At 45.1% G+C, this 81,404-nt stretch carries 54 protein-coding genes; 24 read left to right on the plus strand and 30 right to left on the minus strand.

Annotated elements, in window-relative coordinates:
- Window positions 1-276 precede the first annotated feature (276 nt).
- The 4 genes from JGK11_RS16575 (at window position 277) to JGK11_RS16590 (ending at window position 4,096) form a co-directional block, all read left to right on the plus strand.
- Window positions 277-2,838, plus strand: coding sequence for a PhoD-like phosphatase (locus tag JGK11_RS16575; RefSeq protein WP_293212297.1), 2,562 nt, complete (start codon window positions 277-279; stop codon window positions 2,836-2,838).
- A 175-nt stretch (window positions 2,839-3,013) separates the two neighbouring features.
- Window positions 3,014-3,256: a hypothetical protein gene (locus JGK11_RS16580; protein WP_293212298.1), complete on the plus strand. Its 243-nt coding sequence runs from the start codon at window positions 3,014-3,016 to the stop codon at window positions 3,254-3,256.
- 109 nt (window positions 3,257-3,365) lie between these two features.
- A complete protein-coding gene (locus JGK11_RS16585; protein WP_293212299.1) occupies window positions 3,366-3,641 on the plus strand; it encodes a hypothetical protein in 276 nt (91 codons plus the stop codon).
- A gap of 2 nt (window positions 3,642-3,643) precedes the next feature.
- Entirely contained in the window at window positions 3,644-4,096 is a 453-nt protein-coding gene (locus JGK11_RS16590) for a PIN domain-containing protein (protein ID WP_293212300.1), read from the plus strand.
- A gap of 191 nt (window positions 4,097-4,287) precedes the next feature.
- On the opposite strand, the gene JGK11_RS16595 is transcribed toward JGK11_RS16590, so the two are convergent.
- The 4 genes from JGK11_RS16595 to purS all read right to left on the minus strand — a co-directional run bounded on the left by JGK11_RS16595 (window position 4,288) and on the right by purS (window position 9,775).
- Complete coding sequence (locus tag JGK11_RS16595) at window positions 4,288-6,513, minus strand: hypothetical protein (protein WP_293212301.1); 2,226 nt, start codon at window positions 6,511-6,513, stop codon at window positions 4,288-4,290.
- Window positions 6,510-8,555: an ATP-binding protein gene (locus tag JGK11_RS16600; RefSeq protein WP_293212304.1), complete on the minus strand. Its 2,046-nt coding sequence runs from the start codon at window positions 8,553-8,555 to the stop codon at window positions 6,510-6,512. Before JGK11_RS16600 ends, JGK11_RS16595 begins: the two co-directional genes overlap by 4 nt.
- Before the next feature lie 231 nt (window positions 8,556-8,786).
- Window positions 8,787-9,488 carry a phosphoribosylformylglycinamidine synthase subunit PurQ gene (purQ, locus tag JGK11_RS16605; protein ID WP_293178265.1) on the minus strand — a complete coding sequence of 234 codons (702 nt, stop codon included), beginning with the start codon at window positions 9,486-9,488 and terminating at the stop codon, window positions 8,787-8,789.
- A 2-nt stretch (window positions 9,489-9,490) separates the two neighbouring features.
- Window positions 9,491-9,775 (minus strand): phosphoribosylformylglycinamidine synthase subunit PurS, encoded by a 285-nt coding sequence (purS, locus tag JGK11_RS16610; RefSeq protein ID WP_293178270.1) that lies wholly within the window; start codon window positions 9,773-9,775, stop codon window positions 9,491-9,493.
- Between the two features lie 140 nt (window positions 9,776-9,915).
- Here purS and JGK11_RS16615 point away from each other — a divergent pair, with 140 nt between their 5' ends.
- Window positions 9,916-10,308, plus strand: coding sequence for a Fur family transcriptional regulator (locus tag JGK11_RS16615; protein ID WP_293143880.1), 393 nt, complete (start codon window positions 9,916-9,918; stop codon window positions 10,306-10,308).
- Between the two features lie 171 nt (window positions 10,309-10,479).
- Here the strand turns inward: JGK11_RS16615 and JGK11_RS16620 are convergent, their stop codons facing one another.
- Together JGK11_RS16620 and JGK11_RS16625 are read right to left on the minus strand one after the other, a co-directional pair.
- A complete protein-coding gene (locus JGK11_RS16620; protein ID WP_293178273.1) occupies window positions 10,480-11,448 on the minus strand; it encodes an SPFH domain-containing protein in 969 nt (322 codons plus the stop codon).
- A 213-nt stretch (window positions 11,449-11,661) separates the two neighbouring features.
- The gene (locus tag JGK11_RS16625; RefSeq protein ID WP_293178279.1) at window positions 11,662-12,093 is read right to left on the minus strand and encodes an NfeD family protein; all 432 of its coding nucleotides are present in this window, start codon (window positions 12,091-12,093) and stop codon (window positions 11,662-11,664) included.
- A 334-nt stretch (window positions 12,094-12,427) separates the two neighbouring features.
- On the opposite strand from JGK11_RS16625, the gene JGK11_RS16630 reads away from it, so the two are divergent.
- Window positions 12,428-14,605 (plus strand): protein phosphatase 2C domain-containing protein, encoded by a 2,178-nt coding sequence (locus JGK11_RS16630; RefSeq protein WP_293178282.1) that lies wholly within the window; start codon window positions 12,428-12,430, stop codon window positions 14,603-14,605.
- Between the two features lie 405 nt (window positions 14,606-15,010).
- Here the strand turns inward: JGK11_RS16630 and JGK11_RS16635 are convergent, their stop codons facing one another.
- The 5 genes from JGK11_RS16635 to JGK11_RS16655 form a co-directional block, all read right to left on the minus strand.
- Window positions 15,011-16,099, minus strand: coding sequence for an ABC transporter ATP-binding protein (locus JGK11_RS16635; protein WP_293178285.1), 1,089 nt, complete (start codon window positions 16,097-16,099; stop codon window positions 15,011-15,013).
- Window positions 16,100-16,271: 172 nt separating this feature from the next.
- Window positions 16,272-17,330 (minus strand): spermidine/putrescine ABC transporter substrate-binding protein, encoded by a 1,059-nt coding sequence (locus JGK11_RS16640; protein ID WP_293178288.1) that lies wholly within the window; start codon window positions 17,328-17,330, stop codon window positions 16,272-16,274.
- Between the two features lie 51 nt (window positions 17,331-17,381).
- Complete coding sequence (locus JGK11_RS16645) at window positions 17,382-18,239, minus strand: ABC transporter permease (protein ID WP_293212305.1); 858 nt, start codon at window positions 18,237-18,239, stop codon at window positions 17,382-17,384.
- Between the two features lie 123 nt (window positions 18,240-18,362).
- Window positions 18,363-19,238, minus strand: a complete 876-nt coding sequence (locus tag JGK11_RS16650; RefSeq protein WP_293197885.1) for an ABC transporter permease — start codon at window positions 19,236-19,238, stop codon at window positions 18,363-18,365.
- Window positions 19,239-19,459: 221 nt separating this feature from the next.
- A complete protein-coding gene (locus JGK11_RS16655; protein WP_293178297.1) occupies window positions 19,460-20,221 on the minus strand; it encodes an OmpA family protein in 762 nt (253 codons plus the stop codon).
- Between the two features lie 125 nt (window positions 20,222-20,346).
- On the opposite strand from JGK11_RS16655, the gene JGK11_RS16660 reads away from it, so the two are divergent.
- Window positions 20,347-20,949: a hypothetical protein gene (locus tag JGK11_RS16660; protein WP_293212307.1), complete on the plus strand. Its 603-nt coding sequence runs from the start codon at window positions 20,347-20,349 to the stop codon at window positions 20,947-20,949.
- Window positions 20,950-21,306: 357 nt separating this feature from the next.
- On the opposite strand, the gene JGK11_RS16665 is transcribed toward JGK11_RS16660, so the two are convergent.
- Entirely contained in the window at window positions 21,307-23,532 is a 2,226-nt protein-coding gene (locus tag JGK11_RS16665) for a hypothetical protein (protein WP_293197882.1), read from the minus strand.
- 526 nt (window positions 23,533-24,058) lie between these two features.
- Here JGK11_RS16665 and JGK11_RS16670 point away from each other — a divergent pair.
- Entirely contained in the window at window positions 24,059-25,570 is a 1,512-nt protein-coding gene (locus tag JGK11_RS16670; protein ID WP_293192354.1) for an FAD-dependent oxidoreductase, read from the plus strand.
- A gap of 242 nt (window positions 25,571-25,812) precedes the next feature.
- On the opposite strand, the gene JGK11_RS16675 is transcribed toward JGK11_RS16670, so the two are convergent.
- Window positions 25,813-26,223, minus strand: a complete 411-nt coding sequence (locus JGK11_RS16675; RefSeq protein ID WP_293178309.1) for a peptide chain release factor 1 — start codon at window positions 26,221-26,223, stop codon at window positions 25,813-25,815.
- A 165-nt stretch (window positions 26,224-26,388) separates the two neighbouring features.
- Here JGK11_RS16675 and JGK11_RS16680 point away from each other — a divergent pair, with 165 nt between their 5' ends.
- Window positions 26,389-26,595: a hypothetical protein gene (locus JGK11_RS16680; RefSeq protein WP_293143836.1), complete on the plus strand. Its 207-nt coding sequence runs from the start codon at window positions 26,389-26,391 to the stop codon at window positions 26,593-26,595.
- Between the two features lie 172 nt (window positions 26,596-26,767).
- On the opposite strand, the gene JGK11_RS16685 is transcribed toward JGK11_RS16680, so the two are convergent.
- The 5 genes from JGK11_RS16685 to JGK11_RS16705 all read right to left on the minus strand — a co-directional run bounded on the left by JGK11_RS16685 (window position 26,768) and on the right by JGK11_RS16705 (window position 40,397).
- On the minus strand, window positions 26,768-28,264 hold the full coding sequence (locus JGK11_RS16685; RefSeq protein WP_293192360.1) for a response regulator: 1,497 nt from the start codon (window positions 28,262-28,264) through the stop codon (window positions 26,768-26,770).
- A 4-nt stretch (window positions 28,265-28,268) separates the two neighbouring features.
- The gene (locus tag JGK11_RS16690) at window positions 28,269-34,529 is read right to left on the minus strand and encodes a hybrid sensor histidine kinase/response regulator (RefSeq protein WP_293212308.1); all 6,261 of its coding nucleotides are present in this window, start codon (window positions 34,527-34,529) and stop codon (window positions 28,269-28,271) included.
- A gap of 350 nt (window positions 34,530-34,879) precedes the next feature.
- Complete coding sequence (locus tag JGK11_RS16695) at window positions 34,880-35,758, minus strand: sugar ABC transporter permease (RefSeq protein ID WP_293178318.1); 879 nt, start codon at window positions 35,756-35,758, stop codon at window positions 34,880-34,882.
- 281 nt (window positions 35,759-36,039) lie between these two features.
- Window positions 36,040-37,503: a CIA30 family protein gene (locus JGK11_RS16700; RefSeq protein ID WP_293207195.1), complete on the minus strand. Its 1,464-nt coding sequence runs from the start codon at window positions 37,501-37,503 to the stop codon at window positions 36,040-36,042.
- 344 nt (window positions 37,504-37,847) lie between these two features.
- Window positions 37,848-40,397, minus strand: a complete 2,550-nt coding sequence (locus tag JGK11_RS16705) for an ATP-binding protein (protein ID WP_293178324.1) — start codon at window positions 40,395-40,397, stop codon at window positions 37,848-37,850.
- Between the two features lie 486 nt (window positions 40,398-40,883).
- On the opposite strand from JGK11_RS16705, the gene JGK11_RS16710 reads away from it, so the two are divergent.
- On the plus strand, window positions 40,884-41,279 hold the full coding sequence (locus tag JGK11_RS16710; protein ID WP_293178327.1) for a hypothetical protein: 396 nt from the start codon (window positions 40,884-40,886) through the stop codon (window positions 41,277-41,279).
- 166 nt (window positions 41,280-41,445) lie between these two features.
- Here JGK11_RS16710 and JGK11_RS16715 read toward each other — a convergent pair whose 3' ends face one another.
- The 3 genes from JGK11_RS16715 to JGK11_RS16725 all read right to left on the minus strand — a co-directional run bounded on the left by JGK11_RS16715 (window position 41,446) and on the right by JGK11_RS16725 (window position 45,011).
- A complete protein-coding gene (locus JGK11_RS16715) occupies window positions 41,446-42,300 on the minus strand; it encodes an Hpt domain-containing protein (protein ID WP_293178330.1) in 855 nt (284 codons plus the stop codon).
- Between the two features lie 944 nt (window positions 42,301-43,244).
- Window positions 43,245-43,790 carry a hypothetical protein gene (locus JGK11_RS16720; RefSeq protein ID WP_293178333.1) on the minus strand — a complete coding sequence of 182 codons (546 nt, stop codon included), beginning with the start codon at window positions 43,788-43,790 and terminating at the stop codon, window positions 43,245-43,247.
- 306 nt (window positions 43,791-44,096) lie between these two features.
- Window positions 44,097-45,011 carry a DMT family transporter gene (locus JGK11_RS16725; RefSeq protein WP_293212309.1) on the minus strand — a complete coding sequence of 305 codons (915 nt, stop codon included), beginning with the start codon at window positions 45,009-45,011 and terminating at the stop codon, window positions 44,097-44,099.
- 761 nt (window positions 45,012-45,772) lie between these two features.
- Between JGK11_RS16725 and JGK11_RS16730 the strand changes: the two genes are divergently transcribed.
- From JGK11_RS16730 to JGK11_RS16740, 3 genes are all read left to right on the plus strand, one after another.
- Complete coding sequence (locus JGK11_RS16730) at window positions 45,773-46,159, plus strand: VCBS repeat-containing protein (RefSeq protein ID WP_293212310.1); 387 nt, start codon at window positions 45,773-45,775, stop codon at window positions 46,157-46,159.
- On the plus strand, window positions 46,096-49,431 hold the full coding sequence (locus JGK11_RS16735) for an FG-GAP-like repeat-containing protein (protein WP_293212311.1): 3,336 nt from the start codon (window positions 46,096-46,098) through the stop codon (window positions 49,429-49,431). The genes JGK11_RS16730 and JGK11_RS16735 overlap by 64 nt, the downstream gene beginning before the upstream one ends.
- A 383-nt stretch (window positions 49,432-49,814) precedes the next feature.
- Complete coding sequence (locus JGK11_RS16740) at window positions 49,815-50,618, plus strand: SDR family oxidoreductase (RefSeq protein WP_293178343.1); 804 nt, start codon at window positions 49,815-49,817, stop codon at window positions 50,616-50,618.
- Between the two features lie 651 nt (window positions 50,619-51,269).
- Here JGK11_RS16740 and JGK11_RS16745 read toward each other — a convergent pair.
- Complete coding sequence (locus JGK11_RS16745; RefSeq protein WP_293193734.1) at window positions 51,270-52,079, minus strand: calcium-binding protein; 810 nt, start codon at window positions 52,077-52,079, stop codon at window positions 51,270-51,272.
- A gap of 108 nt (window positions 52,080-52,187) precedes the next feature.
- Between JGK11_RS16745 and JGK11_RS16750 the strand changes: the two genes are divergently transcribed.
- The 6 genes from JGK11_RS16750 (at window position 52,188) to JGK11_RS16775 (ending at window position 60,624) form a co-directional block, all read left to right on the plus strand.
- A complete protein-coding gene (locus JGK11_RS16750) occupies window positions 52,188-53,168 on the plus strand; it encodes an ATP-binding cassette domain-containing protein (protein WP_293186584.1) in 981 nt (326 codons plus the stop codon).
- Between the two features lie 151 nt (window positions 53,169-53,319).
- A complete protein-coding gene (locus JGK11_RS16755) occupies window positions 53,320-54,108 on the plus strand; it encodes an ABC-2 family transporter protein (protein ID WP_293186585.1) in 789 nt (262 codons plus the stop codon).
- Between the two features lie 184 nt (window positions 54,109-54,292).
- Window positions 54,293-54,658, plus strand: coding sequence for a four helix bundle protein (locus JGK11_RS16760; protein ID WP_293186586.1), 366 nt, complete (start codon window positions 54,293-54,295; stop codon window positions 54,656-54,658).
- 264 nt (window positions 54,659-54,922) lie between these two features.
- Window positions 54,923-57,487 (plus strand): nitrite reductase large subunit NirB, encoded by a 2,565-nt coding sequence (gene nirB, locus JGK11_RS16765; RefSeq protein WP_293212313.1) that lies wholly within the window; start codon window positions 54,923-54,925, stop codon window positions 57,485-57,487.
- Window positions 57,488-57,833: 346 nt separating this feature from the next.
- Window positions 57,834-58,193, plus strand: coding sequence for a nitrite reductase small subunit NirD (gene nirD / locus JGK11_RS16770; protein ID WP_293143783.1), 360 nt, complete (start codon window positions 57,834-57,836; stop codon window positions 58,191-58,193).
- A gap of 337 nt (window positions 58,194-58,530) precedes the next feature.
- Window positions 58,531-60,624, plus strand: a complete 2,094-nt coding sequence (locus JGK11_RS16775) for a HEAT repeat domain-containing protein (protein WP_293212314.1) — start codon at window positions 58,531-58,533, stop codon at window positions 60,622-60,624.
- A 111-nt stretch (window positions 60,625-60,735) separates the two neighbouring features.
- Here the strand turns inward: JGK11_RS16775 and JGK11_RS16780 are convergent, their stop codons facing one another.
- Entirely contained in the window at window positions 60,736-61,236 is a 501-nt protein-coding gene (locus tag JGK11_RS16780; protein WP_293212316.1) for a hypothetical protein, read from the minus strand.
- Between the two features lie 47 nt (window positions 61,237-61,283).
- On the opposite strand from JGK11_RS16780, the gene JGK11_RS16785 reads away from it, so the two are divergent.
- Window positions 61,284-61,733, plus strand: a complete 450-nt coding sequence (locus JGK11_RS16785; RefSeq protein WP_293186592.1) for a transposase — start codon at window positions 61,284-61,286, stop codon at window positions 61,731-61,733.
- 205 nt (window positions 61,734-61,938) lie between these two features.
- On the opposite strand, the gene JGK11_RS16790 is transcribed toward JGK11_RS16785, so the two are convergent.
- Entirely contained in the window at window positions 61,939-63,666 is a 1,728-nt protein-coding gene (locus JGK11_RS16790; RefSeq protein ID WP_293212318.1) for a pentapeptide repeat-containing protein, read from the minus strand.
- Window positions 63,667-63,974: 308 nt separating this feature from the next.
- Window positions 63,975-64,391, minus strand: a complete 417-nt coding sequence (locus JGK11_RS16795; protein ID WP_293186595.1) for a hypothetical protein — start codon at window positions 64,389-64,391, stop codon at window positions 63,975-63,977.
- A 186-nt stretch (window positions 64,392-64,577) separates the two neighbouring features.
- Here JGK11_RS16795 and JGK11_RS16800 point away from each other — a divergent pair, with 186 nt between their 5' ends.
- From JGK11_RS16800 to JGK11_RS16810, 3 genes are read left to right on the plus strand one after another with little or no spacing between them, the layout of a single operon-like run.
- Window positions 64,578-64,754: a hypothetical protein gene (locus tag JGK11_RS16800; protein ID WP_293186597.1), complete on the plus strand. Its 177-nt coding sequence runs from the start codon at window positions 64,578-64,580 to the stop codon at window positions 64,752-64,754.
- Window positions 64,755-64,783: 29 nt separating this feature from the next.
- Window positions 64,784-66,553, plus strand: coding sequence for a S8 family peptidase (locus JGK11_RS16805; protein ID WP_293186599.1), 1,770 nt, complete (start codon window positions 64,784-64,786; stop codon window positions 66,551-66,553).
- Window positions 66,550-66,771, plus strand: a complete 222-nt coding sequence (locus tag JGK11_RS16810; protein ID WP_293186601.1) for a hypothetical protein — start codon at window positions 66,550-66,552, stop codon at window positions 66,769-66,771. Before JGK11_RS16805 ends, JGK11_RS16810 begins: the two co-directional genes overlap by 4 nt.
- Window positions 66,772-67,894: 1,123 nt before the next feature.
- On the opposite strand, the gene JGK11_RS16815 is transcribed toward JGK11_RS16810, so the two are convergent.
- Window positions 67,895-68,212 carry a hypothetical protein gene (locus JGK11_RS16815; protein ID WP_293186604.1) on the minus strand — a complete coding sequence of 106 codons (318 nt, stop codon included), beginning with the start codon at window positions 68,210-68,212 and terminating at the stop codon, window positions 67,895-67,897.
- A 254-nt stretch (window positions 68,213-68,466) separates the two neighbouring features.
- Between JGK11_RS16815 and JGK11_RS16820 the strand changes: the two genes are divergently transcribed.
- Window positions 68,467-69,165 (plus strand): methyltransferase domain-containing protein, encoded by a 699-nt coding sequence (locus JGK11_RS16820; protein ID WP_293186605.1) that lies wholly within the window; start codon window positions 68,467-68,469, stop codon window positions 69,163-69,165.
- Window positions 69,166-69,319: 154 nt separating this feature from the next.
- Here JGK11_RS16820 and JGK11_RS16825 read toward each other — a convergent pair whose 3' ends face one another.
- From JGK11_RS16825 to JGK11_RS16840, 4 genes are all read right to left on the minus strand, one after another.
- Entirely contained in the window at window positions 69,320-69,979 is a 660-nt protein-coding gene (locus JGK11_RS16825) for a class I SAM-dependent methyltransferase (RefSeq protein ID WP_293212320.1), read from the minus strand.
- Window positions 69,980-70,100: 121 nt separating this feature from the next.
- Window positions 70,101-72,341, minus strand: a complete 2,241-nt coding sequence (locus JGK11_RS16830) for a tetratricopeptide repeat protein (RefSeq protein ID WP_293212321.1) — start codon at window positions 72,339-72,341, stop codon at window positions 70,101-70,103.
- A gap of 591 nt (window positions 72,342-72,932) precedes the next feature.
- Window positions 72,933-74,933: a tetratricopeptide repeat protein gene (locus JGK11_RS16835; protein WP_293212322.1), complete on the minus strand. Its 2,001-nt coding sequence runs from the start codon at window positions 74,931-74,933 to the stop codon at window positions 72,933-72,935.
- An 85-nt stretch (window positions 74,934-75,018) separates the two neighbouring features.
- A complete protein-coding gene (locus JGK11_RS16840) occupies window positions 75,019-80,616 on the minus strand; it encodes a tetratricopeptide repeat protein (RefSeq protein ID WP_293212324.1) in 5,598 nt (1,865 codons plus the stop codon).
- Between the last annotated feature and the right edge of the window lie 788 nt (window positions 80,617-81,404).

Below are 81,404 nucleotides of genomic sequence, written 5' to 3' on the forward strand. Positions count from 1 at the left end.
GGTCAGTTTCATGATAGATTTTAGAGACATAAGATACGCTGCACACTGAAATTATCTTTGGGTCATTATAGGATCAATCATTCTGTGGTGCTCCCTAAGTGGAAGAAGGAACCGAAAAACGGATACCGTGCCACGTAGTCCTATAGTGGTGAGCTCCAAATTTCAGATCCTAGTTCAAGCTTCCAGATTGATATATGGAGTAAATCTCAAATCTCAAATCGGCTGACAGATACTTTGCCAAAAACCCGTTATTTAATTTTTATTTGTTTAATTCCTATGTCGTGGACACCATTAAATCATCGAATTCATCATTTGCCGCTGATTCTTGCAGGCCCGATTTTGCGCCGAATTGAAACTGGGGGCGTAACAGTTTGGCTGGCTTTGAAAGCACCCCGTCAAGTCGAACTCAAGGTTTATGCGACTGAGGGCGGCACTGGTGAAATTGTCGGTACGCCCTTGCTGCAAGGTGCTAGCTCTACTGTGCGGCTTGGCAAATACCTGCACGTAGCGGCCGTGACTGCTAAACCAATCGACAGAGATATCTTGACATACGGGCAAATTTATGCTTATGACATTGAGTTTGCGGGGAGTCAGGAGTCGCCGTCGGTGGGAGTCCCAGAAAATGAGCAGGAAAATCTCCTTTCTTGTCTGTGGCCGACTGCTGCTGATTTGTCAGTTTTGGGGCCGCAGACGATCGGTTATTTCGCTCACGGGTTGCCGACTTTTGCCCTGCCACCGAGGGATTTAAACTATTTGCGTATAGTGCACGGTTCTTGTCGCAAGCCCCACGGAGACGGCAGAGATGCGCTGCCAATCTTGGATAATTCGATCGAACAGTTTGCAGGTATGGCAAATTTCCGCCCCCACCAACTGTTTTTAACGGGTGACCAAATTTACGGCGATGACGTTGCCGATGCGATGCTGTGGGCCTTGACTGATGCTGGCGATACACTGTTGGGCTGGGAAGAGAATCTGCCCCTGATGAATGATGCCCAAATAAAAAAGAATTTGTGTACCAGTATACCTAAGAAATCGGAAAAGAAAAATGTAATTCGCCAAGAGAGGGAAATTTTTAGAGAATCGGCAATTCAGAAAGCGTCTGATGCTGAGTCTGAATACAAAAAACCAATTGAGTTGCAGCCGGGGACTCGCAGCGATATTGCTAGAGATTTTGGCGGTTTTACGGCGATGTTGGTGAATAAACCGGATAAGGCTAAAAGTCACTTGTTTGGTTTGGGCGAATATTGCGCGATGTATTTGTTAGTTTGGTCTCCTGTGCTTTGGTGCGATAGTTTTCCGAAGGGTAACGATATTTGTCAAGATTCTAAGCAAGCAAAAGTCTGGGATAGAGAAGTTGTAGAACTTGACGGTTTTTGTCGCAATTTGTGGCGAGTGAGGCGGGCGCTGGCTAATATTTCTACTTATATGATTTGCGATGACCATGATGTTAGCGATGATTGCTTTTTGAATCGAGAGTGGTGTTACCGGGTGTTGGGGAAGCCGCTGGGCCGCCGGGTGGTGCAGAATGCTTTGCTGGCTTATACTGTGTTTCAGAGTTGGGGAAATACGCCCGCACAGTTCGAGTATGGAAGAGTAGGAGATAAGTTATTAAAAGCTGCTAAAAAGTGGTCGGATTCGGCGGGGACTGATGTTGGTGTTTGGGATGAGGCTGCTGGGTATTTGGGGATTCCGGCGGTTGATATGGAAACTGGTTTGCCGAAATTTAAGTTAGATGATGATGTTTTGATTTTGGATCGGGATGAGGATGTGTTGGATTGGCATTTTACGATCAGAAGTTTTAAGCATGAGGTGATTGTGCTGGATACGCGGACTTGGCGGGGCTATCCGCCCGAAAGTGCGATCGCCCCGCCGATGCTTTTGACTCACAAAGGTTTTGATGAGCAAATTCAGCAGCCTTTGCGGGAGACTGAGTTGCTGAATAAATCTGGGGAATTTGCGATCGAGGCGACGCTGGTTGTGGTGCCGACTAATTTGGTGGGTTTATGGATTATTGATGCGGTGCAAAGGCGGGATGTGGAACAGGGAAAGGTTTTTAATACCGATGCGGGGGATGCTTGGAATTTTCATGAGTTGGCTTTTGTGAAGCTGTTGTCGGAGTTTTTTAAGCAGCGCGATCGGGTGATTGTTTTGACGGGGGATATCCACTATGCTGGTGCTGTGCGGTTGAGTTATTGGTCGGATTGTCATTTTGGCGATTCTCGCTCTGAGATTGAGCGTTTACCGTCTGTATCTGGGGTGAATGGAGAGTTGAAAATTGCGAGTCAAAGATTGTCTGTTTTGGCGCAGTTAACGGCTAGTGCTTTTATTAATGAGGAGTGGACAACTCATGTAATTCATACTAAGATTAAGTCGTTGTTTCCTGAGCGATCGCACGAACGTTTGGGATGGAATGAGCCGCTGGAGTTGGTGAAGATTCCGAGGCGTGGCAGAAAGAAGGCTGTGGTGGCTGCTGTGAGGGATAGGCAATCTTTTCCTGATTGGGGCTATCGAGTTGACTGGATGAAGCGGCAAAAATCTCGGGTGTTTTTGCAGCATGAAGACGGTGATATGTCAAGTATATTGCCTAAAAATAAACTGTTATTAATGTTGCGTCGTTTGTGGAATTTGATAGCGCTGTTGTGGCGGAATCGATGGCTGCAAGAGGGTGATGAGATTGTGGGTTATGGCAATATGGCGATCGTCAGTTTTCAGTGGCCTGCTGAGGGTGATGGGGAGAAGGCGGTGATTCAAAGTGTTTATTGGCGGCCGCTGTGGGCACCGGATAGTGTGGTTTACAGTCAGTATTTTGTGCCGCTGGGATTGGATGAGGATGATTAGTTTCTAATCTGTCATTGCGAGGAACGAAGCAATCCCAGAAACCCGGCGGTTGGAATCCCGGCGGTTGGAAACCGCGAAGTTTTACGGGCACACAGACAAAACCCGCCTCCGCGGGTTGAAGAGTTGATCGCACATTTATCTCAAATTCCATATTTCTTCGTCCGCGGAGGCGGACATGGTTTGTGTAGACGCGGTTTCCAACCGCCGGGTTTTTAACTCCGATTTCAAATTCGATCGCACATTTCTCTCAAATGCGATCGCCCATCAATCCAAAAATGCGAAAATCCCAAAAACCCCGGCGGTTGGAAACCGCTGCTACACAGACAAAACCCGCCTCCGCGGGTTGAAGATTTCACCCGATAATTTTCGAGCTCCGAATACCCTCTTCGTCGGCGTCCGGCGGACATCGTTTGTGTAGACGCGGTTTCCAACCGCCGAGCTTCTAAAATTGGTTGAATTTGACAAAATGTAATATTTATACTAAGATTGTGGGAGATATATCACAATTAAAGCTCAACTATAAAAGTATGGAAGCTGTAATTGAAAGCATTGTAGATAAGCTGCGTTATTTAGCTAAACCGCAGCTAGAAGTTGTTCTTAATTTTGTTGATTTTCTAACTTGGAAGTCAACGTCAGGTCTGTTGTCAACAGTAAGTGATGCTGATGCAGAAATCGGCGATCGCGAGTTTGAAATACTTTTAGATGAATTGGCTGATGATTCCATTAAAAACAGGGGAGTAAATGTCCCTATGCTATCGGATTTTGCGGTGAGTCGTGCTGGTATCTATGAGGATCATCCATAGTAATGTTATGTCTTGTAGATACGAATATTCTGCTCAGGTTTGCCGATCGCTCTCATCCTTTATATCCTGTAATCCGAAGTGCCGTCAAAAAATTGCGACAGGATGGATATAAACTGCAAGTAGCATCACAAAACTGCGTTGAGTTTTGGAATGTTGTGACTCGCCCGATCGAGAAAAATGGCTTTGGGTTGACTCCTACTGATGCCGATCGCCAGTTACAGCGGATCGAGCGTCTTTTTCCGTTGTTTCCCGACACAAATTTAACATACTCCGAGTGGCGTAGGTTAGTTGTCACCTACAGAGTTTCGGGAGTTCAGGTACATGATGCTCGTCTTGTGGCTATTATGAAAGCAAACGGTGCAGCACATATTTTGACGCTAAATGTTAAGGATTTTACTCGCTACGCTAACGAAGGAATTGTGCCGATCGATCCAAATAGTATCTCTGAATCATAAAATGCGATCGCCCATCCACAAAAAACCCGATCGCGCGGCGCCAGAAACCGGGTTTTTTACGAAATACTTCGCTACAACCGACAGATTCGGGCAAAAAATCAGTTTCTTTGGTGGAAGGCGGGGGTCTAGAAACTGGGTTTTTGACAAAAAGACGCGTTACACCCCACAGATTCAATAAAAACACCTCGCTGTCAACTGTCAACTGTCAACTGTTTAACTCCCTCCAAGCGCAAGAAATGCACTCGACCCGATCGATCGCCCGCTACAACTGTCACTCCATCAGTGGCGATCGCACAGCCAGCAAACATATAATCTCCGTTGAAACTAGCAACGTCTTTGCCAATAAGCAAATCCCATACTGTGAGAGAGTTATCCGATGAAGCTGAAATTGCCATGAGGCCGTCAGGCACAATCGTGAAAGCCGATACCGAACGAGTATGATTGGTGAAAGTTTTCAGTTCCCTACTGTTGGTCAGATCCCAGATTTTGAGGGTTTCATCGTACGAAGCCGAAATCGCTGTATTGCCGTCTGGTGCGATCGCGACTGCTGTTACCTCACCAGTATGACCGGTAAGAGTTTTCAGTTCCCTACCGCTGTCTGTGTCCCAAATTTTGAGGTTGAAATCTCCCGAAAAAGAAACTGCTGTTTTGCCGTCCGGTGCGATCGCGAAGGCATTTACCAAGCCATCATGATCCATAAGAGTTCTGAGTTTAGTTCCGCTATGGATTTCCCAGACAGTTAAAGCTCCATCTTGTGAAGTGGAAATCGCTGTTTTGCCGTCTGCTGCGATTGCCACTGCTGCTACCTCACCAGCATGACCGGTAAGGGTTTTAAGTTCGGTGCCTGTCTCAGTGTCCCAGATTTTCAGGGTTTCATCCCAGGAAGCGGAAATTGCTGTTTTTCCATCGGGTGCAATCGCCACTGCCGTTACCGAGCTAGTATGACCGATAAGGATTCTAACTTCGGTGCCTGTCTCGGTGTCCCAGATTTTCAGGGTGTTATCAAATGAAGCTGAAATCGCTGTTTTGCCATCGGGTGCGATCGCCACTCCATTTACATAGCTAGTATGACCGGTGAGAGTTGTAGGTTCGGTGCCTGTCTCGGTATCCCAGATTTTCAGGGTTTTATCCTCTTCCCCTGAACCGGAAATCAAGGTTTTTCCGTCTGGGGCGATCGCCACTGCCGTTACCGAGTCAGTATGACCGGTGAGGGTTAAAAGTTCGGTGCCGCTCTCAATGTCCCAGATTTTCAGGGTTTTATCAAATGAAGCGGAAATCGCTGTTTTTCCGTCTGGTGCGATCGCCACTGCATTTACCCAGCTAATATGACCGATCAGGGTTCTAAGTTCGGTGCCTGTCTTGGTATCCCAGGTTTTCAGGGTGTGATCCCATGAAGCGGAAATCGCTGTTTTTCCGTCTAGTGCGATCGCCACTGCCGTTACCGAGCTAGTATGACCGATAAGGGTTCTAACTTCGGTGCCGCTCTCAATGTCCCAGATTTTCAGGGTGTGATCCCATGAAGCGGAAATCGCTGTTTTTCCGTCTGGTGCGATCGCCACTGCATTTACATATCTAGTATGACCCCTGAGGGTTCTAATTTCGGTACCTGTCTTGGTGTGCCAGATTTTCAGGGTGCGATCGTCTGAAGCGGAAATCGCAGTTTTGCTGTTGGGTGCGATCGCTACTGCATTTACGCAGCTAGTATGACCAGCGAGGGTTAATAGTTCCGTGCCTGTTTCGATGTCCCACATTTTTAGGGTGTTATCACCAGATGCGGAAATCACGGTTTTGCCGTCGGGTGCGATCGCCACTGCATTTACCGAGTTAGTATGACCGGTGAGGGTTCTAAGTTCGGTACCACTGTCAATGTCCCAGATTTTCAGGGTGTTATCCCCTGATGCGGAAATCGCCGTGAGGCCGTCGGGTGCGATCGCCACTGCATTTACCCACTTACTATGACCGACAAGTGTCCGCAATGCCCCTTCATTTGCCAGCTCTAAATTAGCCTTCAAAGGCCGCAACCAAACACTCTCTTTCGACTGCTTTGCCTGTTCCAACAACCTTTGAATCTCAGGCATTTCAAAATCCAGCAACCTCCCCAACAACTGTCCTACAAGTTGCGTTTTATCCCTTTCCAAAACGTGCGCCGACTTGCGAATTGCCCCTTGAATCAATTTCAGCGTTTGAGTTTGCTCCGGCGACAACAACACATCAGAAATTCTCGCTAAATCGTAATCCTCAATCAGCGGCTGCACACCCAACAATTCCAACTTCGCCTCAATAAAACCAAAACTCGTCATCCAACGATAATAATCACCAAACTTCCCCCGTTTCGCAAATCTCTTCGGTTGGTATTTCAACAGCAAATCTCGTTCTTCCTGACACTGCTGCCCCAACCACACACTGAAATTACTCATAGCGGCGCTCCTTCTGTAGAGCTATCACTAATGTCATCGTTAATGTCATCCAGTGTTATTCCCGCCGACTGCACAGTTTCATCCGCTTCCAGAAACTGCCGAAAACTGTTGTGATAGATAGTGTATCGAGTTTCCTTCCCTACTTTCTCCTTTCGCAAAAAAGAATCCCATTTCTTTAGTACCTGCTGTACTTTCATAACATTTTGCTCGCGGGCAGATTTAGCCAACCAGCGACCAGAAACTGCTTCCTCTGCTTGCGACAGGAAATAGATAATCCTCACCTTCAATTCCAGCAGAGGATCGTCTTCCCGTCCCATCATCTGTCCCCAGTGTTTTTGATAATATTCCTCCAAACCCGCTGGCAAATCGTTTAAATTCACATCATTGTACGTGCCGCCTTCAATCTCATCAAGTACGTGGCGGAGGTAGATAAATTTCTTTTCGCTTTTTTGGGCTACCGCCGTCACAAACTGTTCCCGCTGCAAATTTCGACTCTTAATCCAATCCTGAATTAACTCGCTTCTCTCTGTGCGTTTTGCCAGATAAGCCTTGACATCTTCCAGACTTTCAGCACTGTATTTCATCAAATCAAAAACCGTCTTGTTAGCTGTCGGCATTGTCAGAAATTCCGGCCGCTTCGAGACAATAAAATAGACGTTATCCGGCAAATCATTAGGCAAATACGAAACATTACTGTTCCTAATTTGAGCCTTCCAATCAACTTCATCCAGCGCATCCACCACAAAAATTATTTTTTTGTCCCTGCTAGACTTATCGCTAACTTCCTTCAGCAACTCGCATAGAAAGGTATTGTTTTTTATGGCATTTTCCGGCAGTCGCGGATACTTACTTTTAAGACCAAAACCTTCAATCAACTGAGTGCAAGCATTTTCCAAAAAAGTTTCAGCGCTGACAATCCCGTCCGGTTGCGAGTTGAAATGAGTAATGCAGCGGCGCTTCAACATCACCACACAGGCAGCCATAATCGCACTTTTCCCAACACCCGGTTCCGCCTCCAAAACAAAATAGCCTTTTTGCTTTGTCCTCAGAAACTCATTAATTGCTTCAAACACAAATTTCCGACCGGTAAAGTCTTTAATTCTGTCCCGAATAATCGTCTCTGACTTAACCGGAATCGGCAAACTCGGCGCAGCAGGATCGATATATCTTTCCAGCAATGCCCGAACTTCTGCCAACTCATCGCGGATAGTTTCGATAACTTCCAATTTCCCCATGACTTCGCAAATTTGCTCCCGCGTTGCCAAAGCCTGCAACCTTTGCAAAACTTGCCCATTTTGCAGCCCCAAACTTTGCAATTCCGCCAAAGTTTCGCGGTGCAAAATCAACTGCATTCCCGCAAATTGTCTGCCGCCAGTCTCCGCATCTTGTTTGAGCACTTCGCAAAACGCTTTCGGGAAAAACTCGTGCAGTTGCGCCGCCGCATATCCAATCAATTCGGGATGCAAAGTTTTGTTTTCCTTCGTCGCAAAATCTCCCAAAAAATCTTGCCAATCTTGCACCTGCAATCCCGTAACTTCAAAAAACTGATTTCTATCAGCCGAAAAAATCTTCGCAAGTTCCGAATCAGAAAAATTCAAAGGATTTGTATCACTGTCAGTTTTGGCATCAATTGCCTCCCAGTAAGCAACTGTTTTCTTAGCTAAATATTGAAAATCAGCTTCAGCATAACGCAGGTGATTTCGTTCAGCAATGACAATAACTTCCTCAGACTCAGCAACTTTTTTCAGGAGACGGCTGATAGCTTCTCCAGCCGCCGCAGTCAAATCGCCATTTTTGAGAATATCCGCATTTTTGCCAACCCGCTGCGCCAACTTGTTTCCCAACTCGCCCGCCGTGATATTCCCCATAATATCAGCGACAATAGTTGCCAAAATATTAGCCCCTAACACTCCTACCGGGCCACCGAGTACCCCTGTCACCATGCCGGCTGCGGGGCTGGCGAGGGCGGTGGAGAGACATTGACCAACGATATATATGGCACTACAGCCGAGTAGCCGAGTTTTGGTATTAACTAAGGACATAAAATAAACATTTCTCTTTTAAATAGTTGTTAATAATTATATCTTGCTCACTGCCTTTTAGTCCATCTTTCATGAACAGGCAAGATGCCTGTTCCACAAAGAGTAAATTTCTTGTGGAACAGGCATCTTGCCTGTTGCAAAGAGGGGGATATGGGTTCCCAGGCTGGAGCCTGGGAACCAGTTAATCTTCCAAAAAACTTGTCAAGAATAGGCAGGATGCCTGTTCCACAGTTATAAAACAGCAGCAACTGTTGCCATCAGCAACCCTTGAAACAATTTTACTCCATCAGTTTCGCCCAACATTGGATCGGATGCCCTCTCAGGATGTGGCATCATTCCTAACACATTGCCCTGGCGATTACAAATGCCTGCGATATTATTTAACGAACCATTCGGATTACCAGCAGCGCTAATTTCTCCGGTACTTGTACAGTAGCGAAACAACACTTGATCGTGTTCTTCTAACTCTGCCAAAGTATCCGCATCAGCATAATAATTGCCCTCCCCGTGGGCGATCGGCAAATCGATGATTTCACCCGAAGTATAAGCCGAAGTCCACGGCGTATTACCGCGTTCGACTTTCAAGGAAGCGCGATCGCAAATAAAATGCAATCCCGCATTCCGCACCAGAGCACCGGGGAGCAAACCAGCTTCAGTCAACACCTGAAAACCGTTGCAGATGCCGAGTACAAGCTTTCCTTGTTTCGCGTGTTCCGCCGTAGCCTGCATCGCCGGAGAAAAACGGGCGATCGCGCCACACCGCAAATAATCTCCGTAACTGAAACCACCGGGAACTACAATGATGTCAATATCCGAAATATCGGTATCTTCGTGCCAAATCATCCGCGTCGGTTGGTGCAGCAACCCTTGAGTTACCCACACCACATCGCGATCGCAATTTGAACCCGGAAAAACAATAACTCCAAATTTCATTTTTATACCCCTGCTGTCTCGACAGCAACAGGAATTTCAGTCAACTCAACGCGATAGTTTTCAATCACTGGATTGGCCAAAAGTTGGTCGCAAACGCGATCGAGTTGTTCGCGCGCCTCCGACTCATCCGCAGCAGTCAGCGTCAATTCAACGTACTTCCCGATCCGCACGCGCTCAACATTGTCGTATCCCATGTGTTGCAAACCAGACTGTACGGCAGTACCGGCCGGGTCTAAAACCGAAGGGCGGAGGGTAACATAGATTTGGGCAAAATATTTTTGAGTCACAGCAATGTGTAGGTGATGCGAAATTTACGGCCACCTCATTCTACAACGCGGGCGGGAAGCCGATCGCCCTTTGCTGCCCCGAATTAAGCTAGCCTAGAAACAGCGATAGATTTGATTCCAGCCGATTAGACAAAAAAATTATGAGAACCAACCGCACCCGCAGTCAGGAGCGTATTTTACACTTGCTCAAGCACTTGAATCGATCGCTCTCAGCGCAAGATATCTACCTAGAACTGCGTAACAGCGACCACAGCATGGGCTTAGCAACAGTTTACCGCTCCCTCGACGGTTTAAAGCGGGAGGGCTTCGTGCAAGTCAGAACGCTTGCTAGTGGCGAATCTCTCTACGGTGCCGCCCACCAAGACCAACATCACCTTACTTGTCTCGAATGCGGTGCGTCTATTACGATCGACGAATGCCCCGTACACCACCTAGAAAGCCAATTACAACAATCTCATTCTTTCAAAATTTATTATCATACTTTGGAATTTTTTGGATTGTGCGATCGATGTACTCTCGCTCAAGAATCTTAGGGAAGAAGGAAGAAGGAAGAAGGAAGAAGGAAGAAGGAAGAAGATACTTACTCGGCGATTGAAATCGCTGCTATAAAGACGAAACCCGCCTCCGCGGGTTGAATTAATTCTTAGTCCGCGGAGGCGGACATCGTTTGTGTAGAAGCGATTTCAATCGCCGTCTCTTTCTTTCTATTTTTTCACCTCATTACTATTACCTTCCCCAACAATCGATCGCAATCCTTCCATCGTAGCCGGGATACTGCGCGGATCCATAAACATCACCTTGCTGCTATCGCTGCTGCCAATTTTTAATCCCATATCCAGATAGTTTTGAGCTAACAAAAACTGTAAAGCTTCGCGGGACTTGGGGTCATTTTGTAGAGTTTTACCGATAATTTGTAAAGCCTCAGAAGTAGCTTGAGCTTTCAAAACCTGACTTTGGCGTTCTGCTTGCGCTCTCAGCACGATCGCCTTTTGTTGAGCTTCCGCCTCCAAAATAGTCGCTTTTTGCCGCGCTTCCGCATCCAAAACCTGCGCTTCGGCTTTACCTTTGGCGCTGTTAACTGCTGACTCGCGTTCGCCCTCGGATGTCAGAATTGCCGCTCGTTTTCGGCGATCGGCTGCCATCTGCAATTCCATCGATTCCTGTACAGTTTTAGAAGGGATAATATCGCGCAATTCCACCCGCGTTACTTTCACTCCCCAAGGATCGGTCACAATATCTAAATCTCTGAGCAAGATTTCATTAATTTGAGAACGGGCTGTAAACGTTTGTTCGAGGTCGAGTTGACCCATTTCGGCGCGAATTTGAGTCAGCACCATATTCACCATTGCTGACTGAAGATTTTCGACTTTGTAACAGGCTTTTTCCAAGTCCACAATCCGCCAGTAAACTACAGCATCCACGGTGAAAGAAACATTATCGCGCGTGATACAAGCTTGCGGGGGAATGTCTAAGACTTTTTCCCTAATTGTTTGTTCGTAAACGACGCGATCGAGAAACGGTGTGACAAAATTCAAACCAGGTTCGAGTTTCTTGCCGCTGTATTTTCCTAAAGTTTCCACCAGCGCTTCATTTCCCTGATTGATAATCTTGACGGAACCTGCGATCGCTGAGCCGCCCAGTGCTAAAAATACGAGTAAAAACAATTGTTCCACGGTCGCCTCCTATAAATCTTGACTGTTAAATATTGACTGTTGGTTATTTGTTATTGGTTATTTGTTATTGGTTATTTGTTAGTGCCAATTCCCAATGCCCAATGCCCAATTCCCAATTCCCAATTCCCAATGCCCAATGCCCAATGCCCAATGCCCAATGCCCTATGCCCTATGCCCAACTACCAATTTCTAATTCCCAATTCCACATCTTTTTTAAGAATGCAGCAAATGTTCTGGTAAAACTATCAGAGTAGTGCCTTTCCTGCCGACGACTATCACGTTTTGGTTGGGGGGGATAGCGGTAGAAGTGTCTTCGCAGCGAGCTTGCCAAGAATTCCCCTCATAAATCACTCGCCCCGATTCTCCTGGGAGAATTTCTGTTAAAGTTTTAGCTTCGTCAGAATCTGCGATCGCCCATGCCTTGCCTTTTGGTATCAATCGCCGGGACAGCAGCACAAAAACTGTCGAAAATACCATCCACAGGAATATTTGTAAATTAACGTAAGGTAAAACTAGAGAGCATCCAGCGACGGCGAAGGCACTCAGTCCCAGGATAAAAGCAACAAAAGCAGTGGGGAGAAATAGCTCTGCCAAACAGAGCAAAGCCCCAACTAGCAACCAAAGGAGCGTGGGAGTCCAGAACATAAAAAGAATTGGTGATACTATGAAATATCTTAGATTTGAAATTTGAGATTTAAGAATTGCCAACGACTGACTCTGCAAGGCTTTATGACTTGCTAGCCCGATCGCGATTGTTCACATCGCGGTACCAGGTTGAGGCTTCCATTGTACTCAAAGTCAGATTTTAGTAACTTAAATTACAATTTTAGCCGGTGTCCACCGGCAGCAACTACAATTTCTCGTGCCCCAAAGGCAGTTAAGAAATTGATAGGGGCTAAAATCAGTTTATTCTCAAGTTCCTGAATTTGAGCGTGGCAATCATATATCTTCAGAATGTTTTTACACAAACTATTTCGATATGATCAGTAGTTTCTCCGAACCGATTTATTGCCCGAATCTGAGCTGTTCCGATCCCGGCAATAGCTTTGGCAGCCAGAAGTGTGCAGCTTGCGAAACCGATTTAATTTATCGCTATTTGTGGGCGGTGGGCCCCACAGTCGAGGAAGTGCCGGCGGGTAAGATAATCGCCGATCGATATTTTGTCATTGCACCCCAAATCTGGCTCGACAGCCGTCCGTCTATTCCTCCTAGCGTCCCCGAACAACTGCCGGATAGAATTATGCCTTACCTGCATTTGTATCCCCAGCGGCTGCATACGCCCGAAGTATACGGCTTTTGTTCGCTCGGGGAAGCAGCAGAAGCCACAGAGGTGCTGTTGTTGGAAAATGTGCCGGTCAATAATTTCGGTAGCCTGTATCCTTCTATTCTACAAGCTTGGGCTCAGACAAGTGCCACGCGCCAAGTTTACTGGCTGTGGCAAATGCTCCAACTGTGGGCGCCGCTTTCCGAACAAGGAGTCGCTGCGAGTTTGCTGGTACCGGAAAATTTGCGCGTGGAAGGTTGGCGGGTGCGTCTGGTGGAACTGCATCGAGGTAATTTTGTACCGACGCTGAAGGATTTGGGAGATGTGTGGTCTGGTTTGGTGGACTCGGCGCAGCCTGAGGTACAGTCGAAACTCGGAGAGATTTGTCTGTTTATGCGCCGCAGCAGCATGAACTTAGATGCGATCGCCCTGGAACTTAACGATTTACTATTAGAACAAGCTGCTAAATTGCCCCTGCATTTAGAAGTAGTCGGCATCACCGATACCGGGCCGCAGCGCTCCCAAAATGAAGATAGTTGCTATCCGACTGCTGCTGATTTTCAATCGATAAAAAGTGCCGGAAATGACAAACTAATTCCTTACTTGACAATGGTTTGCGACGGGGTTGGAGGCCACGAAGGAGGAGAAGTTGCCAGTCAGTTAGCCGTGCAATCGCTGAAAGCTTTAATCCAAAATTTGCTCGCCGAAATCGCCGAACAAGAAGAGTTGATGGCGCCAGCAATGGTCATCAAACAACTCGAAGAAATAGTGAAAGTTGTGAATAATGTGATTTCCGCTCAAAATAACGAGCAAGGAAAAGAGTTGCGGGAGCGCATGGGAACCACTTTGGTGATGGCCCTCCAGTTGCCTCAAAAAGTGAAAGTTTCTCAGGATGTACCCGCGAATAACAGTCACGAACTTTATTTGGTCAATGTTGGAGACAGCCGCGCCTATTGGATTGGCAACAATTACTGTCAGCGGCTAACTGTGGACGACGATGTAGCGTCTAGGGAAGTGCACCTAGGACACAGTTTATACTGGGAGACTCAATTGCGATCGGATGCCGGAGCCCTCACTCAAGCTTTGGGGACGCGGGACGGCGATTTTCTGCGCCCGACGATTCAACGATTTATTGTCGAAGAGGAAGGCTTGCTGCTGCTGTGTTCCGACGGTTTGAGCGATAACGACTGGGTAGAGCAATCTTGGCAGAATTACGGCCCAGAGGTACTTGAGGGCAAAATGTCCTTGGAAGCCGCTGCTCAGTCTTGGGTTCGCCTCGCCAACGAGAAAAATGGTTACGACAACACCTCTGTAGTGGTGACTTACTGTCGGATGTCACCGGAGAGAGTCGTACTGTTCGATACGGCGTCGGCACCGTCGGCGTCGCCGTCGATATCGCTACCCATGTCACCCTCGGTGTCGCTACCCATGTCACCCTCGGTGTCAGGCTCGGTATCCCTCCAAAAAACGGGGAGGATGCCAGAATCTCAACTTTCTGAATCGTCGAAACAGTTGCTGTACCCCGAAACGGCCTCCGCCTCGGAACCAGTTGAAAAACAGAAGCCGAAGCGTTTGGGGCCGCTGCTGGGACTGTTGGTGCTGATGCTAGTCTTCGCGGGCTTAGGTTTGTGGGTGCGGAGCCTCCAAAACCAGAACCCCGATCCCGAACAACTGCCGCCACCGCCGGAAACTACCGCCCCAACTCCTGCGGATATTCCCTCGCCCGGTGCCGAGAGTCCCTCGCCCGGTGCCGAGAGTCCCTCGCCCGGTGCCGAGAGTCCCTCGCCCTCCCCAGAATCGAGTCCTGCGGAGATTCCCGCGCCGTCGCCAGAATCAACAACTCCTCCGGAAATTCCGGTGCCTTCCCCCTCGCCGGAAATTCCCCCACCTTAAAAGTTGGCTAGTTTGGGAATTTGTTGTGCATAACTACAAGAGTTTTTCTCTTGTTTTTACCTTCGGGCTAAAAGCGCGGAGGCTTTCAACTCCGATTCACTAAATCGACATCTTCGATGGATGATTTTTTGACTCTTGTTAATCGGAACTTCCCCCATAGGGAGAAGTTCCATTTAGCCTGCGAGTAACGCACCTCTGAAATAGAATGGCAATCCAATTAGTAAGGTTTTGATGGATTTGCGATCGCCAGCGTAGAAGATGTTATTGCCTGTAGTGGTGAAGTACACGGGTTCCAGTCCAATGCCCTATGCCCTATGCCCTATGCCCATAAGAGCACCGCACTGTTACTGAGAATATACGTGCATTCGTGTGCAAATCTGTGTCGTGTCTTCCTTCTTCCTGTCGCTATAAAATACAGATACTTTCCGGCGGCACGGCGACTCGAACGCTGTCGCCAATTTTGTGCCGCTGCAAGTCATCTCTGTGCAAGTTTTGTCGGCGAAGGGCGATCGAGCTTTTAGCAGTCAGGCGCACCGTATAGCGCGTGTCAGTGCCAATATAAATCGCCTCTTCAACTACTCCCGGCCAGCTATGCTCAGCATCATAATTAGCCGGATAAATAGTGGCTTTTTCCGGCCGCAACACCAGGGTAACAACTTTCCCAGCGGGCAAATCTTCTGATGTTGCAACTAACACGGGCAACTGCTGATCAACCAACACGATTATTTTACCCTGTTGCTTTTCTACTACTCGCCCGGTCAAAAAATTGCTGTCCCCAATAAAATCAGCCACAAACCGCGTTTTAGGATATTCATAAATCTCAACAGGCGTCCCGACTTGTTGCAGTTTTCCTCCCTCCATCACAGCAATTCTGTCCGACATGGTGAGCGCTTCTTCCTGATCGTGAGTTACATAAATAAACGTAATTCCCAATTGTCGCTGCATTTTTTTTAATTCTAATTGCATCTCTTTACGCAACTTCAAATCCAGGGCCCCTAAGGGTTCATCCAACAGCAAAACAGAAGGCTCTTTAACCAACGCCCTCGCCAACGCTACTCGCTGCTGCTGCCCTCCTGAGAGTTGGCGGGGATACCGTTTTTCTACATCGGTTAACTGTACTAATGCTAAAGCTGCCACCACGCGATCGTGAATTGTTTGGGGAGGCAAATTCTCCATTTCTAAGCCAAATGCAGCATTTTGTGCTACTGTCATGTGCGGAAATAAAGCATAATTTTGAAATACCGTATTCACGGGGCGGTGAAATGGCGGGCGATGCCGCATCGGTTGGCCGTGAATGTAAATTTCGCCCGCTGTGGGCATTTCAAAACCCGCAATCATTCGCAAAGTTGTAGTTTTGCCGCAGCCGGAAGGGCCGAGCAAAGAAAAGAATTCGCGATCTTTAATTTGCAGGTTGATATTGTCTACAGCCAAGAAATCTTGACTGCTGGCACTTTTAAATACTTTGGAAATGTCTAAAATTTCGACGGCGTGCATTCTTATCTATCGTAGTAGTTATTGTAGGGTGCGTCAGGGCTGAATATTGTGACGAGATACTCAATAATTTTCCCCCTGACGCACCCTACAGTTAGTTAGTTACTCGCTTTCTACTCGTTACCATGCTCTTCCTTGGAACCAGTTAAGTTTGACCTTAAGTTGACACCAATGCTTACTTTCCTGCTCCTGCTTTAACTTCCGTCGAAGCTCGATCGTACAATGCGGTTGCTTTCCCGACATCCTGCAAGAATTTCATCTTACCAAAAATTTCAGCCGGTGGATAAATTTGGGGATTTTTCAAATCTTTCGGGTCAATTAAACCTTTGTCTATTGCTGCTTTATTCGGCGAGCCATAGTGGGTAAAATTAGAAATTGTCGCACCTACTTCTGGCTGCAAAATAAAGTTAATAAATTTCTCAGCTAACTCTTTGTGCGGTGCACCTTTGGGAATTGCCATGTTGTCAGAAAAGACAATTGTTCCTTCTTTGGGAATAGCGTAGCGGAGATTTGGATTCTCTTTCATCACCTGAAAAATATCGCCGCTCCATTCCATTGTCAGGTTGACTTCTCCTTGATCGAGCAGAGTTTGACCCGTGTCGGGGACAAAAGCGGCAATGATATTTTTATTTTTAATCAGCAAGTCGCGGGCTTTGTTAATTTCTTCGGGATTAGTTGTATTTGGGTCAAATCCTAAATACATTAAAACCACTGCAAAAGTGTATCGGGCATCATCTTGCCATGCTATTTTTCCAGTATATTTAGGATCGAACATCGCCCCCCAACTGTTAATCTCGTCCTTGGTTGCTTTGATGTTGTAGCCAATTCCCATTGTTCCCCACTGATAGGGCAATGAATATTTATTGCCAGGGTCAAATGTTTGGTTTAGCCATTTTGAATCGAGATTATTTTTGTTAACAATTTTTGCAGGATCTAGCGGTTCAAGTATATTCTCGGCTGCCATGATTCTGACCATGTAATCGGCGGGAAATATGACATCATAACCGGGATTTCCCTGTTTGAGTTTGGCGTAGAGTGCGTCGCTGTTCTCGAAAGTGTCGTATTGAATTTTTACATTGTTCTCTTTCTCGAATTGGGCGATCGCTTCTGGAGCGATATAAGTTGCATAATTGTAAATGCTGAGGACTTGCTGGTTGCTGCCTGTGCGGCTGCATCCGAAAACCACCGTTGCACTCATCACAAACAAAAGTAAGAAAGTCAGCAGGCGTTTCATGGGTTTTGTTAGTTGTAGGCAAAATTAATTATGACATACAAAGCAAGTTTTTTAACTTCTTTTAACTCTTAGCGAGGATACAACCAGCAATAAAGAAGCTAGCAACATCAAAGTTGAGATGGCATTAATTGCTGGCGTCACTGCAAATTTTATCATGCCGTAAACCAATAGCGGCAGCGTCATCGAACCGACACCGGTGGTAAAGAATGTCACGACAAAATCGTCCAGCGACAAAGTAAAAGCCAGCAGTGCTGCGCTGAAAATAGCGGGCAAAATTAGAGGGAGAGTAATCCGCCAAAAAGTCCGCCATTCGTTAGCACCCAAGTCAAAGGCTGCTTGTTCTAATTGAGGATCGAGTTCGGCCAAGCGCGCCCTGACAGTAATCGTTACGAATGAAATATTAAAGACAACGTGACCGATAATTACTGTAGGTAAACCGAGGTTGAGGCGGATTCCCGTAAGATTTTCTACGATCCGAAATACGAGGGTAAAGAAAACTAGCAGCGAAATGCCGATCGTAATTTCGGGCATAATAATCGGCAAAAATAGTAAAGCTTCTACTGCTTTGCGTCCCGGAAAATGAAAGCGTTCAAGCGCTAGCGCGAGCATGGTACCGAAAATAGTCGCTAAAGCTGTCGAAATAGCTGCAATTAGCAAGCTATTGCTAAGTGCTGGCAAAATTCCGGCACTGCTGCTGGTAGCAAGAGTCGCGCCTGCATTGCTAAACAAGCTGCCGTACCAATCGAGGGTAAAACCGCGCCAAACTGCGTTAAATTTGGAGCTGTTAAACGAGTAAATAATTAAGATGAGAATTGGCAAGTAGAGAAAGGCAAATGCTAGTGCAGCTTGTACCCAAAGCCACTTTTTGGCGATCGCCCGAACAAATAAATCTAGTTTTATTTTAGTCATTAGTCAATAGTCATTAGTGCGAGCGTCCTCGCGAACAGCAGTCATTGGTCAATAGTCATTGGTCAATAGTCATTGGTCATTAGCTCATCTTAACCTAAATGTAAGGCGCGCAGTACACACCACTTATTCCGTTTCGTCGGAGACGCGGAAGTAAATTAAAACAGGAACTAATATTATTACCGTCAACAGCATAGAAAGCGCCGAACCAAAAGGCCAATCGCGGGATTTCATAAACTGATTTTGAATCAAATTTCCCACCATAATTGTTTTCGACCCGCCCAATATATCGGGTGTAATGAAAGCGCCGACTGCGGGAACAAACACGAGGATAGAACCCGCAACAATGCCGCGAGTTGTCAGCGGTAAAAATACGCGCCAAAAAGTGCGAATATCATTTGCTCCTAAATCTTGAGCTGCTTCAACTAATGAAAAATTGAAGCGTTCTATGCTAGAATATAAAGGCAGAACCATGAAAGGTAAATAGCCGTAAATCAGACCGATCGCCACAGCGAAAGGCGTAAACAGCAAGTTTAACGGTTCGGTAATTATTTGCAGGTTTTGCAGGGCTATGTTCACTACTCCTTCGCTCCGCAGCAGAATGATCCAGGCGTAGGTTCTCACTAGAAAGTTAGTCCAAAATGGAATAATTATCAGCAAAAGCAAGGCATTTCGCCAGCGGGGAGGACGGGTGGCGATGAAAAATGCTAGGGGATAGCCGACTAACAAACAAGCCGCGGTTGTCAAAAAAGCCAAAAAGAGCGATCGACCAATTACCCCTAAAAAAACCCAGCTAAACAAACGCTGGTAGTTGCTGAGAGTAAATACCCAAGTAATCCCGCCGTAGGTACCGCGCTCTAAGAAACTGTACAATAGTACAATTAGCACCGGCAGAACGAAGAAAACGCTCAGCCATGCGCTGGCGGGAAATAATAGCAGCAACAGGTTATACAGTTTTCTATGTTCGCTGTTCGATTTTGGATTGGGAAAGAGCGATTTCATCAGGGTGTTTGGCTACCCGTGCGTATAGGACTAATAATTCCACACATTTTATATCAAATCCGCAGGTCAATCGATTTTCGATTTTCGATTTTCGATTTTAGATTAACCCCACGGATAAATTCGGGGGAAGAGAGGATTTTAGATTTTAGATTTGGGATTGATTCCACGGATAAATCACGTGGCGGGTACCACCTGTGAAATTCTTCGTCAAGCCGCAGCATTTATCTAGGGGTAGAATTCGGGCTTTTGCTTTCGGGCGAGGGTAATTGGCGGTTTACGTCAACATTCAAGTTTTCGCGGCGGAATTGGAAGCGGAAAACGACTTTGCGATCGCCCGCTGCATTTTGAGTCGGATTCGCATCTAATTCTCCCCGTCCAGAAACTAATACTTTTTGCTGCAATTCGGCTTTTTTAGGAAAATTAACCTCATTGGAAAACATATAATTAGAAACAGCTAAAGCCCTACGCAAACTCAGTTCCAGATTTTTGGAATCGGAACCTGCGGAACTGGTATGTCCTTCGATGACAACGCGAGAAATTTGTTTTTCAAACTGTTTGTTTGCAAAAAGCACTTGGGTATAGATGGGAATGAAGGCTTGCAAAAACTTTTTACCTTCGGGTTTGAGGACGGAACTGTTATTATCAAACAAAATGCGATCGCGAATGCTGACATCTCCGGTTCCGGGGTCAACAGTAAAAATATCTTTGTCTCCAACTTTTCCCTCTAAAGCATTGACAATAATCTGCGGCAGTCCTTCAAAAGCCTTTTGATATTGCTGCAATTCCTGCCGCAGTTTTTCCACCTGAAGGATTTTCTCATCGAGCATTTTCGCCTTTTCGCTAAGTTGAATTTGCACGGTGATGAACAGGAGGGCGAACAACATCAGCAAGCCGGACATTAAATCGCCGATCGATAGCAGTACGCTGGAGTCTTCCTCTTCTTCTATTTCCGGTGCATTGTCTAAATCTGATATATTTCTCATTTTTTTGGTGAGGTATTAATTTTGATTTTTTACTGTCATATTTGACATATAATTATTGGTGTGGAACTTTTGATATATTCTGCTATTTTACATTACACTCTAGAATAAAACAACAAGAAAATATTATGCCCTACAGTCAGTTTAGCATCGACAAGGTGAAGCGAGATTTTCACCTGACGATTGTTGAGGGAAGCCGATTTTTCCCGGACTCTGTTGAGCCGATCGCCCCTAGTTCTAAGTTATTGGCAATTTTAGAGGATGTACCTTGGGCGATCGCTGTAGATACCGAAAAGGCTCGCTCTGAAGTCATTATAAATCCTGTCCTGCTGGAAGTGCGACGCATTCTCAACCGTCAAATTAGTGTGTTTTCTGGCGAAGAATTCAATGTCGATCCGAGTGTTGGACTTAACGGAGTTTGTGATTTCCTAATTAGCCGTTCTCCCGAACAACTGACGGTGGAAGCGCCAGCAATTGTTGTGGTTGAGGCGAAAAAATCTGACCTGAAATCTGGGCTGGGACAGTGCATTGCAGAAATGCTGGCTGTAGAACAATTTAATCGGGCAAAAGAGCAACTGCTTGGGGCTGTCTACGGTTGCGTTACCAGCGGCACGCAATGGCGGTTTTTGAAGCTGGAGGGACAGATAATAACGATCGACCTAACCGACTATCCGCTGCCCCCTGTCGAGCATATTCTCAGCTTGTTAGTTTGGATGGTGAAAGATGCTTGATTGCAGAATATCAAGCGATTGCAACTATGGAGGGCGGGTTTATTATAGGGGTTATCAAAAAAGTGAGGTATGACTGACAGCTTATATAGCCACTAAGTTAAGAGGGCTGAAGCCCAACAACGTACCTTTAAGCGTATAGGGCTGAAGCCCAACAACGTACCTTTTAGATAAGAGGGCTGAAGCCCAACAACGTACCTTTAAACGTATAGGGCTGAAGCCCAACAACGTACCTTTTAGATAAGAGGGCTGAAGCCCAACAACGTACCTTTTAGATAAGAGGGCTGAAGCCCAACAACTTACCTTATCTTTTTGAACACCTTTATATCTGCGTGTTTCTCGGTTATCGTAAAACCCACCCTACGGTTTCTTCGTCCCCAAATTATCAGCAGCAGCCACCAAATAATGAGCAACCTGCATCAAACCGTCGGAACTTTCTTGCAACCCACTGCACACTTTCGCCATCGAAGTATCTGCTTCTTCAAAAAACTTGTGCTGCGATGAAGTAGTTCTTTCCAAATAGCCAACTAATTGATTGTTGCCCAACTCCAGCGCGCGATCGAACTGATTTGTCATGTTTTGATAGGCACTTTCTACCCGCCGCACTTGTTCTTGTTCTGCTTGCAAAGCTGCATTTAATTGATTCACCAAATTTGTATAGGTAGTTTGCAATCTTTCTCCTTCTGTATTGAACTGATTTGCCATTTTTTCATAAACGCTTTCTACCCGCAGCACTTCTTGTCCGGTTATCTTTGCTAATTCCTGCAACTGTGCCAAACGCTGGCTGGAATTCAAGCCTACAGAATTAGCAAACTGACTGACTTCTGCGGCTGTTGTCAAAATTTGGCTCATACTTTGGTCAACTTGCTGCGACATCAATTTGCGTTTTTCTGATTCTTCTTGAAAAACTTTCTGCAAGCCGAGTACAACCTGTGCTAAACCTTTTTGCTGTTTGCCTAATGTTCCTTCGAGTAAATTGTTTTGTTGGGTAAAGAATTGCTGGAGAGAGGCTTGATACGTTACCCGGAAGTTGTCTAATTCTTCCTGGACTGTGACGCGGGTGTTTTGCAGCATTGAGTCAACATTCTGCAAGCTACCTACCAGATTTTCTCTGGCTTTATCCATCAATCCCGAAGCTTCGTCGCCTACTACTTTGAGCGTGTCAGACTGAGTTTGAAAAGCGGAGTGGGTGGCATTTAAAATATTTGTCATCCGGGTTTCGACACCTTGCAGCATTTCTCTTTCTTGTTCGGCTTGAGTGTGGAGAGATTCTTGCAAGTTATCTTGGATTCCTCTAAAGGTGTTGGCGGCTTCTTGGGCGCTTTCTTGAAAGGCTGTTCTTTGCGCTTTCATCCCTTCAATGCTTTCTCCAACTCCCGATCGTATTTCGGTGGCCATTTCTTGCAAAACGCTGTGGGTGTCGGTTTGAAACTGTCCTAAAATTTGCTGCAAGTTGTTGGCAAATTCTTGCAACTGTACTAATGTATCTTGCTGGAAAGTTTGAATTGTCAGGATTGATTGTGCTAAACTAGAAGAGATTCCGCCTAATTCGTTCTTCAGTTCTCTGACAGCTTCGGATGCTTCTTGAGTTAATTGGGCACTTTGATCTAATCGCCCAACTACGGGTTCAATTACTTCGGTGCGGAGGCCGGAAAGTAGGTTGTTTAATATCTGTTCCCCTTGGTCTGATTTAATCTGTTGAAGTGCTGATAATTCTTGGCGGATGTCTTGGAAAACTGGGGTCATTGCTACACCGATTTGCTGTCCGATCGCCTGGGAGTTCACATTGCTTTGCGCCTCGACGATTTGAGCAAATCCGGTTCTCATTGTCTCGATCGCCAATTCGATCGCACTTTCAGCATCGCCACCGCTGGAATTGGCGCGGGAAAACAGTTGTTCGGGGGTTTGTAATTTCGCGATTTTATCTAATTTGGCGCGCAAATTGGATTGATTAGCAACGCGCGCGCGATCGCCCCAAGCCAACACGATCGTAAATACGCTAGAAGAACCCAAACCCATTAGAGAAGTGGAAAACGCTGTTTTCATCCCCTCCAGCAACGTGCTAATCGAGGGTAGCAATTGTTTGGTATCTTCCAGCGAACCCAAGTTAACATCCTGCAATCCGGTTTGAATGCCGTAAAATGTACCTAAAACCCCGAGGGCTACTAAGACGCTGGGCACAAACCGCCACTGACTCCGAGGTGCCGATCGCCCTAAAATGGCCGGATACTGAAATAAGAGAAACCGCCCGGATTTTACCTGAGCCCTGTAAGCCTCGCCGTCTGCGATTGTGTCGCCCGCCAAGTGCTCGCTAAACCAGTCGAGGAGAAGTTTCCAAGAGTCTGTTGCTGTTTCCGGTTGCTGTAGATCGATCGCCCCTGATGTACCGCTTTCTAACTTCGAGCTCAAATAAGTGACAGCCTCAGAAGTCGATCGGCTTTTGACGCCCACATAACGCTGGTACTGCTTCACAGAAGTGTACTCGCCCCAAACAGCCGCGCACAGCAAAATTAGCGCCGCCCAGTGAAAAATGCTATTCTGCCAAATTACCCCAAAAACAGCAGTCAAATAATTAATCAATTGCATATTGACAACCCGTTCTGTTTGTGTATTTTACTCTAATCTTAATTCTGGTAAAAACTTACCTTAACGTTTTAATATAACAGCTATCGCCTTCAACAGTTGACAGTTGACAGTTGATAGTTGACAGTTTGAGAGCGACCTCTATTTAGAAGGAAGAGGATTGGAGTAATCAATAGTCTGATTTTAATTTCTCCCGATCGGCGAGAGCCTTTCAACCAATTCTTTCTGGTAAAAAAACCTCGTCTAACCTTCTGATAATCGAGTTCATATGGCGCTTATAAAATGAGCTTAGTCAAGCGCGACCAATTCCCGATTACCAGACAGACCTCATCTAAATTAGTGAAGCTATATAGCGGTTCTCAAAAAAGTGAGGTATCCCCAATGCCCAATGCCCTGTTTGGCCAATGCCCTGTTTGGCCAATGCCCTGTTTGGCCAATTCCCATGAGTACCTCATCTTTCTGAGAAAGGTTATATCTCGCTTTATTTTATCAATTATGTCATCATAAATAAAGAATCAAGAGGTACGCAATGTCAGCAGAATCGCCAACCCCAAAAATAGTCGTAGTCGGTGCCGGATGGGCCGGTTTAGGCGCCACCTATCACCTAGCCCAACAAGGATATGACGTAACTTTGTTAGAAGCAGGGCCTCAGCCAGGAGGCTTAGTTGCGGGGTGGAAAACCCCAGGCGGGCGTTCCGTAGAAGCAGGCATTCACGGCTTCTGGTATCCCTACAAAAACATCTTTTCATTAGTCAAGGAATTAGGACTCGATCCCTTCACGCCTTGGACTCGTTCTTGTCAGTATTCCCCCGCCGGATTGGAAGTTGAATCTCCCATTTTTCAGGACGAACCCAGACTTCCCACACCGTTAGGAACATTCTTGTACACGCGATTTAAAAGACTGCCATTAGTCGATCGCCTTTCAGCCTTACCCTTACTCTATGCCGTACTAGATTTCGACAATTCCGACGAAGCTTGGCAGCGGTACGATCGCGTTACAGCCCGCGAATTGTTCAAACAGTTTGGCGTATCTGCAAGGCTGTACCGCGATGCTTTTGAGCCGATGTTATTAGTAGGATTATTTGCACCAGGAGAACAGTGTTCAGCCGCCGCAGCTTTGGGAATGCTGTATTATTTCATTTTAGCACACCAAGCAGATTTTGATGTAGTTTGGTGTCGCGGCACTGTCGGAGAAAAAATCTTTCGTCCCTGGGTAGAACGCCTAGAAAAAATCGGCGCCCAAGTATTGACAAAACGGCGAGTTACTGATGTCATAGTTGACAGCAACAATCAAGCCAAGGGAGTTGTCTGCGGCGACGAAACCTTCGATGCAGATGCAGTTATTTTTGCAGTTGGCGTTACCGGAATGCAAAAAATTATCAGCAGCAGCCCCGCTTTGCAAACCCGCCAAGAGTTTCGGGACGTGATGAACTTGGGCGCTGTTGACGTGTTAGCTGTTCGCCTGTGGTTTGACAGAAAAATTGAGATTCCGCTGCCTTCAAATGCCTGTTTTGGATTTAGTTCGACTACGGGATGGACGTTTTTTGATTTGAATGCTTTGCACGACGAATTCCGCTCCGAACCGGGAACAGTTGTGGAAGCTGATTTTTATCATGCCAATCAATTAATTCCCCTGAAAGATGAGGAAATAGTTGCTCTTGTTCAGCGGGATTTGGCGACTTGTATTCCGGCTTTTCGGGAGGCTAAAGTAATCGACAGCAGCGCGATTCGTTTATCGCGCGCGGTGACGCATTTTGCACCGGGAAGTTATCAGTATTTGTTGCCTGCGGTCACAAGTTATGATAATGTATTTATGAGCGGCGATTGGGTTGTGACCCGTCACGGTTCTTGGTCGCAGGAAAAGGCTTATGTTACTGGTTTGGAGGCGGCAAATTTCGTAGTTTCGCGTTTCGGAATCGGCAACAAAGCGACAATTATTCCGGTGGAGGCTGACGAACCGCACATTCAAATCGGCAGACAGATTAATCAGTTTGCTCGCAGTTTGACTAAAGCTGTTATTCCCGATTTTTGGCTGCCCTAATTAGAAGGAAGAGGGAAGAGGAAATGTATTGCTTTAACTAAGTAGGACTTATGCACGGGTGGCGAGAAACCGGGTTTTTCATCAAAATAGTTGATTGAAACTGTCAATGTGGGTGAAAAAGTAACTAATCGTAGGGTGCGTCAGGGCAAAAAATATTAATTTATACTCAAGACATTCAACCCTGAAGCACCCTACAATCACTGTCAACTGTCAACTGTCAACTGTCAACTGTCAACTGACTATTACCAATAAGGCCGACCCTTCCAAAAAACTCCCACGGTAATTCCTATTAGTGCAGCTTCCGATAAACTTGCTAAAAAAGCAGGTATGGGCAGGAATGACTTTAATACCAAACCCAAGATTACGCACAAAACTAAAACCCACAAATTAGTCCGGTTGAGCAAAAATTGCTGCTGCCAATACTCCAAAAAGTACACTGCTAAAGCTCCCATTCCCACGGCTGTAACAAAAGGTATCAATATTCCGAGGGAGGAGCCGTAGAGAAGTGTCAGAATGTTGCGGATTACCCGCGATTGCGTGAAACCCCAGGCTAAAAATAGTTCCAGTCCAATCACGATGGAGTTGACGAGGGCGGCAATTTGCAGCATTTCTCGCCAGGGGAAAAGTTTTAAGCGGCGCAGAAAATTGCTCATAATCGGCAAATTTGGTAGGTTGCTTTGATTTTATAACAGTTTTGCGCTGGCGATCGACATTTGATGCCAGTTTGTAAAGTAAAATGAACATAGAGGGCAGTCTCTTGACAAATTCACCCAGAGCATCTGCCTGCTAGTTGTTGGAACCGTGAAAGGAAAAAAGTTATGGTGGAGAACACTGTCGATTGTGCTGTAGCTTGCGTCAACGGCTGCGTTTTGGGCGACAAGTGCCCGAAGCGGGAATACGCAGAAGCAACTTCAAGCTTTATTGAAAATACTTCTCTCGACAAAATGCTAGAAATGGCAGAGGAAGCGGTGAGAAGGAAACGGACGGAACCTCCCAAATGGGTAATCCCTGATTTTCCCGAATAGAATTACCCATTTGGGAAACAGCATCGCCCTTTCAAATGGGCGATGCTTTTTGTTTTTGGGAGTATCTCATTAAATGCCGGATTTATACGTTAATTTTTTACAGTCTTAGACGGATTTTTTCGCTCACAAACCTGCTTTTTTTATGGCTTCTGGGGCGCCCCAAGGGCAATGATTAGCGGTCTACTATTTTGGAACCGGAGGTCGCCATTTCTCGCACTTTTTGTCGAATTGGAAGCTCGATCGCAAATTCGGTTCCTTGGCCTGGTGTCGAACAACAGCGCAAACTGCCACCGTGCTTTTCTGTGACAATGTGCCAGCTAATTGACAGGCCGATTCCCGTACCTTTTCCCACAGGCTTTGTTGTAAAAAATGGGTCAAAAATACGATCGCACAAATCCTCACTGATTCCCGGCCCGCTGTCAGCAATTTTAATAATTGCCGTGTTCGGGTTGTGGACTTTCGTACAAATCCGAATCTGGTAGGGATTTATTTTAATTTCTTCCATAGTTTTTTCAGCGCATGATTCTTCTATCGCATCGATGGCATTAGCTAAAATATTCATAAATACCTGATTGATCTCCCCGCCGCAGCACTCTACATTTTTCAAATCGGTATCGTACTCCTTAATCACCTGAATCGCGGGACGGTTCGCCTTAAATTTCAGCCGATTTTGCAAAATCATCAGCGTGCTGTCAATACCTTGATGAATATCAATCAGCTCCATTTCTCGCCCTTCTTGTCGCGAAAAATACCGTAGAGACAGAATTATATCCCGAATGCGATCGCCACCTAGCCGCATCGAGTCTAGCATTTTCAGCAAATCATCCTTGATGAATTCAATCTCTACCGCTTCTGCTGTTGATGTTATTTCCGCTGCGGGTTCGGGATAGTGCTGCTGGTAAAGATTGAGTACCTTGAGCAAATCTTCAGTATAATCGCGAACGTAATTGAGATTGCCGCAGATAAAATTTACCGGATTGTTAATTTCGTGAGCAATTCCCGCCACCATTTGCCCCAAAGCAGACATTTTTTCGCTCTGAATTAACAACGACTGGGCGTGCTGGAGCTTGTGCAGGGACTGCTGTAAATTCTCCTGTGTTTGCTGTCTCTGGTTCACCTCTTCCTGTAGCCGCTCGTTGGTTTGACAAAGTTCCACAGTGCGCGACTCTACCCGTTTTTCCAACTCGGCAGCCAGTTGTTCCAGGTTAATTTGAGCTTGTTTGCGATCGACAATTTCACGCTGCATCTGGGCATTTTGCTCCTGAAGTTTTTGAGTCAGCTTGCGGATGCTCAAATGCGCTTTAGCCCGAGCTAAGACTTCTTGATTTTGAATCGGCTTAGTAACGTAATCAACAGCTCCCAAATTAAATCCTTTTACCTTATCTTCCGTCTCATCCAGCGCTGTCATGAAAATCACCGGAATCTCCTTTGTCAAATCGCCAGCCTTCAAAAGCCGGCAAGTTTCAAACCCATCAATTCCCGGCATTAATACGTCCAGCAATATCAAATCTGGCAGCGAGTATTCAGCTTTTTTGATAGCGCTCTCTCCCGTCCTTGCCACCAACACTTTAAACCCCGATTCCGTCAAAAAATCAAACAGCACTGCCAAATTATTTTGGTTATCATCGACGATCAAGATAACGCTCTCTTGCCAAGGTAAGATGCTCATGTTTTCAATGCTTCCTATATTGTTCTACGAATTCTAAAATCTTTGCTTCTTCAAAATTTTTAGCTAATTGATTCAGATGGCTGGCAAAAGAGACATATTTTGCATTAATTTTGGCCAATTTTTCTGCTTGTTTTTGAATTCCTCCTAAGTCACCCATCATTGCTAATTCAAAAAGTACAGCTATTTCCTCTGCCGGAGGAGGGATAATTTTTTCATCTGGAATTTTAGATTGGTTGTCGGAATCTTCAGATTCATAATTTTCGTCTTCCAAATTCTCATAAATCCATTCTAACTCTAAATGAACTTGCAAGCAATTTAAAAGTTCCTCAGCCCGGATCGGCTTGGGGAGAAAAGCATTGCATCCTGCTGCTAAACTTCCCTGCTTTTCCACTGCCATAATACTAGCAGAAGTGCCGATCGCGACCACATTTTTAAAGAGCGGCAACTTGCGAATTTGCCGCATCGCTTCAAATCCGTCCATCACCGGCATTACCAAATCAATCAAGATACAATCCGGTTGAAATTCCAGGGCTTTATTCAAACAATCTTGACCGTCTGTAGCCTCAATTATTTCAAAACCCAACGGTTCGAGCAGGTGAATTAAAACCGAGCGATTTTCCCACTGATCGTCAACCACCAGAAGTTTTTTGTTAGTACCCTTGAAACCTTTGATAAATTTTTGGGAATACTTTTTATTTATTTCTGGGCTGTCAACTGCTAGCAAATCTAACTCAAACCAGAAAATGCTACCTCTGCCTAAAGTGCTTTCTACTTGTAATTCGCTGCCCATAATCTCGACTAATTCCCGGCTGATTGCTAATCCCAATCCGGTTCCTTCGGTATGGCGGCGGGTATTGCCCACCTGTTCAAAAGGTGTAAATATCTTTGGCAATTCATCAGCAGCGATCCCAATTCCTGTATCTTCAACCTGAAACCGAATCCTCAGGTTCGTAGTAAGGACTTCAGTCCGGGTTCCATCAAGGTTCGTAGTGAGGACTTCAGTCCTATTTTCATCGCTTACACAATCCACTACTGAAACCTTAAATGTTACCCCACCCCTTTCAGTAAACTTAACAGCATTACCAATTAAATTAATCAATATTTGGCGCAACTTCTTTTCATCTGCCGAGATTGCACTGGGGAAATACGAAAGATATTCGCAATTAAAAGCTATGTTTTTTTGACTTGCCCGAATGCTACAAATAGCATTAATGCCTTGAATGAAATCGGGAAAATCAAAGTCTGTGGCCACGAGTTCCATTCTCCTTGCCTCGATTTTAGAAAGGTCTAAAATATCCTCTATCAAAGCGAGCAAGTGTTCGCCACAGCGGTGAATAACGCCAATTCCATTCTGTTGTTGCGAGGTCAAATGTTTGTCGCGCTTAAAGATTTGAGTGTAACCTAAAATGCCGTTGAGGGGTGTTCGCAATTCGTGGCTCATGTTAGCTAAAAATTCGCTTTTGGCGTGGCTGGCATCTCGGGCGGCGGCTTCGGCTTTTTGGCGTTCTTTAATTTCTTCGGAAAGTAGCGAGTTTTTTTCGTGTAATTCTTGGGTGCGTTCTTTTACTTTTGCTTCTAGGGTAAAGTTGTATTCTGCGAGTTGTTTGTTGGCAGTTTCTAAGTTTGTGTAAAGACGGGCATTTTCGAGGGCGATCGCAGCTTGGGAAGAAAGCAGCTTCAATACTTCCAAGCGATCGCCTGTAAAAGCGCCGGTTGTCAAATTGTTTTCCAAATACAGGATCGCGGTTAATTTGCCTTGATAGACGATCGCCGCGCATAACACCGATTTTGGCTGGCGATCGACGATGTAGGGGTCATTGTGGAAAATAGCGTCGCTGCTGGCGTCATTCAACACGACATCTTGCTGAGTGCGATCGACAAAATTGATTAGCGATCGCGGATACGCACAATCCAAGCCCGCGCCCGAGAGCACCCGCACATCGCCGCCAACCTCTCCCGCAGCTTCAATGACAAATTCACCGTTTTTTGGTGCGATCAAAAACCCAGTTTGGGCCCCCGCATTTTCCAACAAAATCCGCATCAATTTGTCCAGCAAAGCATCGAGGACAATTTCGCCGGAGATAGCCAGAGATGCTTTCATGACGGTAGCGAAATCCAAAGCTTTGTGAGTACCGGTAACGGTTGCAGAAGTTACAGTCACAGTCGGGCGATCGCTAATTGTGAGACTATCACTTTCCGGCATCCGTACAATCAACTGCGGATAGCGTTTCTCCAAATCTGCAACTTTAGCATTCGCACCCCAACGGATGTAACCGTAGTAAGCATCCGTCATGTAAACCTTAGCCACCTTCTGGCGCCCCACAAACAGGTAAAACTCAGCAGCTAATTCATTCGCCAAAGCCTCTTCCTGAATGTATCCCTGTTCGCGGGAATGTTGGATTGCGCGATCGTAAAATGCGATCGCCCGGTCTTTTTCTCCCAACACCCGCGCTTTCTCAGCCTCAACCAACTCATATTTATGCTGATAATTCATCGGTGCGTGAAAAGCCCAATCCTGCATTTTTTTCTGATTTGCTTCCACCTGTTCCAAATACTGTGCTTGTTGTTCAGTATCCGCAGTTGGATATACAGCTAATAAAGCCAGCGAATAGTAAAAATTGTGTATGGCAACATACATCAACCCCATTATTGATTTAATGTATTCTAATGCTTCCGATAAGTTGGCAATAGCCCCTGCACCATCTTTCAATAAATAGAGCAAAATTCCTTTAGCTATATACAAATGAAAAAGCGTCCAACCATTTTTGGCAGCTTGCGACTGCGCCAGCAAAGTTACTTCATCAATTGCCTCTCCGATCAACCGATACTTGTCAGTTACTAAGCCTTGCAAATTTAAATTTAGTTGCCTTTCTACATTTATTTCCAGTGCAATATATGGATTGCCAATTTCTTGGCTCAAATTTACGTATAATAATTGCTTGTCAAACAACGATTCTAGTTGCCCCCCAGTCAAAAATAGGTAAATGCAATAATTACTAACACAATAACCAACATAGACTAGATAACCAAACTCAATTCCATTTTGCAGCGCATCTTGCAACGGTGTCAAACTTTCTCTGGCGTGTTCTTTCCACGGTCTAATAAAAGAGTTAAACATATTGTAGACTGGGCATATAAGTTCCTTTGCCTCGAATTTATCTAACAATTTTACAGCCACTTTCCCTGAGTGATATCCTTTTTCAATTTCTCCAATTGTACAAAGTAAAGTGCCGTAAAAAACATAGGATAAAGCAGCGATAGCTGAATAACCTTGTTGATTGCAGAGATTAACTTGGCAGACAACTATTTCAAAGCCAATCTCTGGATCTACACCTAAAGCGGGAATAGTAATAGATTGAAGTAACTTTATTACTGCTATCAGCTCCGGATCGGTCATTCTTGGCAATTTTTCTAAGTCTTCAAACTTAGGTAGTATCACCTGATTTTTAGCCAAACTCTGGAGCCTTGAAAGAGAGAGACCCATCATCTCCAAAGCTTGCAATCCAGTATCCAAAGCTCTCGGCATCTGGAAGGTGTTTACATACATTTGGATTTTAATCTCATATATCTTTATCGCATCTAGCTGAGTAGTAGCTTGCTGCAAGATTAACTCGCCCAGAATTTCGGCTTGCTGTAAATTGGTATTCAGATATTCCGCTTCCATTGCCTCTGTATGGAGAGCCAGGGTCAAGTTATAATGACTCTGCCAACTTGACATGACCTCACTTTCTTTCTCACCTGGGCGAAACACAGAATTGAGGAGTTGTATCCCCAGATTAAAATACCTGAGAGCAGGTTCAAAAGCTGCTGCCGCCTTCGCTTTTTGACCTGCGATGAGATTGAGTTCAGCTAACTCGCATCTTTCTTGTTCCGAAGTCAGTAAATCGATTCCGAAATTCAGTTGATTTACCAAAGCAAAAATATTGTTTTTCCGCGCTTCTGGTGCAGTATTTTGCAGCAGCAACTGACCGATTTTTAGGTGAGTCTCTTTTTTCTGCTCTTCAGGAATCAAAGAATAAGCTGCTTGCTGCACTCTGTCGTGCAAAAACTTGTAGTCAACCTTCACATCTTGCAGCCCAGCCAGCCCTGTTTCTAATCCTTCAAAAACCAGTGGAATTTTGTAATCGTTGCTCAGCGGCAAAACTAGACCCGCCTGAAGAGCATCCCAGAGGTTTAATGCTGTTTCTTTTTGAGATTTTTCGCTGACAATTGAGAGAACTTCTAACTTAAACTGGTTGCCAATACAGGCAGCTAATTTTAATGCTGACTGCGCCGAGACAGGCAACTTCCGAATATTTCGAGCGATTAACTCTACGACATTGCAGTCAGTAATCCCAATAGCTTGGATGTGTCCGAGATCCCACTGCCACGTACTGGATGGAAAATCGTAAACTAACAGATTTTCTTGATAAAGAGTTCTGAGTAACTGAGTTAGAAAGAAGGGATTGCCTTGGGTTTTGTTGAAAAGTAGCTCGGCGAAAAGTTGAATCTTTTCCGAGATTCGGATTTTCAAAGTTTCGGATATTAAGAGTTGAACATGACTCAACTCTAAGGGAGCGAGAACAATATTGCTGACTCTTTCGGGAATTCCTGCCCCAGCTTTTTGGATATTTTCGATGGTTTGAATTAGCGGATGGGTGGCGCTGACTTCGTTATCTCGATAGGCTCCAATTAGCAACAAATATTTGCTGTCTGAATCTGTCACCAGCAGTTCAATCAATTTCAGCGACGCCGAATCTGCCCACTGCAAATCGTCGAGAAAAACTACTAGCGGGTGTTCTTTTGCGGTAAACACGTTAATGAATTGTTTAAACACTCGATTAAATCGGTTTTGCGATTCTGTCGGCCCCAATTGCGGGACTTCCGGCTGTTTCCCGATAATTAGTTCGACTTCGGGAATCACGTCTGTGACAACTTGCCCGCTGGTTCCCAAAGCGGCAAGCAATTTTTGTTTCCAAGTCTGGATAGATGCTGTGCTTTCTGTTAGCAACTGCCGAATTAATGACTGGAATGCTTGAATCACGGAAGCGTAGGGAATATTGCGTTTGAATTGGTCAAATTTGCCACCAATAAAATATCCGCGCTGTCGGACAATTGGTTTTTGAACTTCATTGACTAAGCAGGATTTGCCGATGCCGGAGTAACCGGAAACGAGGATCATTTCGACTCCCCCTGTTTTGCTTGTTAAGGAGGATGAAGAACTTTCAATAAGCCCTCCCTTAACAAGGGGGGGTTGGGGGGGTTCTCCGGTGCTTTGGGAAAGCTCCGAAAGCCCCCCCTTAGCAAGGGGGGGTTGGGGGGGTTCTACACCGCTAATTCGCTCAAAAGCACTGAGTAAAGCGGCGACTTCGGCTTCTCTACCGTATAGTTTTTGGGGGATGAGGAGTTGACCGGCCCGATCGGCATTTCCGGCAGTAAAATCAGATATATTGCCACCAGCTTGCAGTTGCGCCAGACAAGTTTCGAGATCAAACCTCAGCCCGTCGGCACTTTGATACCTATCTTCCGCCGTCTTCTCCAACAACTTCATCACGATCGCAGAGATTGCTTCGGGAATTTCCGGCTTCAAACTGTGGGGCGCGGGTGCGATTCTAGCGATGTGACAGTGAACTAATTCTAAAGGGTCGATCGCATTAAACGGCAATTCACCAGTCAGCATCTCGTAAAAAGTGACACCTAACGAGTAAAAATCGCTGCGATAGTCGATCGCCCGATTCATTCTACCAGTTTGTTCCGGCGAAATATAAGCTAACGTACCTTCGAGCAAATTGGGATAGCTGGGACTTGCGTTTTCTCTAACCAAGCGCGAGGAGATGCTGAAGTCAGTAATTTTGACCTGATAGGTTTCGGGATGGATAATGATATTGTGCGGTTTAATATCTTTGTGAATTATTTGATTTTGATGAATTTCACCCAAACTTTGAGCTAGCTGCACGGCTATTTCGAGAAAATGTTTTAATTTAATTTTTTGAGTAGTTAGAAGTTTTGACAAAGCCAAGCCACCAAAGTCTTCTAATGTGAGTGCTACACTATTTTGATGCGTTTCTAGGCGGTATGAATTAACAATAGTTTCTATATTTCTTAGATTTTTTCGGATTTTATATTCGTGTCTCAAGCGAGTAATCTCTTCGAGAGTTGGATACTCGCTTTTCAGGGTTTTGACTATGACGGGTAGGTTTTCTTGTTCCCAGATTCCCCGATAGATCGCAGTATTGATACCAGAATAAATTTGTTCCGTGATTTGATAGCCTGTTAGTAAAATCATAGTTTAATCAATTTGAATTTAAAGGGTTGACTGCAAATTTACCCGAGTTGTGCTGTGGGCGGAAGTCGATCGCCCGTGTTAGAGGGGTGATGGCACAGGTTGGGTGAAACAGATTCCGAGGCATAATCAACATTAGTGCAAAGATCGCAGCTTTGGCATTGGCTATTTGGCTTAATCTTTAAGTCGATCGCACTTACGTATTCTTACTGATTAATACGTATTCTTACTGATTAAATTGTGTTTAATATAACATTTGCCGCGCCAAGGGTTTTAACAGCCTTCTTATCTTCTTCTCTCTTTCCTCTGTCAAGTCAACTGTCAACTGTCAACTGTCAACTGTCAACTGTCAACTAATCATTGCGAGTCAAACCCTGAAGGCTAACTTGCAAAACCGACAAACCCAAAATCAGCAAAAACAAAACTAGGGCGATCGTACAAGCATAACCAATTTCCAAATCCTTAAAAGCCCGTTCGTAAAGATAATAAACAACAGTCTTAGAACTATTGCGAGGGCCGCCCTGAGTCATAATATAAACTTCTTCAAAAACCTTAGTAGCAGAAATCGCCGAAATCACCGCCACCAAAACCAAATAAGGCTTCATCAGCGGCACAGTAATATCCCAGTGTTTCCGCAAACCTTCCGAACCATCAATCGCAGCGGCTTCATAAAGTTCTGCCGGAATAGATTGCAGCCCAGCTAAATAAATCACCATGTAATAACCTAAGCCTTTCCAGACAGTAACTGCCATCACGCTAAAAATTGCCACCTTCGGATTGGCCAGCCAAGAAACCGGAGGTAAACCCAACAATTCTCCGAACTGATTCAGCAATCCCGTCTCAGCAAACAGCCACTTCCAAGCAATCCCCGCGACAACCATCGAAATCACCGCCGGCGTGTAATATGCTGCGCGGAACCAGTTCATCCCCCGCAGCTTTTGATTGCACAAAATTGCCATTCCCAACGGTATAACAACCAATACAGGCACAACACAGATGAGATACAGCAGCGTATTGGTCAAAGTTTGCCAAAAAGTGCGATCGCGCCACAACCGCTCAAAATTCTTCAAACCCACCCACTGCGGCATTTGAGTTAAATCATATTCGTAACTCGTAAAACTCAAATAAAAAGCTTGTAAAGCAGGCCACAAAACAGTCAAAGTCAAAACAAACAAAGCCGGAAACAAAAACAAATAAGGCGTTGAATAGCGGCGGAAAAAATTCAAAGGCATAATAATTGGTAATTAGTCTTGGTTAATAATAAGACGGCGGTTGAAACCGCGTCTATACAAACGATGTCAGCCGGACGCCGACTGAAGAAAACAACATAATTCCATTCGCCGTCCGATCTTTTTCTTCAACCCGCGGAGGCGGGTTTTGTCTGTGTAGACGCGAATTCGATTCGCCGTCTTCGATTCGCCGTCTTCGATTCGCCGTCTTCGATTCGCCGTCTTCGATTCGCCGTCTTCGATTCGCCGTCTTCGATTCGCCGTCTGCACCCTACAAACAATACCTATTTAAGCCCAGAAAACAAACCCTCCCAATCTCTCGGAGAACCAGGATTTTCCCCCTCTTTTACCTCAAAAGTCACCTTACAAGCCTGCGGTTGTTCCAAAGCTTGCACGCACAATTCCGCAATATCTTCCCGACTAACTTTACCCCGAATATTATCTCCTTGCTCGAAGATCAAAGCTTTGCCGCCCGGTTCCTCAGTCAAAGCACAAGGTCTGACAACAGTATAAGGTATGCCGCTCGATCGCACGCAATCCTCTCCTTTCAACTTCCAAGTCAAAATTCCCCCCAACATATCATTCATTCTGACAGCCGGCGGTTCATCTTCCAAGATAAGTCCTGGGCGGCCCGGGCGAGTAACTCCCGCCGAACTCACCATCACAAATCGCGGCAAAGTCTGGCCGCCATCAGCTTTAATAGATTCTAATTCCAGTTGAAAAACACCCGGTGTAAATTTCGGATTCAGCGCGCCGTCATATTCAAACTTGCTCAGCATTAACTGAAAAGAATAAATGCTGCTGGGATCGAATTTCGCGCCATCTTTCACAGTCTTCGCGCGGAATACTGGAATTAACTTATCGAAGGGAACTACGATCGTAATCCAGGTATTGTACACAGTATCGAACGAATAGCAATAGCCGATACCATCCCATTTAGCCTCGCTACGCACGATCAACTTGTAGCGCTTACCATCCCCTTTGACCCGGAGCAGGAGGCCGCTGAATCCTGCGAGATTGACCGGAGGATCGAAGTTGCGGGTGCGGACAGAAGCAAAGCCACCTGAGTTGGCAGTGGAAACATTGCCCGTGAATATAGCTGTACTGTCTGTAAGTACGATCGAACTTTCGCTAGTCCCGCCCATCACAACATCATCGAGAGCGCCCCAAGTTTCCTTTAAATCTTGGGTAGGTTTTGTGAAATCAAAAATGACTTTTTCGCCTGATTTAATGAGCTGACTGCGAACAGCTTGCACTAAATTATTCAGGCCTTTGTATTCGACAATTTCGGGAACATCCACAACTTCCGGCATATAAAACTTGATGCCTTGATAGTATTTTTCCCTGGTTGGCGTGTCTCCTTCTACAGGTTGAACTTTGGTACCCGTGCAGCAGATAACTGCATCTACGCCCTCAGTGACGCGCGGTGTTAGCGTCTCAGCGATAGTGATATCTCCCTCGACTAATTCGACATTTTTGCCAAGAATTTCGGTTGCTCTTTTGGTATCTCTGACGAGACAGCGGACTTGATATCCCCGCTGTTGCAGCCGCTTGACAACTCGCTTCCCGACGCCACCTGTCGCACCGGCTACCAGTATTAGTTTGGGTTGGTCTTTTTTATTGTTGCTGCTGCTTCCGAACAGTTGTTGCAGCCAGCTAATGCTGCCAATGAAGGGAATCACGCCAAAATAAGCCAAGGTTTTGACAAATCTGCCGGCATCCCATTGGGCGGTATTTTTTTCAGTCACAGTCGCTTCCTCAGAGTTGGCTCAAATCTACTTATAGCAGTTGACAGTTGACAGTTGACAGTTGACAGTTATGGTATCCGAATCTAACCGTTTATAAAGCAAGGATTTTAGACTCTATTGATGAGTTCTTGAATGTCCTAACCAATGTGGCGGTTGCTATAGCTGCTTTTGTATTTTAATCTAATTTTCGATTTGTGCATTTTGTCGATAAGCGCACTTTTTTTCACTTCACCGAATAGCAGGGGTTGGAAGTCCCAGCATGAAGGCAGATTATTATAAGAACGGAGTTTAAATCTCCGTTCTTATCGCTTCGCTGTCAACTGTCAACTGTCAACTGTCAACTGTCAACTGTTTAAAATCGGTTTGAGATGAGTTTGGCTCAAGGGAATCTCAATAATCAACTCGGTTCCCTCTCCGGGGGCTGAAATACAGCTCAATTTGCCGCCGTGTTGTTCCACCACAATTTCGCTGCCAATCGCCAAACCTATCCCCGCACCTTTCCCTACCGGTTTTGTGGTAAAAAACGGCTCAAATATTTTCTGTCTAACTGTTTCTTCCATACCCCAAGCATTGTCCTTAATCCGAACTGCTACGGCTGTTTCTCCCGGACAAACTTCAGTCACGATCCGAATTTGTCCGCTCTTGGCTGTCTCTGCTTCGTGCCAAGAGTGCGGCGATAAATTTTTGTTGACAAAGGCATCTTCTAAAGCATCAAGTGCATTTGTCAGCACATTCATAAATACTTGGTTGATTTGAACTGGGTAACACTCAACCAACGGTAGAGAGCCATATTCTTTGTTGAGATGAATTGCAGGGCGATGGTACTGCGTACCTGCTACGCTAACGGGCTTCGGTTTGAATCGGTTGCTCAAAATCAGCAAAGCACTGTCCAATCCGTCGTGAATGTCAACTTCTTTAATCTCTGCTTCGTCAATTCTAGAGAAATTTCGCAGCGACTGAACTATCTCGCGGATGCGGTTAGCTCCTACTTTCATTGAACCCAGCAACCTCGGCAAGTCTTCAACTATAAACTCTAATTCTGCTCCTTCTATTTCTGCTTGAATTTCTGGCGAAGGCGACGGATAGTGCTGCTCGTAAAGCTGCAATAAATCGATCATTTTTTGACTGTATTCGTCGGCATAGTTAAGATTTCCGTATATGAAGTTAATCGGGTTAGTCACTTCATAGGCTACCGCCGCCACCAACTGTCCCAAACTTGACATTCTTTCGCTTTGCACCAATTGAGTTTGCGTTCGCTGAAGCTCGTACATCGCTGTTTTTAAATGCTCGCTTTTTTCGCGTTCTCTGGCGATTGAGGCTTCTAGTGCTCTATTTAATTTTTCGAGTTTTTTGGTTTGGCGCAGCACTATATTGATTATTGCTTTTTTTAGTTCCAATGCAGCGTCTATTTCGCATTGCTTCCACGGCAAAGATTTGCACCTCACATTTTCTTTCCACAGCTCGAAGGATTTCCTAGGAGACAGTCTGTGGCTGCCATCTTCATCTATTAGAACTGCTTTGTTGGGGTTCCCTGCCCAATTTACGGTCTTAATTACTTCCGGGCGAAACCACAAGACGTATATTTTCTGACTCGGCGATATTGCTATTGCCAAACACCCGCTAGCCGTGTTTTTAAATTCCTCAGCTTCTGGATAGCATTTAGTCAGCGAGTCTGTATAAAAAATTTCTTTTTTTAGGCTGTTTTGCACCCACTGAGTTAAGGATTTAAGCGCTTCTCCGTGAGGTGTTTCCCCGACTCGATAGCAATTTTCTCCAAATACTATTGATGCTCCCTGGGCGTTGACTGCTTCCAGCAAATTATGCTGGCATTTAACTAACACTTCTGACAAGTTTTCGGAGGTAGATATGTCTTCAAAAATCTGGGCTTGAATAGATTTTAAGTGTAGTTTGTAGTCGTAGTCTTCGTTGGCTTCTTTTGATTGCAATTCTAAGGACATTACTTGCCCGATAAACTCGCAAGCGGCTCGCACTTCATGGTTGAGGTATTTTGGTGTATAGTTATGGCCAACAATCAATCCCCACAGTTGTTGATCTTTGATTAAAGAGATTGATAAAGTAGCGGCAACGCCCATATTTTGCAGGTATTCTATGTGAATGGGAGACACGCTTCTCAACACGCTGAGACTGAGGTCTAGGGACTGCTTCGTAACAGAATTTTTTTCGGGAATGATGCGAACTGGTTGATAATTAATATCTGGTATTAACCTCAACCAATTTAACAAATACAGTTTTTTGGCTTGTTTGGGAATATCTGATTTGGGGTAGTTTAAGCCCAGGAATGGACTCAGGTTTTCTAGTTTGTCTTCAGCCATTATAGCACCGTTACCTTCTGCGTCAAATTGATAGGTCATAACTCTATCAAATCCCGAAATCTTCCGGATTTCTCCCACAGTCTGCTGACATAATTCTTTGAGATTTTTGGCGCTTTGAATTTGGCTGACTGTGGATCTGACTGAATGATAAAAGCTAAAAACGGAAAGATTTTCTGTGGTGGTTGCTAATTCTAGCTCAATTATCAAAATTCCTTGTTGTCGGTGGAGGATGCAGTCAAATTCTAAAAACTTGTCTGCTTTGTTGACAGAGAGTTTAATGGGATTGACGGTTTTTAAGTTTTCGTTCTGCAAACAGGAATTGAGTTTTTCTAACTGAACTCTATCGAAGAATAAGCTCAAATCTTGACCGATCGCACTTTTGGCATCGACTCCCAATAAATCTTGCGTATTTTCACTGACTTGCAGTATTTCTAGTTGAGGTTCTCGTACAACCACGAGAATCCCGTGAGGCTGAATGTGCCCCGATATGTGAATGGGTTCTGTGTCGCAGTTTGTCAAGTCAACTTCTGCGAGTGCTGGGATTGTGCTTTGTCGATCCATTGTCTCTATTTTCCGCTGTAAAATTTCGAGAGGGTTCTATCGATTTTAGATTTGATCTCAAATTTGCTTTTCAATAATCTCATATTGTTCGATCGCATAATGGCCTGATCCCTTGACCGACACTAACAAGGCATTATCCGAAAATCAGCGAATCGAAAATGATGGAGTCGAAAATTAGCCTACCGTTGTGTTGCTGCTAGACTGGCGCGAGCATTCTGGTTTTTTTTACGAACTGAGCTATTCTATTCGAGCGATCCCCGATATTAATTATCGCAGCAATTGTTCCCATTCTTCAAGTCGTTTTAATGTTTTTCCACAATTTTAATATTTGTGGTAATATTTTACCATCATAAAAAAGGGGAGATAAATGTGTCTTCAGACCGGCCGACTAACGAAAAGATTAAGTTAAGGTAAGGGTGACAAGACTTGAAAGTAAAGTCGCGTTAAGCTTTTGAAGTATATCCAACAGGCCCGACAATTATACTGATGCTCGACTTCAATACAGTTACTGAGTTTTCTCATACCCACTGCATAGCTATCTGTGCCTTTTTAGTTCCGGCAAACTTGCTGACTACTTTGCAGACAGGGATTTTGACAGGACTAAACCGACCTCGAATGCAAGTTTGGGCGTCTGTGGCTGTGGCCAGCCTTTGGGCTACAGCAATGATCTTTCACGTTTTTACCTGGTTCGCGATCGGAGTAGTAATGCCTCCGACATACATCTTGTTAGCTATGGCGATCGCTTGTCTGGCTATCAATATCTGGGCAGTGGGACATCCTGCGAGCATGATGCAATTAATTAGAGTTGCGGTATCAGCTTTTAGGGAAGTTTTAGAAGAAGGAAGAAGGAAGAAGTCAAGCGTGAAGTCGGAAGTTCGGTAACGGATTTTCTAACGGGTGTAACGAATAAAATTTTAGCGATCTAGGAAATAAGGAAGCAGAAAGAAATTGGCATCTGGCCGTCTGAAAGATGTCTGGGAGAATATTAGTTTTTACTAATCTGTTCCCTCGTTCCACCTATTAGTTCTGAGTCGTGATTTTATAACCCTTATTCCGGTTCGCGATCGCGACAGTCTTCATCTTCCGGGCCGCGGGGATGGATCGTGCAGTTGAGCAGGTGCCCGCCATCGCTTCTGCCATAATAGTAGCGACATCCCGTGCAAATTGCCGGAGGTTCGATCGCACTTTGGTAAACCGGATAATCCATAGCCAGCAGTGAGAAGTCGCGCTGCGTCTGAACAGTCCCGATAATAGCGCCTGAAAGTTCCACAGCTTGGCGGATGTTTTCGATCCTGGTGTAAGGTGGCAGGTAAATGTCAATATAAAGGCGTATGCCATCGCCTTCGTACTCCTGGCGGGTAATATTGCCTCCGAGCAAACCGACGCGCGACGTAATGGCGGAGGAAAATTCCCCAGCCAAGGTGCAGTAACCGCAGAAAAGGTGAATGTGTTCGTCGGTTACTGCTCTCACACTCAGGCGAGTAGGAATCAGCACTCTCAGGTAAGCGTCGAGCTCGTCAAAAATCGGTTCGGCGAGGGACAGCATCTGGTTTGCGTCTTCGTGGTTGAGCCCAAAACCCTTAGAAACCTTGGAGACGAGGGCTGCTAAAATATCAAAAACTTGGGTTAACAGCGATTGCAGCCTGCTATCAATGGCGATCGGACATTCTCTGAGCAGTTTTAAATAATCTTCCAAACGATGGGCTACGCGCTGAATGCTGCTAAATCCCAACATAGCTGCTCCCCCTTTAACTGAGTGCGAGGCTCGGATGAGCTGGTGTATCCTTTGGGGAGTTTGCACGGTGTTTTGCAGGCCCTGCAAGCCTTGTTCCATGATTTGAAGGTGTTCTGTGGCTTCTTCTAGAAAGTAGCCGATGATGCGCTGTAGTTGTTCTGGTAGCATAATATTATTCTCCGAAAGGCACCCTAATTGCAGAAAACAGAAAGCAGAAAGTAAAAATGCTGATATTTTTTACTTTTGAGTCAATATTTAACCCAGAGGTGATATAAAACCGGCGTTGCACGGGACACAATACCGCAGTGCGAGCGAAAAGCGCTAGACTCGGAAAGTTAGGATGCCGATGCAAGTGGAAACCAGATTATTTGTCCTTGATATCTATCCTGCCTCACAATAACGGCGGTGGCAAATATCGAACCAAAGAGGCTTCTGATTGCCCACATTTTTTAACGTGCTAATTTTCTCAACAAGCAAATTCCGCAACTCCGATTCTATCGTTGTTGATGGTTGGTTATTATCAATAGCTCTTGACTAATGACAACAAATTGACGATCGAATACCAAGAATTTCTGCATGTGGTACCCGCCACGTGATTTATCCGTGGAATCAATCCCAAATCGAAAATCTAAAATCCTCTCTTCCCCCGAATTTATCCGTGGGGTTAATCTAAAATCTAAATCTAAAATCTAAAATCTAAAATCTAAAATCTAAAATCTAAAATCTAAAATCTAAAATCTAAAATCTAAAATCTAAAATCTAAAATCTAAAATCGATTGACTCTCGGTGCGTAAGTTCTAGGAATATGTCATTTAACAGTGTAAAGGTGATTTTTTGAGAAGTTTAACTTTTAATTTAATAGATATCTTCAATAACGATTATTGTAGGGTAGGCATGGAGCCTGCCCGAGAGTTTCTGTTTTGGAGAAGTCTATGACAATCGCTTGCGAGTTTGAACAAGCGATCGCCCTTTTTGGCACGAGATATATAGTTTGACTGCGTAAGTCCCGATCGCATTAGGATCGCGAATTAAATAATTAAATAATTTACACAAGTTTGTGGGATGGGTTCTGGGCCCATCCCACAACAACCATAAAAATGGTACCTTTTTTCCTATTTAGCGACTGTTGCACCGACTTTGGCTGCGATCGCAGCTAAAGCCTTGCCGTTGCCTTGTAGAAGCGTGTTATTTTTCTGCACCATGCTGCCACTCAGTTCTGGGGGAGCGGGCAGTTTAACGCCTAATTTTTCAGCGATCGCGCGGACAATTTGTCTATTACCCAACAATAATTTGTGGTTTTCTGTCGCTAAGTCACCGCTCCCTGGGCCTGCTACGCTGGGTACAGTTGCGCCTACTTTGGTAGCGATACTGGTAAAAATAGCTCTGTTTTGCAAGATTAGCTGTTGGTTAACTTGCAAAGGATTGCTACCCGATGGTGCTGCGTCCTTGCTAGCTGCTGCGCCTACTTTAGCAGCAATATTCTTAGCTGTTTGACCATTTTTCACTAGCAAATCCCGATTTTGCTGTATGAGTGTTTGTTCGTTGGCTTGGGTAATAATTGTATTGTTAATAGTAGGTGGTTGAACTAATTGACCAGAGCTTCCCAATAATCCAGATGCCAATAAAGTAGCAGTGAAACCAACAATTAATTTAGACATTTTTTCTTTCCTCGATATGTTTTTTTTGACAAGCAGTTTTTTTACTGCGTCATCTACCAAAAGAAACATATCAAGACTTTTTTGAGCAGTTTGTCACGAATGTTACATTTTGTAACAAACTTATGCAAAAAGTGCAACGTCTAATTGCAATTTTTACAATTACAGACAGAAAGTAGGTTTTTATAGCAGTTGACAGTTGATAGTTGACAGTTGACAGTTGACAGTTGACAGTTGACAGTTGACGGTTGACGGTTGACGGTTGATCGGCGAAGATATTTGCTATCTTTTTTGCTTTTAACTTATTCACTAGGATTTTTGGGTTCCGAAAGTGGCGGCGGCTACACCGAAGAGGAGTACCGCAGCACCTGCGAGTACGGCTGGCGCAGGCATTTCGCCGAACACCAAATAACCCAAACAACTCGCCCCAACGGGTTCAAACAAGATGGCAAGAGTTACCAGAGTTGGGGAAATTTGCGCTACAGCCCAGTTTAAAATGGTGTGACCTACTAATTGAGGCAAGGCGGCGGTTAATAAAATGTAAAAATATACGATGTTTGGATAACCGGTATAACTGGTACCGAAGGCGAGGGGTAGAGGTAGCAGGACGATCGCAGCAACAGTATAGGCGATCGCGATATAACCGCCAATTCCCAATCCCCGCCGTTGAGCTTCCCGGCCTAGCAACAGATACAAACTGACAGCCCAGGAACCCGTCAGAGCAAGGATATCGCCGAATAATTGAGTGTTGCCGCCCTTGGCTGCGCCTGTGCTTCCGAGGGCGATCGCCATTCCGCCAGCAAGCGCTATAGTAATGCCTGCGATCGACATTTTGCTGAGTTTTTCGCCAAACCAGAAGCGGGATAACAGCGCTACCCAGACGGGATTTGTGGTGACGAGGGCTGTGGAAGCTGCGATCGAAGTATAAGACAGTGAGGTAATCCAGAGAGCAAAGTGCAGGGCGAGACACAAACCAGCCGCCGCAGCATAGCGCCGAGCTCCGGGTTGTAGGGTTTTCCACTGAATTTTCGGCCAAGCTGGAAGCAGAATTAAGGCGGATAAAGTCAAGCGAGAAGCGGCGAGTACGAGGCTGAAACCGAGGCCGCCCGCGCCTGCTTTCAGGTTGGCTAGCCGGATTAAGATTGAGGCGGTTGAGACTGCTAATACGCCGATCGTTAAGATAAGGGCGATCGACCAATTCGACGGTTTTTGCGGAATATTCATTTAAATTTCCATGAGATTATTTATTTTGAGAGCGCCCCAAGCAGTCTATGGTGTCGTTGCGGGCGATCGTATTTTGACAAAAATAATCTTTATTAACTCAAAATCATGAATTTAATCAACTAGATTGATTAAATTTATAAATATACTTTAAAAATATAGCCCTTCTCAGATAGGTGAGGTACGTTGTTGGGCTTCAGCCCTCTTGGTTTAAGCGGTTATATAAGCTGTCAATAAATGCTATAGCTGATTTTATCATCTTAAATACAACATTTTATCCGCAAAGTATTAGACATATTATAAAAATATCTAGAAACTGGCAAGATGCCAGTTCCACAGAAAAAGATATTTTTGTAAAAGATATTTTTGTAAAAGATATTTTTGTGGAATGGGCATCTTGCCCGTTCCAAAATTTGATTATAAAAACTTTTCCAAGATATATATTTGATAGTTTCAAACTAGATAAATCAGAATTAGCGCGAGTAATTAGTAAAAATTTATCTGAAATTTTTTATCAGAGAGCGCACAAACTATTTGAGATCGGAAAACTTGTAGTCCTTACATTATCCATATTGTCCAGGAATTGTAACATAATTTTACAAATATGACTTTTATGACTTTTATGAACTCAAAGTCATGACTTTTATGAATTGACTTAAAAAAATACTTGTTTTAGCATCTTAAGTACGAAAAATGAAACTGGTAAGAACTTCTCATTCATTTTTAACATAGCTCAAACCAAAAATAAATCAGGAGAATCAACTATGGCTAGCCCATTCAAAGTAACAGAATTCGATTCAGGTAGATATATTACAAATGTCACCGCAGGAAAATTTAACGGCGACTCAACAACAGATTTAGCAACCATGGATTTGCTATCGACTCAAATTGGCATTTTGCCAGGAGACGGTACAGGTAAATTCAGCATTGGTAGCTACTCCTCCACGGGAGAATTCCCCTACGACTTTAGCAGCGCAGATTTCAATGGTGACGGCAAAACAGATTTATTCGCCACTACGGTACTGACAAAAATTCGATTTTGTGGGGAGACGGCAAAGGCAGCTTTACTTCTTACACCAACTTTGATGTGGGAGTACCATTTAATGTCATCTATCCGATCGACTTCAACGGTGACGGCAAAGTCGATTTAGCCCCCGTAGACTATACGAATAACAAAATTTTCGTCCTCTTGGGAGACGGTACGGGTAAGTTTAGCAAAGCCCAGGCTATTGATATCACAACAGACATCTCTTCCATCGCTTGGGCAGACGTAAACGGAGACGGCAAAATAGATCTAACCACAGCCAGCCAATACTCAACAAATATTTCCGTGAATTTAGGAGATGGTACTGGAAAATTTGGCAAAGCTACCAACTTTAATCTAGGGAAATATCCCACCGCCATTACAGCGGGAGATATCAACGGAGACGGCAAAACCGACATCGTATCAGCCAACTACTATTCCGACGACATTTCCATACTTTTTGGAGACGGGAAAGGCAATTTTGGCACAGCAACCAGCTTTTTCGGAGGAATCGGCCCTTCGTCCATTCAAGTATTAGACTTTAATGCTGATGGCAAAAATGATTTAGTAGTCGGAGATTTGCTCTCAAACTTTATTTTGTGGGGAGACAACACTGGCAAATTCAACACTTATACCGACATTCCTTGGACGGGATTTAATCCTGTATATGCCGACTTTAATGGAGATAAAAAACCTGACATTGCCGGCAACTATCTTGGCAATGTAAGAATTTTAATCAACGATACCAGTCCCCTTACCGACACATCAAAACCAGCACCTACGCCCACTCCCGCCCCGACTCCAACACCGCCACCACCGCCAACACCTGGAACATCTGCTGGTTTTACAATCACTCCGATATCGGGATTAAAAACTACAGAAGCAGGGGGAACGGCAACATTTACCGTCAAACTCAATAGCAAGCCAACTGCTACTGTAGCCATAGGTTTAAGTAGTTCCGATAAAACAGAAGGAACAGCCTCTCCAGCTTCTCTGAATTTCACTCCTACTAATTGGGAGACTCCGCAAACTGTAACGGTAAAAGGAGTTGATGACAAAGTAACTGACGGCGATAAAATTTACACAATCATTACCCAACCCGCTGTTAGTGCTGACAAAAAATACGACAAACTAAATCCGTCTGATATCACCCTCACTAATATCGCTAGCATTACTCCAACTCCAACTACAATTCCTCCAACTCCAACTACAATTCCTCCAACTCCAACTACAATTCCTCCAACTCCAACTACAATTCCTCCAACTCCAACTCCACCAAAACCAATTCCAATTCCAATTACCACTCCAACACCTGGTGGAATCACCGTCAGTCCAACAACCGGATTAAAAACCACAGAATCAGGCGACAGTGACTCATTTACGGTCAAACTCAATAGCCAACCCACCGCTAATGTCAGCATCGGCTTAAGTAGTTCCAATACAGTAGAAGGAACTATTTCCCCAGCCTCTCTCACCTTCACTCCTACCGATTGGAATCAAGCCCAAAAAGTCATAGTAAAAGGTGTTGATGACAAGATAGTAGATGGCGATAAAAAATACACAATTGTCACTGACTCTGCTGTCAGCACCGATCCAAAATACAACAACCTCAATGCAGAGGATGTCAGCGTTACCAACGCCGAAACTAACCGCCCACCCGTGTTAAACAAAAGCAAGGAAACTACTCCCTGGCACTACGACAGCCCGATAGTCAAAAAATCATCCAAATTTGAGTTTACGGTTCCCGAAAAGGCATTTATAGACCCAGATTCTGGTGACAAGTTAACTTACTCAGCCACTTTAGAAAACGGTCAACCTTTACCGAGTTGGATTACTTTTAATCCCACTACCCGTAATTTCAGCGGCGACATTACTAAAGGGAGGTCTCTGAATATTAAGTTGACCGCAACCGACACTTCCGGTGCGAGTGCTAGCGATTCTATCCTGTTAATAGTAACTAAGAATGGTGTGGTCGTTGATGGTTATATTGCAGGTGCGACTATCTTCTTTGATGCCAACAAAAATGGAGTCAAAGATGCTAACGAACCTTTCTCAACGACTGATGAGAAAGGGGAATACGAACTCGATATCCCGGACAGTTTTGATACGAACAAAAATGGCAATTTTGACCCTGAAGAAGGTAATTTAGTTGCTTTTGGGGGGACGGATGTTTCGACGGGCTTGCCACTGACAACTCCTGTTTCAGCACCGATAGATTCCACTGTTGTCACGCTATTAACTACTTTAGTTACTGATTTGACGGCTGGGGGAATGTCGCAGACTGAAGCGGAGTCAAAGGTTAAATCTACTCTGTCTATTCCTGCGGGAGTTGATTTACTGGACTTAGATCCGATCGCATCTACGGCAAAAAATGAGCCTGGTGGTGTCGAAACTCTAGTCGCGATGACAAAAGTCCAAAACGTCGTCACCCAAACCACCAGCCTGATTGACGGTGCATCTGGGGCGGATAATGGTGCAATTACCAAAGCTGTTGTTGCAGCAATTAACAGTAAAATTAAATCCGGCGGTTCCCTGGATTTGAACAATGCGACGCAGGTAGAAGGCATTATCCAGCAATCTATTGCTAACGTCAAACAAGTTGATAGCAATCTCGACGCTGAAAAACTTTCCAAAATTTCCTCGCAAACAGCGAAGGTAATGGTTGAGGCTAATCAGCAGATAGATCAGGTGAAATCTAACTCTTCACCTGAGTCTATTGCCTCGGAAATTGCCAAAGTTCAAAAGGTGGCTTTAGGTGAAAGTGCGATCAAACTGGAAGCAGTCGGTGTTGCGATTCTCACAGGCGATGTTAACCCTTCCACAACTTCTACTACACTTCTCGGTTTTGAGGGCAAAAATCTGGTAGGTACTGATGATAACGATACTTTACTAGGTGCTAGCGGTAACGATTTCATCAGTGGCAGAAAAGGCAGTGATTCCCTCGATGGTGGTGCCGGCGATGACAGTATTTACGGTGGCAAGGGACTCGATACGCTGACAGGTAACAGTGGCGATGATATCCTATTTGGAGGCCGTGGTGCTGACAGTTTGGATGGCGGTGCAGGCAATGACAGCTTGTATGGCGGCAAGGGAGATGATACTTTGCTTGGTGGTTTGGGAGATGATTTCCTGAGTGGTGAAAAGGGCAATAATTTTCTAATCGGCGGAGAAGGTAGCGATCGCTTTTTGTTAAATCTAGATAGTGGTATCGATACGATCGCGAATTTTGACACTGATAGCGATAAGATTATCCTTGGCAATGGCTTGAGCTTCGGACAGTTAGACATTACCCAGACTGCTAGTGGAAATGCGATCAAAATTGCTGCGACAGGCTCAGTGTTGGCAAATGTCAGTGGAGTCACCGGGCTGCTGCGAGCAAATGATTTTTTGGTGATTTAAAAGAGTGTTGACAGTTGACAGTTGACAGTTGACAGTTGATAGTTAACAACAACCGCAAGCATCTCATTTTTGTAAAAAGCATTTTTTCTTTGATTGAGTGCGAGCGTCCCCGCTCGCATATTGTACAATACGCGAGCGGGGACTATAAAAACTGAGATGCTCCCACAGCAACCTCTACCTGGAAGGAAGAGGATTGGAGTAATGAATCGTCTTCTGTTAATTTCTCCCTAAAACGAAGAGGCTTTCAACCAATTATTTCTGGTAATCAGCCGAGGGTAGGGGCTGGGGGCGAGATCCTCGGGCCCCACCTTTTTAATAAAAAAATGTGTAACAATCAATAAATCTCGCAGTTAACGCTGACAACTCCCAATTTAAAACTATCTATGGCTCCTACAGTTTTGATTACAGGCGCTTCTCAAGGAAGTGGCAAGGCAACGGCACTGTTATTTGCCCGTCAGGGTTACGATGTGGTGATGGTGGCTCGGGAGCCGGAAAGATTGGCAGCAGCAGCGGCTCAGGTGCAGCGTGAAGGCACTTCGGCTATGGCGATTGCGGGGGATGTTGGTGACATTCAACAAGTGCGGGCGATCGTCCAAAAAGCCCTGGATACCTGCGGAAACATTGATGTTTTGGTGAATAATGCTGGAATTTGTCTCGCAGGGGCGATCGAGCAAACCACCTCCGAAGATTGGCAGCAATTAATGAATACCAATTTTTGGGGCTGCGTTAACACAATTCAAGAACTTTTGCCACATTTTCTCGATCGCAAAACGGGTACAATCGTCAATGTTGGTTCCATTGGTGGCAAAATGCCCTTACCTCAAATGACTGCATATTGTGCCAGTAAGTATGCAGTAACGGGTTTGACAGAAACTTTGCGATTGGAATTGGCGCCCCAAGGAATTCACGTTTGCGCGGTGCATCCGGGTTTGATTAACAGCGATTTCTTGGAAAGAGCTCAATTTCGCGATCGAGACGAGCCCGCAGTCGAATTGCGCCGCCAACAAATGAGTGAAATGCTGAAATCTGACTGGGCAAATCAGCCGGAAGATATTGCTAAAGCTATCTGGGATGCAGTGAAGAATCAGCGTGCAGAAGTCACAGTCGGCCCTGCTTTCTTGGCATCGGAAGCCTATCGCTTATTCCCCGGTTTGATGCAGTGGGCAATGGAAAAGGGCAAGTTATAATTAGTCAGTAGTCATTATTAGTATGGCAGGGTAAATTTATTGTCGTCAGACAAATTAGGTACGTAGTTGCGCTTCAGCGCTCTTTGCTTATATATATAAAGAGCGAAAAATTAGGTACGTAGTTGCGCTTCAGCGCTCTTTCCGAATATATATAAAAAACGAAAAATTAGGTACGTAGTTGCGCTTCAGCGCTCTTTCCGAAGGTACGTAGTTGCGCTTCAGCGCTCTTTCCGAATATATATAAAAAACGAAAAATTAGGTACGTAGTTGCGCTTCAGCGCTCTTTCCGAATATATATAAAGAGCGCTGAAGCGCAACAACGTACCTTGATCCAATCTTTGTCGAGCAAACAAACTCAACCTCAAATATTGTACCAAGAATTCTTCTATAATTGGTATTATTAGTAGACGAGCAATTGCATTCATTTCCAGCGAGCAGAAAATCATCTGCGGTTTATGTATCAAAGTCAGATTTATTTAATTCAAGTCTAATAAGGTGCATATAGCATTTATCAGAAAGATGAGGTATGACTGTAAATGGAGTTTTTGATGCGACCTCGCTTACTATATCATAAATACTAAGAGGGCCCAAGCCCAACAACGTACCTCATCTTTCTAATAAGGTGCGTATTTCGCACCCTACACCTACAGATTAAAGCAGAGAACTAGCATTAATCAAACGCCCGTTTAAATCTGCCGGAGTCACATTCAACACAGTCCCCAACAAAGCATTAGTAAAACCGAATCTAATATTAGTAGCTTCCACACGCCCATTACGATCGGGATCGAGACTTTGCTGCGAGATGCCGCCCTTGGCTAACAAACTCGTTCCCCCCGAGATACTTCCTGGATCGAGTAACAGTAGTCTCGGATCGTTTAAACTATAACTCACTTGTTCAAAAGTGATATTGCTGCTGGTGAATGCCGTACTAATTCCGATTGAATCGCTAGACTTATCAAAATCGATAATTACGGCGTCAGGAACTTCATTTCCAACTAATCTAAGTCCAGCTTGATCGACTCTCAAAACAAAGACATCGTTGCCCGCACCTCCTTTGTAAACATCCACATCTCTGTCGCCAATTAAAGTATCGTTGCCGTCACCACCGACTAACAAATCAACACCTTGCCCCCCGCGCAGCAAATCATTTCCCACGCCGCCATCAACGAAATCACTATTTTTATCTCCCGTCAAGAAATCGTTTCCAGCTTCTCCCAAAACATCGTCATCAGCTTTGCCGCCGTAAATAGAATCATCGCCGGCACCGCCAAACAGACTGTCTTTACCATCGTTGCCGAAAATCCTTTCTGCATCTGACGCGCCCCTGACAGTATCATTGCCGCCCAGCATCCAAACTCCCCCAGGAAAACTGGCAAGTTGTCCCGGTGCAAGTGTAATATTTTCAGCAGTATTGTCTCCTACCAAGCGAGGGATGCCAGAATTATCGGGGGTGAGTACCATAGTTGTAAATTTTGTGCGATGTGATAATGGATATCTTGTAATATTCTACAGCTTGGCACAACCCGATCGCGCGATCGCACATTAAAATAAAAGTTAAAACTAGAGCCAATGCCAATTATCTTAGTTAAAGACTTAAGCAAAGTTTATCCCGTAGCGATTAAGGAACCGGGACTGAAAGGAACCATGCAGCACTTTTTTAAGCGCACTTACCGCAATATCAAAGCAGTTGAGGGCGTTTCTTTCAGTATCGAACCTGGTGAAGTGGTGGGGTTTCTCGGCGCTAACGGTGCGGGCAAAACTACGACGCTGAAAATGTTGACTGGTTTGATTTACCCGTCTGATGGTACTGTCACTGTGTGCGATCGTACTCCTTTCCGCCGCGAAGCAGCTTTTCTGCAAAGAATCACCTTAGTTATGGGGCAGAAACAGCAGTTAATTTGGGATTTACCCGTACTCGACTCTCTGCGAATCAATGCCGCAGTCTACGGCATTCCCGATCGAGATTACCGACAGCGAATTGGAGAATTGACAGAAATGCTGTCACTAGAAGGCAAATTAAATCAGGCGGTACGCAAGCTGTCTTTAGGCGAGCGAATGAAAGCGGAATTGATGGCCGCGCTGCTACACCAACCGGAGGTATTATTTTTAGATGAACCGACTTTAGGTTTGGATATCAACGCACAGTTTAGTGTCAGGCAATTTCTGCGAGAATATAACGAGCGCTATCAAGCAACTGTGCTTTTGACAAGTCACTATATGGCTGACATTACGGCTTTATGCAAGCGTGTTTTGTTAATCCATGAAGGGCAATTAGTTTATGATGGCAGTTTGGACGGATTGCTCGACAGGTTTGCACCTTACCGAGAAGTCCAGGTAAAATTAGCCGAACCGCTAGCAAAAGATAGCGCTTTTGCTTACGGCGAGGTAGAATCTATTGAAGGTAATTCAGTCCGGTTTTTGGTCAAAAGGGAGGAGCTGACGGCGAGCGTGTCGAAGATTTTAGCCCAGTTGGAAGTGATAGATTTGACTGTCACAGATCCGCCAATTGAAGAGGTAATCGGTCGAGTTTTTCGCACGGGAAAAGTGTAGAGTTCCCCCAGATTACCTAAAAAGCAAGGTGTTTTATTCTCAAGATAAAGATAGGTACGTTGTTGGGCTTCAGCCCTCTTTCTATATACGCCGAAAGAGGGCTAAAGCCCAACAACGTACCTTTACCTATAATTTTTTTAGTGAGATTGATATGAAAAGAATCATCAGAATTGCTAAAACTTTGCTACTGACTTACTACGCTTATATGCTCGAATACCGGGCAGAATTGTTTTTGTGGGCCCTGTCGGGAGCTTTGCCGTTTATCTTGATGGGCGTGTGGATGCAAGCATCAGAAAGTGGTCAGTTTGGGCTAAAGGCGATCGACTTTGCCCGTTACTTTTTGGCAGCTTTCATTGTCCGACAAACTAATGTTGTTTGGGTGATTTGGGAGTTTGAAAAAGAAGTAGTCCAAGGCAAGTTATCTAATAGATTGTTGCAGCCTCTAGATCCAGTATGGCATCACTTCGCATCTCATGTTTCCGAAAGGTTTGCGAGGCTACCTTTTGTATTCGGATTAGTGCTGCTGTTTTTTGCACTTTACCCACAGTCTTTTTGGGTGCCGAGTTTGGGCAGGTTTTTGCTGTTTTCCTTGGTTGTCGTCTTGGCTTTTTGCTTGCGGTTCCTGATCCAGTATACCTTTGCGCTGTTTGCTTTTTGGATAGAGCGCGCAAGTGCGATCGAGCAATTTTGGTTCTTGATTTACCTGTTTTTATCGGGAATTATCGCACCGTTAGAAGTGTTTCCCCCAGCAGTGCGCGCAGTGGTTTTGTGGACTCCGTTTCCTTATTTGATTCATTTTCCTGCTTCAATTTTGATCGGATTGCCCGTTGATGTTGGCCGTGGTTTGTTGGTGATGCTGGGTTGGGGTGTGGTGTTTTTTGTGTGGAATCGCTGGCTGTGGCGGCAGGGTTTAAAACAGTATTCCGGTATGGGAGCTTAAACAGTTGACAGTTGACAGTTGACAGTTGACAGTGAAGAATTGACAGTTGACAGTTGGCAATTGACAGTTGAGAGGGGACTATTGACAGTTGACACTTGACAGTTCATAGTGGATATTTAGCGAACAATCTCGGGCACTATCAACTATCAACTATCAACTGTCAACTATCAACTATCAACTGTCAATGACTGATAACTCACCACTCAAAAATAAATCTTTTGCGTTTGCCGTCCGAACGGTAAACCTATATAAATACTTGTTTTTCAATAAAAAAGAATATGTATTGTCAAAACAACTACTACGATCTGGAACAGCTATCGGTGCATTAGTTAGAGAAGCAGAACAAGCAGAAAGCAAAGCCGATTTTATTCATAAACTAGCGATAGCCCTCAAAGAAGCCCACGAAACTGAATACTGGATATTGCTACTTCGAGAAACCGATTATCTCACCCCAAAAGAAAGCGAATCAATCTTAAACGACCTAAAAGAACTCCTAAAACTACTAACCAGCATCATCAAAACAACCAAACAAAAACTCAATGACAGTTGACAGTGAGCAGAGGGACTGTTGACAGTGAACAGATGGACAGTGGATATTTACCGAACAATCTCCTGCCCTGTGAATTATCAATTATCAACTGTCAATTATCAACTGTCAATTATCAACTGTCACCACACCTCATGCAAAAATGCAATCGCCACCATACGACAATTGCATAAAAGTTAACTTTTTGTATCCATACATACAAAAGTTTACAAAAAATTCTTATATTAATAAAACCAACGACGGATAAACGAGATAAAAGAGATTCTAATGACAGCCAAAAAAAATCTGATTGTAATTGGCAATGGTATGGTAGGTCACAAGTTCCTAGAGTTAATGGTGAGCTCGGATGCTGCCAAAAACTGGAATTTAATTACTTTTTGTGAAGAGCAGCGCGTTGCTTACGATCGCGTAAACCTCAGCGGATTTTTCTCTGGGAAAACGGCGGGAGATTTATCTCTAGTTGCACCGGGATTTTATCAAGAAAATGGTATTCAAATTCACATCGGCGACAAAGCAGTCGCCATCAATCGCGAACAAAAAACTGTCTCTTCAGCCAACGGTTTAGAAGTTCCCTACGACAAACTTGTACTCGCTACGGGTTCCTATCCATTTGTACCGCCTATCAAAGGCAAAGACGCGGCTGGTACTTTTGTTTACCGGACAATTGACGATTTGGAGGCGATGTCAGATTATGCTAAAAATTGCAAAATAGGTGTAGTAATTGGCGGCGGTTTGTTAGGCTTGGAGTGCGCTAATGCTCTCCAAAATATGGGTTTAAAAACTCATGTGGTTGAGTTTGCGTCGCGGCTGATGCCCGTGCAAGTTGATGAGGTTGGTGGTGCGATTCTCCGTAACAAAATTGAGGAGTTGGGGGTTTCGGTTCACACTAGCAAATCTACCACCGAAATTGTTAGCGAAGATGGCAAAGTTTCTAAGATGCTGTTTGCTGATGGTTCGGAATTGGCAACGGATATGATTGTGTTTTCTGCTGGCATTCGCCCCCGAGATGAAATCGCCCGAGATTGCGGGATTGCGGTGGGAGAGCGCGGCGGTATTACGATCAATGATAGCTGCCAAACTTCGGATTCTGATATTTATGCGATCGGCGAATGTGCACTTTATCAAAATCGCATCTACGGTTTAGTTGCCCCTGGTTATACAATGGCTGGCGTAGCAGCAGATATTTTGAGCAGCGCTGCGGATGACGGGCAAGATGCCCGTCCCACTAGCACTTTCACTGGTGCGGATATGTCCACAAAACTGAAACTTTTGGGTGTGGATGTGGCGAGTTTTGGTGATGCTTTTGCGAATTCTGCCGGTGCTAAAGAGATTGTTGTTGCTGACAATTTCCAAGGCACTTACAAGAAATTAGTTTTAAATCAAGATGGTAGCCGAATTTTAGGCGGTATTCTCGTCGGAGATGCTTCTGCTTACGGCACTTTGCTGCAATTCATGCAAAATGATATTGCTTTGCCGCCACATCCAGAAGATTTGTTGATGCCACCGCGCGAAGGCGGAGCACCTGCTGGTTTTGGTGTGGAGAGTCTGCCGGATTCTGCTCAAATTTGTTCTTGCAATAATGTCAGCAAAGGGCAGATTTGTGAGGCGATTCGCGATCGCAATTTAACTGATGTCGGCAGTGTCAAGAAATGCACTCAAGCTGGTACGGGCTGCGGCGGTTGCGTGCCTTTGGTGACGGATATCTTTAAGTCGGAGATGAAGAAAGCCGGGTTTGCGGTCAAAAATAATCTCTGCGAACATTTTGAGTTTTCCCGTCAAGAATTGTACCATTTGGTGCGCTCTCAAGAGCTGAAAAGCTTTGATGAGACGATCGCCAAACACGGCAAAGGGCACGGCTGCGAAATTTGCAAGCCTGCTGTGGCTTCGATGCTGGCTTCTACTTGGAACGACCATATTCTAGAGAAGTCTCACGTTGGTTTGCAAGATACCAACGATTACTATTTGGCAAACATTCAGCGCGACGGTACTTATTCGGTGATACCGCGCATCCCGGGTGGAGAAATTACGCCGGAGAGGTTGATTGCTTTGGGAGAAGTTGCCAGGGATTTTGGGCTTTATACTAAGATTACTGGCGGACAGCGGATCGATTTGCTTGGTGCTCGGGTGGATCAGTTGCCGCATATTTGGCACCGCTTGATTGATGCGGGATTTGAGTCTGGACACGCTTACGGTAAGGCTTTGCGGACTGTCAAATCTTGTGTTGGTAGCACTTGGTGCCGCTTTGGGGTGCAGGATTCGACGAGTTTGGCGATCGAGGTTGAGTTGCGCTATCGCGGTTTGCGATCGCCCCACAAGCTCAAGTCTGCTGTCTCTGGCTGCACTCGCGAATGCGCGGAAGCTCAAAGCAAGGATTTTGGGATTATTGCTACTGAGAATGGTTGGAATTTGTACGTGTGCGGTAACGGCGGGATTAAGCCGCAGCACGCGGTTTTGCTGGCGGCGGATATCGATAAGGAAACTTTGATTAAGTATATCGATCGCTTTTTGGTCTTGTACATTCGCACGGCCGATCGCCTGGAACGTACCGCTACTTGGTTGAACAAGCTTGAGGGCGGTATTGAATACTTGAAGCAGGTGGTAATTGAGGATTCTCTGGGCATTTGTGCTGAGTTAGAGGCGCAGATGGAGCATTTGGTGAATACTTATCAATGCGAGTGGAAAACGACGATTGAAGACCCGCAAAAGGTGCAGCGATTCCAGCATTTTGTGAATTCCGATTTGCCAGATCCGAGTATTGTTCGTGTCGAGGAACGGGGACAAAATCGCCCTGCTTACGAGGATGAAAAGGCTCTAGCTGGAGTTTCGGAATAATTCCAAGCGTGTCAACTTGAACTTAAACCTATTGTCAGCTTGATTGTTTTAGGCAAAGCCCCGGATCCCCCCTAACCCCCCTTAAAAAGGGGGGGACAGGAGTATTATCAAAATTCTCCTAACCCCATTAAAAAAAGGGAGGAACAGGAGTATTATCAAAGTTTCCTAACCCATTAAAAAAAGGGAGGAACAGGAGTATTATCTTGCATATTCCTTTTTTAGAGGGATTTGGGGGGAGCGAGGCTCCCAGACAAACGAGAGCGCTCGTAGGTTTTAGCCAATTGTTGATACGATGAAAGCCGTAGACTGGGAATGAGATTAGTCGTATTAAATTAACAGGAAAAAAATGGTTCAATCATTACAGGTTTCCGATACAGTAACAACTTGGGTAGATGTGTGCTCCCTGGATGCGATCGCCCCAAATACAGGAGTTTGCGCTTTGGTGGCTGGGGAACAAGTGGCTGTTTTCCGAGTGGGAAACGGGGATGAACTGTATGCTTTGAGCAATTACGACCCGTTTAGCAAGGCTTTTGTGTTGTCCCGAGGACTTGTGGGCGATCGCAGCGGCACTCTAAAAGTTGCTTCTCCGATTTACAAGCAGAATTTTAGCTTGGCTACTGGCCAGTGTTTGGACGATGAAACGGTAACAATTCCGACTTTTCGGGTTCGGGTTGCAGGCGATCGCGTCCAAGTAGCAGCTAGCTAGATTCAACGCCCCAATTGTTCGAGATCCATCCGCCAACACCCAACATTCCGATTGGGTGGTGGCGGATTTTGCATTGGGGCGCGATCGAGCCACTGGTTTTGCTATAAAATAGAGTCGATCGGCTGCATACTACAATCTGGATCGGACAGCGGTAGAAATCGCATCTACAGTCAAACTTTCGTCCGCCTGCACGGTGTAAAGAAGATAGCGTAATTTCAACCACTCGGTTTTCAATCCGCTATACAAGCGGGTTTTGTATCTATAGAAGCCGTTTCAACCGCGAGCGTCTTATTTCAGATTTTCAATCCAAACAAACTTTAGGGGGTAGGATATCACTATGTTATTAAAAAAACTTGTTGTCGAAAATAATCCCCAGACAGTGGCAGAGTTAATCGACGCACAACTCAAAACAGGTCAACTGACTGGGGCCGAACTCCAAACACAAGTTTTCGGCCAGCACTGGCGAGATGAATCTTTGCACGAATTCCTCCGAGAAATTGCAGCCAAGCTCGACAAAGAAACAGCGAGCGAAGTTATAGAATATTTGATAACTCAAAATGGTCAACAAGAAAAATTTATTAATTTATTTTTAGCAGCAGAATGCCTATCAAGAGTTAAAAATGGCATCAATGAAACAACAGAAAAAAAACTGTTAAACGCTTTAAAAAAGTTATCGCAATACGGTACGGTTTTTCTGATTCTTTATCAAAGCGCTGAAGAATTGCAGGAAACTTATCAAATTCGCTATCGATCGATCGCCGCGATCGCCCAAACTTGGAAAAACGACCCGCAAACCCTGCCTTGGCTCAAAATACTAGCACACTCCAGCGACAGCGGCGAAGTCCGCGCCACAGCAGTCAAAGCCATAGCCTGCGGTTGGCCTGACGAACCAGAAATTTACCTGATGCTCAAAAACCTCGCTAAATCCGATCGAAGCTGGGCAGTGCGATCGGCTGCAATCGAAGAAATGGCTTCTGGTTGGCCCTCTAACAGCGATACCTTGCCGCTGCTGGCGGTTCTGGCTCAATCCGATCGCAGTCCCGCAGTCCGCACCTGCGCCCTGGAACAGTTGGCCTCTCATTGGCCCGATCGCACAGATACCTTGCTGCTGCTGAGAACGGCCGCCGAATCCGACGAAAATTTGGGAGTGCGAGTCGTAGCGTGGCAAGAAATAGCCAGAGGTTGGCACAGCGTTTTAGGCACGGTGTCCCAGCTTCAAAACCTTGCCCAGACAGGAAGTTCTACCCTGCGAACAGTAGCGGTGCGGGAATTGGCAGCGGGTTGGCCCGCCGATGACGAGGTTTGCTTGCTGCTGAAAACCCTAGCCACCTCCGACAGCAACGAAGAAGTGCGAACAGCGGCGATCGAAGAATTGGCCTCGCGCTGGCCGGGCGAACCAGATATTTACCCGCTGCTGAAAAGTCTCGCCCAGTCCGACGCGAGTTCCACCGTCCGGCAGGCAGCAGTCCAAGGAATTGCCTCTGGCTGGCCATCTAACCCCGAAACTCTGGCTTTTTTGCAAAATATAGCTACGAGCGATCTCGACGCGGAACTGCGCGAAATAGCCTTGCAACAAATTGCCTCCTGTTGGCCCGACAGCCCAGAGACACTGCCCCTGCTGCAAAAAATTGCGAACTCAGATGATTATTGGACTGTGCGGCAAGTGGTAGTAGCAGCCGCAGCCACGTTACCGTCAGCCAGTCTCGAAGTCTTTGAATGGTTGAAAATTCTGGCTGAATCAGACAGACACATCAACGTCCGAGAAACTGCGGTGGAACAGATAGCAAGAGGCTGGGGACACCGGGGCGAGACGCTGCCTTTTCTCAAACAACTGGCGGAGTCGGAGCCCAATTCTCACTTGCTGAGCGTGCTGGTGCGAGAAATAGCGCGGGGATGGCCGCAAGAGCCGGAAACCTTGTCTTGGTTGAAAATTCAGCTTGAGGCTGGGGATGAGGAGGTGCGTGAGGTGGCGGTGCAGGAACTCGCTCGCAATTGGCCCGATGGTGCTGAAACTTTGCGGATGTTGGAGGCTAAAGCAGAGGGCGATGAGAGTTCGGCTGTTAGGAAAATTGCTTTGCAAAAGTTAGCTCGGGGGCGGACAAATGAGTCTGAAACTTTTGAGTGGCTGAAAATTAGGGCCGAGCAGGATGGTGATTCGCAAGTGCGGGCGATCGCTCTGGTAGAGTTAATTCGGGGATGGAAGGACGAACCGGGAATGTTTGAGTTTTTGCGCCACAGAGCTCTTACCGATGCCTACGATAGAACAGGTTCTTTTGCTTACAATCCCCGGTTTACAGCACTCGAAGCAATTATCGAACATTATCCCGAAAATGAGGAAACTTTGCGATTGGTGCGATCGCTCGCAGTTTCCGACGTAGACGAGCAAGTGCGGGCTTTAGCGGGCCGCCAACTGGCGAGTCAAGATTGGTAATTGGTTGGCTGGTGGAGGAATAGTGCGATCGGGCTATTTATAACGGTGCTCAGAAAGATGAGGTATGTTGTTGGGCTTGGGCCCTTCTTAGTTTAGTGGTTATATGAGCTGTCAGTTATACCTCATCTTTTTGAGAAAGGCTATATATTGATTTTGCCGCACGATTGATGTTGATTCTTGTACCGAATTGATGTTGATTTTTCCACGCGAGCGATGGGTATTTTTCCACGCGAGCGATGGGTATTTTTCCACGCGAGCGATGGGTATTTTTCCACGCGAGCGATGGGTATTTTTCCGCGAGCGATGGGTATTTTTCCACGCGAGCGGGGACGCTCGCACTGTGGGATTTCCGGCGATTTTTGCCAATTTTGATCCGCGAGCGATGGGTATTTTTCCACGCGAGCGGGGACGCTCGCACTGTAGGATTTCCGGCGATTTTTGCCAATTTTGATCCGCGAGCGATGGGTATTTTTCCACGCGAGCGGGGACGCTCGCACTGTAGGATTTCCAGCGATTTTTGCCAATTTTGATCCGCGAGCGATGGGTATTTTTCCACGCGAGCGGGGACGCTCGCACTGTAGGATTTCCGGCGATTTTTGCCAATTTTTCCACGCCGTCCCTGGCACTCAATCCAATTTGCAATTAAATGAGGTAAATCAATGTCATTGAAACAAGATTTTATTCAATTACCACTCCCCAAGAATATCCATTTTATAACATTCGTTACCTGGGAAAGACTAGAACTAACTCCACCGGCTCGACAAGTTGTTCTAGATTCTACCTTGCACTTTCACAACCAAAGATATCAACTATTCGCTGCCGTTATTATGCCAGATCACGTACATCTTTTGCTTCAGCCTTTTCCGAAGTCTGATTCTCAAGACTGGTCAATTGGAAGCTTGCTTCATAGTCTTAAAGGTTTCAGTTCAACCGAGATTCCTAAAGTAATGAAGCATATCGGTAAAGTTTGGCAAGATGGGCGACACGCGGAAATTATTAACAGCCACCAACATTTTATCAATACCTGGGAATATATTAAACAAAATCCTGTCAAAGCTAACTTATCAGATACACCTGAAAAATATCCTTTTTTCTGGGAAAACAGCTAATCTGACGACAAAAAGTGCTGTCCCCGCTCGCGGCCCGGGGTGAAACACGCGATCGCAAAAAAACAGTGCGAGCGTCCCCGCTCGCGGGCTTTCGAGAAACTCGCGGGCTTTTGTGTACGCAGAAACAGTGCGAGCGTCCCCGCTCGCGTGTACAATACGCGAGCTCCGGACAGCACTCTAAATGCAAAACTGAGATGCTCCCTATTCATTCCCACAAAAGGGCGATCGCAAATCGCACCGCTTCCCCCATCATCGAACAGCGAATACTCGCCGACGCCGTTTTCTCCCACCTCAACAACTGTTCCCGAAAACCCGCGTCTTGCTTGGCCCGCTCCACGATCGCCTGACTGATTACTTTCTTCTGAATCTGCTCTGTCGGAACACCTTCCTGCTTCAAATAATCCAACAACCGCTGTACGCTTTCAGAGAATTTATCCGGCGTCTGAGACATCAAAATAAACGAAATTTGGCGCACCATTCGCTCGTAGATTTCCTGTCTTCTGAGCAACACCTCTTTTGGGAGCGGCCTTGGTGGCTGCGGTGTTGCTGACTCCTCCTGCGAACCGTTATCCGCAACAGCCAATCCCAGCAAAATCAAAATTTCAGCGCCCTTAGCTAAAACCTTTTCCAACATATCTGGATAAAGCGCCAATATGCGATCGCCCAAAATCTTACCATTCACCAAACGGTTCGCGCTCAGCCGCAGTAAATTTTGCTCTCGGGCAGACTCAAAAAATTGAATGTTCAACTGAAGTTCGCAACTCTCTAACTCCACCCGACGCACCGTAAACACCAAAGCCTCCCAATTAGGAAACTCACCAAAACACACCTCCACAATCGAACTTTCCTCGTGATACTGCTGTCCCAATTCCCCAGACTCAAAATCGCGATCGACCGGAAAGCGATTTGCCACAACTTTCGCAGTATAATCAAAGTCAGTAAAAACATAACGACAGTTAACTTTAGACAGCTCGACATCTTGAACCTGCCAATTTTGAATGCAGCACCCCGTAAGCTGCGCCCCCTCCAAATCCGTCCGAATTAAATGGCACTCAATCAAACAAGCTTCTCTTAAATCCGCTTCAGCCAACATCGAATCCACCAAATAAGCGCCGCTTAAATCAGCTTTCCGCAAATCAGCACTGCGTAAATTAGCCTCGCTCAAATCCGCCCGCAGCAAATACACTTCTTGCAAGTTAGCTCGCAGCAAAAGCGCCTGCTTAAAACTCGCTTTCAATAAATAAGCACCCGCCAGATTCGCTCGACTCAAATCAGCCCGATCCAGCACCGCCTCAGTCAAATCCGCCCCCGCCAGCACAGCTCGGTGCAAGTCAGCGCCCGTCAGATTTGCCGATCGCAAAATCGCACCATTCAAGTCAGCTTCAATCAAATTTGCACCGCTCAAAATTGCCGATCGCAAATTCGCTTCCACCAAATGCGCTTCCCGCAAATTAGCACCCGTCAAATTCGCACCAACAAGACTCGCGCGGTTGAGATTCGCCTCCATCAATTCCGCCCCCATCAACTGCGCGCCGTCGAGTTTAGCTTTTTCTAAATTAATTTGGTCAGATTTAACTCCTTGAAGATTAGCACCGCCCAAATCCGCCTCGCACAGCGCCGCCCAATTAAGATCTGCTGCTTCCAAACAACCAAGACGCAAATCTGCTTTCGCAAGATTTGCTCCGCTCAAATTTGCCCCGCTCAGATTCGCCCCAGCCATCCCCGCACTGCGGAGATCCGCGCGGCGCAAACAAGCCCCAATTAACTTAGCATTGCTCAAAAAACACCAGCTCAAATTAGCACCCGTCAAGTTAGCACCAGTTAAGTCTATTTCTCGAAGGTTGACACCGCTTAAACTAGCACCGCTGAGGTCAATATGAGCAAAGTTACGCTCTCCCTCTTGGTAGCGCTGTAAAAATTCCTGTATTTGCATTCGCAGGGGAAGGGGAAGGTAAAAAACAATTTATAGTCGGGTAAAATAACAGTTATCTCGTTTGTAGTGAGGACTTCAGTCCTCGGATTTTATGCGGACTGAAGTCCTCACTACAGGGAGCCTCTGAGTTTTGCATTTGTAGTGCGAGCGTCCCCGCTCGCGTGCTTTATAAAGCACGCGAGCGGGGACAGCACTGAAAGAAAAAATGCTTTTTGCAAAAATGAGATGCTCCCTCACTACAAACCTATTTGATTGCGAGCTATCTACCGGACATCAGAGGATTCAGAAATGGCATTGACTCTATAATCTTAGAGAAATCTCTGCAATTCCTGTTGCAAATACTTTGCCCATTTAGTTGCTAGAGGAACTTCTGTAAAAGGAACCTGCACCGCCGCAGTATCTTTTAACAGAAATTCTATGGCGATCGCTTTTCCAGAATTCGGCGGCGATTCTAAATCTACCACAGCACCGTTAACTAACAACCGCAGCGACTGCACATTTTTCAACGAAAAACTTTGCAAATTCACAGGGCCGCTGCGAGTAGGTTTCCCCCAAGTCAAACAGTCTTCTTGCTGACCGAGTACAGCATAAATATCGTATTTTGCCTTAGCGAATTGTTCCGCCCAGACGCGATACGCTTCTAGCTTTTGATACTCGTTCCATCCAGCCCAAGCCAGAGCAATAAAAAGTGCCAGCAGCGGCAGCCACATTAAACCTCTTTCCATGCAATATCCTTTTCATTCAGTTGACAGTTGACAGTTGACAGTTGACAGATGAGGGCGACCTCTACCTAAAAGGAAGAGGATTGGAGTAATGAATAGTTTTCTTTTAATTTATCCGGATCGGGGAGAGGCTTTAAACCAATTATTTCTGGTAAAAAATACTCCCGGTTTTGTTTGCCATCTCCTCTCATGATACAATTGATTGAACTCCTCAAACTTGCTCGGCAATTTAAACTAGAAATTATACCAATTTGCGATCGCACGGGCAGCCCCCACCACCACATACCAAAGGCCCGCCCGCGAGTTATCCAGCAGCCGCCACCCGTAAAACTGGCGATCGCACTGAAAATTGGGTTATTGTGGTGAACAAGCCTTCCCTAAACGGACGATCGGCCATGAAAAAGTTTTTCCTTTTGTGCTTATTTTTAATCGGGCTCGGCTGGGCGATTTCAAATTTCCCAGGACTGGCTACTCAAGGCACTTACGACTCGATTGTGCTGGATTTCCGCGAAGATATCGGTGCTGCCCAGATTGCCAAAGAAGTAAATGCGATCGCCCAACAGTACCAAATATCACCCCAACTCAACAGCGAATTCTCAACATCAGATAATGTGTATGTTGTCAAGGGCGATCGCACTTTGCTAAACGCCCTGAGAAAATCAAATTTGGCTAAAGATACCGAATACATTGAACCGAACTACGTATACAGCGCTTTCGAGATTCCCAACGACCCCATGTATACCAAGCAGTGGAATCTTCGCAGCATCAACGTAGAATCTGCCTGGAACGAAACCAAAGGCAGCGGTACAACAGTAGCGATAATTGACACCGGCATTACCCCCGTTGCCGACTTAAAAGAAACCAAATTTGTACCGGGCTACGACTTTGTAAACGATCGCGCCGAAGCCTACGATGACCACGGCCACGGTACTCACGTCGCAGGTACTGTCGCCCAATCAACTAACAACAACTACGGCGTCGCAGGCATCGCCTACGAAGCAGCTTTAATGCCGCTCAAAGTATTAGGCGGCAGCGGTGGCGGTACAGTTTCCGACATTGCCGAAGCAATTAAATTTGCAGCAGACAATGGCGCAGATGTCATCAACATGAGTTTAGGTGGCGGTGGCGAAAGTCAGTTAATGGAAGAGGCGATCGACTACGCCCACTCTAAAGGCGTTGTCATCATCGCAGCCGCAGGCAACTCCGGCGAAAGTTCCGCTTCCTATCCCGCCCGCTATCCCCACGTCATCGGCGTTTCTGCCCTCGGCCCCAACGAAGAAAAAGCCGATTATTCCAATTTCGGCGCCGGGGTTGACATTTCTGCCCCCGGTGGTTCTGAACTGGGCAAAATTCTCCAAAGTACGATCGACCCAGAAACAGGAAACGAAGTCTTTGAAGCCTACCAAGGCACCAGCATGGCTTCTCCCCACGTCGCCGGCGTAGCAGCCCTAATCAAAGCCTCCGGCATCACAGAACCAGACCAAATTCGCAGCATACTCTTGCAATCCTCGCGAAATGTCACAGAAGACCCCTTAAACCATTTTGGTTCGGGACATCTAGACGCAGGCGCAGCAGTTCAGCTAGCCCAGCGCGGACAAATCAACTTCCGCGACTTCTTCCGCTGGCTGCGCGACAACGGCTATCTCAGCCCCCGCTTCTGGATTGACGGCGGTGCAGTCGCCCTGTTGCCGAAAATTGCCATGGTGCTCGGTTCTTACCTGCTGGCTTTCATTTTGCGGAATTATTTCCCGTTCCAGTGGACTTGGGGCTTTTCCGGCGGCTTGATTGCTGGAAGTTCTGGCTTCTGTTTCCTCCGCAACTTGTTCGTATTTGACTTGCCGCAGTGGCCGATGAGAATCATGGGTAGTTCTATCCCCGAACTCGGCGGTGCAATTAACGGCAGCAGTATGCTGAATCCCTTATTTGCTAGCGTTTTAATTCCCGGGATTTTGATTGTTTTGCTGTTGGGACACAGAGAGTGGAAGTGGATCGCGATCGCAACTTCGATCGGCTTTGCTAGCTGTTTAGCAGTGAATGCTGTTCTCTCTCCCGCAGTTTGGGGATTGGGAACTGGTTTAGTAGCACAAACATTCTTGATTGTCAATGCTTTGTTGTGTTTTGGATTGGCACGTTTGGCTATTAAAACAGAGGCGCAGTCAGCATGAGTATTACAGTCAAAGGCGAAATTGAACGCAAAGGATTAGGCCCGGGCACTTGGGCTTTAATCGGCGAAGATGGGGAAACTTACGAACTTAAGGATGCTCCTTCTGAGTTGAAAAAAGCTGGTCTTAAAGTCAGCGTCAAAGGTGAAATCCGCAAGGATGTAATGACTTTTGCGATGATCGGCCCGGTGCTTGAGGTGCAGTCTTTCGATCTGTTGTAGGTCGATCGACTCGATCCAGCTTTCGATCAAAAAAAACCCCGGCCAAAATTGGCTGGGGTTTATTAATCAGGGTGCATCTACATAATTTAATCTCCGCTCCGACAGCACCACATTCAGGAAAATTTAGAAAATTTATTTCAGCAACTCGGTTTCTTCTCACATCTTGCACCATTCTCAAGAACGGGCAAGATGCCCGTTCCACAAAAGATGAATTTTCTTGTGGAACAGGCATCTTGCCTGTTCATAAAAAGGTAATTGAGAATGGTGCAAGATCTCAGTTTCTTTCAACATTTGTCGTAACCCAAGAGCAAAACTCCTAGAAACCGGGTTTCTGAGCTTATACTTCAGCCCTCAAACAGTCGCTACCTCTGGTTATATCTAATTTTTGCCAAAAAAAACCCGGCCAAAATTGGTCGGGAGTTAATTAATCAGGGTGCATCTACCAATTAAGCTTCCTCAGAATTCCAGCGCAATCCGGAAACTTACCTCAAATTTTTTCAGCATCAGCCTTAACACAAAAAAAACCCGGCCAAAATTGGTCGGGAGTTAATTAATCAGGGTGCATCTACTAATTTAGTCTCCGGCGCGACAGTACCTCGTTCCGGACAGTTTGGGAAATTAGTCAGAGTTGATGGCTTGATATCGTTTCCGGTTGTATCGGAATTATTTAACCGCAGAGAGCGCAGAGGACACAGAGAGAGAAGATGGAGATGAATACAGGGCTATGCAATCGGATTTGATCTGAGGTGCGATCGACAAAAAAAACTCCCGGGCCAAAATTGGTTGGGAGTTAATTAATCAGGGTGCATCTACTAATTTAGTCTCCGGTAGCACCGTACCTCTTTCCGGAGAATTTGGGAAATTTGCCAGAATTTACGGCTGTGCGTGCGATCGACAAAAAAAAACTCCCGGGCCAAAATTGGTTGGGAGTTAATTAATCAGGGTGCATCTACTAATCTACTTTCCTGGGAATTCAGTAGCAATCCGGACAGTTGTATCAAAATTTTCAACAGATCGCTTGATGATACCCAAAATCTGAATTTCGCAGTCGGGAGGGGCGATCGTATTTCGGATGGAGCGATCGAGCTAGCGTCAGCCCCAGAATAGAGTTTGGGGCTGGGTATTACCGCCGTTTGTTTTGATTTGTCGGCGGTTTGACAGGCTCTTGTCTGTTTAAGTAGTATAAAAGTGCGATCGTTCCCCCTATCAAGATACCTACTACTACCAAACCAACAGCTATAACTTTTGCTCCTCCAGAAAAAAACACGTAAATAAACCCCAGATAAGGAACCCCTAACAAAATAGCAGTAGCTATCGTTTTTAAAGAAGTTAATTTAATCTCTATTTCCAGATGCTTGTAAGGTTTTCCTTGAAATTTGTAGTAGGTTCTAGATGAACCTAAACGCTGTGGACGAGTTATCAATGGTTTTGGACTAGGCATACCGTACTATTGGGGATATGTTCGTTAATAGTTATTTGTTCTGAAGTTTCCTATTTAATCCGGATTGAATCAGGGAAGGATGTAGATTGGAAGTTTGCGGTATATAAAAAAAGGCAAATTGCACTGCCACATCTCGCATAACGCATCTATTCTCTTCGCAGAACCACATCTATTTTCCTGAAACCCTTACCAAAATCATGTATTAATTAATTATCTCTAGTTGCAATACATTTGATTTTGATTGGAAGAGAATTATGAGTGAGTTCGATATTACAAGTTTTGATTTTGCAGACTTTGGCTGTTCTAACGGTAGCTCAATTCAATTTGGAATCAACATACTCAAAGGGCGTAAGGGATTTGGCATCGATCTCGATCCGAAGAAGGTAGCATCAGCCAAAGCTGCTGGATATGATGCCATCAAAGGAGATTTTTGCAATCTCGATCTCCCTGATGGTTGCGTGGATTTTACAATTCTCAACCATACTTTGGAGCATTTACCCAAATTAGATTATGCCAAAGAAGCCATAAAAAATGCTATCCGAATTTCGAGAAAATTCGTTTTTATTAAAGGGCCTTTTTTTGATGCCGATGACTACTTAAAATCTTTAGGACTAAAATTTTATTGGTCTGACTGGACAGGTCATACTTTACATCTCCAAGCCCAACAGGTAAAGAACATTCTTGAAGAACTCAATGTTCCCAACTATGAAATTTATGGGAGAGTCTTGGTCAACTCTTCTCAAGATACAACTATTCACCCGTTATCGTCACTCAAAAACCAACAGCATTGGGAACAAGAAAAACATGAAGTAAAACCAATAGTGGAATTCAACCAACCAGTTTATCGAGAAGTTGTTGGCATTATTTGGTTGTCTAATAATGTAAGTGTATCCGATGTTCGCAATCTCCCATACAAACATTTGATTTATCAAAAAGGTCTCACTTTTTCTTGAGCGACTGAGCAAAGGTACGTAGTTGCGCTTCAGCGCTCTTAGCTAATATCAGGAAAGAGCGCCCAAGCGCAACTACGTACCTAATTTGTCAAATGCTGTAAACTATCAACAGTCAACAGTCAACCGTCAACTGTCAACTGTCAAAAGATATAATTCAGACTTTTGACAAAATCCACATTCCATGACAATTTCCATCAGCGCCAGGGATACTGTTACGAATATCTGTTTTAGCTAGCTGAGTTAAATGTGGCAATAAAGCCCGGATTTCTTCATCAGACAAGTGTTCAAGTTTTTGGCGCAGTTTAATACCAGCATCGTTCCAGTAACACCCACGTAAAATTGTAATATCTGGGAAAATTTCCTGGATGCTATCAGCATTGTAGCCGACGCGATAATGCTGGTGATTTTTCCAGACACTTTCTCTCATTTTTTTATTGAGGTTAGTTTCATGACTGGCAAATGGAACAAGTGCAAATACATACTTCCGTGATGCTGCACGCATATTAATCGCTGCTTTTTTGTCAGCCTCGATATGTTCTAGGACTTCAATCGAGGCTACTAGATCGTAGGATTCTGATGAGGGAGTCAAAGTATCGTAAGTGTCACATTTGACATTTTCAATCACCCATTCGGTGGCCATCCGCATCCCTAATCGCTGTTGAATATTGGCTTTAGTATCAATATCCGTGAGGTAAAACTCAATTGCAGGAAATTCTAGAGCGAGAGCTACCTCCGTTAATCCAGCTCCACAGCCAACGCTGAGAAAGGATTTGATTTCTGCCGTTTTTAAGGCTTCGATTAATCCTTCACGCATCTGAAGATAGCGTAGGTAAGCCCATCGCTTTCGGGTCATTAGTTGGAGCTGAACTTTATTGAGATATCGTCTTTGAAGAACAGGGTCTAACATAATACTTACTTGAAACTCCTAAAAATATCTATGAAGCAAGTTGAAGTAGCTCATTGCAAAAAAGATTGTAAATGCTAAAAGCAGCACGTTTTGGTGAATATCTGGCCGCTGTTTCAATAGCATTTAACTTGAGTTGCAATAAGACATTGCGATCGGCTTGAATGAGCTTACCAATTCCCTTGACACAATCCTCAATCGATGTGGTGTCAACGACTACAGAGTTAAAGTCAGCGATCGCAAATTCATCTGTTCCTCCTTTATCGGGGACAACTGGAATGCAGCCAGAAGCCATTGCTTCTATAGCTGTACGGCCAAAAGCCTGGAAATCAGAAAGATCTAGAAATATATCTGAGTTCCGCAGCAGGGCCGCGACTTCGGAGCGACTCAGATGAGGAAAAATCGTAGTATTTTCTGGAATCGGTATCCCAGCAGATTCAATCAGACTCCGGTCAGAGCCAAAGATAGTAAAATGTACTTGATTTGGAAACAAATCTGATAAAATTTTAGCGACAGCTAATGTACGACGGGGAGCGCGTCTGGCCGTGGTGAATCTTACCATCATAGAAATCTCTATGCGAGAGTTTTCACTCTTCAGATCGGGGGAGTAAACTTGATGGTCGATGCTGGCTTCTACTTTGTGGACTTTAACAGCATGATTGCGATTAACAATCTCGCACAACCACTGAGTTTTAGCAAACTGGATAGCATGGGGAATCAGTCCATAGGATTGTCGCGCTTCTTCCCATTCTGGAGTATCTATGTAAGAAAATAATGGTTCGTAATCTTGTATGTAGTAAGCTGGCAATATCTGGGGATTTTCTCTAACTAACGCTTCCAGGATTTTTACTGAACTGTAAGTAGTAGCACAGACTACAGAGAAATTTTGAGCTAATTTTTTGAACTCAGTTAAAGTTTGATAAGAAGCTGCAATTTCACCAATTTCGGGAATTTCTTTGTAACCATTTAAAAAGTCAGTAAAGTTAGACTGATTGACGGCTATTTTGATAGGAATCCCAGAGCGATAAAGTGCTAAGGATTCTTGCACTACTGAATGAGCGCCTCCTCCACCGCCTTTGACGGGGAGAATAAACAAAATTTTGGGAAATTCATGATTGACATTTAACTTGACAGCAGATCGCTCGTAGGAAACTGTTTTGTCTTGTGGATCGGGCTGACCGTTTTGGGCTAAGGCTTGCCTTAATTTGTAATAGGCTGGCGAAAAGTTTGGGTCAAGCTCGAATGCTTGACTGTAACAGCTAATTGCCTCTTCCCACTGCTGTTTTTGGCTGAGAAGTTCTCCTAAATTGTAGTAAAATTTAGCAGAAGAATCAGGTTTCAGTTCAATAGCTTTACGGTAGCTGGCGATCGCCTCGTCTATCTGTCCAAGTTGTTGCAAAGCTTCGCCCAGACGATAGCAAGCAGTGGGGAGGTTGGGTTTGAGTTCGATCGCCTGACGGTAAGAGGCGATCGCTTCAGACCACTGCTTCATTTGACCTAGAGCATTTCCTAGGTTGTGGTAAGCTTTAGAAAACTTCGGTTGCAGCTCTATAGCTTGACGGTAACAAGGGATAGCCTCGGAATGTCTCCCTTGTTGCTGCAAAAGCTCTCCTAAGCTGAATTGCAACTCAGGAATATTTGGGTTAAGTTCGATCGCCTGACGGTAAGAGGCGATCGCTTCAGACCATTGCTTCAGTTGGCCCAGAGCATTTCCTAAGTTATGGTAAGCTTTAAAAAACTTCGGTTGCAGCTCAATAGCTTGACGGTAACAGGCGATCGCTTCCTGATATTTCCCTTGTTGCCGCCAAAATTCCCCTAAACTGTGGTGAAAGTCAGGGTTATTTGGGTTGAGTTCAATAGCTTGACGGTAAGCGACAATCGCTTCTTCCATTTCTCCAAGTTGTTGTAAAGCTTCCCCTAAACGGTAGTAAGCAGTGGGGAGGTTGGGTTTGAGTTCGATCGCCTGACGGTAAGAGGCGATCGCTTCAGACCACTGCTTCATTTGGCTCAGGGCATTTCCTAGGTTGTGGTAAGCTTTAGAAAACTTCGGTTGCAGCTCTATAGCTTTACGGTAGCTGGCGATCGCTTCAGAATGTCGCCCCAGCCGTTGCAAAACCTCTCCTAAACTGCGGTGAAACTCAGAGTTATTTGGGTTGGCTTGAATAGCTTGAGCGTAAATAGCGATCGCTTCTTCTAATTTCCCTTCCCGTTCAAGTTTTTGGCCAGTTTGGAAATGATTTTCTGCCTTTTCTAGATCGACTTTTTCTGACATATAAACCCTATTTTCAGTTGATAGTTGACAGTTGATAGTTGACAGTTGACAGTTGACAGTTGTTATGTGTTATTTTTAATATTTCCCAATAATCAGTAACTAATGACTAATCACTGCTGACTAATGACAGGTGCATCTGGTTTTTGAAGAGGGCGAAGCATGACCGCATATAAATTATTAGTTATAACCTCCTATTTTCTGCGGTCATGCTTCGCCCCTACGGATATATTCGCTTGCATTGAGATGCACCCCTAATGACTGCTAACTAATGACTAATATCATTTCCGGCTGCATCGGAATAGAGAGCATCCCGTTTTTGTAGGGGCGAAGCATTCGCGCTAAAAATCTCTCATATAGTCGATAGGATACAGGCGCGAATGCTTCGCCCTTGCGGATATGTTTGCACAATCGGGATGCTCCCTCGGAATAATATATTTGGATGATAAGCTATCGCACATTTAAATTGTATATTCAGGGCGGGCGGGACACCCCACAAGAGTCTGATTTTTTTTGATATCCAATTTAAATGCAGAACAGTTTATCAGTGCGATCTATGCCGCGATCTATGCCGCGAGCGAGACGCTCGCACTCTCATAATACCGATGCTGCCGGATTTGATATGATATGTTCGCGGAGCTTGAGGCGTAAACGATCGAGAGTTTGATTGTTCTTGATTTCCTCAGTCAAAGCTTTGACATTAATATCGGGATGCTTCTGTTTAAACGCTGTAGAACCTTGTTTAGAAAGCTCTTGACGGCGTTCGTGTCCAAAACTTTTAGACTTAGAGTGATAGACATAGGCATTGTCAGCGATCGCTAGTTTAAACCCAGCTTTCTTAGCTCGAATTGAAAAATCATTCTCTTCCCCATACCCGTAGGGAAAACTCTCTTCATCCAGCCACCCAATTGCCTCAAGCACTGCTCTCTTAATCATGTAGCAGAAGCCATTAACAAAATTCACATTAGGAAATGCCTTTTCCGAAACATTTTCTACTAATTCACTAAAAGTCTCCAGTGAAAATCCATCAGGAACGCTGTTAATCATCCAGCCCCCCTTATTGTCAAATATTTCAGGAATCGATTGCCAAGATGCACAATTTGACAGAGGCCCGACTATGCCAATATCTTTTCGTGAATTAGCACAGTCAACTAATTTTTCTATCCAGCCAGGAGTGACAATTGTGTCGCTATTCAACAAAATTATATAGTCACCCGTACTGGCCCGCATACCGATATTAGCTGCTTTGGTATAACCGCGAGCCGTCTCATTTCTCAAAACAATTGCTTGCGAAACATCTTTAACCCACGCCTGAATAAAATCTCTGGTTTCTGGTTGAGAGCCATCATCTACAATGAGCAAGCGATAGTCAACCTTGGTGTGTCGGACAATAGAGGTTAAACACTCTTTCACATCCTCTAAAGCATTATGAACGCAGACAACAATATCAACTTGATATCGTATAGATTTTGCGATCGGCGAGAATTGAACTGGTAACAGCATTTTTGAGGAGTTGACATAATTTGCCCTCTGCTTGCTATAAAAGTCGATCGTCTCGGCTTGCGACTCTATTGCCGCATCCTCAAATCCATCCTTGATATTTATCAAGGCTTTCGATAACTGCAAAGAAAGTTCAAAGTCACCAGGCTTGAACTGTAGCCCCATCTGATAAAATACGATCGCTCCATCTCTATTGTCCTGTCTTGCGAGAGCATTACCCAAACCTAAATAGAGTTTCGGGTCTTTTGGATTAACTTCCAAAGCCTTGTGATAGACTTTGATATTATCTGGATTTTCCTCAATAGCTTGACTGTAACAACTAATAGCTTCTTTGGCTGACAGCGGACTGTGATTTTTCAGCGCATCGGCTAACTTTTCTTGCACGCAAGGCAGATCCGATTTTAAATTAATTGCACACCGATAAGTGGCGATCGCCTCTTCCCACCTCTCCAACTGCACTAAAGCATCCGCCAAGTTATAGTGAGACCAATGGAAGCCTGGATTTAGCCCGATCGCACTTTTATACGCTTGGGCTGCCTCTTCCCACATCTCCTGCTTAATCAGCACATCCCCTAAATTATTGTGCGACCAAGAAAAATCGGGGTTAAAGGCGATCGCCCGACGATACGCAGCAACAGCCTCATCTAATCTTCCTTGTACTTGCAAAACATCCCCCAAATTGTGGTGGACTTCCCACAGAGAAGGCTGAATTTCGATAGCTTTTTGATAAATTATGACAGCTTCATCTAACTCGCTCTTTTTAACAAGAGCATCTCCCAAACTCTGGTAAATTTCCGCTGAATCAGATGTCAAATCTAAGGCTTGACGGTAGGACGAAATAGCCTTATCCCACTCTCCTTTTTTGGCAAAAACTTTTCCTAAACTGTAGTGAGGTTTAGCATGGCTAAAGCTAGCATTGACTATGCTATAGGAATCGCGCACTTTCTTCCTATCTTGTTCGTCACCTTCTAAGTAGATTCTTTTTAAAACCAAAGATTGCGGATTCAACAAATTGTCAATTGGTTGGCGCGCGAGGAATGAATCGGAATTGTTATTAAGAGGAAATTCTATGATATTATTGGTTTCGCTGTTCATATCCTATACCTGCTAAAAATTGATACAGTCAAATCCTTGTGATTTATTATTCTGTTTCCTGAATCAGTATCCGGAAAATAGATAACTAATTATTTGCCAGTTCTATCGCGCGGTTGTAAGCGTGAATCGCTCCATCAATTTCGCCTTTTTCTTGCAAAGCATCACCTAATTTTTGGTGAAGTTCCCAGATATCAGGTTTCAATTCAATGGTTTTTTCATAACACCCGATCGCCTCATCCAACTGACCGCGACTATCTAAAACTTCCCCCAAACTTTGATATGCTTGAGCAAAGTGGGGATTTAATTCGATCGCCGTCCGATAACAGGCGATCGCGTCTTCCCGCCGATCGAGACTAGCCCAAACTTTCCCCAAACTGTAATGAGACCCCTCATAATATGGGTTCAGTTCGATCGCTTGCTGGTAAACTGCGATCGCATCTTCCCACTCACCCCGAACGCTCAAAACTTCCCCTAAATTGTGATAAGCATCCGCATAACTCGGCTGCAACTGAATTGCCCGCCGGTAACAGGAAATTGCCTTCTCCAACTGACCGAACTGTAGCAAAGTATTGCCCAGAGTAAAGTGTTCCTCAGCAGTTGCCCACTTGATATCTAAAGTGAGAGCTTCATACCAGTATTCTGCCCCTACTTGGGGAAAGCCAGACTGCACAAAAACTTGAGCTAAATTCCGGTAAGCCACTACGAGATCTGGTTTAATTTCAATTGCTTTTTTATAACAAACAATTGACTTTTGCCACAGTTTTTGACGAGCGTAGATGCTGCCTAAATTTGCATGAATTTCAGCAAAATTGGGTTCAATTTCCAAGGCTTCAGTGTACCAATACCTAGCAGCATCAACTTTTCCCATTGCTTGAGTAGCATTCCCCGCAATCTTGTAAGCAATTGCCGCCTCAGGTGTGATTTCAATGGCTCGCTTGCACTCAGTTATCGCCTCATCAAATTTACCCTGGGCGTAATAAGATTCTGCCTGTTTGATGTATGCTTCTGCACTGAGAGAATTGGCAACTGCCACAGGTTTGTCTGAGTCGATCGCCTTTGCAGACAATCTGAGAGTTTCCGCAGACTTTGCAGGATTATTTATCTGTACCGAAGAAACAATGGTATCCCCAGTTTCCGCCGCAGTTTGGCGACTGTTTTGATAGGCGCTTACCCCTGTCGTGGCGGGAACAGAATCCACTGCTTTACTAGATAGTGAATAGTTGCCGTTAAGTGCCACCGCTTTTTGCAAGCAGACAGCAGCTTCATCCAACCTGCCTTCTTTTGTCAGCGCTTTTGCCAGATTTTGGTAAACACCATTCAAGTTCGGATTTAACTCGATCGCGCGCTGGTAACAGGCGATCGCCTGAGAGATTTTGCCTTGCCGAAACAAAATATTTCCCAGTTTAAAGTGGTGATTGGGCGATACCTTTTCCGGTTCCAGAGAAAACGCTTCGTACCAGCACTCATTCGCCTCTTCCAGCTTGCCATCCTGCGTCCACACCCTAGCCAAATTCCGGTAAGCTGCTGCTAAATTCGGCTGGAGGGCGATCGCCTTTTGGTAACAAGCAATTGCCTGCTGTCGCTGTTGTTTCATGGCATACAAACTGCCGAGATTTACGTGGGCTTGCACGTCGCTAGAATTAATTTTGACAACTGTTTGATAGCACTCGATCGCCCCTACTAAATTCCCCCGCCCTTGCAAAATACTGCCCCACAGTTTGTAAGCAGCCACCGCATCGGGTTGAATCTCAATGGCTTGCTTGCACTCAGCAATAGCCAGATCGAATTGTTTTTGAGCGCAATAGGATTCTGCCCGCTGAATGCAGTTATCAGCCGTATCCTGTTTCCGAAAATCTGTCGCAAAACCGCTGTCAACAACAGTCACCTGGGGCGAAACATCAGCCGAGTTGGGAACAGCGGGTGCAGAATTTGCCGAATTGGCGATCGTATTTAACAGTTCCGGTACAGCAGGAATTGTTTGCTGTTGCTGCAACTGTACGCGAGGCTTTTCAGCAGAACTTGTCGAATCTAGTTGCAATAAATTAGCTGGAATATTTGCCTGCAAAGTAGATGTTTGGAGATTCTGAGGTAACTCAGCTTTTGGGTTGGCACCCACCACTACTGTATTCAACAAATCCCCAGAAAGATTAGCCTGATTTTCACTATTTTTTCGATAGTTGGCAACTTCTTCCTGCAACTTTCTTTGAGCTTTGAGAGCATTGCCTAACTGTTGGTAAGCCTGGTTAAAATTGGGGTTTAGCTCGATCGCGTGGCAGTAACAGCGTATTGCCTGCGTTACCTGATTCTGCCTCAAAAAGTTATCGCCCAATTGGATGTGTTCTTCAGGCGTGGCTTTGGCAGGTTCCAGAGAATACGCTTTAAACCAGCACCCGTCAGCCTCCGATAGCTGCCCCATTTGCGCCCACACCCGAGCTAAATTGCGGTAAGTTGATGCTAAATTCGGCTGAAGGGCGATCGCCTTTTGGTAAAATGCGATCGCCGATTGCCACTGCTGTTCCTGAGCATAAATCGTCCCCAAATTAGTATAAGCTTCAGCAAAATCAGGATCGAGTTCAATAGCCTTAGCGTAACAGTTTTTCGCTTCCTCTACCTTGCCTTGAGCTTGCCTAGCATTCCCCCAAATTTTATAAACCCTCGCATCGGGTTTAACTTGGATAACTCGCTGGCAAGCTGTCGCAGCCTGCTCAAATTTCCTGAGAGCATAAAACGATTCTGCACCTTGAATGTAGACTTCAATATCGTCAGGATTGAAACCTAAAATTTCTGGGATGTCATTCTGATGGGTTGGCATATTTGTCATCGGTAGGGATGTTGACTTTTGGTGACAAGCTAAAGCCATTTCCCAATTTTTTTCTGCGCCATACAGAGCGGCAAGGTCAGTATAAACTTCCGCAAAATTGGGCTTAAATTCCAGAGCTTTTGTGTACCAATGCTTTGCCTTAGCTGAATTTCCTTGTGCCGCACTAATTTTGCCCAAAGTCTTGTAAGCTGGCGCAAAATTAGGTTGTTGTTTCAGGGCTTGCTCGCAAGCAGCTAGAGCATCAGCTAACTTGCCTTGTTTTAAATAAAACTCTGCCCGCTTTTGGAAATAATCGCCTGATTCTTGGTTCATGATTTTGATGGTTCTTTTAGGGTTTTCTCGCGATATTAAATTTAGTGGTTTTTTTGAGGGAATGACATTGACATTGCCCAGCATTATTTTGAGATCCTTCAAATTCACCAAAATATCTTCAGTTAATGGATTTTGATACATTAACTGTCGGATTGGATAGCACTCAAAGTTCTCTCCTGTTACGTAATAATGTTCGAGATTTAGCTGCTGACCGATCGCCCAATAGTAATGCCTGATATAATTCCCAGAGGTCAGCTCAATTACCTTTGTTCCGGGAGAACAGAAGATAATATTTGTTAAACCGCTGCCGTGCGGCGCGACAATTACTTTGGCACGAGCAAATAAAGTTATCTGTTCGTTCAAAGTCATAGATTCTAGTAGCACTGGAACAAAGCCAAATCCGCTTAAAAAATCGATGACTTGTTCTTCATTGATAACTCGTCGGTAGCTACATTTGTTGCGGCTGATATAAATGCGTTCTGGCTGAGTATTTTTGCTCTCCCCAGCGCAACTTTCTGGGAGTTTAGGAGATTGTTCTCCTGCAAAAACTCGCCTCAAAAACTCCAGCCCCTGGGGTGACAGCCAGCCCAAATATCCTGAAAAAGAGGGAACAATTAAATGTTTGGCTTGAATGTAAGGATGGCGATCGCTCTCAATAATCTTATATTCAGGAATTCCCAATGCTTTCAGGGTTTCTCGCTGAAAAGGCTGCTGGCAGCTATTCACCAAAAACCAATCTATCTCCTCCAGATTTACCCCCCAACGGTGCAGAATTTCGATGCGGGGCAAGATATCTACCATCCAGTGAAAATAGACATTTCCCGAAAGTCCGGCCAATACCGCCACCGTACCGTCTATCTTTTCTAAAGGCGGCAATTCTTCCGGTTTTAACTTCAAAAACCTGTGCTGAGTAGAATGTTGATTGTCGCATCCGGGTAACTCGCCCGGATATTCGCGGGAAAGTTCGGGTAACAGCCGATCTTGTTCATCTATAATCGCAATAGCATTGCAAATCATCCAAGAATTTTTCTGCGGTACAATCCAAGCCCGCCCGTTGGGGAGGGAAGTTACAAAGGTTTCCGGCGAATCAAACGCTGTTTTTGCCTGGCCGTCGCAAGAATATACGCCATCACCTAAATGCACGGGTTCAAACTGTTTGAAAATCCGCCTGAGACACCGCTGACAATCTAAACCATGACATTCGGATTTCTGCTGTTGGTTCCAGTTAACAATGGAGGGTAAGGAGCTCTCAAATTGGGAGTTTTCAATATCTCCCAAAATGGTAAGTCTGGGGTGTCCGAAGGATTGAGGTGCGACAGGGATTTTTGCAGGGGAATCATCTGGGCGATCGACATTTAGATCTCGATCCCCCCTAGCCCCCCTTCTTAAGGGGGGAACCGGAAGCGCTTTCAAAGTCCCCCTTTTTAAGGGGGATTTAGGGGGATCTAGACTGGGGGAAAGGCGAGTCAGTTGCTGCAACTTCTGCTGTTGTTTCAATACAGCCTGCAACGGCTCGCAAATATCAGATCGATCGCCCGCAATTGCCAGCACTAGACGGTAAATTACAATCGCTGCCGAAAATCGTTGCTGCTGACTCAAGCAATCAGCCAGTCGCAAGTAAATATCCGCATTCTGAGGTTGAATTTGTAAAGCTTTTTGGTAATATTGTTCCGCTTGTTCGTGCCCGCCGTACTCAGCCAAGGCATTTCCCAGATGAAAGTAAGTTTCTGCTAAATTGAGGAGCAATGATGACAAATTCAGCGGATTTTGAGCAAGACTAGAAATGGCAGAATTAGAGCCGTTTTTTTCTTGAAGTTGCCTGAGAAATCGGACACAGGCTATTTGAGAGCGATCGAGTTCATTGAGATCTGCTACCTCCGTCAACCGCATCTCTACGTGGTGGCAAAAACCCTCAACAAACTCGCTTTGGAGAGCGATCGCATTTTGAAAACATAGCATTGCCTCAGCTAATTTGCCTTGTGCGATCAGGGAAATAGCCCGATCGCCATACACCGCAACTCGATCGGGATTTTGGCTGATTACCCGATCGAAACATTCTCCGGCAAAAGTATGCAGCCCCAACTGTTGGAAGGCTTTTCCCAAATTGTAACGGGCAATAACTAACTCTGGCTGCAACTCGATCGCGCGGCGGTAAAGGGCGATCGCTTCCTGGGGTTTCCGCACTTCCAACAGCACAATACCTAAATTATGGTACAGAGCAGCATCATCGGGCGCAACAGCTATTCCCGTTTGAAAAACTGCCATTGCTTCATCAAATTTGCCTTCCTGCGCCAGAATGCAGCCCCAATTGCTGTATGCTTTGACAGCCCAGGGTAAAACTGCTCGATCGGAGCTTTTTTTCCAGCAGGATATGGCTTGCTGGTAACTGTCAATTGCTGCTGCTATTTTTCCTTGCTGTTGGAAAGCAGTGCCAGTCTTGTAAAGAGTTCTGACATCTAAATTGGTATTTTGTGCGATCGCTTCGGTGGCGATCGCAGTTAAATTACTGATTTTAAAATGTAAATTGTGGCCGCTAGTCATAACTGACATCACACTGATTAGGACTTACCAGAAAGAATTGGTTTAAAGCCGGAACCCCGATCGGGAGAAATTCAAATCAGACTATTCATTACTCCAATCCTCGGACTGACCGGAAGAGGCCGCTGTCAACTGTCAACTGTCAACTGTCAACTGTCAACTGAATGAAGCACGGATCGTCTTACTATGTTCTATTTGGGATTTTCGATGGGGGAGCGTTGATTGATATCGGTTTGGATACTCCCTAACCTACAGTTGTATGATTTTGAGACAATGGTATCTGAAACCAGGTATTTTCACTCAACTACTTCGTTGCCTACCTCGAATCAGTAAAGTATTCAGTTTTTTGGGCAGCAGTACGTAAGTTGTGACAGATCTGAGTAACAGTAACAAGGCTTGTTGTTAATCAGAATTTACGCTCTATTTTTCAGGCGATACACCGTACCTTCTCTATATATAATCCACATCAAAAAGATTGGCAAGAGTTAGTGCTATATATAATGAATTTTCTTGTTTGTTATCAGTTTAAAAAAAATCATAGCAAAAAATAAATACTTGCTTTCCCACAGGAGCGTCAGAGTTGAATCAAAAAAAATAGACTCTTGTTCTCCCACTAGATTTATATCTTCAAGTATTTTAAAATTCAATAAAATTCAAAGTTATTGTAGGGTGCGTCAGGGCGATTATTTTTGATAACAGACGAAGAATATTCTACCTGACGCACCCTACGGCTACGGCTCAAGTCTAATAAAATCTAAACTCTCAAATCTAATTAATTATCAGAAAGAAGTATTGACCAA

The organism is Microcoleus sp. PH2017_34_RAT_O_A (genome assembly GCF_020737885.1).
Classification (GTDB): domain Bacteria; phylum Cyanobacteriota; class Cyanobacteriia; order Cyanobacteriales; family Microcoleaceae; genus Microcoleus.

Excerpts from the sequence above, each read along its gene's own strand:
- JGK11_RS16575 (WP_293212297.1), top strand. The coding sequence starts at position 277 with ATGTCGTGGACACCATTAAATCATCGAATTCATCATTTGCCGCTGATT.
- JGK11_RS16580 (WP_293212298.1), top strand. The coding sequence starts at position 3,014 with ATGGTTTGTGTAGACGCGGTTTCCAACCGCCGGGTTTTTAACTCCGAT.
- JGK11_RS16585 (WP_293212299.1), top strand. The coding sequence starts at position 3,366 with ATGGAAGCTGTAATTGAAAGCATTGTAGATAAGCTGCGTTATTTAGCT.
- JGK11_RS16590 (WP_293212300.1), top strand. The coding sequence starts at position 3,644 with ATGTTATGTCTTGTAGATACGAATATTCTGCTCAGGTTTGCCGATCGC.
- JGK11_RS16595 (WP_293212301.1), bottom strand. The coding sequence starts at position 6,513 with ATGAGTAATTTCAGTGTGTGGTTGGGGCAGCAGTGTCAGGAAGAACGA.
- JGK11_RS16600 (WP_293212304.1), bottom strand. The coding sequence starts at position 8,555 with ATGTCCTTAGTTAATACCAAAACTCGGCTACTCGGCTGTAGTGCCATA.
- purQ (WP_293178265.1), bottom strand. The coding sequence starts at position 9,488 with ATGAAATTTGGAGTTATTGTTTTTCCGGGTTCAAATTGCGATCGCGAT.
- JGK11_RS16615 (WP_293143880.1), top strand. The coding sequence starts at position 9,916 with ATGAGAACCAACCGCACCCGCAGTCAGGAGCGTATTTTACACTTGCTC.
- JGK11_RS16625 (WP_293178279.1), bottom strand. The coding sequence starts at position 12,093 with ATGTTCTGGACTCCCACGCTCCTTTGGTTGCTAGTTGGGGCTTTGCTC.
- JGK11_RS16630 (WP_293178282.1), top strand. The coding sequence starts at position 12,428 with ATGATCAGTAGTTTCTCCGAACCGATTTATTGCCCGAATCTGAGCTGT.
- JGK11_RS16635 (WP_293178285.1), bottom strand. The coding sequence starts at position 16,099 with ATGCACGCCGTCGAAATTTTAGACATTTCCAAAGTATTTAAAAGTGCC.
- JGK11_RS16640 (WP_293178288.1), bottom strand. The coding sequence starts at position 17,330 with ATGAAACGCCTGCTGACTTTCTTACTTTTGTTTGTGATGAGTGCAACG.
- JGK11_RS16645 (WP_293212305.1), bottom strand. The coding sequence starts at position 18,239 with ATGACTAAAATAAAACTAGATTTATTTGTTCGGGCGATCGCCAAAAAG.
- JGK11_RS16650 (WP_293197885.1), bottom strand. The coding sequence starts at position 19,238 with ATGAAATCGCTCTTTCCCAATCCAAAATCGAACAGCGAACATAGAAAA.
- JGK11_RS16655 (WP_293178297.1), bottom strand. The coding sequence starts at position 20,221 with ATGAGAAATATATCAGATTTAGACAATGCACCGGAAATAGAAGAAGAG.
- JGK11_RS16660 (WP_293212307.1), top strand. The coding sequence starts at position 20,347 with ATGCCCTACAGTCAGTTTAGCATCGACAAGGTGAAGCGAGATTTTCAC.
- JGK11_RS16665 (WP_293197882.1), bottom strand. The coding sequence starts at position 23,532 with ATGCAATTGATTAATTATTTGACTGCTGTTTTTGGGGTAATTTGGCAG.
- JGK11_RS16670 (WP_293192354.1), top strand. The coding sequence starts at position 24,059 with ATGTCAGCAGAATCGCCAACCCCAAAAATAGTCGTAGTCGGTGCCGGA.
- JGK11_RS16675 (WP_293178309.1), bottom strand. The coding sequence starts at position 26,223 with ATGAGCAATTTTCTGCGCCGCTTAAAACTTTTCCCCTGGCGAGAAATG.
- JGK11_RS16680 (WP_293143836.1), top strand. The coding sequence starts at position 26,389 with ATGGTGGAGAACACTGTCGATTGTGCTGTAGCTTGCGTCAACGGCTGC.
- JGK11_RS16685 (WP_293192360.1), bottom strand. The coding sequence starts at position 28,264 with ATGAGCATCTTACCTTGGCAAGAGAGCGTTATCTTGATCGTCGATGAT.
- JGK11_RS16690 (WP_293212308.1), bottom strand. The coding sequence starts at position 34,529 with ATGATTTTACTAACAGGCTATCAAATCACGGAACAAATTTATTCTGGT.
- JGK11_RS16695 (WP_293178318.1), bottom strand. The coding sequence starts at position 35,758 with ATGCCTTTGAATTTTTTCCGCCGCTATTCAACGCCTTATTTGTTTTTG.
- JGK11_RS16705 (WP_293178324.1), bottom strand. The coding sequence starts at position 40,397 with ATGGATCGACAAAGCACAATCCCAGCACTCGCAGAAGTTGACTTGACA.
- JGK11_RS16710 (WP_293178327.1), top strand. The coding sequence starts at position 40,884 with ATGCTCGACTTCAATACAGTTACTGAGTTTTCTCATACCCACTGCATA.
- JGK11_RS16715 (WP_293178330.1), bottom strand. The coding sequence starts at position 42,300 with ATGCTACCAGAACAACTACAGCGCATCATCGGCTACTTTCTAGAAGAA.
- JGK11_RS16720 (WP_293178333.1), bottom strand. The coding sequence starts at position 43,790 with ATGTCTAAATTAATTGTTGGTTTCACTGCTACTTTATTGGCATCTGGA.
- JGK11_RS16725 (WP_293212309.1), bottom strand. The coding sequence starts at position 45,011 with ATGAATATTCCGCAAAAACCGTCGAATTGGTCGATCGCCCTTATCTTA.
- JGK11_RS16730 (WP_293212310.1), top strand. The coding sequence starts at position 45,773 with ATGGCTAGCCCATTCAAAGTAACAGAATTCGATTCAGGTAGATATATT.
- JGK11_RS16740 (WP_293178343.1), top strand. The coding sequence starts at position 49,815 with ATGGCTCCTACAGTTTTGATTACAGGCGCTTCTCAAGGAAGTGGCAAG.
- JGK11_RS16745 (WP_293193734.1), bottom strand. The coding sequence starts at position 52,079 with ATGGTACTCACCCCCGATAATTCTGGCATCCCTCGCTTGGTAGGAGAC.
- JGK11_RS16750 (WP_293186584.1), top strand. The coding sequence starts at position 52,188 with ATGCCAATTATCTTAGTTAAAGACTTAAGCAAAGTTTATCCCGTAGCG.
- JGK11_RS16755 (WP_293186585.1), top strand. The coding sequence starts at position 53,320 with ATGAAAAGAATCATCAGAATTGCTAAAACTTTGCTACTGACTTACTAC.
- JGK11_RS16760 (WP_293186586.1), top strand. The coding sequence starts at position 54,293 with ATGACTGATAACTCACCACTCAAAAATAAATCTTTTGCGTTTGCCGTC.
- nirB (WP_293212313.1), top strand. The coding sequence starts at position 54,923 with ATGACAGCCAAAAAAAATCTGATTGTAATTGGCAATGGTATGGTAGGT.
- nirD (WP_293143783.1), top strand. The coding sequence starts at position 57,834 with ATGGTTCAATCATTACAGGTTTCCGATACAGTAACAACTTGGGTAGAT.
- JGK11_RS16775 (WP_293212314.1), top strand. The coding sequence starts at position 58,531 with ATGTTATTAAAAAAACTTGTTGTCGAAAATAATCCCCAGACAGTGGCA.
- JGK11_RS16785 (WP_293186592.1), top strand. The coding sequence starts at position 61,284 with ATGTCATTGAAACAAGATTTTATTCAATTACCACTCCCCAAGAATATC.
- JGK11_RS16790 (WP_293212318.1), bottom strand. The coding sequence starts at position 63,666 with ATGCAAATACAGGAATTTTTACAGCGCTACCAAGAGGGAGAGCGTAAC.
- JGK11_RS16795 (WP_293186595.1), bottom strand. The coding sequence starts at position 64,391 with ATGGAAAGAGGTTTAATGTGGCTGCCGCTGCTGGCACTTTTTATTGCT.
- JGK11_RS16800 (WP_293186597.1), top strand. The coding sequence starts at position 64,578 with ATGATACAATTGATTGAACTCCTCAAACTTGCTCGGCAATTTAAACTA.
- JGK11_RS16805 (WP_293186599.1), top strand. The coding sequence starts at position 64,784 with ATGAAAAAGTTTTTCCTTTTGTGCTTATTTTTAATCGGGCTCGGCTGG.
- JGK11_RS16810 (WP_293186601.1), top strand. The coding sequence starts at position 66,550 with ATGAGTATTACAGTCAAAGGCGAAATTGAACGCAAAGGATTAGGCCCG.
- JGK11_RS16815 (WP_293186604.1), bottom strand. The coding sequence starts at position 68,212 with ATGCCTAGTCCAAAACCATTGATAACTCGTCCACAGCGTTTAGGTTCA.
- JGK11_RS16820 (WP_293186605.1), top strand. The coding sequence starts at position 68,467 with ATGAGTGAGTTCGATATTACAAGTTTTGATTTTGCAGACTTTGGCTGT.
- JGK11_RS16825 (WP_293212320.1), bottom strand. The coding sequence starts at position 69,979 with ATGCGTGAAGGATTAATCGAAGCCTTAAAAACGGCAGAAATCAAATCC.
- JGK11_RS16830 (WP_293212321.1), bottom strand. The coding sequence starts at position 72,341 with ATGTCAGAAAAAGTCGATCTAGAAAAGGCAGAAAATCATTTCCAAACT.
- JGK11_RS16835 (WP_293212322.1), bottom strand. The coding sequence starts at position 74,933 with ATGAACAGCGAAACCAATAATATCATAGAATTTCCTCTTAATAACAAT.
- JGK11_RS16840 (WP_293212324.1), bottom strand. The coding sequence starts at position 80,616 with ATGTCAGTTATGACTAGCGGCCACAATTTACATTTTAAAATCAGTAAT.